The following is an 82,825-nucleotide window of genomic DNA, read 5'->3' as shown; positions in this document are numbered from 1 at the left end:
TAGAGCCACTAAGCAGTCCAGCGATACTGGTGGGAAGAAGAGCTGTTCCAGCGACAAACCCATAATAATAGAGTGTCGTTGCCAATACTGACATCACGGTGAAATGAGGGAGATAACGTAATTGCTGGCGATTGATTGCCCTTGTATAAATAGCAATCACTAAAAGAGGAAGAAATCCAAATAGGACTCGCAGGAATACGGTTTGTGAGGGGGAAATAAGGATAGTGGCCCATTTCATATAGATAAAATTTGTTCCCCAAATGATTCCAAGTAGAACTAGTGCGACATAAGCGCGAAGCATCTTATCTGTATCCTATTGAGTCAGTTTAGGGGTTAATCCAATGGCTATTCATCAAATTTCCATCGTTGTCATAAGTGAAATATGCACGCTGGTTGTTTTGGTGCTGCAATTGAAACCAGTCTAAAATCTCAATCTGGACAGAAATAACACCAAAACATGAATATCCATCTTGTCTTTCATCACTGTCTGTTTCTAGAAGTGAGTGGCAACCAGTGGTAAAAGCACACTCATCTCCTGGTGGTCCACCCGTATAGGTTCTCTGTGTCCATATACTCAATGATTGCCATGCCTGTTGAGCAACTTCAGTACCAGAAGCATGAAGTGTGGCAATACCTTTTAGGCGAAGCTGCAAACGCGTCTTTGAGCAAAACCCCAGAATGGTCGTAGATGGGTTTGCCAAGAGTTCATTCCATTTTGGACTGCGAATATCGGTATGGATCTCAAGAATACGTTTTAATTGATTTACATGTCTTAGCACGACCATTCTGGCCTGTGGCGTATCCTCTTTATCTACCGAGCATAGATTGATATAGCGGAAACCTGATTCAGGGGTGATAGTTGCCAATTCAAGTTCTTTCCAGGCCAAAGTATTAATTTGAATAAGATCATTTGCCATAACAGACACCTCAGTCAGGATAATTTTCCAGTCCTATACTTTATTTTCTAAAGGAAGACTCAGCATAAAAATTGCTTTTATTAGGACATTATTTCAACTAGTTGAATGACTTGCACACGATTAATAAACGCATTAGAGTGTAGAAAAACTACTGTCTATTTGGTTCTATGTTATCTCGTCGGAAACTCCCATCTTTAAATGCTTTGCGTGCTTTTGAATCGGCAGGACGGAAGTTGAGTTTCCGTGCTGCTGCGGATGAACTGGGAGTTACCCAAGGTGCGATTGCTCAGCAGGTCCGGGCATTGGAGGAACATCTGGGGGTTACACTATTTCAGCGTCTTCCAAGAGGACTGGCTTTGACTCCAGAGGGAGCTAATTACTTGGTCAATATGACTCATGCCTTTGATATTCTTACAGAATAAACGGAATCGATTTTGGATCAACCTGATAGCGTAACCATTAGTGTAACTCCGACGATTGCTGCCAAGTTGTTGATCCCTCTTTTAGGTAAACTACATACATCATTGCCTGATATCAAGCTGCATACATTAGCTACTGAAGCTGTATCAGATTTTGATCGGGATCAGGTTGATATTGCTGTACGCCTTACTAAAAAGTCATTTCCAGAGAATTTGGAAGCGCAGTTATTGTTCCGTCAGGAACTGATTGTTGTGGCAAGTCCTTTTCTTGTCCAAGATTTAACTCTTCCTTTAAAGCCTGAACAATTAATATCAATGCCACTTCTACATGATGCTCACGATAACTGGCCCAAGTTCCTAAATACAAATGTTAAGTTATCTGGACTTGTTTTTAGTCAAACCACTCTGGCATTAGACGCTGCTTTGTCAGGGCAAGGCATTGCGTTAGCATGCCGAGCCTTTGTAGATGAAGAGATTAAATCAGGAAAACTGGTACAGGTTGTTTCGGAAATAATGACCATTGAACCAAGTTATTATCTTGTACGGAAAAAATCCTCACACTCTAATACTACTGTGAACAAGATTTGGCAGTGGTGTATAGAATATCTTGGTACTAATTAAAAAACTCTTTAAGTAATTGACTTATATATTCTTACTTTATTGGTTATATATGTGGTCATATAGACATAACCTCTTTTTCATTTGCAGGTGTTATTGGAGTTAATGTGGTCATCCTTTTATATCGACCAAGATGGTGTTTGTTATCTGCTTTGATTTTGTAAGTATAATTTTTCTTGGATTTAGTATTATTAATTACAGATAAATTTGGATTAGTGAATGTATGTCTTATAAAAACATCTTTCTTTATATTCTCTTTGAATACATTGTCGAGCTCTATAATTATATTCTGTTGGATAATAATCTCACTACTTCCCATAAAGGTGCTGATAGATAGTAGAGAGTCCCTAATCAAGGTAAAAGTACAAGAAAATTTATTATTGATCTGAACTGCTTTTATTGCCTTGGCAGTTTCAAAAACATCGCGGTATTCTTCAATACTAAACGTAATGTCACTTTTGAATGGTAATTCGATATGAAGAACATTACAAATGAGTCTGCAATAATAAGTATATGATAGTAAAGGTAATAGTCTGGAAAAATAAGTTTTTCCAATTGAGGTGCTTGAAGAGAATACTTCTAAACCATCTATATATATGATTGCTTTGAATTCTTTACTATTTGACAATGATTTATAAAATTTAAAAATTTGATCAAAGTAAGGTAATTTAGATAAGTTTTTGTTATCCCATAACTGGAAGTTTAAATCCAGATTAAAACCATCCTTTATAGGTTGTCCAGAATATGGAATTTTATTGATTTTAAAACTTAGAAGATGATTATATTTCATGGAGGAAAAGGAAAAGGTTTCTTTTCCTAATATCAATTCATCTTCAAAACTCATAAGCGTTTCACCCTCTTCATCCTGTATCTCAACAATGGCAGTTCTTTTATTATTGGGCTCAATAATCAGGATGCCATCCTTTAGGTTCTGGGGAAATATTGAGTCTAGCCCTAATGAGTTGGTGGTTACCTTGGCAATATCACATGAGAGAGTTTGGCCATGATCTATTAAGTCCGAAAATTTTTCATTATATTCAGATGGATCAATAGGAATAAAGTTGATGATAACAGGATCATCTGTATCTTCTTTAACATTGATCTCAAAGTGGTTAGAACCATTGATAAAAGAGTATTCCACATCTAGCCGTGGGTCTAATTTATGAATATATGATTTTACAGCTCTTGCTACTTCTGAGATGGAAGTCTGCATTCGATCAGATAGGTTTACTCCTATACCTTGTAATAAGGTACGATGAACTTTGTAGTCTGCCTCATTCTGCGTATAAAGCCTTGAGTTTGAATTAATTTTTATTCTATGTTCTGCTTCTTTCTTCCAATGGTGCAATAAAGGGGCTGGATAAGCCTCTGGTTCCCTATCTATTTTTATAGAGCAATGTGCACAAAGCCAAATTGCATTATTGATGTCTTTTCTTTCTTCAGTTGTCATCTCTGCCTTATAGCGAGGACCACCGATAGATGCAGCACAAATATGTGCTGCTACACCTGTATCAATTACTTTTGTTGGATCAGTCGCTTGAGGCTCCACTGTTAGAACATAGCATTCAGGGTTTGAACAACAGTTTGATACTCTGCGACGTAGTGCATCAATTGTTCTTTGGGTGAAATTATCTCTTGTTCTTTTTGACATATATATTCATAAATGTAGTTAATTAATTAGATTTTGAAGAACTGATATTAGAAGTCAATAAGCTATATTGATTTATAAGAATTTTTATAGGTATGGCATAGGAGGTTATATTGATATAACCTCCCATTATTTGTCATTTCTTTCGGGTTAAAGGTGAAACGGAAAGCAGGTCATTATGATGGTGAACGTCCTTTATATCATTGTGGGGCTCTTGCAAACCTTCAAGAATCGGACAATCAGGTCTATTATCACCAGCACAGCAGTCGATTAAGTCCTTGAGAGTATTCGCCATTTGCTGTAGGTCATTGATACGTTCTTCCAGCTTTTCAATATGACCCTGAGCCAGGCGTTTGACATCAGCACTCTGTCTACTGCGGTTATTCCATAAATCGAGTAGGTCTGATATTTCCGCTACTGAAAAACCGAGTTCACGACTTCGTTTGATAAACTTTAAACGTTCAACATCATTTACTGAGTAAGAGCGATATCCTGCATTATTACGTCCAGCAGCGGGAATCAGGCCAATCTGCTCGTAATAACGAATCATCTTGGCGGTAACTCCTGAAGCTTTAGAGACTTTACCAATGTTCATCATATCCTCCTTAGCCTTGACTGACGGATGGTGACTGGAATCGACGTAAACGTAATGCATTACCGAGTACAAATACACTGGACAAAGCCATTGCACCTGCTGCAAAGATTGGGGACATCAGTATTCCATAGGCTGGGTACAATATACCAGCAGCAACAGGAATCAACATGGTGTTATAGGCAAATGCCCAGAATAAGTTCTGATGAATATTACCAATCGTTGCTTTGGACAAGGCAATCGCATTGGCAACACCTTGTAAGTTCCCTGACATTAACACGACATCGGCAGATTCAATTGCAACATCTGTACCTGTACCAATCGCAAGTCCCACATCAGCTTCAGCCAAAGCTGGCGCATCGTTAATACCATCACCCACAAAAGCGATATGGCCATATTTTGCTTTCAGCTCTTTAACCGCACTAACTTTACCCTCTGGTAAAACTTCAGCAATCACTTCATCAATACCCAATTGTTTGGCAATCGCTTGAGCAGTACGAACATTGTCACCAGTAACCATTGCCACCTTAAGCCCTAATTGGTGTAGAGCCTTAATCGCTGCTGGCGTTGTGGATTTGATTGGGTCGGCAACTGCAATAATTCCTGCTAGTTCGCCATCGACAGCAACATAAAGAGGGGATTTACCCTCATCACCAAGACGCTGAGCTGTAACAGCAAATGGAGCAACATCAATACCAAGTTGAACCATATAACGGTCTGCACCAATATTGATTTTTTCATTACCATTGATGGTTGCATAGACACCCATACCAGTGACTGAATCAAAGGTATCGACTTTAGGTAGAGCTAGGTTTTCACTTTTTGCCGCATCAACAATTGCTTTAGCAATCGGATGTTCAGAACGGGATTCGACAGCCGCAACCATGCCTAGAACATAATCACGCTCAAACAATTGGGTTACTTCAAAGTCAGTCAGCACAGGATGACCCTCTGTCAACGTCCCTGTTTTATCAACTGCAACAACTTTAGCATCTTTTAATAGTTGTAAGGCTTCACCTTTACGGAACAACACTCCTAACTCTGCACCACGACCTGTACCCACCATAATTGAGGTTGGTGTCGCTAATCCCATTGCACACGGGCAGGCAATGATCAGCACTGCCACAGCATTAACCAACGCAAAGGTTAAGGCTGGTGATGGACCAAAAATAAGCCAGACTAGGAATGTAAGTACTGCGGCAATCATCACCGCAGGGACAAACCATAAGGTAACTTTATCCACCACAGCTTGAATCGGCATTTTAGAACCCTGTGCTTGCTCAACCAAACGAATGATTTGAGCCAGCATAGTTTCGCCACCCACCGCCACAGCGGTAAAGGTCAACGTGCCATTCTGGTTAATGGTGCCGCCTACCACATCACTGCCGATGCCTTTCTCAACAGGGATTGGTTCACCCGTAATCATGGATTCATCAACAAAACTTTTTCCATCAGTGACTTGACCATCGACAGGGATTCTTTCACCTGGTTTCACAATGATAATGTCATCTGCAACCACTTGGTCTAGTGCAATATCTACCATTTGGCCATCGCGTAAAACATGGGCAGTTTTGGCCTGTAAGCTGACTAAACGCTGGATTGCTTCAGATGTTCGCCCTTTGGCTTTTGCTTCAAGAAAACGACCCAGTAAGATTAATGCCACAATCACCGCAGCAGCTTCGTAATATACATTTACCGTTCCTGTGGGAAGGATGTTGGGTATGAATGTGGCAACAATAGAAAATAGGTAAGCTGCTAATGTACCAACCGCAACCAGCGAGTTCATATCAGGTGCTAAACGGAGTAATGCAGGCAAACCTTTTAGATAGAATCTTCGTCCTGGAATAACTAAAACCAACGTGGTCAGGATGAATTGTAAATACCAGCTATTCTGCATCCCAATAGTTTGATCAATCAGTTGATGAACACCAGGGATAAGGTGAGATCCCATTTCCAAAATAAATACAGGCAAAGCCAATAGGGTTGCAAGAATCAAATCACGCTTAAGTTCAGCACGTTCTTGATCTTTTTTCTCAAGCAGCTCTGTCTGGTCAGGAATAGAAGCTTGAATTTCTGTGGCATCGTAACCAGCTTTATCAATTGCGGTAATCAAGTCATCGACATTTGCTGAACCACTGACCGTTGCACGCTCAGTCGCAAGATTGACATTGGCCTCTTTTACACCTGCAACGGCTTTAAGGGCTTTTTCGACACGACCTACACAACTAGCACAGGTCATGCCTTTAATTGATAATTCAATATTATTTGCGGGCACGTCATAACCTGATTGTTCAATGGCATGAACCAGTACCTGACGATCCACAGGCTGATCAAGTACAATATCTGCACGTTCTGTCGCTAGATTGACCGAGGCAGACTGTACACCATCAACTTTTTTGAGTGCTGTTTCAACACGCCCAACACAGCTGGCACATGTCATCCCTTCAATTTTTAATGTAACTTTCATATTATTAGAAAGCTTATCTGTTGCCTTTCCCATAAGATATACCTATAGTGCTTACCCAATTATTAAGAGCATAAACCTTGCCATTATGGGAAGGTCAAGGGTAGAATATGTAAACATATATATTTTCTAAATAATAGGAATTTAAGTATTAGTATGAATTTTAATAATCACCCGATACCATTATCTCAAGATGAGATTATGTCTTTAGCTGAAACATTTCGGCTATTAGGTGATGCTTCACGACTTAAAATTCTACTTTTTTGTATGCGGGGGCCTAGTTCAGTAGGTGAAATCAGTGATGCTCTTGATTTATCCCAATCTTTAGTCAGTCATAATCTTCGTTTATTGCGTTCAGCTCGTTTAGTCAAAGGCGAAAGACAATCTAAACAAGTATTTTATGAGATTGATGATTTACATGTTAGTCAGGTTTTATTAGATATGGCAAGTCATATTAGTGAGGAGCACTAATTTATAGTAGTACGTAATGTATTGCAAAAATATCTAAATTAAATAACTTTAAGGGGAAAGAGGGTTATAGGAATTCTTTATTTTTATTACTCTAAACAAGAAATATATCATGCATTTATTTAAGTTATCAGTATCATCTACAAAAAGTTAAGATCAAGGGCATATAATTAAGAAATGTCTAGCTATATGCCTTGATATCTATTTGAGGAAAGTGCTATCTGTTTTTAACAGCAACTTGTAGTGTTATCTTCAAATGCACTTAATCGGCAGAAACAGGATGCTTCAATATTAATATCAGCCGAGGCAAGTGCTATATCACGTTGCAGCGAAATATCTCGAGCTTCTTTCTCTAGACCTAGTTTTGCTAAACACTCATAAAGTCCATGAAGACTCCATACATTGTTAGGGCGAATTCGGCGACGTCCAAGGTCACCTTCTAGCCCCAGTTCAATCCGATATTCTTGGGCTGCTACTTCAAAGTTTCCTTGTTCCATATTAAGTGCGCAGAATGCATGCCGAACTGGTTGTAACCAAGCTGGAGGATCACAATAAGGAAGAGCATCTTCTAATTTAATGCCTTCTCGCAAGATTGCGAATGCTTCTTTCGTATTACCTTTACGATACTCAATTTCGCCATGAATCATTTTGGCAGCAATTTTTAAAGCTTCGACCTCTTTAACAGGTATAGAGTTAAAGCGCTCTTCTGATACATTAGCTACTGCTTTTATAAAAGACTCTCTTTCTTTTTCGGCCTCTTTAACTCTTCTTAATGAAGCAAATGCTATGCCTTTTGCGTAGTGAATCATTGCGGTTGTGGAACTATATAGACCTTTATCTTTAGGTAGCTCAAGTTTCAGAATATCTTCCCACATGCCAAATCTAATCATAACATGTGGTAGTGTTGTGCAATGGCTTTCAGTTAAATTAGCCATTGGCGGTGTAGTGATATGTAGTACTTCGGGTGTTAAAATGTCATTGATACGATGAGCCATAAATAACGCTTCCTGTGATTTACCTGCCATCATTGCACCATAAGCACCTACCATTAAATTATGAACGCGATACAAGATATTCCAACCACCTGGATTCTTTTCTCTAGAAAAATATCTTTCATCGGCTGCGATTGCATCAAGATTAGAATAAACCACTCGACGCCAATCTCCGCATGCATTATCAATATGTGTGGACATATGGGCTAAATGTGACCCATCAGGTGATAAATTACGAAGGTTATCAGCAGCTGGCAATGCAACTTCAGGATAAGGTGACATTTCCATTAAATGTATATAGAGATGATTAATTACAGGATGACGATTTGCCCCAGGTTTAGTGAAAGCAACTTCAAGCACGTTTCTAGCTTCAACTGTACCTAAACCTATGGCTTCACCGGTATCTAAATCCCACAATTTACGAGGGCTCAAGCACATGAGTGCATCTGCAAACATTGCAGCTGCATCAAGATCATTAGAATATTTTTCATAAAATGATCTCATAGCTTGAGCATATGCAAAATTCAGCTCATGAAAGTCTTGTTCATCTATAGTCACGTGTTTTGGAAAGCGTGGAGCAAGGGCATCAATTAAATCTTTCTCAAATTGTGTCGCATTATGAGTCGCTGCTAACTTTGCTTGTTCCATAATTTCATTAATATATGGAATGGTATTCTGTAAGTCTGAAGGATCAAATAAATGCCAAGCTTTATTGTAATTTGGACCAGATGCAAAGGCGATGCCCCAATAAGCCATTGCGCATTTTGCATCATGTTCTAGAGCTTTCTTAAAACAATTTATGGCTTCACTCGGATTGAAACAATATGTCCATAATAAGCCACGATCAAACCAAAGTTGAGTATCAGGAGATGACGTAGTTATTTGACGCTGGTAATCTCCTAAATTGTAGTATTTATCAGACATTAAAGTCTCCTCATCAGTGAATAACAATAAAGATTTAAGGTTAGTGATTATGTCCAGCGTGTGGATCAATTTGAGTTGGGTTTTCTAAGCTACAAGTACTATTGCCTTGCCAATCAATGGCTATAGTTGGATGTTCAATAGAAAATTTGGATTTTAGCTCATTCTCAATGTTGAGAGTTAATGTCGCGAGGTCAACTCCATCTTTGGGTTTGACATGCAACGTTGCCATAGATCTACCTGATGTAATCATCCAAATATGTATATGGGTAATTTTTTCAATACCACTTACATTTTTCAAAAGATATTCAGTGATCTCTTGGGCATTAGCATTCTCAGGAGCACCCTCAAGTAAAATATGAAGAGTACGTTTAAATAAAGACCATGCGCTGCGTAGTACAAGTAAAGAAACTAGAACAGATAAAATTGGATCGATAGGAGTCCAGCCTGTGTACCAAATCACTATGGCAGCAATAATTGCTCCAACAGAGCCGAGTAAATCGCCCATTACATGGAGAATAGCTCCTTTAACATTGACATGTTCTGTATCGCCTCTTGTTAAGTACCATAAAACAAATAAGTTAACGAGCATACCTATAATAGCAACGATAAACATCGGTCCTGCCATGACAGGTTGAGGTGATTGAAAGCGTTCAATAGCCTCATAAATAATCCATCCAACGATTGCGAATAATGTAAGAGAATTCATTAAGCCAGCAATAACTTCGAATCGCATGTATCCAAATGTTTTTGAATTATCTGCAATGCGGCGACCGAAACGAAAGGCAGCATAAGCTAAACCTAAGGCAACGGCATCTGTAAGCATATGCCCTGCATCAGCCAGAAGTGCGAGTGAACCAGAGATGATTCCTCCAGTGGCTTCTACAAGCATGAACCCGAAAATGATAAAAAACGAAATCAGAATTTTTCTTTCGTTTCCGTTACTCACATCAGGAACATGTGAATGATCATGACCTTCATGCGAATGATCATGACCTTCATGCGAATGATCATGACATTTATGATTGTGATCGCGTTGATTACTCATGTATAAAAACCTAACATGTATATATTTTTACATATGAATATATGTTCATATGTAAAAATTGTCAAATTTAATTTATTAATTTTAATATAATCAATGGCATGTGCCATTTTTGAGCTAATAGGGAATCAAATTTTCTAAAGTAATACTGTTTTTACTTATTCTAAGAGAAATTTCTACTTAGGATAAAATGAATAATTTGACAGTCTAATACTGGAGGGATATTGCATGAATTTAATTTCCATAGACGGAGGTATGTTTTATAAAGCTGAAAAAACGGACTATTAAACTTATAGAAATTCACTTTTTAATAATTCATATAAATATATGTTCATTTGTATAATCTATTCAGATCACCCTATTGACCTTCCAATTATTGGAAACATTAGCATGTGTGCAACTGCTACAGAAACCTATCCAGAGTGATGTAGCTTTGCATAAAAGGTGAATATCATGAAAAAACGAATGACAGCGGTTGCTGTAGCAGTAGTGATTGCTATCTCAGGTGGTCTGCTGTACACAGCAAAAAATATATCGGATCAACCCAAGCAACAAGCTAGTTCAGCTCAAATGCCTATTCCTCAGGTTCCAGTTGCGGAAGTAATTACACAAGAACTTAATCCAACTGCCGAATATACAGGCTACTTATCGGCACCACAAAGCGTTGAAATCAAGTCCCGAGTCGGTGGTGTCATTAATAGTGTTAGTGTTCCTGAGGGCAGTTATGTTCGTAAGGGACAGGTATTATTTAAAATTGATCCTGCACCTTTTCAGGTTGCTCTGAAGACAGCCCAGGCACGACTGAAAGCAGCAGAGGTTCAGTATAGCCAGGCTGTTCTGGATTTTAACCGGGCAAATAAACTGGTCGAAAGTGGTGCCGTCTCCAATAAGGTTTATGACGATGCACTGGCAACCAAAAATAACCGTCAGGCTCAAGTACAGGAGGCTCAGGCAGCCGTCAGTGCAGCGAAGCTGGATTTATCTTATACCAATATTACAGCACCGATTTCAGGACGTATTGACCGTGTTCTTGTCACCAGTGGTAACTTGATTGCAGGTGGAAATACAGGCAATGCCACAGCCTTAACCACCATCGTTTCAGTCAATCCGCTGTATGTTTATTTTGACCTTGATGAAAAAACCTTTCTCAATCTAAAGGGACAAAATAAATCTGGACAATTCAACTTGCCAATCGAAATGGGATTGGCAAATACAGAAACTTATCCTTATACAGGGAAATTAAACTTTGTAAGTACTCAAATTGACCAGCGTACAGGGACGCTACGGGTTAGGGCATCTATTACCAATGATTCAGGTGAATTAGCACCAGGTATGTTTGCCAGAGTTAAGCTGACCACTGGAAATAAACAGTCCACCATTCTGATAGATGATCAGGCGGTGGGTACAGATCAGGGCAATAATTTTGTTCTGGTTCTTGGTTCGAATAATACGGTTGAATTTAGGCCTGTAACACTTGGCTCGGTCGTTGATGGATTGCGGATTATTAGCAGTGGTCTGCAAACTGGCGATAAAGTCATTATTAAAGGGCTGGTTCGCCCAGGAATGCAGGTCAAGCCAAATATCGTTCCAATGCAAACGCCTACTCCGACTGAAAGTGCCGCACAGGGGAAATAAGCCATGAAGAATTTCCCTCATTTCTTTGTTAATCGGCCAATATTTGCGGTCGTGATCTCTGTGCTGATCGTCATTCTCGGTGCTTTATCACTGTTTAAACTGCCATTGAGTGAATATCCAGCCATTACACCACCGACTGTACAGGTCATGGCAAGTTATCCTGGTGCCAACCCCAAAATCATTGCCGAGACGGTTTCCTCCCCTCTGGAACAAGCCGTGAACGGTGTTGAGAACATGTTGTATATGAGTTCTCAAACCGCAGCCGATGGCAAGATGGTACTGACCGTCACCTTTAAACAGGGTACAGACCCTGATAAAGCACAGATACAGGTACAAAACAGGGTTTCTCGTGCATTGCCACGCTTACCTGAAGAAGTTCAACGCATTGGTGTGGTCACTGAAAAAACCTCACCCGATATTCTCATGGTCATCAATTTGGTGTCATCCAACAAGAATCATGATCCACTATATTTGTCCAACTATGCACTGTTAAATGTGCGTGATGAGCTTGCACGTTTACCAGGTGTTGGAAATATCGAGATTGGTGGTGCTGGTGAATATTCGATGCGTGTCTGGATTGATCCTGAAAAAGTGGCTGCCCGTGGTTTAACCGCCAATGATGTGGTTGCAGCCATTCGTGAACAAAACATGCAGGTTGCTGCGGGTTCTGTTGGTCAACAACCAAATACAACATCGGCCTATCAAGTTACTGTTAATACGCTGGGACGTTTAACCACTGAAGAGCAATTCAGTGAAATCGTGGTTAAAGCTGGTGACACTGGACAAATCACACGCCTGAAAGATGTTGCACGAATTGAACTGGGTTCTGATGCTTATACCATGCGAGCTTTACTGGATGGTAAGCCAACATCTGCCTTACAAATCTTTATGACACCAGGTGCCAATGCACTCGATGTTTCAAGTGAAGTCCGTGAAACGATGGCAGAATTGAAGAAAAGCTTCCCTGACGGTGTGGATTATAAAATTCCTTATGATCCAAATATTTTCGTAAAAGCTTCTTTGAAATCAGTCATTACCACTCTGTTAGAAGCCATTGCACTGGTTGTGCTTGTTGTCATCCTGTTCCTGCAAACATGGCGTGCATCCATTATTCCTTTAATTGCCGTTCCCGTTTCACTGATTGGTACGTTTGCAATTATGTATTATTTCGGCTTCTCCCTAAATACATTGACCTTATTTGGACTGGTACTGTCGATTGGTATTGTGGTCGATGATGCAATTGTGGTGGTGGAGAACGTAGAACGGCATATTGCATTAGGCGAATCACCAAAAGAAGCTGCCCGTAAGGCAATGTCTGAGGTGACAGGGCCAATTATCGCGATTACTGCGGTTTTATCTGCTGTATTTATTCCATCGGCATTTCTTACAGGATTGCAGGGTGAGTTCTATCGCCAATTTGCCTTGACCATTGCGATTTCAACCATCTTATCTGCAATCAACTCTTTAACACTTTCACCAGCTTTAGCAGGTATCTTGCTTAAACCACATCAAGCTGGAAATAAAAAACGTGATTTAACCGAACGCTTATTTGGTTGGTTCTTTAGAGGATTCAATCGGTTCTTTGATAAGGCATCGGACAAATATGTAGGTGCAGTCCGCAAGGGGGTACGTTTAAGTGCCATCATGCTGATTTTGTATGTAGGTTTTCTTGGCCTAACTTGGTTAGGTTTTAACAAAGTGCCGCAAGGCTTTGTTCCTGCACAGGACAAGTATTATCTAGTTGGTATCGCCCAGTTACCTACAGGCGCATCTTTAGACCGCACAGAAGCTGTAGTTAAACAGATGACGGAAATTGCACTGAATGAACCTGGTGTGGAAAGCGTCATGGCATTCCCAGGCTTTACACCAAGTGGTCCAGTCAATGTACCAAACTCTGCCTTGATGTTTGCCATGCTTGATCCATTTGAGGCTCGTCAGGACCCCTCATTATCAGCAGGAGCAATTGCTGGAAAATTAATGGGTAAATTCAGTCAGATTCCTGACGGATTTGCGGGCATCTTTCCACCACCACCAGTACCTGGCTTAGGTTCTATGGGCGGATTCAAGCTACAAATTGAAGATCGGGCTGGTTTAGGCTTTGAAACACTGGCACGTGTACAGGGCGAGATTATGGCGAAAGCCTCTCAGACGCCTGAACTTGTCGGTATGCTTGCGAGTTTCCAGGCAAATGCTCCACAGATTGAAGTTGATATTGACCGTGTAAAAGCGAAGTCACAAGGTGTACCACTGACCGATATTTTTGAAACACTACAAATCAATCTGGGGTCAATCTATATCAATGACTTTAATCGGTTTGGTCGTACTTATCGTGTAATTGCTCAGGCAGATTCCCCATTCCGTATGCAACCAGAGAACATTAATCTGTTAAAGGTGAGAAATGCAGCGGGAGACATGATTCCGCTTTCGACCTTTGTCACGATTAAGCGTAGTTCTGGCCCTGATCGTGTTATGCACTATAACAGTTTCCCATCAGCCGATATTAGTGGTAACGCTGCATCAGGTTATTCATCTGGTCAGGCAACTGCCGCAATTGAAAAAATTGTGCAGGAAACATTGCCACAAGGTATGACCTATGAATGGACCGATCTGGTCTATCAGGAAAAGAATACAGGCAATACTGCGGTCATGGTTTTTGCTCTAGCAATTATTTTGGCGTTCCTTTTCCTTGCAGCTCAATACAACAGTTGGTCAATGCCTTTTGCAGTATTACTTATTGCACCAATGGCCTTGTTATCTGCGATTGTAGGTGTTTGGGTAACTGGTAGTGATAACAACATCTTTACCCAGATTGGCTTTGTTGTTCTGGTGGGACTTGCTGCAAAAAATGCCATCTTAATTGTGGAGTTTGCCCGAGCCAAAGAGGATGAGGGTTTGAATCCTTTTGATGCAGTACTTGAAGCAGCCCGATTAAGATTACGCCCGATTCTAATGACCTCAATTGCATTTATTGCTGGTGTGATACCACTGGTATTAGCCACAGGTGCTGGTGCAGAAATGCGTCATGCCATGGGTATCGCTGTTTTCTCTGGAATGCTGGGCGTGACAATCTTTGGTTTGCTGTTTACACCCATTTTCTATGTCGTCATTCGTAATTTTATTCTGCGTAGAGAACAGGCCAAAGCACTGGTACAGGAGGGTTCAAAATGAAAAATTTAACACTTCATTTAAACCGATACACCTTCCTCAAGAAAATGAGTGTACTAACCACTGCCACTATTCTTGCAGGATGTTCAATGGCACCCATATATGAGCGACCTGTCTCTCCTGTGTCGGAACACTATCCAACAGGAGAGGCTTATCCAGGGCTGCAAGTGAACAATGGAAAGCAAACAGTCGCAGCCGATATTGGCTGGCGTGACTTTTATACCGATCCTGTCTTACTCCAACTCATCGATCATGCATTGAAAAACAATCATGATTTTAAGGTGACAGCTTTAAATGTTGAGGCGATAGAAGCACAGTATCGTATTCGTCGTGCTGACCGTTTACCGCATGTGGGTGTTACCGCAGAGTCAGCCAGTCAGCGTTTACCGTCTGATCTTGCTTATAACCCCCGCATGTATCAGGTTGGTGTTACTTCGGTCGCATGGGAAGTCGATTTATGGGGCCGAGTACGCAGTCTGAGTGATCAGGCTTTACAGAACTATTTGGCTTCTAAAGAGGTCCAGACAGCATCACAGTTAAGTCTGGTATCCGCAGTTGCTAATGCTTATCTGGTCTATAAGGCCGATCAGGAAACGTTAGGTTTAACCAAGGCGACTTTGGCGACACAGCAGAAATCCTATGACTTGACCAGGAAACTTGTTGATGTTGGTAATGCAACCCGATTTGATTTACGTCAAGCTGAAATAGGACTGCGCACCGCACAAACCAATTATGCAAAATTCTTGCGTATTACTGCACAGGATCGTAATGCTCTGGTGTTACTTCTGGGTTCACCATTAACACAGGAATTGGCGGCCCAATTGGACCAGTCCCCCAAAATTCCTGATCAGGTTGTTATGCAGGATATACCAGTTGGTTTGCCATCGGATCTACTTCAACGTCGTCCAGACATTCGTGCCGCAGAACATAAGCTTCAGGCTGCGAATGCAAACATTGGAGCAGCCCGTGCAGCATTTTTTCCATCCATTACCCTAACGGGTTCGGCGGGTACGGCAAGTTCCAGTCTGGATAATCTATTTAATGCAGGTACAGGTGCATGGAGTTTTATGCCCAAGATTAACTTGCCCATATTTAATGCAGGTTTAAATCAGGCAAATCTGGATCGCTCACACATCATGAAGCAGATTGAAGTCATCAACTATGACAAATCTATTCAAACAGCTTTTCGTGAAGTTGCTGATGGGCTGGCTGGCAAGTCCACACTAGATGAACAGATCAAATCGCAGCAGCAAATGATTGCGGCCAGCCAGGATGCCCATAAGTTGGCAACCTTACGTTTTGATGCTGGTGAAGATAATTATCTCGCAGTCCTCGACTCACAACGAACTCTGTATGCATCTCAGCAGGCACTTATACAGACCCGCCTGGAACGCCTGAATAATCAGGTCAACCTCTACAAGGCATTAGGTGGAGGCTGGAATGAACATACCGTACAGATTGAACGTAAATCTTTGAAATAGCACATCGATGGAATTCATCTTTTGATGGAAAGAGATGAATTCCTGACAAGATGAAACAGAATATGAGGTCATATAAATGAAATTTATTATCCATGATATAGAAAACTTCCCATTTGTTGAGTTTAAGCAAGATCAGGCAGTTCCAGGTTATTCACCTCAATGGCAGTTGGAAATGCAGGAATTCTTGGAAATGAGCAGTCCGTTTGTGATTGTTTATGATCAATTATCAATGCAAGAAACACCTGAAGACTTTAAACAACGTGGTCTTTGGCTTAAAAACCATAAAGATGAACTTAATCAGTTATGTAAGGCAATTATCTGCATTGAACCTGATCAGGAAAAAAGAGTTGCCATCAGAAAGATGACGGAAATGGCTGTAAAGGCATTTGGCATTCCTTATGAAATCGTCAATACCAGGGAAGACGCCGAACGGATTGTGGATGAACTTATTCAAGTCTAAGGTGAATATGATGAACACTATTTATATCAATCAATTGAAGCAAGATGTTGATGGTCAAGGGAAAAAATCAAAGCCTTTTTTCATGACATTCTTACTCATTCTTATGACGTTAGGATTAGCTTCAATTTCGCATGCAAAAGCACCGATCAATACAGCTTTGGAAACCGTGGAGAGCTATCTTAATATCTGGAATGGTACGCAGCCAGATGACCTGACTAAAGTTCTTGACACGAATGTTGAGTATTTCAATACAAGTAATGAAGAAAACCGTAAAGGTACAGCATCTGTAATTGAGGTACCCAAGTTTTTATTAACAGTCATTCCTGATCGGAAGATGACGCTTACATCCCCGCCACTCATTGTTGGTGATAAGGTTGCTGTCGAATGGCAGCTTCAGGGAACCCTCAATAAAAAAGACCAGTCTGGTAAAAAAGACGCAAAAGTAATCACTTTTAAAGGTGCTTCATTTTTTGAGGTTAAAAATAATAAGATTATATACATCGGTGATTACTACAACAATCATCCATTGCGTAGTCAGTTAGAGCCATAATCAGGAGTGCTATAAAATGTCTTCGCACAACCATACACAAGATCACAAACATAACCACTCTGAACATGATCATAACCATGATCATTCTGGGCATAAGCATAGTCATGGTAACACCCATAAGCACAACCATGATCACTCAGGACACCATCATGGTCATGGTGGTCATGATCACGACCACGATCATGACCACAGCCATATCCCAAGTAATAAAAAAATTCTGACCATAAGCTTTTTACTGATTACCATTTTTATGGTAGTGGAATTTATAGGTGGTTTTATTACCAATAGTTTGGCCTTGATTTCAGATGCCGGTCACATGCTGAGTGACTCTGTTGCACTTGGTATTGCACTTGCAGCAGTCTTCATCGGTCAAAAACAGATTACCAAAAATAAAACATACGGCTATCAACGCTTTGAAATACTGGCTGCTGCATTGAATGGTATTACACTGGTTGGTATCGCACTGTATATCTTTATTGAGGCAATTCTACGGTTTCAGCAACCACAACATATTGAAGTACAAGGGATGTTGATCGTTGCTAGTATTGGATTGCTGATTAATATCATTGTTGCAGTAATGATTTTTAAAGGTAGTGATACCGAACACGACTTGAATATGCGAGGTGCTTACCTGCATGTACTCAGTGATTTGTTAGGTTCTATTGGCGCAATTGCTGCTGCGCTATGTATCTACTTCTTTGGATGGGCCTGGGCAGATACTTTAGCCAGTGTTCTAGTTGCAATACTTGTTCTTCGCAGTGGATATTCAGTTGTAGTAAAGGCTTCGCATGTTTTAATGCAGGGTACACCAGAAAAATTTGACTTGGCAGAAATCAAAGAAACCATTCTTCAAGGCCAGCGAATTCAGGGTGTACATGATTTACATATATGGAGTCTGACAAGTAAACGTTATATTTTATCCTGCCATATTGTTGTGAGTGAAGAAATGAGTATGCAGGAAGTGCAGATACTCTTACATGATCTGGAGAATGTCATACAAAATCTAGGTATTGAGCATGTCACTATTCAGGCTGAAACATCACTCAACAATCACGATGATATTCATCATTGCATTATTGAAAATATACCAAAGGATTCAGAACACTGAGTTTAAAAAGGTTAAATATTCCTAATATAGGTGCTTATCTAATCACAAGTGGTACCCAAGTTTAATGGCACTTAAAAGTGCCATTAAACTATATATAATTCAATTTGATATGTAATAAAATTACCCATAGGAAAGAATTATGGACTAGGCTAAAAGAAGATGGTCACAATTGTAAGATTCGAATATTATTTTTCCTCCTTTTCCTCCTTTTCCTCCTTTTCCTCCTTTAACTTGATATTCGTGATTCCAATTTTTCTTAGAGCATTCAATAACGTTGATTCACCCTCTGACAAGCCAGCAGATTTTGAATGTCTAAAAACAAATAATTGAGTAACCAAATTGGAGCCTAGGAGAGTTGTCGTATAAGAGCCCTCTGACAAAGGCAGGCTCTCCATGAGCCCAGAAATATACTGCTCAAATTGTTCTGCGGTTCTTGACCTAAATATTAGACCAGCATGCCCACGCTCCTTGAGAACACTTTCCCCATCTACAGTTGAAACGTAAGTCGCTGGTTGTATATCGAAAAGATAAACTGGAGGGCAATTTACAAGAGATAATCGGATGACCAATGCTCCACGAAGTGCTGTTTTATTTGAGTTTGCATAACACCAATTTTTATAAGTTTGTTTTTCTCCATCTGTAATATCTTTATTATTTAATGTTTCTGAATTAACGAAAAAGGCCATGAGAGTGGGTTTATCGCGGTAATCAAACTCTTCCTCAAAAGTATAATAGTGGACTGCATTGACAATACTGGGATTTAACGAGCGAGCCTTTAAACATGCATTCCATAGGCCCATGATTCTTCCATGATCTGGAGCTTCAAACTCTGTATCTCCATTAGTGGTCGGGTTAATTTGGACATTTAGAACTTCCTTAGAGCTATCAGGTTCTCCTGTACCAACTGTATTGGTTTCTTTAGTATTTTTCTTTCTCTGTGGCTGGGTGATGGTTCTTTCATACTTTGTTTTACTTTTTTCCCCGATAGGGCCTGAACCTAACCATGTAAATTCATGACCTAAAATAACCGATTGTAATAATGGTTTGCGCCCTCCTTGATCTTCAGATACGTTAATCTGACCAGGACCTAGTTGCAACTGAGGAGGATTAGGTGAGTTGACATCTACAGGTTTCTTAATGCGGTGAATTACCTTTGGAACACGTCTGATAAGTGTTTGATCAGGTAGTTCTATTCCAAGGATTGTCAAGGCTAAAAAAGCATTGGTGTCAGGAATACAAAAACCTGAAACCCTAATTTTTCTCGTTTCCTTATGCCATGGCATTACTTTAGGGTATATATGGTTTCTTTGGATAAAATCATCATGTTTTGCAATACTGCTAAATAAGATTCTTACGGCATCTTGGGTATATTTGCTATATTTATAGTAGGCAATAAATACATGATCATCTGTTGTGAGGCTATCACCTATAAGGATCGTCCAGGTGTTTTCTTCTTCTGGATGAGGGGTGTAGAGCCGTTCATGTCTTTCGGTCTCATCATATGTTGTCAGAATTCTAGGAAGTTCTGTAGAGAGACCATATCCTCTCACCAGAAACTCAAAACAAGGTACGAGTAGTTCCTTATATTCCTGATCCGTTAAGGAGAAAGAAATGCAATTCTCACGTTGGCTTGGATTAATATAAAATTTATTCTTGTCTGAGAAGAAATGATCTATTCTCCCTGTCTTTTCGTCTCGCTTATATGCTTGAACATAGGTATGTGTAAAATCCGTATGGTCAATATCAAACTCCCTTATTTCAAAGGGAAGATAGTCAACTAATCGTTCATGGTGCCAAACTGTTCCAATAGGCCAAGACACCAAATCTGTTATATTTGCATCAATAAAAATAAAATTATCTGTGGGTGTGTAATCTTCCAGAAGTTCCCTAAAAGCCACATGAACTTTAGGTTGAGCATTTCTACGATCAGCTTTTGCTAACGCTCCATACCACCACACCATTAAGAACTTTTCAGCATTGGATTCAAGAACTTTGAATGCCGGTGATTTTGTTTTATCTGGAGAGTTATCAGTATTTTTTTCATTAGAATGATTGTTCATGGTCAACCTCTCTATTAGTAATATTATCGACTAGTCAATTCTTCTTATATGCTCAGCTCGGCCGTAGGGATATATTGCCCATCTACCCAATCGTAAAGCTGAATATCACAAACACCATTCAAACGATGTCCCAAGACCATTGCAAAAACTGAGGGTGCTTTAATAAAGAGGTGTAATTTAGATAACTTATTTTCAGATTTGAATGAAACTAAAGCGGATTTTGCCTCTCTCACAGCAAGATTTAGAGTTTCCATATTATCAATCGCATAAGAGCTTTCTAGATTCAGTCTAGGTAAGCTCTTTACTTCATTTATTGTAGAGTCAATGTCTTTACCTATAGCTGTAGGAAATCCGATAGTAACTATGGCTTCAGTTTCTCCCTGTAGCTCAACAGGGGCGATTTTATTAAAAAATTGTCCCTCTTTCTGTTTATGGTCATCAGTGCGATAAGCGAGGCCATTATGTTCTATTTCAAGTAGGAAATTACGTGTGGCACTAAATACATAGCCAAGCATACATGCGGTGGACATTCTTTGTTTACCGTCTATAAGGAGGGTTCTACGGTCACCACTGCTATGAATGAAATCCCCAATCGATACCGCTTTTTTGATTAGGTTGTTCCAGTCGCTGGAGGTTTTTTGGGCACGATCAGGACCATTGAAATCACGAATATCTAAGTTTAAGTCTTGGTACTGACTGGTTGAAGTAGAAAGGTTAATTTTGATAGGATCTGATAGCCATTGGCTTCTATCTTCTTCAAGAGCATGGCAAATAAAATTTTCAAAGTCTTTGCGATGTATTGGACCAAAAGAAGAACGAGAAATCAATTTTTTAAACTGATCTCTTAACTGTTTGGCTTTACGTGTAGTGAGTTCGATATTGGATAATTTCTCTTCTATTTCGCCTATAAATACAGAGTCGCTATCTTCAGCATTGAAAGACAGGAAATCAACATGGTCAAGTGCAAACTCAGCAAGTGAGGTTTCGAATCCCTTATCGCTACACCACTGAATAATATCCTGACGACTTTTTTGTAAAATCACAGAATCGGCACTGTATGAAGAGCCAACGCCTCTAATTCTCTCAATCTGGGCAAGAAATGGGTGAAGTGTAGAGGTATAGAGTGGGCATACTAAACTAAAGCGAGTATATTCACTTGATGGAATATCAAACGCCTCCTTGAAGCGCTTAATTTCTTTCCAGAAGTCTGTAGAAGTCAGCGAATGATTTTTAGCTTCATACATGACACGCTGGAAATCTTTCTCTGAAGAGAAGTAGCAAACCTCAACATCACCTATTGATTCACTCACAATGTGACTAAAAGCACTTTCAGATAGCCATAGTGGCAGGTTCTTTAATACAAAGGCATCCTGATAATCAAACCCTACTCGTGCAATTGCACCACCAGTTGATTGTTTTTCTAACAGACTTGCACTCATTATTATCTCTCTAAATCCAGGGTGGATGGGTAACAGGAACCATCTGGTAGGTAGGTGTGGGCACTGCCCTCAAGATGATTGTTTTTTAAATGAAAAATCAGTAAGACTACAAAATTTGCCCCAACTTTTGGATCGGACACCAATTCCCTCATGGTGTGATGGTCTTTACTGCTGGGTTGTACACTAAAGAGAGGATGGCTATGCCATTCACCTAAATAGTTAAATTTTTGATAATTATTGTTTGTTGATTTATGAAAAAGGCGAATTGCTTTAATAGCATCCGTAATTCCACGTACAAAGGATGCGATCGTTCCACTCTTTTGAACAGTTAATGAGCTAACTCTAAAATGATTTGTACCTATATGCTCACCCATTAAAACACCGCCACATTCGTGGGTTCCAGACTTCAACAGGGCTTTTATCAGTAAAATTTGTATATCAGTAGGAATGGATATTTTCAGCATTAGTATTAACCTTTCATCGGTTCAGGCTCTTCAATAGAATTGCCATTTTCACTTTCAGATATCTGTTTATCCGTAGGAGATTCTGTTACTAACGCACCTGAACAATCGATAGGATGAGTATCAAAAGGACATTGAAATATCCAATATTTACGGAACCCTATTAAATATGCTGAATATGGATAAGAGGATTGCTCATCAACTGTACATAAAGTATCTAATGTGAACTGAGTCATAGACGCTGCAAGAGCCGTTACATCTGCATCTGATGCAATATATGTTTGGTTTTGTGTTTGAAAGCCGTAATTATTAACTTTGCCTTCTGGGATTGGTTCCAACGTTTGTAAGACACCATAAATATGATTGCGAAGCTCTAAAGGTGAGGCATCTAACGTTGGGCGACTACGGGCCATCATTGCTCCACCACCGCCACCAAAGATTTCACCCCATACCATTGGTATATGTTTTCTTTTAGCAATTGCAGCTAAGGTTAGAAATGTATGTGAGTTTGCTGTCGCATCAATAATCAGATTACATGTACCAATGGCATTAGCGATATTGGAATTTAAATGAGGATTTTCCTGGCCACCAATTTGCATTTCATACGTTTCAATCTGCATGTCTAATGCAGTTCGTTTTAATGCTCTTTCAACAGCATGGGTTTTAGCAAAGCCAACATCTAACCAGTTGAGTTCATTACGGACAAGATTCTGGGGTGCCAGAATATCATCATCAATAAGTAGAAAGTTTTTACAGCCAGACCGCGCCAGTGAAATTGCAATTTTACTTCCTAACGATCCAAGACCAACGATTACTATCTTTGCATCATTGATATTGCTAAATTGTGCTGGCAATCTTTGATTCTGATCATCATGTAGATTAATAGCTGGATAACTTACGAAAAGTGGTGCTGTATTATTAATTAAGAATAGTTCCAAGTTACCATTTAAGTCATATAACAATAGAGGCTTTATGGAACTTGTGAATTCCTCCTGAGTAGGCCATAAATTGCCTAAAGAGGATTCTAACGAAAGTCGATCATTTACAGATTCCTTTAATAAAGGAACAGAATCAACTCTTATTGCCCATCCAGACAATTCAAATCTTTCATTAGAAAATGATGGGACGATGTCAGGTAGAGGTTTGTTTTGAATATTTGTTGGAACAATAACGGTCTTGTCCCGAATGCTTGAGATGGCAACCTTAAAGTCCATTTTTTCAGGGTCACTACCCAAGAGTATGTGACGTAACATTGGTGTTTCAATGAACCTTTCTGAAATACCTCTTAATTTTTGACCTATTGTTTCAGAATGCCTAGATGGCACAGGTTCTACATCCATCTCCAATACAGTCATTGCGTCTGTTAATAAAAGAATCCGGGCACTTCTAATTAGTTCCACTCCACTGATATTTGTATTCCAATTATCTGGACCGTATTCTAGACACAGCACTCCTGAACCACCGTACTGGTGCAAGATACTCCATCTTTCACCAGATTTTTGTGGACGTATATATGCTGGTAGCTCTGGGAAAAGCTCTGGATATACTAAAACACCATTAAAATCTATAGTTCCTATCTTGAGAGAGAAGTTTAAATGCAGTTCATTAGTGTTTGTTGAGTTCCACTCCTGAATCTTAAAACTGTTTTCCTCATTTTCAAGATCGGTCAATAACTGCCGTTCTTGAATTAAGCGTTCTAATGGTGTTTTTAGCAGTTCCATTACGCAAAGCCTCCTGGTTTATTTGGATAAACAGGGGTTGATGGAAATGTTAATCCTGCACCTAAAGCTGAACGGATTAAAGAGCTGGCCATATCAGCAGAATTTGCACTTTTGTGTGATGCCGAACGTGGAAAACGATTACCCAAGACCTGCCGCCATAGAGCTAATGCTTTATCATCATCTGTTTCATTTAAGGCATTTCGTGCAATAGCAGCTTGTTCTTTTACCTTTTCATAAAAGGTTTTGAACTCATCTGCTGTGACCGCAGAAAAAACATTATTGCCTGCAACACCAGGATCTTCTAAATGTGGAATTATGCCTAGTGACGCATAAATCCCATAAGAATCCCTGATTGTTTCTAAAAGATAAACAAACAACTTTTCATAGTTGGATTCGTAGTAATTCATATGCTTGGCAACCAGGCATTCTAAAATGAATCCTTTTGGTCGTTTTAAATCAGACAAGTTCTCACGACGCCACCATTTAAATAGCTTCACAAGAGGCTTAAATCGCCCATTTGCATTTTTATTCACCTCAACAGTCCACTCGGTATGGGCTGGAGGGTTGGTAACTAGCCATTCTTCAAGATGAATGTCTGGAATCAGATAGCCACCATATCCATCTGAAATGATAGGGACAACATCCATATCAACTTTTTTCAACTTAACATTTACTGAACGACGGTTAACGGTGAGATCGGTATATCCAATATCCTTTAATGCTGTATGTACTGCATCAAGGACAATTTGAGGATTATCGTTAATTGTGTGATTTGTAAGGGCAATAATATCTACATCTGGTCTTTGTGTGATACCGCCTATAGTAGTCGGACGTACTGCCGTATTTCTTTTATAAGAACCTGATAAGAACGTATGCACATGTACTTTGCTGAATTCATTATGCACTTTTAAAGCATTACGAAGCGTATTATGTGCGCTTGAACAATCATTAACTGTTGTTGTAGATGGTTCAATATCGGAAAGTAGGTCAAGAAACTGCTGTTGAGTTGTCATAATTCTCTCTGAGCCCATGTACTAAAATGGGGCATAAAATTAAGTGCGATCAGAAAAATTAAGTAACCTACTACTGTGAACTTTGTTGCATAGCAGTAGGTTATTTAACCTTGTTTACGATATTGAGTTTGAGTTATCAGGATCATCCGATTTTTTATTACGGATAGTATCCTTTTCTTCTTTCAATGGCCGAGTTCTGGGAAATTTAAAATATCCAGTTGGATGGACAATAATTTTTCCAGATTTATGGCGATAAGATTTACAAAACACGAAGTCTTGATTTTCGGTAGGCATTGTTAGCCCTCCTATTTTGGCGGCTCGTTTTTCAGGGCGCATACCAAAATAAGCGGGTAAATCTTGAGATTTACGGGCCTAAATGTTAGAATGGGGTTCTGACAGCCAGATCTAACATGAGGTATGCGTAGGGCTTAGAGCCATATGCCTTTCCTGTGTGAAAATCTATCAAGCCGACTCTACCCAATAGAGTCGGCTTTTTAATTTACGAAACCATCTCAATAGTCTCCATTGAATCTAGGTCAAAATAATATAGTTTTTTAAAGTCATCTTCATATAAGTCAAATAATTGAGATAACTCACTAATGACAGATGCTGATGTTTTTTTTGCATCTATTGCGTAGTCAAAAAGCATTGAAGCTACTCTATATGTCGCTTCTCGATCCAATTCATTTGGTTCAACTTTACGATAACCACGCATAGCCATTTGCCGCCATAAATTGGCACTTTGACTTGAAGTTATAGTTCCTAACTCTGACGCCCTATAGATTAAGGCCGCCATTGAGGTTTTCCATTCCTTTTTAAGTCTTAGATAATGAGCTAAATTGGTTGAAACTAATTGATCAATAATTTTTTCTTCTGGCATTAAGAATTCGGCAGCAAAGTCATTTGCTTCTTTTTCCATAAACTCAGATGGCTCTTCATGGAGGACCAAATGCCCAAGCTCATGTGCTAATGTGAAGCGTATTCTATCATTTGGCTGGTTTGCATTTAGAAATACGCATGGAGACACACCATGCATTTTTAAGGATACGCCATCAACATTATTATCTTTAAAGTCGCATAAAAAGACTAAAACCCCGGCATCTTCCACAGTGGCAGTTAGGTTTTCAAGAGGTTCATTTCCTAACGCCCACAATGATCTAAGCTTTTTAGCCGCTTCTTGAGGAGTGTTTACATCTAGGCCAATTTTAAAAGTTGGTAAGGAGTTTTTTCTTTTTGGCACATTTGTGAATAATTCTAATGTTTGTACATGGCCCATTTTTAACATCATTTCAGCATTCATGCGGCTCAATGCTTTAGCTGTGGTAGAGCTTTTTTTTCTGTATGCATGCAAACTAATTGGCAGTGCATTTAGCTTTTCAATATGTTCGAAAAATCGTATAGGGAAATGTAGGGCATTGGATAGATTATGGATAACTTCATCGGAGGGTTTTAAGTCCCCACTTTCAATTTTAGATAATGAAGCCTGAGTAATAGACTGTCCCATTTCAGCAATTAGTTCAGTTTGACTAAGACCACGAAAGTTTCGTGCAATACTAAGCATGTCAGGATTGAAATGAGTCATATTCACCTCCAAGATCATTGACTTACAGATCAAGTTAATCGAATGATAACTGAACAAAAAACCTTATGCAAATTTTTCTTCAAATTATTCCTAAATTGTTTCTTTTTTACCTTACATTGCTTTATGTAGTGGTCATTTTGGTTTTTAGCACAACATATAGTGTTTTTGATTTTATCTTCTATTTGAAAGATTTTAATTTCACTATAGAATTTTATGTCAAAATTTGAGCATTAAAATATTTGGGTAAAGATAGAGGATGATCAGTGTTCTTATAAGGGGCAGTTTGACTTTCGATTATTTAGAAAATGTATTTTTATTAAATATTTGACCATTTGGAGGGAATTCTAAAGTGATTTATTCTTGCTAAAATTAGGTTTAAGGACGATTGTTTCCTTTTCTCCCAGAGTGTAATTAAATAAAGGATTTAAAATGAAAATGAACTTGAATAAGGATGGAAAAAAACGTATTCACTTTATAATTAGAGAGCTTGATAAGACTCAGAATGAAGTAAATAAAATTTCAGCTTCAGTTCAGATAGACGAGGATGATCAATATCAGCGTATTAATAGAGCATATTTTCAGTTGTTCCAAACGCATTATCTTTCCTTTAAATTACTTATGAAAGAAGATCATTTTTCCTCCGCTGTCGTCGTAGCTCGTACGATGCTAGAAATATATGTTAGGTGTTTTTATTTAGAGTTTATAGAACAGCCTAAAGGGACAGATGTTGAAATGTTAATTACTCAACCAAAAGACTTTGCTAGTTTTTTTCAGATGAGTACAGCTTTAGATAATTTTGAAGACCCAGACAATGGAGATTTTCATAAACACTTCAAGCAATTCACAAAGCAAGGTAAAGCTTTGTACGAGAAGTATTCAACTTTCACACATGGTCGTGGTGAGCTACTGAATGTGCTATTTAAAGGTAAACAACCTGTCTGTGCCTATGAGGATATTGAAAGTATATTGCTGACCCTTAATGGCATGTTACAGGTGTTTGCAATGCAATTTCTACATATGAATGCTAATGAGGCATTGAAAAAAAGATTGCTTGATAGAATGCTTAAAACTGAAGAAACTTTTCTTAATCATGGTATAGGCCAACCAGACTATTATTCTAATTTAACCTCTTGGTGAACTAAATAGGAAATGAGAGAACAACAGTGCAAAACTGTTTTTCTCTCAATATACTATCGCTTCCATTTTCTAAGTCGCATAGTTGTTTGGAATGTCGCATAGTTGTTTGTAAATGACAGCCTCCACCGACCAAGGCAATAGCGGATGCGGTATGGTGTGGTGCTCGGAATGGACGCTGTCCAAAATGATGCGGGGCATTGGCAACTGAATAAATGCTCGCAACTTCTAAATTTTCACGTGTATTCAGCGGCGGTAAAATTGATGGCAGCCGTGAAGCCAACAGTGTTTTTCCAGTGCCTGGAGGTCCTTTAAACAGTAATGAATGTCCACCAGCCGCTGCAATTTCCAAGGCACGACGTGGACGGAGTTGACCTTTAACATCGGCCAGATCAAATTGGTAAGTAGAAGACGTGGTATTTATTCTTTGTGGTGCAGCTTGAATCTGGGGGTTGCCCAAAAAATGTGCACAAACCTCTTGGAGATGCTTGGCCGCGTAGACCTCAAATTCAGGAAGTTGATTGGCTTCATCTAAATTTTCAGCTGGTAGCAAGAGACGATGCTGGGCCTGTTGACAGGCCATGGCAATAGTTAAAGCACCTGAAATAGGACGTAAATGTCCATCAAGAGCCAGTTCACCAATAAATTCAAAGTTTTGAGTACTGTTTTCTGGGAGTTGACCAGAGGCAATCAAGATGCCGAGTGCAATGGGTAAATCGAGCCGGGAACCATCTTTGGGTAAATCTGCAGGCGCTAAATTGATGGTTAAACGCTTGGTTGGAAACTGAAAACCGCTATTAATGATGGCGGAGCGGACACGATCTTTACTTTCACGGACTGCGGCTTCAGGCAGGCCGACAATCGTTAAAGAAGGCAAGCCTGCACTGATATGCACTTCAACCTCTATTTGTGGGGCATGTAGCCCCAATAGGCCTCTGGTATAAATCTTGGCAAAAGACATCTTATTATTGTTCCATTATAGTGCTTTATTTTTAATCATTGCTCAGTGCAATATGCACCGAGTTGGTGCTATTTTTTATGCTGAAGAAACTCTTCCAGTATTTTCATCTGTTGTTGAAGTTCAGCAAGACGCTGATTAGCAGTATTCAAGGCATTCCTTTGGCGATCCAGTTCTTGCTTCGAGACAAGATCCAATTTTTCGATACTTTCATTCAATAGCGCACGTAAGTTCTTTTCTAAATCTTTTTTAGGTTGATCAACTTGCTGCAAAATTGCCTGTAAAAGAGTCTCAATCATAAACTGCTCAATCGGTTATGTATATTTGCTGCCCAGTGTATCACTGCTTTCTCCAATCCTCTAGCACAGTTGGGGCCAGATGCTGGAGTGACTTATCAATCCAGTGAAACAGGGGTAAATGAAACTTATTTTCGATGCACTATCTACATCTTCAAGGCTAAATAGGTTATAAAGAAAGCTTGTGCCCAATATTTGAATCCCCCCAACCTTTAAATATTGGCATGAAAATTGAACATAAAACCTTACTGGTGAAATAAGCCGAAGGAAAACAAACATGAAGCTTGTAACTGCAATTGTAAAACCATTCAAATTGGATGATGTGCGTGAGGCACTCTCTGAAATTGGTGTTCAAGGGATTACCGTAACTGAAGTCAAAGGTTTCGGACGTCAAAAGGGTCACACAGAACTGTATCGTGGTGCAGAGTATGTGGTTGATTTCTTACCGAAAGTAAAGATCGAAATTGCAATTAGTGATGAGATGGTGGATGCGGTCATTGAGTCGATTACTCGTGTCGCAAGCACTGGCAAAATTGGTGATGGAAAAATCTTTGTCACCAATTTAGAACAAGTGATCCGTATTCGTACGGGTGAGACTGGGCCAGATGCTGTCTAAATTGGCACAAACTTTGCTGAGTTAGAAAGAATAGAAATAGCTCGCAAAATCAGGTTGGGGGACACGAATGAAAAAAATGCTTATGGCGCTCAGTCTATCTGGCGCACTCTTAGGTGGTTCGGCGGTAGTTTGGGCAGAAGACGCGGTAACGAGCCCGGCGGTTGAACACACTGTAGCCGTTGATACAACGGCTGCATCACCGGAAATTGCTGCAACAGCCGCAGCAACCCCTGTCGAGGCCACACCAGCGCCTGCTGCGACAGCAAAACTGGATACAGGTGATACAGCGTGGATTCTTGTTTCAACAGCATTGGTTCTGTTGATGACGATTCCTGGTTTGGCGCTGTTCTATGGGGGTATGGTTCGTAAGAAAAACGTACTCAGTACCATGATGTTCAGCCTTTCTGCTGCCATTCTAGTCAGTTTAATCTGGGTGATTGCTGGTTACTCATTGGCATTCTCTGGCTCAGGTGCATATATTGGTGACTTGGGCAAGGCGATGCTGAATGGCGTGGCCTTTAATGCGCTGAATGGCACCATTCCTGAAAGTTTATTTGTTATTTTCCAAATGACCTTCGCCATTATTACTGTTGCAATTATTAGTGGTTCGATTGCTGATCGTATGAAATATTCAGCATTCATGGCATTTGTCGCAGTTTGGGTGATCTTGGTGTATGCACCAATCACGCACTGGGTTTGGGCGGCTGATGGTTGGTTATTCAAAGCAGGCGCATTAGACTTTGCGGGTGGTACGGTTGTCCATATCAACGCAGGTGTAGCTGGTCTGGTTGCTGCTTATATGTTAGGTAAACGTACAGGGCTTGGCCGTGAATCAATGGCACCACATAATTTGACTTTAACCGTGATTGGTGCAAGCTTGATTTGGGTCGGTTGGTTTGGCTTTAACGGTGGTAGTGCTTTAGGTGCAGGTGCACGTGCAAGTATGGCGATCTTAGTGACTCAAGTTGCTGCCGCAGCTGCCGCATTCTCTTGGCTCATTGTTGAACGTCTGATTCGTGGCAAAGCATCGGTACTGGGTGGTGCGTCTGGTGCGGTGGCCGGATTGGTTGTGATTACGCCTGCTGCGGGTTTCGTCGGTGTTGGCGGTGCGTTAATCATGGGTCTCATCGGTGGCGTGGTGTGCTTCTGGGGTATTACTGCATTGAAACGCCTACTTAAAGCCGATGATGCCTTGGATGCATTTGGGTTACATGCAGTGGGGGGAATTGTGGGTGCGATTCTGACTGGTATCTTTTATAGCGATGAAATTATCAAAGCAGCGAATGTTGCACTTGCACCAACCTTTATGGGGCAATTATGGGTGCAAATTGAAGGTGTATTGGCAACCATCGCGTATAGCGCAATTGTGACCTTTATCATCCTGAAAGTGATCGATTTGGTGATTGGTATCCGTGTCAGCGCAGATGATGAGCGTATGGGTCTTGACCTGAGCCAACATGGCGAACGTATCGAATAATCGGCACAACATGCGATTTAAAAAACAGCCCCATCGGGCTGTTTTTTTATGCTTTTAGGGTACTGGTTCTGCAATTGCAGAAACTTTGCTACACTTAAGCAAAGAGAGTAAATAATCACGCAACTATGCATTGTCCATTTTGTAACGCCGCTGATAGTAAAGTCATAGACTCGCGTTTGGCTGCCGAAGGCTGCCAGATTCGTCGTCGTCGTGAGTGTGTCATTTGTGGAGAGCGTTTTACCACCTTTGAAAGTTATGATGTGGTGATGCCGCGTGTGATCAAATCCGACGGTAAAAATGAGCCTTTTGATGAGGCCAAGCTACGTCGCTCCCTTATGCATGCCTTACAAAAACGTCCAGTCACGCAAGAGCAAATTGAAACGGTACTCAGCGATATTCAATCACAGATTCGTCGTCTGGGCGAGCGTGATGTAAAATCAAGAACCATTGGTGAAATTGTCATGCAGGCTTTGTTTGCCCTAGACCATGTTGCTTATGTTCGCTTTGCTTCTGTTTATCAAGATTTCCAAGATGTAGAAGCATTTCGCCATCAGATTGAGCAAATGCAACAACGTGAAAATGAAGCTTAAATTAGAGAGACTATGTCTGAGTTAACCCAAGAACACTTATCTGAACATCAGCACTGGATGCAACAGGCCATTGCTTTGGCGCGACGGGGTCAATACTCGACCAAGCCAAACCCGAATGTCGGCTGCGTTATTGTGAAAGAGGGTCAGTTGATTGGCGAGGGCTATCATCCTAAAGCAGGCCAACCTCACGCTGAAGTTTTTGCTTTGCGCCAAGCGGGTGAGAATGCCAAAGGTGCAACGGCGTATGTCACTCTGGAGCCATGTGCGCATTATGGCCGAACGCCACCGTGTGCCGAGGCTTTGGTTAAGGCGCAAGTCAAGAAAGTGGTAGTGGCATGTTCAGACCCAAATCCGTTGGTTGCAGGCAAGGGCGTTCAAATATTACAAGCGGCAGGCATAGAGGTTGAAACGGGTGTGTGTGCAGATACTGCGAAAACGCTCAATTCAGGCTTTTTAAAAGCCATGTCTACAGGTTTGCCCTATGTACGTTTAAAAATCGCTTCCAGTCTTGATGGTCGTACTGCGATGGCTTCGGGTGAGTCGAAGTGGATTACAGGCACGGCAGCACGTCAAGATGTGCAGCACTGGCGTGCCATTTCAGGCGCAGTGATGACCGGGATTCAGACGGTTCTAGCCGATGATTGTGAACTGAATGTACGTGCCCTAGACGGGATAGATCTGAGCACGGTGGTTCAGCCCAAGCGGATTGTGCTTGATCGTCAAGGACGGCTTCCGCTTTCAGCCAAGATTTTACAAAATCCTGAAACTGTCATGGTGATGACACCATTTCGTCAAGAACTTGCAGATTTAGGCGTGATACAATTATCAGTACAGCCTTTAAATCAATTATTGCAGACCTTGGCCCAACACTATCAAATTTATGATGTATTGGTTGAGGCTGGTGCAACCTTATCGACTGCCTTTCTGCAGCAAGGGCTGGTTGATGAAATGATCAGTTATGTTGCACCCACTTTGCTTGGTCAATCTGCTCGGGCAATGTTCAATGCTGAATTTAGCAAAATGGCAGAGCAGCTGCGTTTTGAATTGGTTGATGTAACCCAACTTGGGCAAGACATTCGCCTAAGATTGCTCCCTATCCAAGAGATGATATGAATCCAGAACCATCGGTTTATCACAAACGTCGTCATGCCGCACGTACGACAGACGAATATCTTTTTCATCAGTTAGTGCCTTATCTGGGCAATAAGCGTCGACTGCTTCATCTCATTTTAGAGGCACTCGAGATTACAGGCACACTGAACAGCAAGAAAAAGAATCCACCGATTTTTGCGGATTTCTTTGCGGGGAGTGGCGTTGTCTCGCGTTTGGCACGTCAGAATGGTTATCGTGTGATTGCCAATGACTGGGAACCTTATAGCCACGCATTGAATCATGCCATTTTAGCTTGTGTAGATGCGCCTGCTTTTAAAGAACTGGGTGGCTATCAAAAAGCCATTGATTACCTGAACCGTTTGCCTGAGGTCAAAGGTTGGGTCACACACAACTTGTGTCCGCGTAATGATGATGTTTATGACCCTGCCCGTGACCGTTTATTCTTCAAACGCCGTAACGGCATGCGTATTGATGCGATTCGCCAGCAGATTGCAACATGGCAAGCTCAGGGTGCCATCAATGATGTGGAAATGAGTGCTTTATTGGCACCGCTGTTATATTCGGCAAGTTTTGTCAGTAATACCAGTGGTGTCTTTAAAAGTTTCCATCAGGGCTGGGGTGGACGTACCCAAACAGCTTTAGAGCGGATTGAATCACTCTTGTGGCTGACACCGAGTCGTTTTTGTGAGATTGGTGATCCTAAACGGCCTGCCGCAGAAATGTGGTGTGTAGATGCACAGCATCTCGCCAATCAGATGAGTGGTTTTGAGGTCGATGTGGCCTATCTCGATCCGCCATATAACCAGCACGCCTATAGCAGTAATTACCATGTCCTCAATGCGCTGACCTTATGGGATCAGGTGGATTTACCTTCACCCGATACCAAAGGTTTTAAGAGCGGAATTGATCGCGCATGGCGTAAAGAGCGTCCAAGTCCTTATAACTCGTCAAAATATGCCAAAGAGGCGTATGAAAAGTTATTGGAAACCATTAATGCCCGCTATATTTTGACCAGCTATTCGACTGATGGAAATATCGAACCGAAAGACTTGCTCACCGCCAATTTAAAACGCGGCAAAGTGACGCTGCTGACGCAAGATGTTCCGCGCTATCGTGTAAGTAAGCAGCGCCAATCAGACCGCGCACGCGTGCTTGAGTTTATTGTGATTACCGATACTCATGCCAAATCAGGTCCGCCGTTGCGACAGCTACTGGGTCAGTTATATCACTTTGCTGAACTAGGCGGGGTGGATACCACTGGCAATAGTACTCAGCTGGCACTTTGGTAAGTAAAGTCGAGCACCACTTTGGATGACAAAGTGGTGTTTTTGTATCCAATTTTAAGCCAGCATCGGATAATTAGATAAAATAAATCGGTTTATAAGATAACTGCTTGTTTTTATAATAAAAATACATCAAATTTTAGCAGATTTATATGTTCTTAATCATTTGTTTTTATCTCAATATCTATATTTAAAAAATCTTAAATAGATAACTTAAACAAAGCTTTAGGTTTTATTTTTCTGTCTTTTTTATGGTCTTCATCATCTAGTTTCTGGATTATAATCTTTTGATCAATCGTTTAAAAAATTACCAAATCATATTGACCCGTTTTGAAAATAAATATAGTTTGCCGAGCTTAATTTAGGGTCTTGCCTATTTGCAGCGATGACCAAGAGAGGTTGTTATGAGTCGCTCGGAACCCACCTTATTGGGGCAATGTGTAGCTGAATTTTTTGCTACCGCAATTTTTTTATCATTTGGTATTGGTGTGGTGGCTGCACTTAAACTTGCCGGTGCAAGTTTAGGTCTGTGGGAAATCAGCATTGTGTGGGGCTTGGCTGTAGCATTGGCGGTCTATTTATCTGCTGGTATTTCGGGAGCACATCTTAACCCTGCAGTGACCATTGCATTGGCATTGTTTGCTGGCTTTGATAAGCGCAAGGTGCCGTTTTATATTATTTCACAGGTGGCTGGTGCTGCTGTGGGTGCGCTGTTGGTTTATAGCTTGTATAGCAATCTCTTTGTGGATTATGAGCAGACTCACCATATGGTGCGTGGCAGTGTCGAAAGTCTGGAACTGGCAGGAATTTTCTCGACCTATCCACATCATTTGCTCTCGATCGGGCAGGCTTTTATGGTGGAAATGTTTATCACCATGTTATTGCTCTGGTTGATTATGGCGATTGGAGATGACAGTAATGGCTTGCCGCGTGGTGCTTTAGCACCGATCTTGGTGGGTTTGCTGGTGGCGGTGATTGGGGCTTCTTTTAGTCCACTTACGGGCTTTGCCATGAATCCTGCGCGTGATTTTGGTCCGAAAGTTGTGGCTTATTTCACTGGTTGGGGACCTGTTGCGTTTACAGGGGGACGTGATATTCCTTATTTTATCGTGCCAATCATTGCACCAATCGTGGGGGCTTGTTTAGGTGTGTTAGGTTATAAACTATTCTTTAGTCATTTCCTTGTCCATCAGAAAGCAGAACCACAATCATCTGCTGAAAAGCAAGTGTCTGAAATGCAATAAAGACCAGATGAATCATGAGAAGGGCGATCAGGTGATGGCCCTTTTTATTTGCCTGTGTTTGCACTGCACATGCCTTGTTATCTCGGGTTCTTTGCTTTAAGGTATCTTCTTTACAGTGCTATATACTGCAATAAAGATAGGTTGAAACTCCCATGTTTACAGGCATTATTGAAAGTTTAGGTAAGGTTGAGAGCCTACAAAGTGTAGGTGGTGATGTCCGTTTGCGTATTCAAACTGATTTGGATATGTCTGATGTACATTTGGGGGATTCGATTGCGACCAATGGAATCTGCCTGACCGTGATTGAATGGGGGGAAAACTGGTATGCGGCTGATGTTTCGCGTGAAAGTTTGAACCGGACCACACTGGGTCAGTGGAAAGTCGGCCAAGCAGTCAATGTCGAAAAAGCAATGCTGCCCACCACACGTTTTGGTGGACATATTGTCAGTGGTCATGTCGATGGTTTAGGTGAAATTAGCTTGGTTCGCCATGATGCACGTTCATTGTATTTTGAAGTGACGGCTCCGGTTGAGCTAGCTAAATACTTGGCAGAAAAAGGCTCAGTCACGGTTGATGGGATTAGTCTGACCATTAACCATTTGCGTGGCAACATTCTAAGTTTGAATTTAATTCCACACACGGCTGAGCGTACCAATATTGGTACCTGGCAAGTCGGCAGCAAAGTCAATCTGGAAGTGGATGTATTGGCGCGTTATATTGAGCGTTTATTGTTGGGTGATAAGGCCGCAGAGCAAAAAACTGAGTCAAATATCAGCATGGCATTCTTGGCTGAAAATGGTTTCTTAAAATAAAAATTTATCTATAAAAAGGCCCTGTTTAAACAGGGCCTTTTTATTATTTTTCGTCGGAAAAGTCACTATTCTTCAGGACATACTCAATTTCATCTTGTGCCAGAGCATGCAGTTTGGCACGGAATACGGTCACGGCTTGCTCAATCAAACCCTCGGCTTCGAGCTCCAGTCGCACACGGACACTTTCTAGCTCAGACAGAATTTGCTGATCGTCAACCATGACCGTTTGGCCACGTGCATAGTCAACACTTGGCTGCTCTGGATTGGTCTGATAGCGTTCAGTCTGTTGAGCAATTTCCTGATCGATATGGCCACGTAGTGCAACGAGGTTCTCCGTCTGTTGTTCAAACTGGCGTGCTTCATCGGCTTGTAGTTGCGCTGCATAAGCCGCTTCAGCTGCACGTTTTTCAGCTAAAGCTTGTTCCAAAGCCTGTTGCTTGCGAATCCGTGCTTGTTCAATCAGTTCCGCTTTGAGCTCTGCATAGGCTTGATCAATTCGTTGTTGAGAACCTTGTTGAGCGGTTTCTTCGTGTTGAGTCCAATTTTGAATCGACGTTTGTGGTAATAATAGATCACAGATACGTGCTAAATCGTCCTGATAGGTCTGACGAACAGCCTCAGGTGCATTTAACCAACGTTTTTTAAAGTCCTGACCTACATTTAATGCCACAAGACACTCCTCAAATGATGTTCTTGGTTGCTGGGTTATAATTTAAATGTTCGAGCTTCAATGCCTAAACGACGATACATTTTAAATTTTTCCCGCCCGATTTGTTTCGCAGCTTCATTATTTTCAATAATCTCGATAATGTGGCGAAAATCTTGAGTTTGTTCAAGTGCATGATTGTTAAAATTAAACACGATCCAATCACTGGACGGGGGGAGTTCTGCCGAAATACAGACAGGACTCGTCACTTGATCGATACCGTGTGGAATGAAACTGACCGGATCAAAGCGCCAAAGCAGTTCATCCAGTTCAGTTTGTAAATCTGCATCTGTGCAATACCACCAAATCTGGGGGTGTTGATTTAGAATCTTCCGACATAAACGGCAAGCACTTTCGACTTGCCGTTCTGTACTGTTTTCAAAGAGATAAAAGCTGATTTGCGCCATGTTTTAGTTTTTCGTTGCAACACGATTAGCTAAAAACTGCATCAATAGCGGTACTGGGCGACCCGTTGCACCTTTGGCTGTTCCAGATAACCACGCTGTGCCAGCAACATCAAGATGTGCCCAACGATAATCACGAGTGAAACGCTCCAAGAAACACGCTGCTGTAATTGCACCGCCATAAGGTCCGCCAATATTGGCAATATCAGCAAAAGGCGAGTCGAGTAATTCTTGATACTCTTCCATCACAGGCATACGCCATACACGATCCAGTGACTGTTCACCTGCGTGTTGCAACGCTTGTGCCAGTTCATCATCGGGTGTGAATAAGCCGCTAACGACTTTCCCTAGCGCAACCACGCAAGCGCCTGTCAGTGTCGCGATATCAATCACCAACGCAGGATTAAAGCGTTTAATGTAGGTCAGGGTATCACACAGCACCAAACGACCTTCGGCATCAGTATTGAGGATTTCAATGGTTTGACCGCTCATACTGGTGACAATATCACCCGGACGAGTGGCATGGCCTGATGGCATATTTTCAGCCGCTGCAATCGCTCCCACCACATGAATCGGCAGTCGAGCTTCACAAAGCGCTTGCATGGTGCCCAATACAGAGGCAGCACCACACATATCAAATTTCATTTCATCCATGCCTAAGCCAGGTTTTAATGAAATACCACCAGTATCGAAGGTCACACCTTTACCCACAAGTACGACAGGAGCCTGCTCAATTTGGGCATTGTATTCTAGTGTGACAATACGACCTGGACGATCTGAACCTTTGCTGACCGCAAGGAAAGCATACATGCCCAAATCCGCCATTTGCTGTTCATCCAACACAGTCACTTTTAACAAGTCTGGATATTGTGCAGCAAGAGCAACTGCTTGATCGGCCAAATATTCAGGGAAACAGATATTCCCCGGACGGTTACCCAAATCACGGGCATAGCTTTGACCCGTCTGTACCGCTTGAAGCAGATTTAATTGTGATTCATCCAAAGTTGTTTGATTGGCGATCAGGTGAATGGTGTCTAGGATAAATTCATTCTTTTTCGATTTGAATTCGTCATAGCCATAAGCCGCTTGGGTGAGGCTGAGTACAAAGAGAGAATGTAAATCTGTCGGAAGGGCAGACAGATCAACGCTAATTTGTTTAAATTTATTTTGTGATGATTTGATAATGCTTTGTGCAAGTTTTGCTAATTTTGTCGCTTTCAACTCGGTACTTTTTCCAAGTCCGAGGAGTTGTGCATTGGCTTGAACGGCAATATTTGCAATCAGGGGCAAGTTTTCGTTAAATCCTGCCTTGAACTGCGTTGCATTGAGTGTTTCTTCTAGATGATTGATTTGATAAGTATTTAAGTTCTGTTGTAATTGTTCTGAATCAACCAAAATCCACAAAGATTCGCTAGACGCCTGAGCTGGGAATGCGTTTTGAAGTGTAAATTTCATTGTTTGTATAGAACCTGGTGAGCAAAAAAGAAAGAGAAGTCCATTAAACACTTTCGGATATGAGGTTGCAATCCGCAACAAGCGATAGGTTTTATATTTTTAACATTCGGGTAAACTAGCGTTACCTTCAATTGGTCTTTTTGGAAGTATTACTTTGATTATTCGGCGTTATCTCGTCAAACAAGTGGTTTCGACATCTCTCGTGGTCATTGGTTTATTAACCTTGATTATGATGGGTGGTCGTTTAATCAAGTATTTTGGCGTTGCGGCTCAAGGCCGCTTAGATGCAGGGATTTTATTTAGCATTATTGGCTACCGCCTGCCTGAGTTTTTGACGTTAATTCTTCCTTTGGGCTTCTTCATTGCATTGATGCTGGTATTTGGTCGTCTTTATGTTGACCATGAGATGGCAGTTTTAAATGGCAGCGGTGTCAGTCGGAATCAATTGGCTCGGTTATTGTTACCTATGACACTGGTGTATCTGGTGGTACAAACCAGCCTGATGCTTTGGATGGGACCATGGGGCTTAAGAGAGTTTGAAAAACTGACCAGCACCCAGGCCGTCCGAACGGGTTTTGATTTGGTGAGACCTAAAGAGTTTATTTCTTCTGGGCCATATACCATTTATGCAGGTTCATTGTCCGAAGACCGTAAGAATCTTAAAGACATTTTTTTCTACCAAAAAGCCAAGCAAGAAGATAAACCTGATGTCATGATTCTGGCCAAAGAGGCGACCCGTGTCGAAGTTGCCAATGACACGGCGAATGTTGTGGATTTGGTGCAAGGGCGCCGTTACGAGATCTATCCAAACCAGCCACGCTATACTCAGGCTGAGTTCCAGTCGTACCGTTTACGTCTGGAAAGTGATAAAGATGTAAAATTTGAAAGTGATGATGTGGAAGCCCTGCCCATGTCTAAATTATGGCAGCAACGTGATGATTCGGTGGTACGTAGTGAACTGGGTTGGCGTGTCTTCGGGCCATTTATCATCATTGTTGCCTTGATGCTTGCCGTTGCATTGTCAGAGGTGAGTCCGCGGCAAGGGCGTTATTATCGCCTGATCCCTGCTATTTTTATTTTTGCCAGTTTGATTGTGGTGATGATTGCGATTAAAACCCGAATCAGTAAAGAAGAATTAGATATTTGGGCTTATCCTGTAGTGCTTTTGGTTTATGCAATTGCTGCAGCAATTTTCGCGCGTAAACAGAAATTGGCACCAAAACTTAAGAAAAGTATTCAGCGAGTGGGGTTGTAATGTTAGCACGTCGAATAGTCGCCAAACATGTGACAAAAACCACTGTTCTCGCAATGTTGGGAACTACGTTGGTACTGTCTTTCTTGCAAGTTTTATTTACCTATCTGGGTGAGCTGGGCTCGCTAAAACCGAATTATAATGCTTGGCAAGCGTTCCTGTATGTGATGTGGGGTGCACCACATTATCTGTATGAAATTCTGCCTGTTGCGGCATTAATCGGTTCTGTTCTGGGGCTGGGGGCGCTTGCATCGAATAGTGAATTGATTGTGATGCGTTCGGTCGGCATTAGCCTCTGGCGGATTGTCGGCTGGGTGATGCGCTCAGCATTACTGTTAATCGTCCTATCTTTTGTCTTGAGCGAGTGGGTGATTCCCTATACCAATGAACAGGCACAAAGTATTAAGAAACAACGCAGTGTCGCTGCGCTGGGAGAAGTAAAAGGCTATTGGTCACGTGAAGGGCAACGCTTTATTTATATTGATTATGCCAATTCACAGGGTCAGTTGCGTAATATTCAAACCATCGATTTTGACCAGAATTATCGCTTGCAATCTTTTGTGAGCGCAGAAAAGGGACAGTTCCTTAAAGATGGAGAGTGGGTGTTATCGCAGTCCCATCAAGTCGATTTATTGGCGCAAGGTGATGCCATTAAAACTGATCATGAACAGCAGTCACTTGGTTTGGCTTTACAGCCAAAATATGTGCATATGGTGACATTAGATCCGGAAGATTTATCACCTAGCCAATTGATTAGTTTCATGCGTTATATGGAAGAATATAGTCAGGTACCCAAGACCTATGAACTGGCTTTTTGGCAGAAAATCACCGCACCGTTTTCTTTAATTACACTGGTCTTGATTGCCTGCTCCTTTATTTTTGGCCCGTTGCGCCAACAGTCGATGGGTTTCCGTTTAGTAATTGCATTATTTACTGGGTTAGGTTTCTTCTATTTACAAGATTTCTTGGGTTATGCCAGTTTGGTTTATGCACCATCTCCAGCATGGTTTGTGCTCTTGCCTGTAGTGCTGATCTTTATGATTGGTAGCTATCTGCTCTATCGGGCACGCTAATCTTGATGGACAGCCTCTATGATCGGTATTGATGAAAGCCATCGAGAGATCATAGAGAATTCGATTAAATTTCGGTAAAATAGACCGATCAAATGACAAACAGAGAGTCCATTATGACGGATGCAAATGCTGGCAAAATTCCTCACGTTCTGGTAATCATGGATGGTGTAGGACATCGTGAAGCTGTTGATGATAATGCTTTTTTAGCGGCAAAAACGCCAAATCTTACAGCGATGAAAGCCAAGCATCCAAATAGTCTAATCTCGGGCTCAGGTGAAGATGTTGGCTTGCCTGATGGTCAAATGGGTAATTCTGAAGTCGGTCATATGAATCTCGGTGCTGGTCGTGTGCTATATCAGGATTTCACCCGAATTACCAAAGATATCCGCACAGGTGCTTTTTTTGAGCATGAAGTGTTAGTGGATGCGGTTGAGAAAGCCAAAGCTGCGAAGGGTGCTGTGCATGTGATGGGCTTGTTGTCAGAAGGTGGCGTACATTCGCATGAAGACCATATTGTGGCGATGTGTGAATTGGCCTTAAAACGTGGTGCAACTGTTTATTTGCATGCCTTTTTAGATGGTCGTGATACCCCACCCCGCAGTGCAAAACCCTCATTAGAAAAATTAGATGCTTTATTTGCACAGTATCCAAATCAAGGGCGTATCGTGTCGATGATTGGTCGCTACTTTGCGATGGACCGCGATAATCGCTGGGACCGTGTTGAACAAGCCTATCGTTTAATGACGGAAGGTGAAGCAGTCCGTGTTGCTAATTCCGCAGTTGAGGGCTTGGAACTTGCCTATGCCGCGAACGAAAATGACGAATTTGTCAAAGCAACCCGCATTGGTGAAATTGCCAAAGTCCAAGACGGCGATAGCGTTGTCTTTATGAATTTCCGTGCCGATCGCGCGCGTGAAATTACCCGGGCCTTTGTGGAAAAAGATTTTGCAGGTTTTGAGCGTAAAGTCGTACCTAATTTATCGAAGTTTGTGATGCTGACTCGTTATCAAGCCAGCATTGATGCACCTGTCGCTTATATGCCAGAAGAGCTGAAAAACTCGATTGGTGAATATTTATCAGATTTAGGCAAAACCCAATTGCGTATTGCTGAAACTGAGAAATATGCACATGTCACCTTCTTCTTTAGTGGTGGTCGTGAAGATGAATATCCTGGTGAAAAACGGATTCTGATCCCGTCTCCGAATGTTGCAACTTATGATTTAAAACCAGAAATGAGTGCTTATGAAGTCACGAACGAGTTGGTGAATGCAATCAATTCAGGTGAGTTTGACCTATTGGTCGTGAACTATGCCAATGGCGATATGGTTGGACACACCGGCGTATTTGATGCTGCAGTGAAAGCAGTTGAAACGGTCGATACCTGTCTTGGTCGTGTTTATGATGCCGTGATGGCAAACAAAGGGCATATGTTAATTACTGCAGATCATGGTAATGTAGAGCAGATGCAAGACTATGACAGCGGACAAGTTCATACCCAGCATACCACTGAATTGGTGCCATTTATTTATGTGGGACCAACACAAGCAACGATTGCCGAAGGTGGTGTACTGGCTGATGTTGCGCCAACATTACTCCATTTGATGCACATTCCTGTACCTTCTGATATGCAAGGCAAGAATTTAATTACTTTAAAATAAGGTGAAGCAATGACCCAGCACAACAACATTTACCGAGCGATCTGTGCAAGTTTGTTGATGTGTTGGGGCCATAGTCTTTTTGCGGCGCCTGTAACACACGCTTCGGGATGGGGTGATGAGGCGCCTGCTCAAAATGCAGAAGTCCCGATTGAGTCGATTCAACAGTTTGTGCAGATCTATGGCATTGTCAAAGATAACTATGTTGATAAAAAATCGGATGATGCTTTATTTCAACAAGCAATTAAAGGTCTGGTCAGTGGTCTGGATCGTTATTCCCGTTATTTATCTGCAGAAGAATATCGCCAACTGATTCAATATACAGAAGGTGATCTCGCCTCCGTCGATTTTAATTTAAATTATGATGCCCATGCCAAGTCTTGGCAGATTCAAGATTTAAAAGCAGGTTCGGACTCGAGCAAGTTGGGTCTGCACAATGGGCAAGTGATTCTCAAGGTCGATAATCAGGAACTGAAGAGCTTAAACCAAGATCAGGTTCAAGGTTTACTTTACGGTTCAATCGGTAGCACTTTACAGATACAGCCAGACAATAATAGCAGTACGGTGATTTTGGTTCGCAATAAAAAAGTTGAAACTGATATAGAACCTGTTCTGTTACACAATCAGGTCTTGGTGCTGAAAATACGTGTTTTTCAACAAGATACTGCCAATGAAATTAAACGTTTGATTGAAGAGTATAGTTCTACCAAGCTAAAAGCGGTGGTATTTGATTTGCGTAATAATCCAGGTGGTTTACTTTCGGCTTCGGTTGAAGCGGCCGATTTATTTTTAAACCAAGGGATTATTGTCACCACTAAAAGCCGTTCAGAAGGCGATCAGCAATTCCAAGCGTTACCCTCTAATGAATTTCAGAACATGAAATTAGGCATTTTGATCAATCGACGTTCCGCTTCTGCGGCTGAGGTTTTTACCGCAGCAATGAAGGAACATAAACGTGCTTGGGTGGTGGGTGAGACCAGTTATGGTAAAGGCGTGGTACAAAAGCTCTTTCCTTTACCGAGCGGTGCGGCGTTACAAATGACGGTTTCGCATTACTACACGCCCAATGGCAATATGATTGAAGGGCAAGGGATTCAACCCAATCAAATTGTTCCCTTAACAGCAGAAATGAAAGAGGATGCTTACCTCGAACATGTAACTGACTTGGTATTGAAAAGTCGTTATTAAAAAAACATTTTTAAAAATAAGGCCCCTGAAAATCGGGGCCTTGTTTTTGGTTATTCTTCGTCTTCGGTATCCAAGCCGAATTTTTTCAGCCGATAACGTAACGAACGGAAAGTCATACCTAACTTTTTCGCTGCTAACGTCCGATTCCAATGGGTCAGGTTGAGTGCATTGAGGAGAATTTCTTTTTCAATATTTTCTAAATAACGCTCCAAGCCTTCAGGTGGAAGTTTTTTCGAGCTCAGTGTCGTGCTGGCAGAATGTTGAACTGGTTCAGCTTCTTCTGCAGGCGTAGCCGAAAATGAAGCGGCTGGATTGGCCAGTGTGCTCCGCAAAGGCGCGGTCTGTAAATGTGCCAAATCAATGTTGTCATCATCACTAAGGGTAATGGCACGCTCAATAATATTGCGTAATTCCCGCACATTCCCAGGGAAATACTGTTGCAACAAAAATTGTTCAGCACGTGTAGAGAGCGATTTTGCGGGTAGATCCCATTCTTGGCTAATCTTTTGAATAAAGTGGTTGGCCAACAGCAAAATATCTTGCCCACGCTCACGTAAAGGTGGCAGTACGATATCCATCACATGAATACGGAAGAACAAATCTTGACGGAAGCGGCCTTGCTGAACCAACAGCTCTAAATCTTGATGACTGGCACTAATCACACGAAAATCTACATCAATTTCTTGATCCGAACCCACTGGACGAATTTTCTTTTCCTGAACAGCACGCAGCAGTTTGACCTGCATATTTAACGGTAATTCAGCAATTTCATCTAAAAATAAACTACCACCGTGAGCAGACAGAATTAAGCCTTGCTTATCCTGAGTTGCGCCTGTGAAGCTACCTTTTTTGTGTCCAAACAGCTCACTTTCCATCAACTCGGTTGGAATTGCACCACAATTGATGGCAATAAAAGGCCCTTCACTGCGATTACTTAGGCGGTGCACAAGATTCGCTACCACTTCTTTACCTGTGCCTGACTCACCAGTAATGAACACTGGGGCTTGGGAGCGTGCAATTTTCTTTAAAGCAATGCGCAGTTGTTGAATGGGTGCGGAACGTCCGATTAATAGCTTGTTTTCTAAGGCTGTTTCTGCTGCTTCTTGCTCAGGCTGCGGACGGTTCAGTGCTTTCTGGATCAGTTGATCCAAATGCATTTGGTTGACAGGTTTGCTGACAAAATCGAATGCACCTGCTTTGAGTGCAGCAATCGCGATATCCATATTGCCATAAGCTGTTAATACGGCAATTGGCGTGTTGGGATAGTTTTGAGTTACATGTTTGACCAGATCCAAACCATTTCCATCAGGAAGATTTAAATCTGTTAAACAGGCATCATACTGGAATTCAGTAAAGAATTTTTTAGCCTGTTCGACCCGATAGGCGAGATGTGTTTTAATGCCCATCCGCGCCAGCGTCATCTGCATTAAAAGACATAAATCTTCTTCGTCGTCTACCAATAAGACGAGTGGTTGTTTTGTTGCCATTTCCCCGAGAAACCTAATCTAATCAATGAATTTTTGAGCATTCAATCCTGAAGCATGCTCCTTGTTGTCGCTCTATATAGGTGAGCTTTGCATGATTTGCCTCACAAAAAGTATGAGACAGGTACAATCCTAAACCAGTTCCTTTAATTTCGGTACTAAAAAATGGTTTGAATAGCTGAGAAATATCTCGTTTTGAGACACCCGTCCCAAAATCGATGACATCGATACAGCTTCGTCCATCTTTTAGCTGGACTTCAACTTCAATATAAGGAGCATCGGTCGAATTATGTCGTAATGCATTTCGAATTAAATTAATCAGCACTTGGCGTAATTGTTTTTCATCAAAGAGAATGCTGAGTTGTTCCGTCTGTTTTAGTTGAATACGATGTTTGGCATCGGCAAGATCTTCATTCAGCAAACTTTCCAAGAAAGGGCTGAGCTCAATGATTTGAGGCTCTGTTGGCTTATTGCGTGCCATGGCGAGTGTATCTTGCACAATATTATCAATGCGTTTGGCTTGCTTGCTGATCATGTGAGACAGCATGTTCAGTTGGTGGGTGTCGCTGTCTTTTAATAAACTATTGGCCTGTACAATAGCCGCCAATGGATTGCGAATTTCATGGGCAATACTGGCAGAAAGTTGACCCAAGGCGGCCAGTTTGAGCTGTTGAACTTGTTGTGTCAGTTTTTGTGCATCTTTTAAAACTAATAATACCAGGGCTTGTTCTGGTACAAGCAGGTGTTTGACCCGAACATTGATGGTATAGGGGCTCTGTTGTGACTCAAAACTGAACTCTTCACCATCTTCCAGATTGCTGAATTGGATCAATTCAAACAAGTCAGGCTGTAATTTGATCAGTGGTGTCTTTTCCAAAGAGGTCGGCAGATGAATCCCTAACAGGGTATTGGCTGCAGGATTGGTTAAAACAATATGATTGCTTTCATCAAGAACCAAATAGCCGTCTTCAATCTGTTCAAGAATATAGCGGTTAATATTCTGTAGTTGATGAATCTCGATTGACTGATTGAATGTCAGGGTTTCTAAGATTTTAAAGCGTTGTACGGCAATGCGGCCAATGGCATGCACAACGAAAAACAAAAAGGCTAGAAAAATACTATTGCTGAGATGCGTTAAATTATTGGCATCAAAGAAGTCACCTAAAAAGCGTTGGTAAACTACCATGATGACTGCAAATAAAGTAATGATCAGTGAAAGATGTGCATTGAGTAAAATCGCAGAAGAAAAAATAATAATGACATAAAGTAGGCTCAACTGCAGATTAGGGCCACCCGAAGCAAACGTAATTAAACTGAGACCAATTACGTCGATTAGAAAAATAAAAATCAGTTGCTTCGAGGTCTGTATCGGAACAAGCTGTAGTAAAGCGAGCTGAAAGATATTGAATGCGATATAGCAAATTAAAGTATAGAAATATAAAAAGGGGTAAACATAATTACCCGAAAGTTGCTCGGCAGTCAGTAAATAAATTAAAAGCAGGCTAACGGCAATAATAAGCCGATAGCCACTATACCAAACGCCTAACCGATAGATGGTCTGAGAGACCGATGTTGCTATTTTCCCTAACATAGGCGATGACTATTATTCTAGATGTATTAAGGTTTAATGAGGCCATAACGAATCGCAAGATGAGTTAGCTTGACGTCACTGTCAATTGCCAATTTTTCAAAAATACGATAGCGATAAGTATTTACGGTTTTCACGCTGACAAATAGTTTGTCTGCAATTTCTTGTGCACTGATACAATTGACGACCATCATCGCCACTTGCATTTCACGTTCTGACAAGGCATCAAATGGAGATTGCTGGGTATCTGAAAGATAAGAGCTGGCGAGCTGTTCAGCAATATCTGCACTGAAGTATTTTCCGCCCTGCATCACTTTATTAATGGCGCGCACCATTTCTGTAATAGGTGCCCCTTTGGTGATATAGCCTTTTGCACCGGCTTTCAAGAGCAAAGACGGGTAGGGTTCTTCCGCAAGACCACTGACTGCAATCACTTTAGTTTCAGGTACACTTTGCAACAAGCGACGGGTCGTTTCAACACCGCCTATACCTGGCATATTAACATCCAAGAGCACCACTTGAGGGTGTTTCTGACGCACCAAAGCAATCGCTTCTTCCCCCGATTCTGCTTGTCCAATCACCTCTACATCAGGGTGGTCTTCCAACATACGACAAATCCCTGTGCGCACGAGTTCATGATCATCAACAACGAGAACAGTGATCAAGAAGACCTCCTTTTTTTCAAAAAAACTGGTTTTTTGTTACATAAAGCAAAATTAGCTTGCAATGAAACGACAAAATTAGCAATCCTATTCTTCGTTTTTAGCGAATAGTTGTACACAATTGTGTCTATAAAAGCTTTACCCGATTTGTTCAAATGTAAGGCATAATGGTGTTAAGCGCAAATGTGCAGCGTCCTGAGTTGAGTATTGTGTCGTGAAAAATTCTAAAAAATCTATCATGCATGTTTTAAGCATGTCTATCTTGTTGGCCTGGAGCTCAACAAGTTTTGCTGAACTGGTTGTGAATAACAATCCAGCTTCTTCGCGTGTGAGCGGTTCAGCTTCGATGAATTGGTCTGCAAGTGATGCTAGTCAGTTGATGGAAGATGATGATCCGCTAGAAATTAGTCCGCAAGGTTCAACGTCTGTTACCACAACTTTGCGTAATGGTAGTTCGTCAACCATCACCTCTTCAACGGCGCCACAGTCGTCGACACAAATTCGCGATACTTTCGGGTATAGCAGCCAACCTTCAGTCAATGCACGTGCTGCCTTGGTGATGGATGCACAGACCGGCGAGGTGCTGTACAGTAAAAACAGCAACATGTCGGTTCCAATTGCGTCGATTACTAAATTGATGACTGCTGTGGTGACTGCTGATGCGCGCTTAAACATGTCAGAAGAAATCACGCTGGAATCGATTGATTTCGCTGGTGCAGGTGGCAAGAATTCAAGTTCGACCTTACGCGCGGGCGATACCATGAATCGTGCAGAAGCACTTTTATTTGCTTTGATGAAGTCTGAAAATCCTGCGGCGGCCGCTTTAGCGCGGACTTACCCAGGTGGACGTCCAGCCTTTGTTGCAGCAATGAATGCCAAAGCGAGGCAATTGGGCATGACGTCTACACGTTATGCTGAATCTACAGGTTTAGATCCGCACAATGTTTCATCTGCACGTGATTTAGGGATTCTGGTCAGTACTGCTTCGCAATATGGTTTGATTCGCCAATTTTCAACCACGCCAACCTATGATTTCAATTTAGGTTATCGTGTACTGAAATCAAATAATACCAATGCATTGGTTCGTAATGGTGGCTGGAACATTAACCTGTCAAAAACAGGCTATATCAATGAAGCGGGACGTTGTGTCGTCATGCACACCACGGTGAATTCACGTCCAGCTGTTGTTGTCTTATTGGGTGCACCAAGCTCACAAGCTCGTAATAGTGATGCAACCAACCTATTGACATGGTTAAGCAGTTTGCCAAAACGCGTTTAATCTAGATGAATGTTAAAAAAAGCTCTTCTGTTATGAAGAGCTTTTTTTATGCGTGCTACAAAGAATACAGCTTGTATTCAGATAAAAAAACCAGTTGCGAGCAACTGGTTTTTTTACTTGCAAAGTTATGCTTACATATTTGAAAGAATTGAATCTTTCACTTGATCCATGGTGGCATCAATTGACAGCATCACCGCATCAGCACATTGCTTGATTGCAGTATCTGGGTCTTTTAAGCCATTACCCGTTACGGTACATACGATCACTGAACCCTCAGCAATTTTGCCTGCTTTAAGATCACGGATTGCGCCACCAATTGACGCAGCAGAAGCAGGTTCAACAAACACACCCTCGTACATTGAGAGGAGGCGTTGTGCTTCTAAAATTTCAGCATCAGTCAGTTCATCAAACCAACCTTTAGAATCACGTACCACAGCTTTGGCATGGTTCCAGCTTTGTGGATTACCAATACGAATCGCTGTTGCAACCGTTTCAGGGTTCTCCACTGGTGCACCACGTAAGAATGGCGCAGCACCAGAGGCTTGATAACCCACCATAGTCGGTAAACCTTCTGGTTTAGGACCTGTGAATTGATCTGTCGCAGCATCATAAATCACTTGTTCAAACTGATCTGCTGGCTGGTTGGCAACCGCTTCGGTATAACCCATCCAGTGTGCAGTGATGTTCCCCGCATTACCCACTGGTAAGCAGTGATAATCAGGCGCACGGCCAAGCGCTTCTACGATTTCATAAGCAATGGTTTTTTGACCTTGCAAACGGTAAGGGTTGATTGAGTTTACAATCGTTACTGGTGCCTGATCTGCAACTTCTTTGACCAAACGCATACCATCATCAAAGTTACCGCGGATTTGCATGGTAATCGCACCATACATCATTGCTTGCGCCATTTTACCCATGGCAATTTTGCCTTCTGGGATCAGGACGAATGCTTTAATGCCTGCACGTGCTGCATAAGCCGCTGCCGCTGCCGAAGTATTACCTGTAGAGGCACAGATAATTGCTTTAGAGCCTTCTTCAACTGCTTTGGTCACCGCCATGGTCATACCACGGTCTTTAAATGAACCAGTCGGGTTCAGACCTTCGTATTTCACATAGATTTCGACGTTTTTGCCAATAATACGTGGAATGTTCTCGAGTTTAATTAGTGGAGTATTACCTTCACCTAAAGAAATTGCACGTGTAGTTGCAGACACGGGTAAACGGTCACGGTAACGATCTACAAGACCAGTATAACGATTGGCATTCGACATGATGGTGTTCCAATATAAGGTAGAGAGAAAATCCCTCCCAACCTCCCTTTTCCAAAGGGAGGAGTTCCCCCTCTTTATTGAGGGGTGAGGGGAGATTTAAACTGATTAACTATCGAGCGATTCTAAACGAATTCTTACGATTTCGCCACGAATTGCAGGTAATGCTTGAATTTGTGCAAGTGCTTCATCCATTTTTGATTCAACAATCGGATCTGTCAAAATTACGATTGGAATCAAGTCTTTCAAGCGTGATTGCTGCATGATGGCATCAATACTAATACCAGCACGGCTGAGAATGGTTGTGACATCTGCCAAGACACCGGTCTGATCTTCAGCATTGAGACGAATATAATAACCTGTGGTCATTTCTTCGCGGCTTAAGATTGGCACATTGGTCAGTGCTTCAAAGGCAAGCTGAGGAATAGTACCTGCACCATCTTCGGTATAAGAAATATCACGCACGATATCAATGACATCGGCAACTACAGCTGAGGCAGTTGGGCCTGCACCTGCGCCTGCACCATAATATAAGGTTGGGCCGACCGCATTGGCTTGAACCAATACCGCATTTTTCACGCCATTGACGTTGGCGATGAGCTCTTCCGCAGGGATCAGCGTTGGGTGAACACGTAATTCAATACCGTGTTCGGCACGACGTGCAATACCTAAATGCTTAATGCGGAAACCAAGCTCTTCTGCATATTTAACATCTTGAGCGGTGATTTTGCTGATGCCTTCGGTATAGACCTTATTAAACTGTAATGGAATACCAAAAGCACATGACGCCAGAATGGTAAGTTTGTGCGCAGCATCAATCCCTTCTACATCAAAGGTTGGATCTGCTTCGGCATAGCCCAGTTCTTGCGCTTCTTTTAATACATCTTCAAAAGCACGACCCTTTTCGCGCATTTCAGTCAGAATGAAGTTGCCTGTGCCATTAATGATGCCTGCAAGCCATTCAATATGGTTTGCTGCAAGACCTTCACGAATCACTTTAATAATTGGAATCCCGCCTGCAACCGCTGCTTCATAAGCGATTTGCACGGCATTGTCTTCAGCCGCTTTAAATAATTCATTGCCATGTTCAGCAAGTAAGGCTTTGTTTGCGGTGACAACTTGTTTGCCATGTTTAATGGCTTCCATGATGACTTCATAGGCAGGATGAATCCCTCCCATGACTTCAACCACAACATCAACATCAACTTGACGTACGATGTCCATCAAGTCATCACTTTGTTTGATTCCTTCGAGTTGTAAATCTGGACGTGGACGGCGTGTGCCTACGTGTGTAATTTGAATTTCTCGACCGGTACGGCGTTTAATTTCCGCAGCATTTTCTTGTAGTAATTTAAGGGCTCCACCACCTACAGTACCAAGACCGAGTATCGCCAGACGAACTGGTTTCACGTCACACTCCATTATATTCAATCATTTTAATGAAGCTTGATCATAGCTAAAAAAGTGCGCAGACACTAGGGTCTGTTGTCACTTTATAAATGAATTGCGTTGATGGCTGAAAATCCTTCAGACTAGGCATGAAACGTAGGGAGTGACATTCCCTTGCCAAGTTTCATAACGACGTATGAGGGAGTTTTAGCCACAACCCTGTGGGACAGGGAGATTTTTGGCACTTCTGCGTTATCTTGCGCAACTTTAGCCGTTGCTCATTATTTAGAGAGACTAAATTTCACAATCCATGCCTTGTATCGCCTAAAAATCTCCTCTGTCGCAATCATGGATAAAGTGGTAACAGACCTTATCCCGATCATCTTTAATCTGTCGCCCGAGTCTTTGTTATTTTGCGGTGTTATTTTCGCTTATTTGTTTAAGCGTTGTACGATTTCTTCAGGGGTCATATAGCCACCTAAATACTCACCATCGACGTTATAGATTGCAGGTGTGCCATTGACCCCCATGTTTAAGCCCAATTGATATTGGTCACGTACTGGGTTTTTACATTCTGCCGCCGAAACGGGTAAGCCTTTGGCTGCTTGGTCAAAGGCAGCCTTACGGTCTTGGCTACACCAGATGGCTTGCATGGTTGGCATGAATTGTTCACCACGTGGCCATGCGATGTAACGGACTTCAATGCCTTTGGCATTAATTTCTGCTAAATGTTCATGCAGTTTATGGCAATAAGGGCAGCTCGAATCAGTAAATACATAGATCACATGCTTGGCTTTACCGCCCTGTGCAGGGTAAACAATCAGATCTTCGGTTTTCAGCGCCGCTAAATGTTTTTTATTTTCGGTTGCTTGTAAGGCATCACTGACATTATGCAGTTGTTTGTCGCCTAAACGAACCACATCCCCTTGGATAATGTATTGACCGTCAGCAGTTGCATAAACGGAACCCATGCCTTCGAGGCTGATCCAGTATAAGTTTGGAACTTCAGTTTTCTTCACCGCAAGAATCTTGGCATTGATATTGGCGGTTTTGAAATGTTTTTCTAAGGTAGAGACTAAACGCTGCTGTGCATTGCGCTCATTTAAGGTTGAAGCTTCACCTGTCGCAGGTGCACTTGCTGTGAGTGCATCTTGTTTTTGTGCTGAGTTTTCTTTTGAGCAAGCACTGACTAATAATGTTGATGCTAATGTACAAGCAATTACAAGCTGAGACCGAGTAAACAACATATAGAACCTTTTTTGTACGAATTCATTTGTATAAGGGGCCTAGCATAACAAAAAAAATGAATTACTTCGTTAAATCTTGCATAGGCTCTGTGAACGGAATCAAATTTTAGCGGGCTCCTCGATAAAAGGTGGTTTTATCCCCGTGGGTGGTATTTGCCATGTAACGCCTGCATGCGATGTTGTGCGACATGGGTATAGATTTGTGTGGTGGAAAGATCACTGTGTCCAAGTAACATTTGTACTATGCGCAGATCCGCACCGTGATTAAGCAAGTGGGTGGCAAAGGCATGACGTAGGGTATGCGGGGAGAGCTCTGCTTGGATATTGGCCTGTAAGGCGTAACGTTTAATTGCATACCAGAAATTTTGTCGACTCATGATGCCGCCATGCTGGGTTAAAAACAGGTAATCAGTGTTACTTTTATACAGATGTGGACGTGATTCAACTAAATATTTTTCAATCCAGTCACAGGCAAATTGTCCCAATGGTACGAGGCGCTCTTTATTACCTTTTCCCGTGATTCGTACAAAGCCCTGTTTTAAATTGATCAGTTCCAAACGTAAATTGAGTAATTCGGAAACGCGTAAACCACAGGCATACAGAACTTCAAACATGGCCCGGTCACGTAAGCCTAAAGCTGTGTTGATGTCAGGTGCATTGATCAATGCTTCTACATCTTGTTCAGATAAATCCTTGGGCAAAGCACGTCCAATTTTAGGAGAATGGTGGTTGGCAACCGGATTATCGTCGCGTAGCTTTTGTTCTCTTAAAAACTTATAAAACTGTCTTAACGCAGATAGGCAACGTGCAATTGAGCGTGGGCTTTTACCCGCTTTGGTGAGTGCAATCAGCACATCGGCGATGTCGTCACTGGACCATTGCGGTAATGCTGCTGTTGGATGTAATTCACTACATTGGATCAGATCGGACAAATAGGCATTACGGGTATGTGGGCTCACTGTTTGAGCCACCAGATAATCCCGAAAACCCTGTAAAAAACTCAAATGTTCCGGGATATGGATTGCAGCAGGAATACGTGGCTTTTTATTTAACATAGGATGTTGAAAGCTTGGCTAGGTGAAAATTGGAGGTCAATATTTTGGGCCGAGTATGACCCTGATTTATTTTTGATTGTCTTGCACTGTAAAAGAAAAATGATTTGTTGTCGATCTGTCACAGCGGTAAATGCCACTGAGATTGGTTTTGGTAATTATTCTCATTTGCTTGTATACTAGCAAAAAAGGGTTAAGGGTTAGAAGCGGTGCGATTGTCAGCATTAAAAGTCAAGCAAACAGCGATGATTACCAAAGTCAATCGCGTGGTCGATGAGACAGAACAGCCAGATTTAGTTGCAGTTCGTTTAGAAAGTTTAGGCTTTGTGCCGGGTACGCAAGTACAGGTGGTTACCAAGGGGGTCTTTGGTGGAGATCCAATTCTAATCCAGCTCGGTTTTACGCGTTTTGCGTTACGAAAAGCGGAAGCGGATAAAATTGAAATTCAACTTGAAGGAGCACCTGCATGAGTGATGCGTTACGTGTTGCCCTTGTGGGAAATCCAAACTGTGGTAAGACATCTTTATTTAACCATTTAACCGGTACACGCCAAAAAGTTGCCAACTATGCGGGTGTCACCGTTGAACGCAAAGTCGGGCATTTTCAGCTCCCTTCTGGAAAAGCAGTGCGTGTCCTGGATTTGCCAGGCACCTATAGCCTTCAGGCCACCAGTCCTGATGAAGAAATTACCCGTGATGTTTGTCGAGGTAAAATTGCGGAAGAAGGGCAACAAGATGCTTTTTTGTGTGTGGTGGATGCAACTAACTTAAAACTACATCTTGGTTTGGTGCTGGAAATTATTGAGTTGGGTCGCCCTATCCTTGTGGTTTTGAACATGATGGATGAGGCACGTCGTCGTGGTATCCAGATCAATACGCAAAAGCTTTCTGAGCGTCTTGGCGTACCAGTGGTTGAAACGGTTGCAGTACGCAGTTCAGGTATCGAAAATTTATTGCATGCTCTTGATCAAGGCAAGTATGCGATTCCTCAGACTGAACTCAGTGGTCTGGCAGGCAGTTCACATCAAAAAATTGAAGCGATTTTTAAAGATGTCGTGAACTTTGTTGATCAGGAAGACAAGCGTACCGATTTTCTGGACAAGATTTTTTTACATCCAGTGTTGGGCTTGTTGAGTCTGGCGATCATGATGTTTATCGTTTTCCAAGCGGTGTTTTCATGGGCTGAACCATTTAAGGGCGCAATCGAAGATGGTGTGGTGCCTTGGTTGGGCGAATGGTTGACAGAAACGATTAGCCATCCTGTACTACAAAGTTTATTGGTTGACGGTGTGCTGGCTGGTGCAGGAACCGTGATTGCGTTCTTACCGCAAATTTTAATTTTATTCTTCTTTATTCTGGTTCTGGAAGAATCTGGTTATCTGCCTCGTGCGGCATTTTTACTGGATAAGTTAATGTTTAAAGCAGGGTTAAGTGGTCGTTCTTTTATCCCGTTGTTATCGAGTTTTGCCTGTGCAATTCCAGGGATTATGGCAACCCGTAGTATTAGTGATCCACGTGATCGTTTTACCACGATCATGGTTGCACCTTTGATGACCTGTTCTGCGCGCTTACCTGTTTATGCCCTGTTGATTGGTGCATTTATTCCAAGTGAAACCGTACTGGGTATTTTCAATTTACAAGGTCTTGTACTGTTTGGTTTATACATGGCTGGTATTGTGAGTGCGCTGTGTGTTGCGTTTGTGATGAAGTTTTTGCAAAAAGACAAAACACAGCATGCGTTGCTGATGGAGTTACCAAGTTACCGTTTCCCTGATATGAGAAGTGTTGCAATTGGTCTATTAGAGCGCGCAAAAATTTTCTTACGCCGCGTTGGTGGCATTATTGTGGCATTGACGATCATTTTGTGGTTCCTGTGTACCTTCCCGCAAGCACCGGAAGGGGCGACACAGCCTGCGATTGATTATAGTCTGGCGGGGATGCTTGGGCATTTATTGCATCCAGTTTTTGCCCCCTTAGGTTTTAACTGGCAAATTGTAGTGGCATTGATTCCAGCCATGGCGGCACGTGAAGTTGTAGTTGCTGCTTTGGGCACAGTCTATGCCTTATCAGGAGCAGATGATGATGCTGTTGCGCAAGGTTTGACGCATCTGATCAGTGCGGATGGCTCGGGTTGGTCCTTAGCAACAGGCTTGTCATTATTGGTTTGGTTTATCTATGCGCCACATTGTTTAGCTACTTTAGCAACGGTACGCCGTGAAACAGGTTCATGGAAGCATGTGGCAGTCATGACGGTATATCTGTTTGGTTTGGCTTATTTAATGTCGTTCTTCACCTACCAAATTGCATCACGCATTTGGGGCTAAGAAAACTCACCTCTCTTTAAAAAGGGAGGAAACCATTGGAGAGAGGCTTATGTTTGAGTACTTGATTGTTGCTGTGTTGGTGCTGTGGAGTGCTGTTGTAGTCTTTAAGAAGGTGTTTCCTCAAACAGCAAGTTCAGTATTTCTAGCTCTGTCAAACCTTTGCCAGCGGTTAGGTTGGCAACGTTTGGCAACGTGGTTAAAACCTAAAATGGCAGTGGGCTGTGGTGGTGGTTGCGGTTGCTCAACCGATGAGGCTGAAACCAAAAAGCCAGAAACTATTCAAACGGTCAAATGGCGTTAATATTAAAAAGATTGCCCATCATTTGATGGGCAATCTTTTTGGAATAAAAAAAAGCTAACTTCATACAAATCATTTAGCTTAAACACAAATGATTGTATTGGCTTAGGACGATTGCTGACATCATTTCCTCTAGTTTTGTACATCAATATTTATAAAAACGGATTATCACGGTGTTCATGTCTTATCTTGCTGGATTTATGCTTATCGTGAGAGTGCTGAATTTAAATGCTGGTAACAGGGCTTTAAGCCTGTGGATTAGGGGGGCTTGGTTTTATTAGGGATTCGCTTTTTTATATAGATTTAAGTTTTTACGCACGGACACAAAAAAGATTGAATAAAACTAAAACTGAAAAAGCATTTAAAACAGTAAAGTGCTAACATTTTTGCCATTCTGTGATCTGCAAAAAATGGGGCAAAAATGTTAATACAGCGTGGCGGGTTGAAAGTTGTGGCTGGCTTGGGAATTTCGGGGGTGTCGGCGGTTAACTTTCTGCATGAGCAAGGCTACCAAGTTGCAGTAACAGACTCGCGTGCGACTCCGCCGGGCCATGATCAAATTCCTTCAACTGTACGGACCAGTTTTGGCAAATTAGATACGGAACTGTTATTACAAGCAGAAGAAATCATTCTCAGTCCAGGGCTTGCACCGCAACTTCCGGAAATTCAGCAAGCGATTGAAAAAGGCATTCCAGTGGTTGGCGATATTCAATTACTACGCCGTGCCACAGAAGTTCCCATTGTTGCGATTACAGGCTCAAATGCAAAAAGCACCGTTACCACCTTAATGGGGTTGATGGCGCAAGAAGCGGGTAAAAAGGTTGCTGTGGGGGGGAATCTCGGACGTCCTGCATTGGATTTACTCAAAGACAAGCCAGAACTACTAATTTTAGAGCTATCAAGCTTTCAACTTGAAACCACATCACATTTGAATGCAGAGGTTGCTGTGGTGTTGAATATGAGTGAAGACCATCTGGATCGTCATGGTGATATGCTGGGCTATCACAAGGCCAAACACCGTATTTTCCAAGGCGTGAAAAAAGTGGTGTATAACCGTGATGACAACCTGAGTCGCCCTTTAGTTCCTGATGCAACAGCGATGCAAAGCTTTGGTTTGAATGCCCCAGACCTAAATCAGTACGGCGTGTTGCGCGATGCGGATGGCAGTATGTGGTTAGCGCGTGGCCGTGAGCGTTTACTTAAGACCTCTGAAATGTATATTCAAGGCATGCACAACGTTGCCAATGCTTTGGCGTGTTTGGCATTGGGTGAGGCGATTGGTTTGCCAACGGCATCTATGCTAGAAACCTTAAAGCATTTTAAAGGATTGGAACATCGTTGCGAGTATGTCGACACAATTGATGGTGTGCGCTATTACAATGATTCTAAAGGTACCAATGTCGGTGCAACCCTGGCCGCGATTGATGGCTTGGGGGTAGCAATTGAAGTGAAAAAAGGTAAGCTGGCTTTGATTTTAGGTGGTCAAGGCAAAGGTCAAGACTTTAAACCTTTGCGTGAAGCCATTCAGAAATATGTGAAATCTGTTATTTTGATTGGTGAAGATGCAGCGGTGATTGAGCAAGCGATTCAGGGTGCGACAGCCATTCAGCATGCACAGAGTTTAAAAGAAGCGGTGGCATTGGCACAGAAAAATACGCAAGCTGAAGATGTCGTATTGCTCTCACCAGCGTGTGCCAGCTTTGATATGTTTAAAAGTTACAATGATCGTGGACAGCAATTCGTGGCATGCGTCCATGCGTTGAATGACAAGAACAACTAGGAACAGAATTATGGCGGATTTAGCCCCAAATACGGTGCAAAAGATTTCGCAATTGCTCAATCGTTTGCCCAAGCTGCCCGCAGAAATGACGGCACGAAATATTCTGATCTTTTGTGTGATTGCATTACTGTGTTTCGGTTCGGTCATGGTCGCGTCGGCTTCAATGCCCTATGCGGAATATATTCATGAAAGCCCATTTTATTTCCTGATTCGTCACGGCATTTCAATTGTCGTGGCAGCGGTGGTCGCATTCCTGACGTATCGGGTGTCATTGAATCTGTGGTTTAAAAATGCCTTTCCATTATGGCTCATTACTATTGTGTTGCTATTGGCGGTGTTGGTGGTGGGTTCCGAAGTGAACGGGGCGCATCGTTGGATCAAGGTCGGTGGTTTTACCTTGCAGCCGACTGAAATTGCCAAGATTGTGATGGCGATTTTCACTGCAGATTACGTGGTACGCCGTGCTAAAGAGGTGCGAACGCACTGGAAAGGTTTATTGCGTCTGAGTGGTGTGATGGCTTTAACCGTGGGGTTTATCGTAGCCGAGCCTGACTTGGGGGCAACCGTCGTTATCGTGTTAATGATGGTGGGGGTGTTCTTCTTGGCGGGGGCACCTGCCACGCAGTTCTTGATCATGCTGGGTGCAATCTTTGCAGGTGTCAGTGCACTGATTATCTTTGAACCGTTCCGTTTCCAGCGTTTGATTTCATTTACCAACCCATGGGCTGATCCATTGGGTGTGGGTTATCAGCTTTCCAATGCCTTGATGGCCTTTGGTCGTGGTGAATGGTTTGGAACTGGCTTGGGTCATAGTGTGCAGAAGCTTTCTTATTTGCCTGAAGCCCATACCGACTTTATGCTGGCGGTTTTAGGGGAAGAGTTCGGTTTCTTTGGTGTGACGGTGGTGATGCTGCTGTCTTTTACCATGTTGGCTTGTTGTATTCGTATTGGTCATCGTGCTTTACAGCATAATTATTTACGTGCTGGTTATTTGGCCTACGGGATTAGCATCATTTTCCTGATGCAGATTCTGGTAAATGCGGGCATGAACATGGGGCTAATGCCAACCAAAGGTTTGACTCTGCCTTTCATTAGTTATGGTGGTACATCATTGATGATGTGTGCTGCGATGATCAGTTTAATCCTGAAAATTGATGCATCGACACAAGAGCTGAACCCTGTGAAAGAAGAGTCGAATTTCTAGGATATTCAAACAAATAAAAAAGCCCTGTCATGATGCAGGGCTTTTTTATTGCTTATAAATAGGTACCAGTTAAATGAATGCCTTTCGGAATTAAATTCACATCCCACTGCTGCACGGCCTGTTGTAGCATGATACGTGGCTGATCCAGTTCAACAGATGCTTGTCCCAAAGCTAGAATAGCCTGATGCAGAAGTTCGGGCGCTTGGCTGATATCAAGGGCTTGTGCCAGATTTTGTTTAGACAGTTTTTGGCCCTGATCATTCATAGCCAGCGGGAGATGCATATAACTTAGGGCAGGATAATTGAGTAAAGACCCTAGCCAGATTTGTCGAGCTGTATTGTCGAGTAGATCTGCACCACGCACCACATGGGTAATGCCTTGCAGATAATCATCGACCACCACTGCCAATTGATAGCTGATAATGCCATCACGACGCTTTAATACAAAATCACCAAGCTCATGCTGTAAGTTAGAACATTGTCGACCTTGTAAACGGTCCTCAAAACAAATCTGTTGATCAGTAACCTTTAAGCGAATCGCTTGATCAGTAAACGCTAAATTTAAATCGCGGCAAGTCCCGGCATAGATATGATTGGAACCCAGCATTTTACGGGTACATTGGCAGGCATAAATCGCATCGAATTGCTTGAGTTGCTCAAGCACCTGCTCATAGATCTCGAAACGATCTTTTTGAAAAATAATCTCTGCATCGGGTTCAAATTGAAAGGCATCGAGACATGCGAGAATATGTGTTTCGCTATCGGGATAAATGCGGGGGATATCGGTATCTTCAATTCGAACCAGCCAGTGGCCGTGATGGGCTTTGGCATCGCAATAACTGGCAACTGCGGTGAGCAGGGAGCCAAAATGCAAGGGGCCGGTTGGCGATGGCGCAAATCGTCCTATATAAGACATAAAGATTAAATGGTCGTGTGTTTTTAATCTTCCCCCAGACCCCTCCTTTATAAAGGAGGGGAGTACTCGAACATTATAAGTTTCTAAATTCTCAGTACTCCTCCCTTTTTAAAGGGAGGTTGGGAGGGATTATTAACCGTTGTTTTGCTTTTCTTTGATTTCAGCCAAAGTTTTGCAATCGATACATAATGTTGCAGTTGGACGAGCTTCTAAACGACGTAAGCCAATCTCGATACCACACGTTTCACAGAAACCATAGTCTTCGTTTTGAATCGCTTCAATCGATTGTTCGATTTTACGAATGAGTTTACGTTCACGATCACGTGTGCGTAGCTCAATTGCAAATTCTTCTTCTTGCGTCGCGCGGTCATTGACGTCTGGCAATGCGCTCGATTCGTCCTGCATCGTATTTAAAGTACGATCAACCTCAGACATTAACTCTGCTTTCCAGGCATTTAAAATTTGGCGGAAATGCTCAAGTTGTCCTTCAGACATATATTCTTCATTTTTCTTCGGCTGATAAGGGGCAATTCCAAACAGACTAGCAGTTGTACCACCTTCTGAAGCCTTCGGTTTGGTTTTACGGACACGTTTCGCCGATTTCAGATCATCAATCACTTCTGTCGGTTCGTCCAAGACTTGATTTTGGTTGTCATTCGCCATATAGGGCATTCCTCATCTTACACGTACTATCTATACGCAAAAAATATGGTGATATGCAAGTGTTTTTATAGAAACCTGAGATGGTTTTTCCCATCAAGGGTCGACATCATATAGAGTTTTTGAGCAAGATGGTAGTCATTGCCGTCTAGATTTTGTGAGAATTCGACAATGTAATTTGTAATCAAAAGTTTTAGGAACTGCTGCTATTTCAGCCATGCATTGTGTTATAGGCTAAAACAACATAAACAAGGCATGAAATACAGACAATGGCGATTCCCTTGTCAAGTTTCATAACGCAGTTTAGGGATGTTTTAGCCATAACCCTGCGGGGCAGGGAGATTTTTTGTCGCTACGATGTTAGGTTTTGTTTACTGAGAATGACTAAGCTTCACAAAACCTGCCTTGTACCGTCTAAAAAATATCCTCTGCCACAAGCATCTGTGAAATGTCAGCAGTCCCTAATCATATCCCAGAACTTCGGAACTGTTCATTCGTTGCGAAGTGGGTAAGCGATAGACCTGAGTTTCCAATTCACCATTGGCTTTGAGACGAATAAAGCGATAGCCCGGATGTTCTTCATCCAGAGCAAATTTATCACTCTTTGGCTTGAATTGAATACAGGTTGACGGCGTGGATAAAAACTCAATCCCTTGCCATGTATTAATCGAATCCTGATGCACATGACCGCAGACAATTGCTTTGACGTTGGAAAAGGGCTGGATCGTTTCCAGTAGGTCAGATGAGTTTTTGAGTTTGTGCTGATCTATCCATGCTGACTGCATCGCAAAAGGATGGTGATGACAAGCAATAATCACATGACGATCAGGGTATTGAATCAACAACTGGGTGAGTTGCTGTAATTGTTGCTCAGCAATTTTACCGTCAATACGCTTGGGCTGTGCACTATTCAATAAAATAATGCACCATTGCCCTAATTCAATCACGGTTGGCTGTGCCTGATCTGCTTCATGAAATGGGAAATGCGAGACATCGTCATGATTGCCTGGTGTCTGGAAAAAGGGGATTCCCAGGCTTTGCATATGCTGGACATAGCGCTTATAGGTTAATGGGGTTGGTGATTGTGCCAAGTCCCCAGTATGTACAATCAGGTCAATATGAGGGTGTTGTTGGCGCATCAAGTCGATTACAGCATGAAAACTTTGTTCGGGCTGCATGCCGACAAATTCTAAATGGGGATACTCGAGTAAATGTGTATCAGTAATCTGTATCATCACAAAATCTTGTTGCGATAATGATGAGACTTGGAAAGTCACCGTCTTTAGCCCCTTCAGATTTTTATCTTTGTTGTATATGTTGAGACAGCCACTGCAATGCCATGATTACAGGTGCGTTTCTCAACCGCCCGTTATTTAATAATGCTTCTAATGCGGAATAATCAAATAGATGGAGTTGAATATTTTCACCCTCATCCGGCATTCCAAAAATGCCCCCGTCTTTTGGTAAATCAACTTCTGCAACATATAAATGAAAAAATTCAGAGCATGCACCAGCAGAAGGGTAGAAGCTAAATAAATGTTTTAATGTCGTGATCTCACAGCCTGATTCTTCAAGACTTTCACGGCGGATACAGTTTTCAGGAGATTCATCTCCATCGAGTACCCCTGCAATAATCTCGAGTTGCCATGGAGAAACAGGATCATTCAACGCACCGACACGGAATTGCTCAATCAATGCAAAACGTTGTTGTTGGTCATTATAAAGTAAAACGCCCGCAGCTTCTGGACGATGAACCAATTCACGTTGAATTAAAGTTGAATAATCTTCTCGGTAAAATAACCGGTGTTTTAAACTCACTTTCTCAACTTGAATAAACCCTCGAAATAGAGGCTCTCGAGATTCTATCGTTACGTCGGTTGCTGAGTAGCTGGCGTGGTCAAGAATAGTCATCTTCAATCAGGATGAGATTGTACATATCTCATCCTAACCGAGAATGATTCGCAGGAAAATCTTTTTTTAGTCGATTTACACTTTGTGGTACAATTTTTGACCATGTTCCTGATAAGCGGTTTTCATGGCATTGAGACCTGCTTCAACTTCTGTTTCAGCATCGTTTGACTGCTTGGCATTGTGTTGATTTTGCGCATAATCTCGCACATTCTGTGTGATTTTCATGGAACAGAATTTGGGTCCGCACATGGAACAGAAATGTGCCGACTTATGGGCTTCTTTTGGCAGCGTTTCATCATGCATGCTACGTGCTGTATCAGGATCCAGACTTAAATTGAACTGATCATCCCAACGGAATTCAAAGCGTGCTTTGGATAAGGCATTATCACGTACTTGTGCCCCCGGATGGCCTTTGGCCAAGTCAGCGGCATGTGCGGCAATCTTATAGGTGATGATGCCATCTTTGACGTCTTTTTTATTGGGTAAGCCCAAATGCTCTTTGGGTGTGACGTAACATAACATGGCTGTGCCGTACCAACCGATCATTGCCGCCCCAATCGCAGACGTAATATGGTCATAGCCGGGGGCGATATCGGTGGTCAGTGGTCCAAGCGTATAGAACGGTGCTTCTTTACAGACTTCAAGTTGCAGATCCATATTTTCCTTAATCATATGCATTGGCACATGCCCCGGACCTTCAATCATCACCTGCACATCGTGTTCCCAAGCGCGATGGGTGAGTTCGCCTAGGGTTTTTAGTTCACTAAACTGCGCTTCATCATTGGCATCTTGTACACAGCCTGGACGTAGACCATCACCTAAACTGAAGGATACGTCATAGGCTTTCATGATCTCGCAGATTTCATCAAAATGGGTGTACAGGAAGTTTTCTTGGTGATGTGCCAGACACCATTGCGCCATAATCGAACCGCCCCGAGAGACAATCCCTGTCAGACGATTCGCTGTCATGGGTACATAACGCAGTAATACACCTGCATGGATCGTAAAATAATCCACGCCTTGTTCCGCTTGTTCAATCAGGGTGTCTTTAAAGATCTCCCAAGTGAGGTCTTCAGCCACACCATCGACTTTTTCCAAAGCTTGGTAGATCGGAACGGTCCCGATTGGAACAGGGGAGTTGCGGATGATCCATTCTCGGGTTTCATGGATATTCTTACCTGTTGATAAGTCCATGATGGTGTCAGCGCCCCAACGGGTTGCCCAGGTCATCTTCGCGACCTCTTCATCAATGGAGGAGCCAAGCGCAGAGTTGCCGATATTGGCATTGATCTTCACCAGAAAGTTACGACCAATAATCATGGGTTCGCATTCTGGATGATTGATATTGGCTGGGATAATGGCACGACCAGCAGCGACTTCCTGACGTACAAACTCAGGGGTAATTTCTGTTAAATTCTGCGCCCCGAAATTTTGACCTGCATGTTGACGCATATCCACACCCTCACCTTGGCGCTGGTTTTCTCGAATCGCAATATATTCCATTTCAGGGGTAATAATACCCTGCTTGGCATAATGCATTTGTGTCACGTTTTTGTTTGCTTGTGCGCGGCGTGGGTTTTGAATATGAGCAAAACGAATGTCAGCAGTACGGATATCTTTTAAACGGGCTTGGCCAAACGCAGAACTCAGACCAGAAAGTACATCGGTATCTTGACGTTCTTCAATCCATGCTTGACGGACCAAGGGTAAGCCTTTATTTAAGTCGATCTGTACATTTGGATCGGTATATACCCCAGAGGTATCATAGACCATGACGGCTGGGTTGTGTTCACCCCCTAAGCCCGTCGGTGTTTCGGTTAAGCTGATTTCACGGAAAGGCACCTGGATATCAGGGCGAGAACCTTCAACATAAACCTTGCGGGATGCAGGTAAAATACGGGTTAAATCTTTAGCGTCTTGCTCATGTTGAGCGGAGATGTCAGCAGGGGAAAGATTCGTTAATTGGTTCATGGCATGATCCTTATGTATGGCATTAACGAATCAAGCACGACCAAAAACAATGGCGGATTTATCTCTATGATAAATAAAGGCTAAGTTTTTGCTGGGCTTGATTCCTACGCAGGTGTTAACCTGATCAGGTTCAACGGTACTCATCTTTAAATCAGGTGATTAAGATAATCTCAGCAGTTGATTAACTGCGCTCCGTCAAGCTAGGCATTTAGACTAACAGATTTTTTAGTTTTTGTTGTATCAATTCATGCTCATCTCTCAGCAGCAAATCCATGCTATTGTCATAAAACTTTCATCATTTCTATGTTCTAATCACCAATCATTTTTTCCATGTGTCTAGTGGAGGCATACTGTGAGCCCAAGCAATCCTGTGTTAAGTCATCATATTTCTTCACAATTTAATGAAGACTTGCAAGATGTGCATACCAAGTTTATGACCATGGGGGGATTGGTAGAGCAGCAAGTTGCTAACTCAATTCATGCTTTATTAGACACAGATGCTAATTTAGCGATAGATGTTCAGTTCAAAGACAATGCGGTAAATCAGTTTGAGCGTGATATTGATGAAGGTTTAACCTTAATTCTTGCACGCCGTCATCCTGCCGCGATTGATTTACGTATGGTCATTGCAATGAGTAAGGCCAATACAGATTTGGAACGTATCGGTGATGAAGCTGCAAAAATTGCCCGTATTGCACAAAACCTTTGTGAAGAAGGTGAGTCGCCACGTGGTTATATGGAAACACGTCATATTGGTAATCAGGTTCGTGTCATGATTCATGATGCATTAGATGCATTTGCTCGTTTAGATGTTGAACAAGCGTTGAAAGTAGTAATGGCGGATGTCGATATTGACCGTGAATATCAATCGGCGACACGGACCTTAATGACTTATATGATAGAGGACCCTCGTCATATTGCACGCGTGATTAATGTCATGTGGGTACTGCGCTCCTTGGAACGTATTGGCGATCATGCCCGTAACATTTCAGAGCAAGTGATTTATATGGCGAAAGGGATGGATGTACGTCATACCAGCATCGAAGAAATTGAACAGAAAGTACATCAAAAATAAGCGTAAAAATAAAATAACTTTAGACCGCCCGATACCGGGTGGTTTTTTATTTATAGGGTATACAAATAAAAAAATCCCAGACTTCGGGGGAAAGTCTGGGAGAGAAATATCATGCGTTACGTGAGATATCAACGTATCTCTTTGTCCTTCTGCATACAACTATAGGCTGAGCTGATGGATGTGTCATGTAGACAACTGTGTATACTCTGTAAGGCTTTATTACTTATGTAAATATCACGTAAAAAGAGAGCCGTTTTCAGCTCTCTTTCTATCGTAAGTTAAACCGAGTTACTTATTTCTCTTCGGTCCAGCCTTCAGCTTTTTCGACGCTTTCATCGTTATTGAAAAACTTCTCGCGCTGTTCTTCAAGAAACTTTTTCGCATCCGGTTCAAACACGTTTAAGCGTTTTTCATTAATGAGCGTGGTTTGGTGTTTTAACCATTCCTGCCATGCCTGTTTGGAAACCGTTTCAAATAACTCTTGGCCCTTGGCTCCAGGGAAGGGAGCAAAGTCTAAACCTTCAAGTTCTTGTTTGTATTTACGGCAAAAGACTTGTCTAGTCATTGTAGATCCTTAAACGTATAGCTGTTCTAGGCGAGTATGCGCACGAGCAATCGCAGCTTCGACTTGTTTTGGTGAGGTACCACCAATGTGATCGCGGGCGTTGACAGAAGCTTCTAGCGTGAGTGCTTTATCAAAAACATCTGCTGTAATTAAATCAGAGAATTGTTGGAGTTGTTCGAGGGTGAGTTCAGATAGATCTTTTTCTTCTGCCACGCCTAAAGCCACTGCTTTACCGACAATTTCATGCGCATCACGGAATGCAACACCTTTTTTCACAAGGTAGTCGGCCAGATCAGTTGCGGTGGAGAAGCCACGCAACGCGGCTTCACGCATGATTTCGATATTTGGAACCAAAGCAGGCACCATATCGGCAAAGGCCATCAATGAACCACGAACGGTATCAATTGCATCAAACAAAGGTTCTTTGTCTTCCTGATTGTCTTTATTGTATGCCAAAGGTTGACCTTTCATGAGGGTCAATAGGCTGATTAAGTCACCAAATACACGGCCTGACTTACCACGAACCAGTTCTGGAACATCTGGATTTTTCTTCTGTGGCATGATGGATGAGCCGGTGCAGAAGCGATCTGGAATGTTGACGAATTTGAATTGAGCTGAAGTCCATAGAATCAGTTCTTCTGACATGCGTGATAAATGCATCATGATTAAAGACGCCGCTGCGTTAAATTCAATGGCAAAATCACGATCTGAGACCGCATCCAGCGAGTTTTCTGAAACGGCTTCAAAACCCAGTAATTCTGCAGTATAGGCGCGATCAATCGGATAGGTGGTGCCTGCCAATGCCGCTGAGCCGAGCGGCATACGATTGACACGTTTACGACAGTCTTGCAAACGCTCAGTGTCGCGCACTAACATTTCAAACCATGCCAATAAATGATGGCCGAAAGTGACGGGTTGGGCAGTTTGTAAATGGGTAAAGCCGGGCATGATGGTGTTGGTATTGTTGCTGGCTAAGCTGAGTAAGCCTTTTTGTAAGCGAAGTAATAAGCCTAGGATGTCATCGATCTCATCGCGTAAATATAAACGGATATCAGTGGCAACCTGGTCGTTACGGCTACGGCCCGTATGTAATTTTTTCCCTGTAATGCCAATTCGTTGAGTCAAACGAGACTCAATGTTCATATGTACGTCTTCTAAATCAATGCGCCATTCGAAATTGCCTGCTTCGATTTCTGCTTTAATCGTGCTTAAACCTTGGATAATGTCGTCACGTTCAGCTTCAGTCAGCACTCCGACTTTAGCAAGCATGGTGGCATGTGCAATCGAACCTGCAATATCTTGTTTATAAAAACGTTGGTCAAATTGCACAGATGCGGTAAATTCTGCAACAAAAGCATCAGTTGCTTCAGAGAAGCGACCGCCCCACATTCCAGAGGTTTGATTCGGGCTGGCTGAAGAAGAGGATTGAGAAGATGTGGTCATGGCGGCTCAGCAAAATAAAAAAGAGTATAGCAAATCCAAACGCAGTTGCCGAAACTCGACGTAAGAAGTTATCGCAAACTCGTCAGGGGGGAAATCCATCAGGCTCCTATTTTTTTACGAAAATTGGGCAATGGCAACACTTATTAGAATTAATTGTTGCCAGTAATGTTCTGGCGATGGTACTGGCATTGGCGGAAGCAAGGTCGTGGCAGGCTTTGGAGGGTGTTCGTGTCTTGCAATATATGTTTTTTATTAACTGGGTGATTTTATCATTTTCGGCATTGGTCGATTATTTTCAGGACTTCTTTGCCAAGTTTAGTCAAAAGGTCGCTCTGGTTCTGGGTTTTATTCTGCTGCAACTGATTGTCCTGTTCACCACCTGTGTTGTGAATATTCTGCAATATTGGGTCACACGTTCTGGAGCATTTTCTGAAGAGATTTTATTTCAGGGCACCAGCTTGCACTTAGGTTATGGGGTGTTGCTGGGTGCTTTCTGCATGCGCTATTTATACATGCGTGAGCAGTGGATGAATCAGCAATATAGCGAGTTGAATGCCCGAATTCAGGCAATGCAGGCACGTATTCATCCACATTTTTTGTTTAATAGTTTAAATAGTGTGGTGAGTTTAATCACGATTGACCCTGATAAAGCCGAAAATATGCTGATCAACTTATCCCGGCTGTTTAGAGCCAGTTTTCAGGAACTGAAGCTGGTGAGTCTGGCCGAGGAAATTGATTTGTGTCAGCACTATTTAAGTATAGAAAAAATGCGTTTAGGCGCGCGTTTAAATGTAGAATGGAATATACAGGCAACTCCCATCGAATTAAAACGGGTCACGATCCCACTATTAACATTGCAACCTTTGCTTGAGAATAGTATTTTTCATGGAGTGGAAAAAGTTTTGCAGCCTTCAACCATTAGCGTATTGGTTGAAATATTGCAAAATCAAGTCAGTATAGTCATTACTAACCCTTATTCTCACGATACAATAAAATCGAGAAAAGGAAATGGTATTGCGATCGAGAATGTGGAGCAGCGCTTGAAGGCCTATTATGGGCAAACGGTCAAGTTTCAGATTTACGGGGGAGTGTCGTTATATACGACGGTGGTGAATTACCACTATCAAGTAAAATAATAAGTCCGGTTAACCATAAAAATGATGGATGAAGTTAACGGTGACAAGGAGAAGAGGATGAGAGTTCTGATTGCTGATGATGAGCCTCTCGCAGTAGAGCGGTTGTCACGTTTGGTGACCCAAATGGGACATGAAGTCATTGCGACGGCGCATCATGGTCAGGATGTGCTAAATCATATTGAAAATGACTCACCTGATGTCGTTTTATTAGATATTCAAATGCCTGGCATGAATGGTTTGGAATGCGCTGAACAACTCAGTCAGCTCAATCCTCGCCCTGCCATTATTTTTTGTACGGCATATGATCAACATGCATTGGAAGCATTTAAATTTCAAGCACAAGGATATTTACTGAAACCTGTTGCACTACAAGACTTACAACAGGTGTTTAATCATTTAACCCAACTTACACAAGCACAAATGACTGGTTTACAACAACAAGACGATATGTACGAGACCAAGGCTCAACGCCATCAAATTGCTGCGAAAACTTATCGCGGGGTAGAACTGATTCCATTGGAAAATGTTTATTACTTTTTAGCAGACCAAAAATATGTCACTGTGCGTCATAAAAATGGCAGTGTATTGATTGATGAAACACTAAAAGATTTAGAGCATGAATTTGCAGATCGCTTTATTCGGATTCATCGTAATGCGTTGGTCTCGCTTGATTATCTGGAAGGCTTGGAACTGGTTGCAGCAGGACAGTATCAGGTACGTTTACGTGAACTGGAAGAACGCTTGTCGGTTAGTCGTCGCCATTTGCCAAGTTTAAGAGAGTGTATGCACCAATTGTAAATCGTGCTATTCCGGTGAATGAATCAGCACATTATGATTTTTTACTTGCAATTTTAGGCGAGCAAGTTAAGTTGGGAGCAATTGCTTTGATCCAGACCTCACTTGAATTTATGAAAACCTTAAAAATTGCCACCCGCCAAAGTCCGCTTGCATTGTGGCAGGCTGAGCATATTCGCGCTCGTTTAAATGCGCTTTATCCGGATTTAACGGTAGAGCTGGTTAAGTTTGTGACACAGGGTGACAAGATTCTGGATACACCATTGGCAAAAATTGGTGGTAAGGGATTGTTTGTCAAAGAACTAGAAGCTGCCTTGCTGGATGGTCGTGCAGATTTGGCGGTGCATTCGATGAAAGATGTACCCATGCACTTGCCAGAAGGACTAACTTTGGCTGTGATCTGTGAACGAGAAGATCCGTTGGATGCATTTGTTTCCAATCGCTATCAGCATTTTGATGAGCTGCCGCAAGGAGCTAAGGTTGGCACTTCAAGCCTGCGTCGTAAATGTCAGATTTTACAGCAGCGTCCAGATTTAGAAATTATCGATTTACGCGGTAATGTGGGGACGCGTTTATCTAAGCTGGATGATGGTTTATACGATGCCATTATTTTAGCCAGCGCAGGTCTAAAACGTTTAGGTTTGGCTGACCGTATTCGTCATTGTTTAGCACCCGTATTGAGCTTGCCTGCGGTGGGTCAAGGCGCACTTGGCCTAGAATGCCGTGCAGATGATGGAGCACTATTAGAATTGATCCAGCCCTTACAACATGCAGAAACGTCGATCTGTGTCCGTGCAGAACGTGCCTTTAATGCCTATCTAGAAGGTGGCTGCCAAGTCCCGATAGCAGGTTATGCGACTTTGGTCCATGATCAATTACAGATTGAAGGGCGTGTTGGTAGTGTTGATGGTAAGACTTTGCTGAAAGAGCAATTGGTCGGTACAGCAGCAGATGCTGAACAATTGGGTGAGCAACTTGCACAACGCTTATTGGCGCAGGGTGCAGGGGAATTGCTCAAAGCACTGTATTAATGCTGTTTATCAATACACGACCTGATCAGCGTGCATCTGCTTTAACCCAGGCGCTGGATCAAGCGGGGTATCAGGTCGAAGCCCTACCTTTGCTGGAATTAGTGGCTGAGCCTTTTTCCAATGTTTTACAACAGCTTTATCTGGAGCTGAGCCATGTTCAGGCGGTTGTTGTGGTGAGTCCGACAGCCGTTGATATCGGGATGCGCTATTTACAGCAAGCAGGTATAGCACTGGATCAGCTTAAACATATTCAATGGATTGCGGTTGGGCAAGCGACCGCGCAGGCATTGGCTCGATTTGAGCTACAGAGCTTGGTACCTGAGGTGGAAACCTCAGAGGGGATGTTGCATCTGCCAATTTTAAAACAGCAAACAGATTTAAAGAAAATCGCATTTTGGCGTGGCTTGGGTGGACGACAGTTTATGATGCAACAATTGCAGCAGCGAGGTGTCGAAATCCTGAACTTTGTGCTCTATCATCGGCAATGTCCCAAGCAAAGTGTTGCAGTATTTCCTGAAATTGTAAAAAAAATAAGTTTAAATCAACCTGTTGCTGTGCTGATCAGTAGTGAAGCCAGCTGGAACTATTGGCAGCAATTATGTACTCAGCATCAACTGACTGCCCAGTGGATCTATTTGGTTTTAGGTGCACGTCTGGATCAGTTGGTACGTTGTTCACAACCCGCCACAACGGAAAGCTTTAACATTATTCAGCTTGAAAATTTATCCGCATCAGAGATCATTCAACGCATGAGTGACTGGCAAGGACATGTATGAGAAAAATTGGTTATCTAATATTAGGATTGAGTTTACTGTGGTTGGCTAAGCTCAGTTACGATGTTGCACAATATTCTCAAACGCTTCCTCAGCTTCAACAGCAATTGACTCAAACCGAACAGCGCTATGCCTTATTAAATGATCAGTTGGTAGCGCTACAACGCCAACTGCAAAATAATCATGTAATTGAACCTGCGGATAAAACTTCTACTCCGATGACTGTTGAGGGAATTTCTCCGATTCTTTTAATTAAACAGCAGATGCAGCTGGTTCAATTTGCCTTGGATCAGCAACAAGTTATTTATGCCTTGGAGCAGTTAAATCAGGTTCAGCAGCATGTGCTGCAATATGCAGTTTCTCCTGCCTTGCAAGACAGTTTGATTAAAGCGATTCAGCAGGATAAACAGGCGATTCAGCAATTTGTATTAAGCAGGACTCAACAGCAACAACAGCTGGATCATTTATTGCAGCAGCTGGATCAGAAGATTCAGCAAGACATTCAAAACCCGAAAGTGCGTATTGAAAAGAGTGCAGGTGCTGAATGGTGGCAGTGGTTTAAGTTGGAAAAAGTACAACGTTCTACCCCAGATTTAATGAGTCGTAAAATTATCTTAAAAGAGGCTCAATTGCGGTTGTTACTCGCATCACAAGCATTGCAGCAGGGGCAATTTGCGGACTACCAGAAATCAGTTCAAGAAGTCATCCAGTTACTTGCTGAATTACCTGATCAGAATAGCCAGCAAATAAAATTACGTTTAGAGAAAATCTTAAATCAGCAAGCTGTACCAACACCGAAATTAACTAGCTTAGGTTTGTTGGGATAATTGCTTATGAAACAGTTAATGTTGATTTATTTGCTTGTTGGATTGGTATTATTTGCACTCTTTTCAGTCTTGAGTTATGGCTTTGGCAGTGGGTACGTTTATATCTATTGGCGAGAATGGCAGTTCCAAAGTAATGTCTTGGGGCTACTCGCTTTATTGATTTTTATAAGTTTATTGGCACAACTCATCGCGCTGATGAGCAAGCGATATTGGACACGTGAACAGCGGAAAAAAGAAACCATTCTCCATTTTAAAGACCTGCATCCATATGAGCAGTTAGGCATCGTCTGGTTATTGGAGGCTGCAAAAGATCAGCAGGTTTTTATTGAGCGTGTGTTTACTCAATCTGGATTACTCAGCAATATTATTGACGCGCAATTTGATTATAAAAATGGTGATTATGAAGCTGCCTTGCAGAACTTGGAAAAATCAGCGCCGATGGCATTTGAATTAGCTGAACTGCAACGTATTGATATTTTTCTTGAGCAGAAAGAAACTGAAAAAGCACTGACCCATTTGGAGTTTCTTGCACAGCACCAACTTTCGCCGTGGTTAATCGAAATTGAAACAGCGTATCAACAGCGTATTACTGCATTATGGGGCAAACTTGCTTTGCAAGAACCATGGCTATTTCTACAAACCACGCAATATGGCCTGCTCGATGCTGAACATCGTGATTTATGGTTGCAGCAGTTATTGATTCGATTTGATCAGGCTACAGTAGATGATCTTGCGGCATTGCAGCAACGTTATCTGGTTTTACAAGATGAGATCCAGTCTCGCCCATATAGCAGTAAGGTACTTTGGCTTAAATTACTGGCCCGTATGCCTGAAATGAGTGTGCAGCATGAAGATCTGGCTTTACATCTCTTGCAAGATCAATTTGATCCTGAGGTGTTTTATCTTTGGTTCCAGCAACAATTGTTAAAGCAGATTCCCGATTATAGTTATGTTGAACAACGTATTATTCAGCTGGAGCAGCGCTATACCAGCGTGCCAATGCTGACCTTTGCACAGTGGCATATTTATATGGCGACACAGCGTCAGGCAGAGGCGGAACAACTATTAAACTTATATCCTGATAATATATTAATGAGCTATTTAAGAATCAAGTCGATGCTGGGTGATAATCAGGACTTAATCAAGCAGTTAAATTTAATATTTGAAAATGATGTGAATTTTCTTAATTTCAAGATATGAGTGTGAAAATGAAGGAACTGTCTGTCTATCCGGTTATCCATAAGCAAACGGTGGCTTGGGGGGATATGGATGCTTTTGGCCATGTAAATAACGTGCAATATTATCGTTATATGGAGAGTGCGAGAATTAGTTATTTAATGGCATTGAATATCTTTGATCTAGAGATATTGACGGTGGTCGCATCCAGTCAATGTAAATATTTGAAACCCGTATTTTATCCAGATGTGCTACATATTGGTGCGCGAATTGAAGAACTCAGAAATAGTGCTTTTCGTATGCATTATGTTCTCTGGAGTGAAACACAAAACCAAATAGTAGCCACGGGTGAAGCTGTTATGGTTTGTGTAGATAAAGTGACAGCAACAAAACTGAATATTCCTGATCTAATCAGACGGAGAATAATTGAATTAGAGCAAGGAGTCGGGCATTCTCTAATATCTCATTAATTATTATAAAGACGATTATGTCTACTTTTGTTTGATTATATAGAAAATTTATATAATAAGGTTCAAATTGCTCATTTGTAAAAGGGGCGGAATTGAACCAGATTTTTTGCTAATGAAATTAGAATTTTTTAGATAAAATTAAGATTAAATTAATATAAAACGTGTTGATTGCTCTGCTTTGTTTCAATTTTATAAAATATGTTTTTATATAGCAGACCACTTTTTTTGTTTTATTGTAAATAAAATGCCATTTTGTACGGTATATACGATTAAGTGGGTTATTCTTATATTGATTATTTAATCATTTATAAATTAATATTGAATCGAATTTCAAATTCATTTTATTTTTCGAGTGATATATTTCCCCTATTAAGTTGGAGTGGTTCTAATGAAGCCAGATATTAGCGATTTATCTGTAGAAGATTTAAAACGTTTACAAGCAGAAGCAGAAGCTTTGATTGCAAGCAAAAAAGATCAAGCCATTGAAGATGCATATAATCAAATTATCGCGATTGCAGATGCGATTGGTTATAGCGTTGAAGAATTATTGGAAGTGGGTGAGCAAAAGCGTAAGAAAACAACGCGTAAAGCAGTAGAGCCACGTTACCGTAATAAGAGCAATACTGAAGAGACTTGGACTGGTCGTGGTAAACAACCACGCTGGTTAGTTGCAGAATTAGAAAAAGGTGCAAAACTTGAAGATTTCCTAATCTAAGCAAGTTTTAAAGTCATCGTTTTGTCATACGATGACTTTATCCTTTATCAAAAGCCAGGCTTAAAAAGCTTGGTTTTTTTATATGAGAGAATTGGCGATGTTGAAAAAGTATGCATAATGTCATTCAGGGGGCAATTGTCTCAAAAAGGATGATATTTGTATGTTGGTAAGGGTGGAATGAAGAAAAAAACCAAGCAATGGAGATGGTGGATTTTCGCCATTTTTGCATTTTTAATTTTTATTATTTTACAAATTCCAGCAACATGGTTAATTGCGAAATTTTCAAAAGATAATCAAATATTACATAATGTCAGCGGTAACATCTGGCAGGGGCAAGCTGACTGGCAACGTGGCCAATTGCGTGGTTCAGTACACTGGAAAACCCGTCCGCTTGATTTACTTTTACTACGTGTTGGTGCAAATCTCGATATTCATAGTGGTAATACCCAATTCAATGGCGTTTTTGCTTACGGTCTTGGCAAAAAAATCATGATTAAAGATCTGCAAGGAAAAATTTCGCCTGAAACCCTAAAATATTTTGCCAACTGGCAGTGGCCTGAAAACTCAATCCAGCTGAAAGACGTACAATTGAATTACCAAAAAGAAAAAGGCTTTAGCGCGACAGAAGGTCAATTGAATTGGGGAGGCGGTGCGTTGGCCTATACTTTTGGTCAGCGTCAAGATCGGATGAATATGCCTTCCTTGGCGGCTAGCCTTAAAGATGATAATGGGCAATTACAAATCGATGTTCGTGATCAACGCAGTCAGAAAATGGCGAATCTTAGCCTAGACGCCAACCTGATGCTGGATGTACAACTGACCCAGCGGATGTTGTTAAATATTCCATCTTATGAAGGTAAGGCGGGCTTAGACACTTATGTGATCAGTTCGCGGCAACCTTTGTTGCAAGGTGGTTTCTGATGAAAGCAATCACTGAAAAAATACAACAGTTGCGTTGGCAAAAACTGGATAAGCTCGGTGGCGTGGTTCTGGCATTATTGATTTTATGGCTGTGCTGGAAGCTGGCTTCATTATTCTGGTGGGTGGTTGCACCACCACAACCGATGCAATTTGACCGGGTTGAATTAGGCTCGCAGCAGGCCCAAGTGCCTAATATCAGTTCTTTTGCTTTATTTAATGAACCTGCAGCAACTTCAGCCGATGATAATCTCAATCTGGAACTGCAAGGTGTATTGCTGGGTCAACCCAATTACCTATCTTCTGCCGTGATTAAGTTGAATGATACAGCTGAACGCTACCGCGTTGGAGAAACAGTGGGTTCAACTTCATATCAACTGGCAGAAGTGTACTGGGATCATGTGGTTTTGAAGCAAGGCAATGGTGCAACCCGAGAAGTTAAATTTAAGGGCTTGGATAAAGGCTTATATCAACCAGTTGAACCCGTACTGAATAATCGTAATGGTGTAATACCTCCGCCTACGCCAGCACCACAGAGCCAGAGTTCTCCTCAATCTGCGCTTGGGCAGGCGATTCAACAAATACAAGATAATCGAGAGCAATATCTGAAAAATATGGGGGTCAGTGGTGGTGGTGCCGATGGCTATGAAATATCAGACAAGACGCCTTCGAATTTAAAAAATACCTTGGGTTTGCGTGCTGGTGATCGTATTCTATCGATCAATGGTCAAACTGTCGGGCAGGGACTCAACGAAGTACAATTATTAGAGCAAGTACGTCGTGAAGGGCATGCCAAAATAGAAATAAAACGTGGTGATCAAGTGATGACCATACAACAAAGTTTTTAGTGATCATACGTCACACATCAGTTAGGAATAAGTGCAGGTTATGGCTGTTTTAAATCATCAACGTCCACTTTGGGCATTACTTGCCGCAGCACCTTTGATTGCGACAGTGAGTACCCATGTGCAAGCACAAACATGGAAGATCAATCTACGTGATGCAGACTTAACCGCATTCATTAATGAAGTTGCGGATATTACAGGCAAGAACTTTGCGGTTGACCCACGTGTACGCGGCAATGTCACGGTTATTTCCAACAAGCCGCTGAATAAAGATGAAGTGTATGACCTATTTTTAGGCGTGCTCAATGTTAATGGTGTGGTGGCACTCCCTTCAGGCAACACGGTTAAGCTGGTACCAGACAGTAATGCCAAGAACTCCGGGATTCCTTACGATGCACGCAGTCGTGCCGGTGGTGATCAAATTGTGACTCGGGTGATCTGGTTGCAAAATACCAATCCGAATGACCTGATTCCCGCTTTACGCCCATTAATGCCACAATTTGCACATTTGGCGGCGGTTGCGGGAACCAATGCTTTAATTGTTTCTGATCGCGCAACCAATATCTATCAGCTTGAAAATATCGTGCGTAATCTGGATGGTACGGGTCAAAATGATATTGAAGCGATTAGTTTGCAGTCGAGTCAAGCTGAAGAAATTATTGGCTTGTTGGAGACCATGAGTGCAACGGGTGCATCGAAAGACTTTATTGGCTCGCGGGTGCGGATTATTGCTGATAATCGAACCAATCGGATTCTGATCAAAGGTGACCCAGACTCACGGAAACGTTTGCGTCAAATGATTGAAATGCTGGATGTACCCTCCGCAGATCGGTTGGGTGGTCTTAAAGTTTATCGTTTGAAATATGCGAGTGCAAAAAACTTAGCCGAGATTTTACAAGGTTTAGTAACAGGACAATCTGCATCTTCGTCATCTACATCAAATAGTACCAATCGACCAAATTCGGTGAGTAATCTGATGTCGAATAATCAGAACTCCAGTTCATCAACAGGTTCATCGGTTTCTACCCCGTCAATTAACTTAAACAGCAATTCCAACAATAGCCAAAACTCAAGTATTACCAGTTTTAATCAAGGTGGCGTGAGTATTATTGCAGATCCTGCACAAAATGCTTTGGTGGTCAAAGCTGATCCGCAGTTGATGCGGGAAATCGATGCGGCAATTCAGCAATTAGATACGCGTCGTCAGCAGGTATTAATCGAGGCTGCAATTATGGAGGTGACGGGTGATGATGCGGATCAACTCGGTGTGCAGTGGGCTTTGGGTGACCTGAGTAGTGGCATTGGTTTACTGAGTTTTAGCAATGTAGGTGCAAGCCTGTCTAAAATTGCCGCTGGTTATTTAACCGGTGGGGCAGCAGGTGCAGCAGGCGTGCTTGGAAGCACGAATGGGGGCACTGGGAGTGGCGCAAGTTTCGCGGTCGGTGACTTTAGTAATCCGCGACGTGCATACGGTGCCTTAATTCAGGCTTTAAAGACCAATACCAAATCCAATCTATTGTCTTCTCCATCGATTGTGACCATGGATAATGAAGAAGCCTATATTGTTGTTGGTCAAAACGTTCCCTTTGTAACGGGTTCTGTGGCAACGACAGGGAACAGTACGGTTAACCCTTATACGACGGTTGAACGTAAAGATGTCGGGGTGACTTTAAAGGTCATTCCGCATATTGGTGAAGGGGGATCTGTACGTTTAGAAGTCGAACAAGAAGTTTCCAATGTACAAAGCAATAAAGGTCAAGCTGCCGATTTGGTGACCAGCAAACGTGCGATTAAAACCTCAGTTTTGGCTGATCATGGTCAAACAGTGGTTTTGGGGGGGCTAATTTCGGATGATACGGAACAATCTCGTCAGAGCCTGCCACTGTTAGGGGATATTCCTTATCTAGGTCGCCTATTTAGTTCAAATACAAGAAGTAATGTAAAACGTAATCTTTTGGTTTTCATCCACCCTTCAATTGTGGGGGATGCTGATGATGTGCGTCGTATTTCGCAACAACGTTATAATCAACTCTATAGTTTGCAGCTTTCAATGGATAAGAATGGTAATTTTGCCAAGTTACCAGAGAATGTTGAAGATATTTATAATCGACAAGCACCTGTGGTCAATTCTCCTTATCAAAAGGTTCCAACTGCGACGCAGGGTAAAGCGGTGGTGGTGACCACACCAGTTGCTGTTGAAGCACCCCAAGTGCAACAGCGAACAGTGCAATTACCAGTCAAGGAAACCGAGCGCAGTAAAAATACCGTGACCACAACGACGATCCGACCCGCCTCTTCACAGTAGATGCACAGAAGCGCTTATGTCACAATGTTATGATTGCAAGAAATTATATAAGGATATGCATCTATGACTTGGAAATTGCAAGCCATTACAGGTGAATTTACGGGGCAAGAACTGAGTGTCGAACGTGACATGTTGGTGGGCAGACATCAAGATGCGGATATTTTGCTACAGTCAGCAGATATTTCGCGTCGCCATGCGGCGTTATTGCTGAAAGATCAGCAGTTATGGGTACAAGACCTGAACTCGTCGAATGGTACATTTATTAATGATACGCGTGTTGAGCAGGAAACTGAGCTACACGATGGCGATATTCTGCAGTTTGCCAGTTTTGTCTTTTCAGTACTTGCGCCAGCGGTATCTGAAGCTGAATTACCAGAAATCGAGATTGAACCTGTAGCGTCAAATTCTACGGATCAGGGTATGCCAAGTATTGCTGAACGTGCAGTCGAGACGCCGATCACGCGTGATGGAATGCCGCAGCAAGTGGCGATTCCAAAGCCAGCACCAATCCCTGAAGGAATCAATGTACAGGCCGTACCAACACCACAACCTGTGCCGATTGAAGCACCTGTTTCGCGTGTGACTGAGGAAAAAGAGCAGCAGAAGAATGCTTCGGTTGGCCTCATTTCTATTATTGTATTGATCATTTTAGCGGTGATTGCCTGGCTATTCTTTAAATAATTGGGCGAAGCTTTTACAATCAAGGCATGCCCTCCTGGGTGTGCCTTTTTCATTTCTGGGGTCTAAAGGATGTCTGTTGCACAGTTACAACACCGTAGTCTTATTTTATTTGATTTAGACGGAACACTTGTCGATTCCGCTGCTGACTTATATCGCTCTATGAACCTGAGTTTAGAAAAACTGGGTTTGGCGAAGGTGACAGAGGTTCAAGTTCGGGATTGGGTGGGGAAAGGTGCAGCCAAACTGTGTGAGGCTGTGCTAGAACATCAGTTTGGACAAGTTGAGGCTCAACAGCAAGAGCAACTCCTCAGTACATTTGTTGCTGTTTATGCGCAGGAGCTCTGTGTCAATACGCAAATATATGAGGGGGTTTTACCATTTTTAGATTATTGTCAAAAGCATGATATTGCGATGGCCTGTGTAACCAATAAGCCTAAACAGCTGGCAAAAGGGATTCTTGATCTCTTGGCTTTGAGTCCGTATTTTAAAATGGTGATAGGGGGAGATAGTCTTGCTGAACGTAAACCACATCCATTGCCATTGCTACACTGTGTGCAGGCACAGAAGACCACCACAACAGCAACACTGATGATTGGGGATTCAAGTAATGATGTTGAAGCCGCCAGACGTGCAGGTATTGATTGTATTGTGGTCAGCTATGGCTATAATCATGGAGAAAGCATCTATGACTGTCAGCCGCAGCAAGTGGTCGATAGTTTGGCAGAATTGATAGAAGAAGATTTAGTAAGGAGACCAGCATGAAGATGATTATGGTTTTTCGATGGCGGGCTTGAGACAGCACTAAAGAAAAAACGCACAGAAATTAAAAACCATAGAGAAGATTCATGACCACCTTAATACAGTTTGAACAATTAAAAGCTACAGGCTATAACACCATTCCTGTCTATCGCCAACGTTTGGCCGATACTGAAACGCCACTTTCTGTTTTTGCACGTTTTAAACACCACAAGCAAGCCTATCTATTTGAGTCGGTTGAAGGGGGAGAAAACTGGGCGCGCTATTCCATGATCGGTTTGGGTGAGTCTACCGTTTTTTCCTGTAATGCCGGTGTGCTCACGGTGCAGCAGGCAGATGGTTCGGTGAGTCAACAGGCGTGTGCCGATCCCTTTAATTATATCCGTGAGTTTCAAAGCCAGTTTAAAGTCCCTACGCAAGTTGAGTTGCCTGATTTACCAAGCTTTACTGGAGGATTGGTGGGTTATTTAGGCTATGACGCTGTACGTTATATTGAGCCAAAACTGAAAAACGTGCCTGCTGCTGATCCTGTAACATTGCCAGATCTTTGGCTAATGCTCTCTCAAACTGTGATTGTGTTTGATAATTTAAAAGATACTTTATTTCTCATTCATCATGCCGATGCCAATCAGCCTGATGCCTATGCTCAAGCCCAGCAAAAGCTGGATCAACTGGAGCAATTATTGGCAACACCTGTGAGTTTGCAGGCAAAACCGCACACAGCACCGCATTTTGAGTCCATTACAGGCAAAACAAAATTTCTTGAAACCATTGAAAAGGTCAAAGAATATATCCGTGCAGGGGATGTGATGCAGGTGGTGCCTGGCCAGCGTATGGTGTCTGACTTTGATGGTGAGGCGCTACAGGTGTATCGTGCGTTGCGGCATTTAAATCCATCGCCATATTTATTTCTTGTACAGGGGCAAACCCTGACAGATCAAAAGCCATTCCATATTGTCGGCTCTTCGCCAGAGATTCTGTCTCGCTTGGAAAATGGCATTGCAACGGTTCGCCCGTTGGCGGGAACACGACCACGTGGCAAGACCAAGGAAGAGGATCTTGCCTTAGAACAAGATTTACTGGCAGATGAAAAAGAGATTGCAGAACATCTGATGCTGATTGATCTGGGGCGCAATGATGTTGGACGTGTCTCTAAAATTGGTAAAGTCCAAGTCACTGACCGCATGGTAATCGAGCGTTATTCACACGTCATGCATATTGTCTCCAACGTACAAGGTGAAGTTCGGGATGATGTAGATGCTTTAGATGTATTTAAAGCTACTTTCCCGGCGGGAACACTTTCGGGTGCACCAAAAATTCGGGCCATGGAAATTATTGATGAAGTTGAGCCAGTAAAACGTGGTGTATTTGGTGGGGCAGTTGGATATTTAGGCTGGCATGGCGAAATGGATATGTCGATCGCGATTCGTACCTGTGTTATTCGTGATCAAAAGGTCTACGTGCAGGCTGGAGCAGGGTTGGTTGCAGACTCAAATCCTGAATCTGAGTGGAATGAAACCCAAATAAAAGCTCGCGCAGTGATCAAAGCGGTTGAATTATCGTCAAACGGATTGATTTTATGAGTTTTTAGCAGTTTTTTTAAAAAAAGCACTTGCATCGATTCAGAGTTTTGCTAAACTGCACACCGTTCCGATACGAAACGTACGAAACACTTAGAAAGCGCCGGCATAGCTCAGTTGGTAGAGCAACTGACTTGTAATCAGTAGGTCCACAGTTCGAATCCGTGTGCCGGCACCATCTTAAAAGTGTGGTAGTATAAAGTAGGTGAACAGCACTGTGTAAGTGTGATGTGGTGAGATTCCCGAGCGGCCAAAGGGGGCAGACTGTAACTCTGCTACGAAAGTTTCGAAGGTTCGAATCCTTCTCTCACCACCATTTAACTTCGATAGAAGTGGTCAGTACCAACATGCGGGAGTAACTCAGTTGGTAGAGTGGCAGCCTTCCAAGCTGCATGTCGCGAGTTCGATCCTCGTCTCCCGCTCCATCGAAGATGTCGCTCTTATAGCTCAGTGGTAGAGCACTCCCTTGGTAAGGGAGAGGTCTCGAGTTCAAATCTCGATAAGAGCTCCAGATATACAGCTTAGTGGAATTTCCACAACATTTTAAAGAAGCAGGCTATTATAGTCTGCTTTTCAAGTATTAGGTGTCTAGTTTTTTAGGCGAATGTCGATAAAGAAGGTTTTTCAGGGTTGTTTTTCTCTAAACTGGCGTCGACGTAAACGAGGAAAATCAAAATGGCTAAGGCT

72 protein-coding genes, 4 tRNA genes, 2 pseudogenes and 1 riboswitch are annotated in these 82,825 nt (G+C 42.1%); of the genes and pseudogenes, 45 read left to right on the top strand and 33 right to left on the bottom strand.

Annotated features, from left to right (window positions below):
- Both Aba26S_RS10145 and Aba26S_RS10140 read right to left on the bottom strand, forming a co-directional pair.
- Positions 1-301, bottom strand: a 301-nt coding sequence (locus tag Aba26S_RS10145) for an EamA family transporter (protein ID WP_155770352.1), incomplete at its 3' end; no start/stop codon positions are given.
- Positions 302-326: 25 nt separating this feature from the next.
- Positions 327-917 carry a pyridoxamine 5'-phosphate oxidase family protein gene (locus tag Aba26S_RS10140; RefSeq protein ID WP_023187992.1) on the bottom strand — a complete coding sequence of 197 codons (591 nt, stop codon included), beginning with the start codon at positions 915-917 and terminating at the stop codon, positions 327-329.
- A 167-nt stretch (positions 918-1,084) separates the two neighbouring features.
- On the opposite strand from Aba26S_RS10140, the pseudogene Aba26S_RS10135 reads away from it, so the two are divergent.
- Positions 1,085-1,957, top strand: a pseudogene (locus Aba26S_RS10135) (LysR substrate-binding domain-containing protein).
- Between the two features lie 55 nt (positions 1,958-2,012).
- Here Aba26S_RS10135 and Aba26S_RS10130 read toward each other — a convergent pair.
- The 3 genes from Aba26S_RS10130 to Aba26S_RS10120 all read right to left on the bottom strand — a co-directional run bounded on the left by Aba26S_RS10130 (position 2,013) and on the right by Aba26S_RS10120 (position 6,694).
- Positions 2,013-3,605: a hypothetical protein gene (locus tag Aba26S_RS10130; RefSeq protein ID WP_023187991.1), complete on the bottom strand. Its 1,593-nt coding sequence runs from the start codon at positions 3,603-3,605 to the stop codon at positions 2,013-2,015.
- Between the two features lie 133 nt (positions 3,606-3,738).
- Positions 3,739-4,197 carry a Cu(I)-responsive transcriptional regulator gene (cueR, locus tag Aba26S_RS10125; protein ID WP_023187990.1) on the bottom strand — a complete coding sequence of 153 codons (459 nt, stop codon included), beginning with the start codon at positions 4,195-4,197 and terminating at the stop codon, positions 3,739-3,741.
- A 10-nt stretch (positions 4,198-4,207) separates the two neighbouring features.
- Positions 4,208-6,694: a heavy metal translocating P-type ATPase gene (locus Aba26S_RS10120; RefSeq protein WP_023187989.1), complete on the bottom strand. Its 2,487-nt coding sequence runs from the start codon at positions 6,692-6,694 to the stop codon at positions 4,208-4,210.
- 120 nt (positions 6,695-6,814) lie between these two features.
- Here Aba26S_RS10120 and Aba26S_RS10115 point away from each other — a divergent pair, with 120 nt between their 5' ends.
- A complete protein-coding gene (locus Aba26S_RS10115; RefSeq protein WP_023187988.1) occupies positions 6,815-7,129 on the top strand; it encodes a helix-turn-helix transcriptional regulator in 315 nt (104 codons plus the stop codon).
- A gap of 224 nt (positions 7,130-7,353) precedes the next feature.
- Here Aba26S_RS10115 and Aba26S_RS10110 read toward each other — a convergent pair whose 3' ends face one another.
- A complete protein-coding gene (locus Aba26S_RS10110) occupies positions 7,354-9,042 on the bottom strand; it encodes a hypothetical protein (protein ID WP_023187987.1) in 1,689 nt (562 codons plus the stop codon).
- Positions 9,043-9,082: 40 nt separating this feature from the next.
- Positions 9,083-10,087, bottom strand: coding sequence for a cation diffusion facilitator family transporter (locus Aba26S_RS10105; protein ID WP_023187986.1), 1,005 nt, complete (start codon positions 10,085-10,087; stop codon positions 9,083-9,085).
- Between the two features lie 450 nt (positions 10,088-10,537).
- On the opposite strand from Aba26S_RS10105, the gene Aba26S_RS10100 reads away from it, so the two are divergent.
- The 6 genes from Aba26S_RS10100 to Aba26S_RS10075 all read left to right on the top strand — a co-directional run bounded on the left by Aba26S_RS10100 (position 10,538) and on the right by Aba26S_RS10075 (position 18,483).
- Positions 10,538-11,719, top strand: a complete 1,182-nt coding sequence (locus Aba26S_RS10100; protein WP_023187985.1) for an efflux RND transporter periplasmic adaptor subunit — start codon at positions 10,538-10,540, stop codon at positions 11,717-11,719.
- Positions 11,720-11,722: 3 nt separating this feature from the next.
- A complete protein-coding gene (locus tag Aba26S_RS10095; RefSeq protein WP_008942230.1) occupies positions 11,723-14,887 on the top strand; it encodes an efflux RND transporter permease subunit in 3,165 nt (1,054 codons plus the stop codon).
- A complete protein-coding gene (locus tag Aba26S_RS10090; RefSeq protein WP_008942231.1) occupies positions 14,884-16,365 on the top strand; it encodes an efflux transporter outer membrane subunit in 1,482 nt (493 codons plus the stop codon). The genes Aba26S_RS10095 and Aba26S_RS10090 overlap by 4 nt, the downstream gene beginning before the upstream one ends.
- 76 nt (positions 16,366-16,441) lie before the next feature.
- Complete coding sequence (locus Aba26S_RS10085; protein WP_008942232.1) at positions 16,442-16,825, top strand: hypothetical protein; 384 nt, start codon at positions 16,442-16,444, stop codon at positions 16,823-16,825.
- Between the two features lie 10 nt (positions 16,826-16,835).
- Complete coding sequence (locus Aba26S_RS10080) at positions 16,836-17,375, top strand: nuclear transport factor 2 family protein (RefSeq protein ID WP_017396455.1); 540 nt, start codon at positions 16,836-16,838, stop codon at positions 17,373-17,375.
- A gap of 16 nt (positions 17,376-17,391) precedes the next feature.
- Complete coding sequence (locus Aba26S_RS10075; RefSeq protein ID WP_023187984.1) at positions 17,392-18,483, top strand: cation diffusion facilitator family transporter; 1,092 nt, start codon at positions 17,392-17,394, stop codon at positions 18,481-18,483.
- 185 nt (positions 18,484-18,668) lie between these two features.
- On the opposite strand, the gene Aba26S_RS10070 is transcribed toward Aba26S_RS10075, so the two are convergent.
- From Aba26S_RS10070 to Aba26S_RS10040, 7 genes are all read right to left on the bottom strand, one after another.
- Positions 18,669-20,543, bottom strand: coding sequence for a hypothetical protein (locus tag Aba26S_RS10070; protein ID WP_043971761.1), 1,875 nt, complete (start codon positions 20,541-20,543; stop codon positions 18,669-18,671).
- Positions 20,544-20,587: 44 nt separating this feature from the next.
- Positions 20,588-21,982, bottom strand: coding sequence for a dsDNA nuclease domain-containing protein (locus tag Aba26S_RS10065; protein ID WP_023187982.1), 1,395 nt, complete (start codon positions 21,980-21,982; stop codon positions 20,588-20,590).
- Positions 21,983-21,984: 2 nt separating this feature from the next.
- Positions 21,985-22,446: a Mov34/MPN/PAD-1 family protein gene (locus tag Aba26S_RS10060; RefSeq protein ID WP_005314752.1), complete on the bottom strand. Its 462-nt coding sequence runs from the start codon at positions 22,444-22,446 to the stop codon at positions 21,985-21,987.
- Between the two features lie 5 nt (positions 22,447-22,451).
- Entirely contained in the window at positions 22,452-24,164 is a 1,713-nt protein-coding gene (locus Aba26S_RS10055) for a ThiF family adenylyltransferase (protein ID WP_023187981.1), read from the bottom strand.
- Positions 24,164-25,177: a nucleotidyltransferase gene (locus Aba26S_RS10050; RefSeq protein WP_023187980.1), complete on the bottom strand. Its 1,014-nt coding sequence runs from the start codon at positions 25,175-25,177 to the stop codon at positions 24,164-24,166. Before Aba26S_RS10050 ends, Aba26S_RS10055 begins: the two co-directional genes overlap by 1 nt.
- A gap of 114 nt (positions 25,178-25,291) precedes the next feature.
- Positions 25,292-25,471, bottom strand: coding sequence for a hypothetical protein (locus Aba26S_RS10045; protein ID WP_001141891.1), 180 nt, complete (start codon positions 25,469-25,471; stop codon positions 25,292-25,294).
- Positions 25,472-25,676: 205 nt separating this feature from the next.
- Positions 25,677-26,759 (bottom strand): ImmA/IrrE family metallo-endopeptidase, encoded by a 1,083-nt coding sequence (locus tag Aba26S_RS10040; protein WP_023187979.1) that lies wholly within the window; start codon positions 26,757-26,759, stop codon positions 25,677-25,679.
- 429 nt (positions 26,760-27,188) lie between these two features.
- On the opposite strand from Aba26S_RS10040, the gene Aba26S_RS10035 reads away from it, so the two are divergent.
- Positions 27,189-27,896, top strand: a complete 708-nt coding sequence (locus Aba26S_RS10035) for a hypothetical protein (protein WP_023187978.1) — start codon at positions 27,189-27,191, stop codon at positions 27,894-27,896.
- A 112-nt stretch (positions 27,897-28,008) separates the two neighbouring features.
- Here Aba26S_RS10035 and Aba26S_RS10030 read toward each other — a convergent pair.
- Positions 28,009-28,854: pseudogene (locus Aba26S_RS10030) on the bottom strand (YifB family Mg chelatase-like AAA ATPase); the annotation flags it as partial.
- Between the two features lie 68 nt (positions 28,855-28,922).
- Entirely contained in the window at positions 28,923-29,150 is a 228-nt protein-coding gene (locus tag Aba26S_RS10025) for an accessory factor UbiK family protein (protein ID WP_005240251.1), read from the bottom strand.
- Between the two features lie 274 nt (positions 29,151-29,424).
- Between Aba26S_RS10025 and glnK the strand changes: the two genes are divergently transcribed.
- The 7 genes from glnK (at position 29,425) to Aba26S_RS09990 (ending at position 36,282) form a co-directional block, all read left to right on the top strand.
- Positions 29,425-29,763, top strand: a complete 339-nt coding sequence (glnK, locus tag Aba26S_RS10020) for a P-II family nitrogen regulator (RefSeq protein ID WP_004656379.1) — start codon at positions 29,425-29,427, stop codon at positions 29,761-29,763.
- Positions 29,764-29,830: 67 nt separating this feature from the next.
- A complete protein-coding gene (locus tag Aba26S_RS10015; protein WP_005240248.1) occupies positions 29,831-31,240 on the top strand; it encodes an ammonium transporter in 1,410 nt (469 codons plus the stop codon).
- Positions 31,241-31,365: 125 nt separating this feature from the next.
- Positions 31,366-31,830 (top strand): transcriptional regulator NrdR, encoded by a 465-nt coding sequence (gene nrdR, locus Aba26S_RS10010; RefSeq protein WP_004656377.1) that lies wholly within the window; start codon positions 31,366-31,368, stop codon positions 31,828-31,830.
- A 12-nt stretch (positions 31,831-31,842) separates the two neighbouring features.
- Entirely contained in the window at positions 31,843-32,943 is a 1,101-nt protein-coding gene (ribD, locus tag Aba26S_RS10005; protein WP_005240242.1) for a bifunctional diaminohydroxyphosphoribosylaminopyrimidine deaminase/5-amino-6-(5-phosphoribosylamino)uracil reductase RibD, read from the top strand.
- Positions 32,940-34,232 (top strand): DNA adenine methylase, encoded by a 1,293-nt coding sequence (locus Aba26S_RS10000; RefSeq protein ID WP_004656375.1) that lies wholly within the window; start codon positions 32,940-32,942, stop codon positions 34,230-34,232. Before ribD ends, Aba26S_RS10000 begins: the two co-directional genes overlap by 4 nt.
- Positions 34,233-34,630: 398 nt before the next feature.
- On the top strand, positions 34,631-35,470 hold the full coding sequence (locus Aba26S_RS09995; RefSeq protein WP_043971751.1) for an MIP/aquaporin family protein: 840 nt from the start codon (positions 34,631-34,633) through the stop codon (positions 35,468-35,470).
- 152 nt (positions 35,471-35,622) lie between these two features.
- Complete coding sequence (locus tag Aba26S_RS09990) at positions 35,623-36,282, top strand: riboflavin synthase (RefSeq protein WP_005240240.1); 660 nt, start codon at positions 35,623-35,625, stop codon at positions 36,280-36,282.
- A gap of 43 nt (positions 36,283-36,325) precedes the next feature.
- Here Aba26S_RS09990 and Aba26S_RS09985 read toward each other — a convergent pair whose 3' ends face one another.
- Genes Aba26S_RS09985 through Aba26S_RS09975 form a run of 3 tightly spaced genes read right to left on the bottom strand, consistent with a single transcriptional unit; the run spans position 36,326 to position 38,847 of the window.
- Positions 36,326-36,952 carry a hypothetical protein gene (locus Aba26S_RS09985; protein WP_005240239.1) on the bottom strand — a complete coding sequence of 209 codons (627 nt, stop codon included), beginning with the start codon at positions 36,950-36,952 and terminating at the stop codon, positions 36,326-36,328.
- 35 nt (positions 36,953-36,987) lie between these two features.
- Entirely contained in the window at positions 36,988-37,395 is a 408-nt protein-coding gene (locus Aba26S_RS09980) for a DNA polymerase III subunit chi (RefSeq protein ID WP_005240238.1), read from the bottom strand.
- Between the two features lie 3 nt (positions 37,396-37,398).
- On the bottom strand, positions 37,399-38,847 hold the full coding sequence (locus tag Aba26S_RS09975; protein WP_005240237.1) for a leucyl aminopeptidase: 1,449 nt from the start codon (positions 38,845-38,847) through the stop codon (positions 37,399-37,401).
- 154 nt (positions 38,848-39,001) lie between these two features.
- Between Aba26S_RS09975 and lptF the strand changes: the two genes are divergently transcribed.
- The 4 genes from lptF to Aba26S_RS09955 all read left to right on the top strand — a co-directional run bounded on the left by lptF (position 39,002) and on the right by Aba26S_RS09955 (position 44,015).
- Positions 39,002-40,102, top strand: a complete 1,101-nt coding sequence (gene lptF, locus Aba26S_RS09970; protein WP_005240236.1) for an LPS export ABC transporter permease LptF — start codon at positions 39,002-39,004, stop codon at positions 40,100-40,102.
- Complete coding sequence (gene lptG, locus Aba26S_RS09965) at positions 40,102-41,172, top strand: LPS export ABC transporter permease LptG (protein WP_005240235.1); 1,071 nt, start codon at positions 40,102-40,104, stop codon at positions 41,170-41,172. The genes lptF and lptG overlap by 1 nt, the downstream gene beginning before the upstream one ends.
- Positions 41,173-41,285: 113 nt before the next feature.
- The gene (gene gpmI, locus Aba26S_RS09960; protein ID WP_005240233.1) at positions 41,286-42,830 is read left to right on the top strand and encodes a 2,3-bisphosphoglycerate-independent phosphoglycerate mutase; all 1,545 of its coding nucleotides are present in this window, start codon (positions 41,286-41,288) and stop codon (positions 42,828-42,830) included.
- Positions 42,831-42,839: 9 nt separating this feature from the next.
- Entirely contained in the window at positions 42,840-44,015 is a 1,176-nt protein-coding gene (locus Aba26S_RS09955; protein ID WP_005240231.1) for a S41 family peptidase, read from the top strand.
- A gap of 50 nt (positions 44,016-44,065) precedes the next feature.
- Here Aba26S_RS09955 and Aba26S_RS09950 read toward each other — a convergent pair whose 3' ends face one another.
- From Aba26S_RS09950 to Aba26S_RS09940, 3 genes are read right to left on the bottom strand one after another with little or no spacing between them, the layout of a single operon-like run.
- Entirely contained in the window at positions 44,066-45,502 is a 1,437-nt protein-coding gene (locus Aba26S_RS09950) for a sigma-54 dependent transcriptional regulator (RefSeq protein ID WP_005240229.1), read from the bottom strand.
- A gap of 22 nt (positions 45,503-45,524) precedes the next feature.
- Positions 45,525-47,090: a PAS domain-containing sensor histidine kinase gene (locus Aba26S_RS09945; protein WP_005240227.1), complete on the bottom strand. Its 1,566-nt coding sequence runs from the start codon at positions 47,088-47,090 to the stop codon at positions 45,525-45,527.
- 26 nt (positions 47,091-47,116) lie between these two features.
- Entirely contained in the window at positions 47,117-47,752 is a 636-nt protein-coding gene (locus Aba26S_RS09940) for a response regulator (RefSeq protein WP_005240224.1), read from the bottom strand.
- A gap of 211 nt (positions 47,753-47,963) precedes the next feature.
- Between Aba26S_RS09940 and pbpG the strand changes: the two genes are divergently transcribed.
- On the top strand, positions 47,964-49,028 hold the full coding sequence (pbpG, locus tag Aba26S_RS09935) for a D-alanyl-D-alanine endopeptidase PBP7/8 (RefSeq protein WP_128568544.1): 1,065 nt from the start codon (positions 47,964-47,966) through the stop codon (positions 49,026-49,028).
- Positions 49,029-49,159: 131 nt separating this feature from the next.
- Here the strand turns inward: pbpG and thrC are convergent, their stop codons facing one another.
- The 4 genes from thrC to xerD form a co-directional block, all read right to left on the bottom strand.
- The gene (gene thrC / locus Aba26S_RS09930) at positions 49,160-50,299 is read right to left on the bottom strand and encodes a threonine synthase (RefSeq protein ID WP_004802157.1); all 1,140 of its coding nucleotides are present in this window, start codon (positions 50,297-50,299) and stop codon (positions 49,160-49,162) included.
- A gap of 105 nt (positions 50,300-50,404) precedes the next feature.
- On the bottom strand, positions 50,405-51,706 hold the full coding sequence (locus Aba26S_RS09925; RefSeq protein ID WP_005240221.1) for a homoserine dehydrogenase: 1,302 nt from the start codon (positions 51,704-51,706) through the stop codon (positions 50,405-50,407).
- A gap of 410 nt (positions 51,707-52,116) precedes the next feature.
- Positions 52,117-52,932, bottom strand: coding sequence for a DsbC family protein (locus Aba26S_RS09920; RefSeq protein ID WP_005240219.1), 816 nt, complete (start codon positions 52,930-52,932; stop codon positions 52,117-52,119).
- A 134-nt stretch (positions 52,933-53,066) separates the two neighbouring features.
- Complete coding sequence (xerD, locus tag Aba26S_RS09915; protein WP_005240217.1) at positions 53,067-53,987, bottom strand: site-specific tyrosine recombinase XerD; 921 nt, start codon at positions 53,985-53,987, stop codon at positions 53,067-53,069.
- A 206-nt stretch (positions 53,988-54,193) separates the two neighbouring features.
- On the opposite strand from xerD, the gene Aba26S_RS09910 reads away from it, so the two are divergent.
- The 5 genes from Aba26S_RS09910 (at position 54,194) to ftsW (ending at position 59,589) form a co-directional block, all read left to right on the top strand.
- Positions 54,194-54,454 carry a FeoA family protein gene (locus Aba26S_RS09910; protein WP_005240215.1) on the top strand — a complete coding sequence of 87 codons (261 nt, stop codon included), beginning with the start codon at positions 54,194-54,196 and terminating at the stop codon, positions 54,452-54,454.
- Positions 54,451-56,307 (top strand): ferrous iron transporter B, encoded by a 1,857-nt coding sequence (locus Aba26S_RS09905; protein WP_005240213.1) that lies wholly within the window; start codon positions 54,451-54,453, stop codon positions 56,305-56,307. The genes Aba26S_RS09910 and Aba26S_RS09905 overlap by 4 nt, the downstream gene beginning before the upstream one ends.
- Positions 56,308-56,356: 49 nt before the next feature.
- Positions 56,357-56,608: a DUF6587 family protein gene (locus Aba26S_RS09900; protein WP_005240211.1), complete on the top strand. Its 252-nt coding sequence runs from the start codon at positions 56,357-56,359 to the stop codon at positions 56,606-56,608.
- A 418-nt stretch (positions 56,609-57,026) separates the two neighbouring features.
- Positions 57,027-58,385 (top strand): UDP-N-acetylmuramoyl-L-alanine--D-glutamate ligase, encoded by a 1,359-nt coding sequence (gene murD, locus Aba26S_RS09895; RefSeq protein WP_005240210.1) that lies wholly within the window; start codon positions 57,027-57,029, stop codon positions 58,383-58,385.
- Between the two features lie 10 nt (positions 58,386-58,395).
- Positions 58,396-59,589, top strand: coding sequence for a putative lipid II flippase FtsW (ftsW, locus tag Aba26S_RS09890; protein ID WP_005240208.1), 1,194 nt, complete (start codon positions 58,396-58,398; stop codon positions 59,587-59,589).
- Between the two features lie 52 nt (positions 59,590-59,641).
- Here the strand turns inward: ftsW and gluQRS are convergent, their stop codons facing one another.
- The 5 genes from gluQRS to thiC all read right to left on the bottom strand — a co-directional run bounded on the left by gluQRS (position 59,642) and on the right by thiC (position 65,047).
- Entirely contained in the window at positions 59,642-60,505 is an 864-nt protein-coding gene (gluQRS, locus tag Aba26S_RS09885) for a tRNA glutamyl-Q(34) synthetase GluQRS (protein ID WP_043971746.1), read from the bottom strand.
- 132 nt (positions 60,506-60,637) lie between these two features.
- Positions 60,638-61,168 carry an RNA polymerase-binding protein DksA gene (gene dksA / locus Aba26S_RS09880; RefSeq protein ID WP_004656335.1) on the bottom strand — a complete coding sequence of 177 codons (531 nt, stop codon included), beginning with the start codon at positions 61,166-61,168 and terminating at the stop codon, positions 60,638-60,640.
- A gap of 458 nt (positions 61,169-61,626) precedes the next feature.
- Positions 61,627-62,442: a 3',5'-cyclic-AMP phosphodiesterase gene (gene cpdA / locus Aba26S_RS09875; protein ID WP_005240204.1), complete on the bottom strand. Its 816-nt coding sequence runs from the start codon at positions 62,440-62,442 to the stop codon at positions 61,627-61,629.
- 22 nt (positions 62,443-62,464) lie between these two features.
- Positions 62,465-63,076 carry an NUDIX domain-containing protein gene (locus Aba26S_RS09870; RefSeq protein ID WP_005240202.1) on the bottom strand — a complete coding sequence of 204 codons (612 nt, stop codon included), beginning with the start codon at positions 63,074-63,076 and terminating at the stop codon, positions 62,465-62,467.
- 75 nt (positions 63,077-63,151) lie between these two features.
- On the bottom strand, positions 63,152-65,047 hold the full coding sequence (thiC, locus tag Aba26S_RS09865; protein ID WP_005240201.1) for a phosphomethylpyrimidine synthase ThiC: 1,896 nt from the start codon (positions 65,045-65,047) through the stop codon (positions 63,152-63,154).
- An 84-nt stretch (positions 65,048-65,131) separates the two neighbouring features.
- Positions 65,132-65,252: riboswitch (TPP riboswitch) on the bottom strand.
- Positions 65,253-65,399: 147 nt separating this feature from the next.
- Between thiC and phoU the strand changes: the two genes are divergently transcribed.
- A complete protein-coding gene (gene phoU / locus Aba26S_RS09860; protein WP_005240197.1) occupies positions 65,400-66,122 on the top strand; it encodes a phosphate signaling complex protein PhoU in 723 nt (240 codons plus the stop codon).
- A 292-nt stretch (positions 66,123-66,414) separates the two neighbouring features.
- Here phoU and Aba26S_RS09855 read toward each other — a convergent pair whose 3' ends face one another.
- Positions 66,415-66,687: an oxidative damage protection protein gene (locus Aba26S_RS09855; RefSeq protein WP_005240196.1), complete on the bottom strand. Its 273-nt coding sequence runs from the start codon at positions 66,685-66,687 to the stop codon at positions 66,415-66,417.
- 9 nt (positions 66,688-66,696) lie between these two features.
- Complete coding sequence (gene argH / locus Aba26S_RS09850) at positions 66,697-68,130, bottom strand: argininosuccinate lyase (protein ID WP_010589809.1); 1,434 nt, start codon at positions 68,128-68,130, stop codon at positions 66,697-66,699.
- On the opposite strand from argH, the gene Aba26S_RS09845 reads away from it, so the two are divergent.
- From Aba26S_RS09845 to Aba26S_RS09760, 18 genes are all read left to right on the top strand, one after another.
- On the top strand, positions 68,121-69,266 hold the full coding sequence (locus Aba26S_RS09845) for a sensor histidine kinase (RefSeq protein ID WP_005240194.1): 1,146 nt from the start codon (positions 68,121-68,123) through the stop codon (positions 69,264-69,266). The genes argH and Aba26S_RS09845 overlap by 10 nt on opposite strands.
- A 57-nt stretch (positions 69,267-69,323) precedes the next feature.
- Positions 69,324-70,064: a LytTR family DNA-binding domain-containing protein gene (locus Aba26S_RS09840; RefSeq protein WP_005240193.1), complete on the top strand. Its 741-nt coding sequence runs from the start codon at positions 69,324-69,326 to the stop codon at positions 70,062-70,064.
- A 110-nt stretch (positions 70,065-70,174) separates the two neighbouring features.
- Positions 70,175-71,092, top strand: coding sequence for a hydroxymethylbilane synthase (gene hemC, locus Aba26S_RS09835; protein WP_026040141.1), 918 nt, complete (start codon positions 70,175-70,177; stop codon positions 71,090-71,092).
- Positions 71,092-71,868 (top strand): uroporphyrinogen-III synthase, encoded by a 777-nt coding sequence (locus Aba26S_RS09830; RefSeq protein ID WP_005240189.1) that lies wholly within the window; start codon positions 71,092-71,094, stop codon positions 71,866-71,868. The genes hemC and Aba26S_RS09830 overlap by 1 nt, the downstream gene beginning before the upstream one ends.
- Positions 71,865-72,692 carry a hypothetical protein gene (locus tag Aba26S_RS09825; RefSeq protein WP_005240187.1) on the top strand — a complete coding sequence of 276 codons (828 nt, stop codon included), beginning with the start codon at positions 71,865-71,867 and terminating at the stop codon, positions 72,690-72,692. Before Aba26S_RS09830 ends, Aba26S_RS09825 begins: the two co-directional genes overlap by 4 nt.
- 6 nt (positions 72,693-72,698) lie before the next feature.
- On the top strand, positions 72,699-73,892 hold the full coding sequence (locus Aba26S_RS09820) for a hypothetical protein (RefSeq protein ID WP_005240185.1): 1,194 nt from the start codon (positions 72,699-72,701) through the stop codon (positions 73,890-73,892).
- Between the two features lie 8 nt (positions 73,893-73,900).
- Positions 73,901-74,338 carry a thioesterase family protein gene (locus tag Aba26S_RS09815; RefSeq protein WP_005240183.1) on the top strand — a complete coding sequence of 146 codons (438 nt, stop codon included), beginning with the start codon at positions 73,901-73,903 and terminating at the stop codon, positions 74,336-74,338.
- A gap of 388 nt (positions 74,339-74,726) precedes the next feature.
- Entirely contained in the window at positions 74,727-75,053 is a 327-nt protein-coding gene (locus tag Aba26S_RS09810) for an H-NS family nucleoid-associated regulatory protein (protein WP_005240181.1), read from the top strand.
- A 177-nt stretch (positions 75,054-75,230) separates the two neighbouring features.
- Positions 75,231-75,974, top strand: coding sequence for a type II secretion system protein N (gspN, locus tag Aba26S_RS09805; RefSeq protein WP_005240180.1), 744 nt, complete (start codon positions 75,231-75,233; stop codon positions 75,972-75,974).
- On the top strand, positions 75,974-76,819 hold the full coding sequence (locus tag Aba26S_RS09800) for a type II secretion system protein N (protein ID WP_005240178.1): 846 nt from the start codon (positions 75,974-75,976) through the stop codon (positions 76,817-76,819). Before gspN ends, Aba26S_RS09800 begins: the two co-directional genes overlap by 1 nt.
- A 40-nt stretch (positions 76,820-76,859) precedes the next feature.
- Positions 76,860-79,121, top strand: a complete 2,262-nt coding sequence (gene gspD, locus Aba26S_RS09795; RefSeq protein ID WP_005240176.1) for a type II secretion system secretin GspD — start codon at positions 76,860-76,862, stop codon at positions 79,119-79,121.
- A 63-nt stretch (positions 79,122-79,184) separates the two neighbouring features.
- Positions 79,185-79,802, top strand: coding sequence for an FHA domain-containing protein (locus tag Aba26S_RS09790; protein WP_005240174.1), 618 nt, complete (start codon positions 79,185-79,187; stop codon positions 79,800-79,802).
- Between the two features lie 69 nt (positions 79,803-79,871).
- Entirely contained in the window at positions 79,872-80,564 is a 693-nt protein-coding gene (locus Aba26S_RS09785; protein WP_005240172.1) for a phosphoglycolate phosphatase, read from the top strand.
- 83 nt (positions 80,565-80,647) lie between these two features.
- Positions 80,648-82,141: an anthranilate synthase component I gene (gene trpE / locus Aba26S_RS09780; protein WP_005240171.1), complete on the top strand. Its 1,494-nt coding sequence runs from the start codon at positions 80,648-80,650 to the stop codon at positions 82,139-82,141.
- Positions 82,142-82,240: 99 nt separating this feature from the next.
- A tRNA-Thr gene (locus Aba26S_RS09775) sits at positions 82,241-82,316 on the top strand.
- A gap of 54 nt (positions 82,317-82,370) precedes the next feature.
- Positions 82,371-82,454 (top strand) — tRNA-Tyr (locus Aba26S_RS09770).
- Between the two features lie 33 nt (positions 82,455-82,487).
- A tRNA-Gly gene (locus Aba26S_RS09765) sits at positions 82,488-82,563 on the top strand.
- A gap of 11 nt (positions 82,564-82,574) precedes the next feature.
- Positions 82,575-82,649: transfer RNA gene (locus tag Aba26S_RS09760), tRNA-Thr, on the top strand.
- Positions 82,650-82,825 lie beyond the last annotated feature (176 nt).

The sequence above is a fragment of the Acinetobacter sp. NBRC 110496 genome (assembly GCF_000876115.1).
In the GTDB taxonomy this organism is placed as follows: Bacteria; Pseudomonadota; Gammaproteobacteria; order Pseudomonadales; family Moraxellaceae; genus Acinetobacter.
The sequence above is the reverse complement of the archived record's forward strand: the minus strand, read 5'-3'. Positions and strand labels throughout refer to the sequence as shown.

Excerpts from the sequence above, each read along its gene's own strand:
- Aba26S_RS10140 (WP_023187992.1), bottom strand. The coding sequence starts at position 917 with ATGGCAAATGATCTTATTCAAATTAATACTTTGGCCTGGAAAGAACTT.
- Aba26S_RS10130 (WP_023187991.1), bottom strand. The coding sequence starts at position 3,605 with ATGTCAAAAAGAACAAGAGATAATTTCACCCAAAGAACAATTGATGCA.
- cueR (WP_023187990.1), bottom strand. The coding sequence starts at position 4,197 with ATGAACATTGGTAAAGTCTCTAAAGCTTCAGGAGTTACCGCCAAGATG.
- Aba26S_RS10120 (WP_023187989.1), bottom strand. The coding sequence starts at position 6,694 with ATGGGAAAGGCAACAGATAAGCTTTCTAATAATATGAAAGTTACATTA.
- Aba26S_RS10115 (WP_023187988.1), top strand. The coding sequence starts at position 6,815 with ATGAATTTTAATAATCACCCGATACCATTATCTCAAGATGAGATTATG.
- Aba26S_RS10110 (WP_023187987.1), bottom strand. The coding sequence starts at position 9,042 with ATGTCTGATAAATACTACAATTTAGGAGATTACCAGCGTCAAATAACT.
- Aba26S_RS10105 (WP_023187986.1), bottom strand. The coding sequence starts at position 10,087 with ATGAGTAATCAACGCGATCACAATCATAAATGTCATGATCATTCGCAT.
- Aba26S_RS10100 (WP_023187985.1), top strand. The coding sequence starts at position 10,538 with ATGAAAAAACGAATGACAGCGGTTGCTGTAGCAGTAGTGATTGCTATC.
- Aba26S_RS10095 (WP_008942230.1), top strand. The coding sequence starts at position 11,723 with ATGAAGAATTTCCCTCATTTCTTTGTTAATCGGCCAATATTTGCGGTC.
- Aba26S_RS10090 (WP_008942231.1), top strand. The coding sequence starts at position 14,884 with ATGAAAAATTTAACACTTCATTTAAACCGATACACCTTCCTCAAGAAA.
- Aba26S_RS10085 (WP_008942232.1), top strand. The coding sequence starts at position 16,442 with ATGAAATTTATTATCCATGATATAGAAAACTTCCCATTTGTTGAGTTT.
- Aba26S_RS10080 (WP_017396455.1), top strand. The coding sequence starts at position 16,836 with ATGAACACTATTTATATCAATCAATTGAAGCAAGATGTTGATGGTCAA.
- Aba26S_RS10075 (WP_023187984.1), top strand. The coding sequence starts at position 17,392 with ATGTCTTCGCACAACCATACACAAGATCACAAACATAACCACTCTGAA.
- Aba26S_RS10070 (WP_043971761.1), bottom strand. The coding sequence starts at position 20,543 with ATGAACAATCATTCTAATGAAAAAAATACTGATAACTCTCCAGATAAA.
- Aba26S_RS10065 (WP_023187982.1), bottom strand. The coding sequence starts at position 21,982 with ATGAGTGCAAGTCTGTTAGAAAAACAATCAACTGGTGGTGCAATTGCA.
- Aba26S_RS10060 (WP_005314752.1), bottom strand. The coding sequence starts at position 22,446 with ATGCTGAAAATATCCATTCCTACTGATATACAAATTTTACTGATAAAA.
- Aba26S_RS10055 (WP_023187981.1), bottom strand. The coding sequence starts at position 24,164 with ATGGAACTGCTAAAAACACCATTAGAACGCTTAATTCAAGAACGGCAG.
- Aba26S_RS10050 (WP_023187980.1), bottom strand. The coding sequence starts at position 25,177 with ATGACAACTCAACAGCAGTTTCTTGACCTACTTTCCGATATTGAACCA.
- Aba26S_RS10045 (WP_001141891.1), bottom strand. The coding sequence starts at position 25,471 with ATGCCTACCGAAAATCAAGACTTCGTGTTTTGTAAATCTTATCGCCAT.
- Aba26S_RS10040 (WP_023187979.1), bottom strand. The coding sequence starts at position 26,759 with ATGACTCATTTCAATCCTGACATGCTTAGTATTGCACGAAACTTTCGT.
- Aba26S_RS10035 (WP_023187978.1), top strand. The coding sequence starts at position 27,189 with ATGAAAATGAACTTGAATAAGGATGGAAAAAAACGTATTCACTTTATA.
- Aba26S_RS10025 (WP_005240251.1), bottom strand. The coding sequence starts at position 29,150 with ATGATTGAGACTCTTTTACAGGCAATTTTGCAGCAAGTTGATCAACCT.
- glnK (WP_004656379.1), top strand. The coding sequence starts at position 29,425 with ATGAAGCTTGTAACTGCAATTGTAAAACCATTCAAATTGGATGATGTG.
- Aba26S_RS10015 (WP_005240248.1), top strand. The coding sequence starts at position 29,831 with ATGAAAAAAATGCTTATGGCGCTCAGTCTATCTGGCGCACTCTTAGGT.
- nrdR (WP_004656377.1), top strand. The coding sequence starts at position 31,366 with ATGCATTGTCCATTTTGTAACGCCGCTGATAGTAAAGTCATAGACTCG.
- ribD (WP_005240242.1), top strand. The coding sequence starts at position 31,843 with ATGTCTGAGTTAACCCAAGAACACTTATCTGAACATCAGCACTGGATG.
- Aba26S_RS10000 (WP_004656375.1), top strand. The coding sequence starts at position 32,940 with ATGAATCCAGAACCATCGGTTTATCACAAACGTCGTCATGCCGCACGT.
- Aba26S_RS09995 (WP_043971751.1), top strand. The coding sequence starts at position 34,631 with ATGAGTCGCTCGGAACCCACCTTATTGGGGCAATGTGTAGCTGAATTT.
- Aba26S_RS09990 (WP_005240240.1), top strand. The coding sequence starts at position 35,623 with ATGTTTACAGGCATTATTGAAAGTTTAGGTAAGGTTGAGAGCCTACAA.
- Aba26S_RS09980 (WP_005240238.1), bottom strand. The coding sequence starts at position 37,395 with ATGGCGCAAATCAGCTTTTATCTCTTTGAAAACAGTACAGAACGGCAA.
- Aba26S_RS09975 (WP_005240237.1), bottom strand. The coding sequence starts at position 38,847 with ATGAAATTTACACTTCAAAACGCATTCCCAGCTCAGGCGTCTAGCGAA.
- lptG (WP_005240235.1), top strand. The coding sequence starts at position 40,102 with ATGTTAGCACGTCGAATAGTCGCCAAACATGTGACAAAAACCACTGTT.
- gpmI (WP_005240233.1), top strand. The coding sequence starts at position 41,286 with ATGACGGATGCAAATGCTGGCAAAATTCCTCACGTTCTGGTAATCATG.
- Aba26S_RS09955 (WP_005240231.1), top strand. The coding sequence starts at position 42,840 with ATGACCCAGCACAACAACATTTACCGAGCGATCTGTGCAAGTTTGTTG.
- Aba26S_RS09950 (WP_005240229.1), bottom strand. The coding sequence starts at position 45,502 with ATGGCAACAAAACAACCACTCGTCTTATTGGTAGACGACGAAGAAGAT.
- Aba26S_RS09945 (WP_005240227.1), bottom strand. The coding sequence starts at position 47,090 with ATGTTAGGGAAAATAGCAACATCGGTCTCTCAGACCATCTATCGGTTA.
- thrC (WP_004802157.1), bottom strand. The coding sequence starts at position 50,299 with ATGTCGAATGCCAATCGTTATACTGGTCTTGTAGATCGTTACCGTGAC.
- Aba26S_RS09920 (WP_005240219.1), bottom strand. The coding sequence starts at position 52,932 with ATGTTGTTTACTCGGTCTCAGCTTGTAATTGCTTGTACATTAGCATCA.
- xerD (WP_005240217.1), bottom strand. The coding sequence starts at position 53,987 with ATGTTAAATAAAAAGCCACGTATTCCTGCTGCAATCCATATCCCGGAA.
- Aba26S_RS09905 (WP_005240213.1), top strand. The coding sequence starts at position 54,451 with ATGAGTGATGCGTTACGTGTTGCCCTTGTGGGAAATCCAAACTGTGGT.
- Aba26S_RS09900 (WP_005240211.1), top strand. The coding sequence starts at position 56,357 with ATGTTTGAGTACTTGATTGTTGCTGTGTTGGTGCTGTGGAGTGCTGTT.
- murD (WP_005240210.1), top strand. The coding sequence starts at position 57,027 with ATGTTAATACAGCGTGGCGGGTTGAAAGTTGTGGCTGGCTTGGGAATT.
- ftsW (WP_005240208.1), top strand. The coding sequence starts at position 58,396 with ATGGCGGATTTAGCCCCAAATACGGTGCAAAAGATTTCGCAATTGCTC.
- gluQRS (WP_043971746.1), bottom strand. The coding sequence starts at position 60,505 with ATGTCTTATATAGGACGATTTGCGCCATCGCCAACCGGCCCCTTGCAT.
- dksA (WP_004656335.1), bottom strand. The coding sequence starts at position 61,168 with ATGGCGAATGACAACCAAAATCAAGTCTTGGACGAACCGACAGAAGTG.
- Aba26S_RS09870 (WP_005240202.1), bottom strand. The coding sequence starts at position 63,076 with ATGACTATTCTTGACCACGCCAGCTACTCAGCAACCGACGTAACGATA.
- thiC (WP_005240201.1), bottom strand. The coding sequence starts at position 65,047 with ATGAACCAATTAACGAATCTTTCCCCTGCTGACATCTCCGCTCAACAT.
- Aba26S_RS09855 (WP_005240196.1), bottom strand. The coding sequence starts at position 66,687 with ATGACTAGACAAGTCTTTTGCCGTAAATACAAACAAGAACTTGAAGGT.
- Aba26S_RS09845 (WP_005240194.1), top strand. The coding sequence starts at position 68,121 with ATGTGGTCATGGCGGCTCAGCAAAATAAAAAAGAGTATAGCAAATCCA.
- argH (WP_010589809.1), bottom strand. The coding sequence starts at position 68,130 with ATGACCACATCTTCTCAATCCTCTTCTTCAGCCAGCCCGAATCAAACC.
- Aba26S_RS09840 (WP_005240193.1), top strand. The coding sequence starts at position 69,324 with ATGAGAGTTCTGATTGCTGATGATGAGCCTCTCGCAGTAGAGCGGTTG.
- hemC (WP_026040141.1), top strand. The coding sequence starts at position 70,175 with ATGAAAACCTTAAAAATTGCCACCCGCCAAAGTCCGCTTGCATTGTGG.
- Aba26S_RS09830 (WP_005240189.1), top strand. The coding sequence starts at position 71,092 with ATGCTGTTTATCAATACACGACCTGATCAGCGTGCATCTGCTTTAACC.
- Aba26S_RS09825 (WP_005240187.1), top strand. The coding sequence starts at position 71,865 with ATGAGAAAAATTGGTTATCTAATATTAGGATTGAGTTTACTGTGGTTG.
- Aba26S_RS09820 (WP_005240185.1), top strand. The coding sequence starts at position 72,699 with ATGAAACAGTTAATGTTGATTTATTTGCTTGTTGGATTGGTATTATTT.
- Aba26S_RS09815 (WP_005240183.1), top strand. The coding sequence starts at position 73,901 with ATGAAGGAACTGTCTGTCTATCCGGTTATCCATAAGCAAACGGTGGCT.
- Aba26S_RS09810 (WP_005240181.1), top strand. The coding sequence starts at position 74,727 with ATGAAGCCAGATATTAGCGATTTATCTGTAGAAGATTTAAAACGTTTA.
- gspN (WP_005240180.1), top strand. The coding sequence starts at position 75,231 with ATGAAGAAAAAAACCAAGCAATGGAGATGGTGGATTTTCGCCATTTTT.
- Aba26S_RS09800 (WP_005240178.1), top strand. The coding sequence starts at position 75,974 with ATGAAAGCAATCACTGAAAAAATACAACAGTTGCGTTGGCAAAAACTG.
- gspD (WP_005240176.1), top strand. The coding sequence starts at position 76,860 with ATGGCTGTTTTAAATCATCAACGTCCACTTTGGGCATTACTTGCCGCA.
- Aba26S_RS09790 (WP_005240174.1), top strand. The coding sequence starts at position 79,185 with ATGACTTGGAAATTGCAAGCCATTACAGGTGAATTTACGGGGCAAGAA.
- Aba26S_RS09785 (WP_005240172.1), top strand. The coding sequence starts at position 79,872 with ATGTCTGTTGCACAGTTACAACACCGTAGTCTTATTTTATTTGATTTA.
- trpE (WP_005240171.1), top strand. The coding sequence starts at position 80,648 with ATGACCACCTTAATACAGTTTGAACAATTAAAAGCTACAGGCTATAAC.